Consider the following 105,049-nt stretch of genomic DNA (forward strand, 5'->3'; position numbering starts at 1 on the left):
GTCTCGTGGGCTCGGAGATGTGTATAAGAGACAGATATAAAAATAGCGCTTTCTAATGAGTTTTTACTAATAGAAATGCACCATTTATAAAAAATATTTATTTAATCTTTAGTTCCTTCAATCCTCTCCTTCGTATTAATTTCTTCTCCCCTTATTCGTTTTTCAAATGTCTTTCTCCAACTAGTAGAAAGCGCATGTACTTCTAAAATTCTTTTTAGACCTTCCATATTTTGTTTTTCTTTATGCATGATACAATTAGCAAACGCTACTGTAATACCTTTCGAATCAGACTTCAGCAATTTTAACGTATCGACTGGTGATACCCATCCTTCTTTTAATACGCGAAAATAAAACCCTGTATATCCTGTTTCTTGAAAATACAATGGTAACTTTGGAACATTGTATTTCTTAGCTAGTTTAAAACAAGGCTGTCTTGGCTGCGTCACTTGTACTATCGCTTCTCCAAGTTGAAACGTATCACCAATACAAACATCCTCTTCGCGAATACCGCTAACTGTTATATTTTCTCCGAAGGCTCCATATACAAGGTCTTGACTCAATTCTTTCTCCCAATATCCATAATGTTTTCCCGAATACACACAAACTGCTTTATCCACTCCACCATGATGAAGTAAATCCGCTTGGCCATCACCTTTAAATTTTACAAACGATAAATATATAGGCTCCTTTGTTTCAACTTTATTTATGCCTGTTTGAATTAGCTTCCCTCCATATATAACCTCTTTTGGAAATCCTATGTTTAGAGATAGTATTTCATATTCTTTATTCATCCTTATCGCTCCTCTTGCTTATTTTACATATAAAGACGTTAAATGCTATATTCCTGTCGGTAAACCGCCTCATACCTTTTTTTGAAGTACTTGTGAATAATTCCCTGTTAATACGTTCGATTTCAACAATTCTGCTTCACCTCATCTAATTTTTATAATCAATCCATTTCTGATAAAGTGATTATAAATCTCATAAAACTATTGTTCAATTCAATTATTTATATAATAATGATAGGTATATCCTATGATTAAATTTGAGGTGATTCCAATCGAATTACGACAACTAGAATATTTTTTAGCTGTTTCGAAAGAGTTACATTTTACAAAAGCGGCTGCGAAATTAAACATTTCACAACCTTCACTAAGTCAACAAATACGTGCATTAGAACATGAAGTGGGAATGCCGCTTTTTGATCGAATTGGTAAAAAAATATCTTTAACTACGGCAGGAAGAATTTTATTATCACACGGTAAAACAATTTTTCATGAAGTCGAACAAGCTCGTTCTGCCATTCAAGATTTAAATGGATTACAGCACGGCTCCTTAACGATAGGATCTTTGTTAACCGTAGTAAATTATTTACTACCACCAACTATATTAGGTTTCAATAAGCAATATCCAAATATCGAACTTTCTGTGTTGGGACTTCGTACAGGTGAGATTCGTGAAAAATTATTACAAAACGAACTAGATATTGGCATTACTTTTCTCCCGGCGCAAGATAAAGAGATTATTTCTATCCCTCTATATAAAAGTGAACTTACATTAGTCGTGCCAACCGGCCATCGATTAACTGAACGTGATCATGTATCTATTGCTGAATTACAGAACTACCCTTTAATTCTTTTACCTAAAAATTTCTTTTTAACCGAACTAATTACATCTCATTGTCAAAAATTCAACTTTACACCAAAACCAATTTTAGAAATTAGTACGATGGAATCTTTAATTCAAATGGTCTCAAAAGATATGGGAATTACAGTATTACCAAAACCTTATATTGATTTTTTGCAAAGCGAGCACATTCAATCTATTAAAATTGAAAACCCCACTCCAACAATAGATATAGGACTTATTTATAGAAAAGATAAATACATGTGTGCTGCTACCCGAGAATTTATTGAACAACTAAAGTTAACAGTACATTCTCTACAAAACATAAAAAGAGATTATCCTATGCAGCCGTTACACAACGACCTATTAGAATAATCTCTTTTTATAATGATATAAAACATTACATTTTGTGGTTTCTTTTCTAATAACCTATTATTCATTATAAGTGCTTAATTATTATCGTTTTATTAAGCTACACATCAGCGATGTTTTATGTCTATTTCGTATAGGTGTTAGCACATTTTTTAAAAATTATATAATGCTTTACAAAGTAGGAATCCGTTTCTATCAATCTTTTTTCAAAATGGATTCCTTTTTGTCTCTTATCAATATTCAAATGTTACGGTAGTACCATTAAAACCATCAAAACAATTAGAGCAATTAGAGCAACCACCACAACCAAAACAACTAAAGCAGCCGAAGCAACCAAAACAACGGAATCCACCACAACGACCACCGCCACAACCGCCACAACGACCACAACCACCACAGCGACCACAACCGCCACAGCGACGAGCATCATCTGTAATATAGTAATATGGATATTGGTTTTGCTGGTCCCAATACACAATATTTCCAGACTGATAATCATTAAGGCTTAACGCTTGCAGTTCTTGTTGAAACTTATTCATTTTCATGACCTCCGTTTATAAACTACAACCCCATCGATGCTTTCCTATATTTCTGTTCGTTAAATCTAAGTAGAAATAGCGCTATAAAGTGAAACCTTAATCAGTGGGGAGTGTTCATCCCCCACTGATTATTAGCCCGCACCAGTTGGGCGTTTACGGGCAGCAGGGCTTCCACCTAACTTCTTTGCTCCAGTCGAATTTTGAGGTGGGAGTTTTACTGCCCACAAATAGCGGGATAAACTAAGTTCAATACGTACACCAACAAAATATGACCTATCACTAGATGATGTACCTTGTTCATATGCCTATTTTTAGGTTATTTTTACTATGGGCTCATTTTTATAAAGTGAAACTTTAATCAGTGGGGGTTTTGTTCATCTCCCCCGGATTATTAGCCTTCACCAATCGGGCGTTTACGGGCAGCAGGGCTTCCACCTAACTTCTTTGCTCCAGTCGAATTTTGAGGTGGGAATTTTACTGCCCACAAATAGCCGGATAAATGGAAATTATAAAATGTGAATTTAAACAATAACATTTAGATTTATGTCATCATTTTCTAGTTCTATAGTCGTATATTCCATAATTTTGTTTGATCATCTTCGTATTTCCAATATGCACTCCCATCTTTATTTTTCTTCGCTTCAATATCTGCTGTATCAGAGCTAATTTTATAAGTATTTATAATTAGTGATTTCTGCTAAGAAAAGTCTATTTTTATGAATGGCAAATCAGTGATGTTTTTTGTCTATTCCGCATACGTGTTAGCACTTTTTTATATTTCTTCTATTGTATACACCTTCATAATTTCAATATATTTTCCCTTACCACATGGACATGGTTGCTCTCTTCTATATGATTCTTCCCAGCTCATTTAAACACACCTCTTTAACTACTTAATTTATATTATTATATAAAAAAGCCCTGCCACAAGGCAGAGCGAGTAAGATGGATTACACGTATCATATAACAATTTATATCAGTAACACAAAAGATCATAATTTCATCTTCACTAAAATAAAACCACGTTCATATAATCCCTAAAGCAGTAGCTATCAAACGGATAGCTATTTTTTTATTCTCATAAAAACTATCACGCCTCATCATCAATTCATTATAAACATAGGAATCTTTGACTTTCTCACTCCCAAAATACTTCAACTCAATTATCTGACGTTGATCATTATCAAGAGCATATTTCAATGTCCGTTCAATTTGTTTAAAACGTATCTCATGATTCTTATCGTCACCTTTCATTTTAGGAAAAAGAACGATGCTCCCGCTTGAGCCTGTTCTTCTTGATTTTTCATCCGAACGCACAATGCTTTGTAGTTTTTCAGCTCCTTCACCACAAGTCTTCGCATCTCTTTTCCATCAATGTCTTCAGAAAATGACAATCGATTCATACGATACGGTTCCCCTCCGTTCGATCTACTTACTTATAAAAGGATTATTTTATTAAGTTTTATTTCCACTAAACAATCCAGTATCTTAAATGTATTAAGATACTGGAAAAAATTCAAATCAGATGCCCGTTATATGGAATGCGAGTCATATTAATAAAATCATATGTCATAATATCTTCTATTCCTATGATTACAACATCCTATTAGTAACTAAGTATTGATTATATGTACTATAAAAATATCTTCATTTTATTTATATATATGATTACATGTAAAATAAGATCATCTTTACTTTATTGACATATACTTTGAAGGAAGAAACATTTCTGAACATTTCATATTAAACATATACCCATACATACTTTAAACTCAGTTGCTAATATAAATTATCAAGACATATCTAACATTTAAAATTTTTTAGAGGAGTTATTTATGAGACATAATAATAAGTCAAATTCACCAAATTCGTGTGATAAGTTTCAGCTCCCCTGCTTTATTTCTGTATCCCCTTGTAATCAAAGTAATTGTTGTACACCTGTTTTTTCTCAAATTCTCAACAACAAGAATTATTGCAAATAATAAACCAATTAAACCAAGCTATCCTTTCTTTCTTCAAAACACCAAATCCTACAACTAGACAAATACTCCAAACAGCATTACAGGCATTAAATGATTTATTAATAGCAGTACAACCAAATACACCAAATAGAAATTTAGTTTTACGAACTATAAACCAATTAATCAATTCCTTACCTACTGCAACTCTCACTCAAATCTCAGCATTATTCCAATTTCTATTCCAAAACTTGTCTTCGCTTATTAGTTGTTCAAATATATCGGACCCCTTGTTACAGCAGACATTTAGCTTAATTTTACAAGGAGTCTTGAATAGTTCACTATTAAACATTACTGGAACGACGGGGCCTGAAGGGCCTGAAGGACCTACTGGACCTCAAGGCGTGCAAGGCATTCAAGGCACTGAAGGGCCTGCAGGACCTACTGGACCTCAAGGCATTCAAGGCACTGAAGGGCCTGAAGGACCTACTGGACCTCAAGGTGTGCAAGGTATTCAAGGCATTCAAGGACCACCAGGACCTACTGGTTCAGGGACAGGAACAGGAGTTCCCGGGCCACCAGGACCTACTGGACCTCAAGGCGTGCAAGGCATTCAAGGGCCTGAAGGGCCTGAAGGACCTACTGAACCTCAAGGCGTGCAGGGCATTCAAGGCACTGAAGGGCCTGAAGGACCTACTGGACCTCAAGGCGTGCAAGGTATTCAAGGGCCTGAAGGACCACCGGGAGATTGTGATTGCCCACCGGGGCCGACGGGGCCGACGGGACCTGGATGTAATTTCCTTGTTTATGCTACCAACGCAGGAGCCATTGATGACCCTTCAGATGATACAGTATCTGTAATTAACACCGGAACAAATACAGTTGTCGCTACAATTACTGTAGATAATGCACCTCTTGAAGTAACAGTTTCGCCAAATGGGACTCGTGCTTATGTTACTAATATTTTCTCTAATACCGTTTCCGTTATTGATACTGCTACCAATACAGTCATCGCTACCATTCCTGTTGGAAGTAATCCAATCGGTGTAGCTGTTTCTCCAAATAACACAACTGTTTATGTTGGAAATCATGGTAATAATACTGTTTCTGTTATTAATGCTGCTACAAATACAGTTGTTGATACTATTTCTGTCGGTAACGCTCCACAAGGGATCACTGTTTCTCCGAATGGGGCCTTTGCATATGTTGCAAATGAATTAAGTAACACAATTTCTGTTATTAATACTGCTCTCAATACAGTTAGTGCTACCATTCCTGTCGGCATTCGTCCAAGGATAATCGTCTTCACACTAGACGGGACTCGTGCTTATGTCACAAATCAAAACAGCAATACTGTTTCTGTTATTAACACCGCTACCAATTCCGTTATTGATACCATTAGCGTAGGTACCGAACCTGTTGGTATAGCTATTACACCGGACGGAGCTCGTATTTACGTTGTAAATAAAGTAAGTAATAATGTATCTGTAATAAGTACGTTGACAAAAACCGTCATCGATACCATTCCGGTTGCACTATCACCAGACCAAGTGACTATCATACCAGATGGCACTCGCGCCTATGTTACAAACCAAGCTAGTAATACTGTTTCTGTCATCAATACTGCTACAAATACGGTTATTGATACGGTCCCAGTAGGTGTTGCTCCAACTGGTATAGCAACTGGATTTATTTGCGAATAATATAAAGAACAGAGAGACACTAATCATATTTCTCTGTTCTTCCATTAATTCCAATCATATCCGAGCAGTTAGCTTTTGCTAGCTGCTTTTTTTACAAATAATAATTAATTTATCCAAGAGCATTTCAAAATATTTTCGTATGATATGGTGTATTCCTTTCTTTTGAGTGAATAATCTCGTCATGAGAGCACTTTATTAAGTGCTCTTTTCGTGTTTCAAATACATAAAAAATAAAATTTTTATATTAATCTTAATTACACATTTAATTGAATATTAATTCATCAGATACGAATCATTTCTTATAAGGGCGCTCTGTACTTGCGCCCTTATATAAATACTCAAATTTATTCCCCCGCATATTTTTATAAATTGTATACAGTTCCATATGGAATTGTTGAAACAGAAATTCCGTATGGTGTAATATGATGCATTGGATAATAATACTCCATAGATGAATAGTACGGTTGTATGCCTTGCTGTATTTGTTGCATTTGCTGCTGTGCTTGTAACGCTTGTTGAACAGCTTGAATTGTACTTTGTGCTCCGCTATACGTAATACCCGCCGTACCATACGGACGCATTCTATCTCGAGTATCAAAATATGAATAAAACATTAGTATTCAACTCACTTCCATATAAGTTATTACAAAGTATATTATGAGTATTAATTTCAGTGAGTGTTAAAAACTAGTCCACTAGCTTTTATTCAAATAGCGTTTTTGTTCAACTGCCTTCTTTTAATCCCCACGCCTTATCAAAATATAATCTTATATATCTTTCAACTTATTATGATGCAAGTGTCTACACTAAATTGTTAGACAAGCATAAAATAAATTGAGTCTAATAATAAAGGAAAAATAAATATGCAAAACCGTTACATGCTTACAGTCAAACTCACCTCATTTAACGGGACAACGCTGACTGGCATTACTATAGAAGGATTCACGTTGACAGCGAACGTCACGTTAAGAACAACCTATCATCAAGCAATTCTCAATCGCTTTCCCCATCAGGACCCAGTTCGCCCCCTAGTCGTGAACTATAACGTAGCCGTCGAGTCTGGCAGAAGATCTGCTATCTTGAATGCCGTGACGCAACTCACGAATGCTGGGGTAAGCGCGCAGGTCCGTCTGGATTCCTGCAACAATACCGTGGCATCCTTCCGTCCCGTTCCCTCAATAATATAAGTCAGATACCCGTCACAATAGGATAACGACTGTGACGGGTACGAAGCTGTTCGAGTGAATAGCTTCGTACCCATCCCATTTCCCTTCACTCCTTAAATATTTTTTCAAAACCAATACATACTATTCTCAAGCCGCCGTACCCACGGCTAATACTTCTTTCTTTTTTTACAGCAGAAGCAGGTAGATACGTCACTTATCTGCTTTCTCTGTATATTTTTTAAAATATCGAAAAGACTACCTACAAGCTGTTTGAACTAGCAGCTTCACTCTTCTTGTAATGGGAAAGCAATTTATCACAATTAGCTAACTCATTCGACTCACTGGCAGACAACCAAAATTGTTGTCTGCTTTTTGTATGGAATTTTTCATTTTGCATATACTACTTTTGAGCCTGTTTACCAATGCAAACCATTTTGGTGTTTTGAATTCCGACTAAGCTTTTTTGTTGCATAGATTATTACATCTTTGACAACACTGGTTAAAAGCACGTTTTCTGGTTATTCGTAGTTCTAGTCCAGAATAATTTTTCTCCTATAAAGGACAGTAGGTACGACTGCTCGTCCTTTTTTTACTTATATCGCATACTCTCCCTTTTGACAGCTATGGACCACATTGCCCTCTTCATCGAAGTAAGCAATTTCCCAATAAGGGTGGCAGTTGTACGCTTCTATTTCCCCATCGAACAAAACGAAAAAATTAGTCTTCCATTTTCCAACAATCGTACCCCACTTGCCAGCTACATTTACTCGCATACCCATGTAAGCAAAATGTAGCTTTCGGTGGTTCTCCATTTTCTTGAAAGCTTTTTCCGCGCTGTACATCTGCTTGATGTCAAAAACACCTTCGTTCTCGCACTTTACAAACTTCATGAATTCTGTCATCGGCATTTGATATCTCTTTAACTTTAAGAGTATATCCTCATGTCTTACCCAATATGCAAGAAGATGCAGCGAAAGCATTCGCGAAGAGTATATTTTGATATGTATTTACAAAATGTTTGCAAACACATATCGAAATGCTCAAAAGTATTGATTTAAAGGCATCTATAGCTCATTGAAATAAAACATTACATATAAACTCATATAATTTTAGTGCACCTTTTTTGAGATTGGAATATATTTTGTAAAATACGCCCCCACTAGCAACAATACTATTGAGACTAGCCAAGTAAAAATACCGCCAAAATGAAGCCAATATGCAAACAAATTTAAGATTGCAATTAAAAAGCAACAAATAGAAGTTAATGAACTTTTTAATCCTTTTATCCCTGCTTTTTTTCTTTTTTGATAAGTTATATACATCGAAACGACTAAAAAAAAGATAAAAACAATTGCTAACATAACTTGTAGCAAAGTCAATCCCTCCTATCTATTTCCACCCCTTAATTTTACCATTTTATTCCTTTTTAATCTTTAGGAATCCATTCATTTTTGTCTTCTCTCCAAAAATCAGTATATTTACTATTTTTAAAGTTCACATTCACCTCAGAAAACGGAAGGCTTTCTCCAACTCTCAATGAGTACCACTCGTTCAAAAGTGGCGACCCGAAGCAAATATTCAATGTACGATCCTTTAAATCAAATAATACAGAATGCAAAGTCCCGAACCACTCTTCATAATTATGTACTGTTAGCCCTTTTGGATATTCACATTCTACCAAACTTTTTAAAGAATCTTTGCTAATTTGTTCACCTTGATTTAAATAGTCTTGTAATATTTGATATCTCTTAGTAGACTGTTCTAGCCTTCTATTATTTAACTTTTTAATGGATGAACTAACCGCATGATTCGTAGATACAATAAAAGCATGATTATTATCTTCAATTGTTGTTATGGATTTATGCCCGTCAAATATTTCAATATGTGCTGCATTTAAAGGATCAGCTACAATAATATTAATATTACTTGCAATTGGCATTTCGTCTATTAGTGACTTAGCCTCCTGTACATTTTTGCATTTCTCCAATAATACTCGAATTACCGCAAAACATTGTAAACCACTTACCATTGGCTTTCTTAAACCTTCAATATTCCCTACTGGTTGCCCACATGCTGAAAATGTAACAGATAATCCATGCTCGTTAACTCCTTCTGTTCGGCCAAAATATTGAGTAGAAAAGCCACTATGTGTATACGCACCTTCAACATGCGTCGAGCAAAAACGCATATCATCTATTTTTGGTGATAAATCATAATTTCTTAATACATACGTATGCTCTGAATCCGTCTTTTGTGGTAATACTGCACAATGACTACAACCTGCCTTTAATAGCGTTTGATAATAATACATCATATTTCTAGACGGAATTTTTAACACTTCGCAAAACCCTTCAATTTCTTCATTAATTCCTGAACAATATTGATTTAATACATTTCTAGATTCTGTCCAGTGGTTATCTGATATAAAATTTTCTTGCTGTATAAATTGTGGAATGAGATACGGATGTTTCTTTACGAATTCTCCTTGTCGCTTACCAATTTCATAATAATTTCCTTTTAGTGACGAAAAATACCCCTTTATTTGATACACCTTAAATTCCCCCTCACATTGAATATATCCATATCATACCGAAATCCTTTTGTTCATTCTTGATGTTTTCCGCTCTTTTCCACTTACATTAACAATCCTTTTTTCTTTTCAATCAGGTCAGTTAATAACTATTTGATACCTACTCAAAACATTGTAAAAATTACTATAAGAACAAACGGTCGGAAAATTATTAGGATGAGTACAGTATTTCGGAACTAGTTAAAATAATATCAAATGGAATAAACTCTACATTGAACCTGTTTATTGGCGTTCAACTGATTATGAAAATGCGAAAACTTGTATTTCAAATGGATGCAAATGGCCATATTGTTCAGTTAATGAAAGAATATTTTTTAATCATCCATTTATTATGTTAAGAGAGGAAAGTACTTATGAGTAAAAGCAAACCCGTTGACGAATTAACCATTGAAGACTTAAAACAAAACCCAATATGGGAATGGGCAATAGATGAAGAGGAATACGAAGAGTGCGATGAAACGTGGGTAAAACCAGTTGAAACTATTAATTTCACAGAAGAATTAAACGGTTCAATAGTACTGGGCGAATTAATAATACATAATGATGAGAAATTCCCTATGATGTGTAGTATTGATATTGAAAATAACGCGGTCTTAATTAGTTCCGTTGTTTTTTATAACCAAAAAGAAAATGAGTATATTGCTATAGAAGATGTAGTAAAAAAGGTTGAGATGCCAATCTCAATTAATATTTATCTCACAATTAATGGAGAGCCTAGATTTTTAAAATTCTCTGCAAATAAAATTGATATCTATAAAAACACTATAAAAACTAACTTAAATTAAATTCAAATTGAAGATAGGAGAATACTCATTAAGTAAAAAATGGGAAACCATTATAATTAACGGTTTCCCATATATTCTCCTATTTTCAATGTTTATATAAATTTATACTAAATAATCCCCTTTTCCACCAATGTCTCTGCAATTTGAACTGAGTTCCAAGCCGCACCTTTTAATAAATTATCAGAAACAATCCAAAGATGGAATCCTTTTGGCATATCCGGATCTTTGCGTATTCTACCTACAAATGTATCTCTTTTACCCTCTGCATATAGTGGCGTTGGATAAATTTGTTCACTAGGATTATCTTGTAAAATAACACCTGGTGCATTCAGTAGTACTTCTTTAATTTCTGCAACGGTAGCTTCTTTTTCAAGTTCAATATAAACCGATTCAGAATGCCCCGATACAACTGGAACTCTAACGCAAGTAGCTGCCATTTTCAGATTTGGATCTTCTAAAATTTTCTTCGTCTCTTGAATCATCTTTACTTCTTCGAATGTGAAATCGTTGTCTGTAAATATATCCACTTGCGGCAATACATTAAATGCAATTGGATAATGTTTTTTATCTTTTTTCGCTGGTAATATAGTACTCTTCACTTCTTCACCTGTAAGCATTGACTTAGCCTGTTCTTTTAATTCATGAATCGCATGAATTCCTGAACCTGATACAGCTTGATACGTTGAAACAATAATTCGTTCTAAACCAAATGATTTTCGAATTGGCTGAAGTGCTGTTACCATCTGTAGTGCTGAGCAATTCGGAACTGCAATGATCCCTTTATGTTTCCTTAAAGTATGTGCATTTACTTCTGGAACGACGAGTGGTACATCGTGTGCCATTCTGTATTCACTTGTGTTGTCAATTACGATTGCACCACTAGAAACTGCATGATTTACATATTGTCTAGAAACTTCTCCTCCAGCACTAAAAAATGCAATGTCTACACCTTCAAAACTAGTTGATTTTGCCTCTTGTATTTTAATCTCCCTTCCTTTAAATTTTACTGCCTTACCAGCAGATCGTTTTGACGAGAGTAATGTAATTTCTTCTATATTAAATTTCGTTTCTCTATCTAACAATGCAATAATTTTTTGTCCTACTGCACCTGTAGCCCCAACTACAGCTACATGGTAGCTCTTTTCACTCATTTTTTCTCCTCCAATTTCACTTGAATAAATTTCTCCACAACTTAATTTTAAAAGAAATTTAATGATTTGAAAAATTGAAATACATGATATAATCATTCACAAATCATGATAATAAAAGGGGTATCACTTATGGAAATGAGACATGTTAAAACATTTTGTGCCATTGTTAAATATGGCAACTTTTCTAAAGCTGCTCATGCATTAGGTTATGCGCAATCTACTGTGACAGCTCATATTAAATCATTAGAGAGCGATTTAAACATTCCTCTATTCGATCGATTAGGAAAAAAAATACTTCTTACAAAAGCAGGTCATCAATTTCATCCGTACGCATTAGAATTACTTACTATTTATGATAAAGCGCAAGAAATCCCTCAAAACAGTGACCATTTAGAAGGAACATTGACTATTACATCTAATGAATCATTGGCAGTGTATCGGTTACCACAATTATTACGTACTTACAAACAGGAAAATCCGAAAGTAAATATCGTACTTGAGACAAATACCAATGAGCAAGCATTGAAAAAACTACATGAAGGAGAAACCGATGTTATCTTCATAATTGGAGAAAGTATAGAGCATAATGATTTTATTACGTGTAATTTATGTAATGAAACATTTGGATGGATTTTCCCTGCTCATTTCCCTTCAAACACTGATCCACTCTTTTTATTACAAAATACTCAATTTATATTTACTGAACAAAGCTGCGGCTATAGACCAATGGTAGATCGTTTTTTACGTCAAAGTGGGAATATTCCCGCTAAAACATTCGAAACTTCCAATGTTGAAGTCATTAAACAATCTGTGATGTGTGAGTTAGGAATTTCCATTCTCCCTTACATCGTTGTACAGGAAAGTTGTCAAAAAGAGCAACTCTGTTTTCAGCCCATCGAAACTCCAACAGTCATTCAAAGCCATGTAATCTATCATAAATCTAGATGGATATCACCCGTTTTACAATCGTTTCTTACACTATTAAAAAAGACAAAAATATAATAGAGATAGTATTTAACTTATATAGTCATTTTCTTTTTATTAGACGTTTTCTTTTCTTTAACTAAAGCATATACGATTGGAAGAACTAGTAAAATAGCAATTGCACACATAATTCCTAAAGAAGAAAACGGCAATCCATTACTTACTGCAAGTGAAGCTGCTCCAGAAGCAATAGTCATCCCAATATACATGGCAGAACTATTTAATGCCATCACAGTCCCTCGCACAGCTGGTTTTAATTCTGAAATTAAAGCCGTTAATGATGCTTGGCCAAATCCAATAAATAAACTCCAAATTATATGTACAGTAATTGCAATTGCTAGATTTTCTATAGAAAGCGAGAATATCATTACACTAATTGAGGCTACAATACTGGCAATGGAAACAACATTCCTCTTTCCTACTTTATCAGCTAACTTTCCACCAAAAATATTTCCAGCCACACTACCAATTCCCGCCAGAAAGATGACAATACCTATCTCGCCAACGGAAAGTCCAAAGTTATTTCCATAATAAACACCTATGTATGAAAACATTCCGTGTAATCCAATTGTCCATAGGAACGTTGCTAATAATGCAAATAAAACTGATACATTTACTAAAACCATTTTTAACGATGCAATCAACGTCTTCGTTATAGAAGCACGCACCTCATCTCTCGGTTTTTCATTTTCTAATAGCTGATTAACTAGTAATGTAATAAATAAAGTTAATAGTCCTATACTATAAAATGTCCACTGCCAATTTCCTACTTCAGATAAAAATGCTCCTATAGGTACTCCGATGACTGTCGAACTTACCATTGCTCCCATAATCGTTCCCATTGCTTTTCCCCTTGACTCATATATAACTTTATCTCCTACTAATGCAAATATACTTGGCATGATCATTGCACCGGATAAACCTGTTAGACCACGAAATAATAAAAACATTTCAAAATCCCTAGCTATTCCGGTACAAAATGTAGAAATGGAGAAAATAACAAACCCCATTATGATCATACGTTTCCTTCCAACTCTATCAGACATTGGTCCGAATAAAGGTGCAGTTATTCCATAACAAAGTGCATAAATAGTAATTAAAAGTCCTCCACTCCCATCAGGCATACTGATTGTTTCTGTAATAGCTGGTAATAAAGGTGCCACAAGTAATGAATCTAGCCCAACAAAAAAAGCTACAATTGCCAAAATACGTATCATCGACTTTACCTCCATATAAAACTCCCCTTTTATTTCATATATGAAATAACTCTTTATAATTATCCCCCTTCTTTTTTTATTGCACTAGTTTTTACTTCATATATGAAGTATTTATATAAATAAAAATGTAACAAAGCGTTACATTTTTATTATATTTAACTCAAATGCCTCTTCCACTTTAATAATAAAGCGTCTAAATGCTCTTCTTCTTCTTTCGTAAAACAACCACAGTTCTCTTTTAAAAAATCACTATATTGCACATCTACTTGCTTTTTTGCTTCTTCACCTTTTTTAGTTAAATAAACGAGCGTTTCACGTTGGTCATTGGGGTTCTTCTCTGTCATAACGTAACCATCACGCTTCATCCGTTGAATCATTGTTGTCATATTACTTGGAACACATCCCATGTTTTCAATTAATTTTGACATGGATACTTTCCCAGATTTTGCGAGTACTTGAATTACTCCGAATTGAACATAGCTTATATCATATTGTTCAATTGCTTTATCTAAATTTCTTTGGAGTAAATGATAAACATCACGAATATTTCCGTAAAGCTCTCTGTTATTCATATGTATATTTAAGCCCCTCTAATTTATTTCATATATGAATCATATTCCCATTTATTTCTTGTGTCAATAAAAAACACCTTTGCATTTATACCAACAAAGGTGTTTCAAAATCAATATGTATATTATTTATTAGCTTGCACCTCACCTGCAATTAATTTACTACCTGAATATGTACCTTTTTGTATAAAAACTTGATTAATTAATTCTTTTTGTTCCTTTTCTGACATTACTCCTTTCCCTTCTCCTAAATTCCCACTTTGTAATTTCCAAATCTTGTTGTGGTCCACATCAACCTTTTCATATTTTCCTTGTTTCCATCGTTCTAAAATATCCACATATGTACTTTTTTGTGCAACATCATTACTATTTATAATTTCAAGTAAACTTTCAATACGTTCTTGTGTAATAAAAATATAGCCCCATTTTTGATCAGCTTTTGTTTTTTGATGTGCCATTTCATGTAATGCTGTCTGTATGTTCTCATCTGTCCACTTAAAATTTTTATTTAAACCGCTATTCGGTAATGAATGATTGCCATTTTCCAAAAGCTTTGCATCTTCAGCTTTTACATTACTATCAGCTAGCACTTCTACTGCCGGAGCGGCTGGTGATGCCTTTTTCGCAGCTGGTTTACTATTATTCAGATAATACAGCATACCATATGTTACACCTACCCCGATTACTACCATCCCCACGATAATCCCTAATACTTTAAATAGTGTTTTCATCTCGCCTATTTCCTCCCACATAGCCCTTTTCATAATTTCTATCTATCAAAAACAAATGTAGCATCTCTTTTTTCGCAGCTTGCTGCGATTCATTTTTCCATACTAATTAACATAACTATAACTATTACTTTCCAGAAATGTAGCAACTCCATCCTCATCATTACTTTTGGCAATAAATTTAGCGACAGATTTTAATTCTTCAACAGCATTGTTCATCGCTACGCCAATCCCACACTTCTCTATCATTTCCATATCATTGTAGTCATCTCCAAATGCAATTACTTCTGATACGTCTCGATTTAAGTGCTGTAGAACATGCTGAATGCTATTCCATTTTGAAACATCCGTATGCATAATTTGACACAATGTTCCGTTATCTGTAATGACTGCTTTACACTCATCAGGCAATTCCTTAGTGAACTCCTTATTTATTGAGCCATTAGTACAAACGATTAATTTAGAAGCTTTTTCAAAGTTTAACTTTCTTATATCCATGACTTCACACGGCACATCACCAAAATAATCAGTAACATCAAAATTTGAGTACAGCTTATCATTTATTTCAAGACAAATCTGATGAAGATTATACTTTTTTGCTATTTCTATGATTTCTAAAATATCATTTTTAGAAATCTTCATTTCATATAAAATATCATTACCTTTAAGAACTAAAGCTCCGTTATAACAAATGATAATCTCACTTTTTAACACGTTGGGAATATACTGTTTTATAGCCCTTGGAGGCCTTGCAGTAGCAAAAATCAATTCGTCTCCATTATTTTTACATTCCCTCAAAATATTAATAGATTTCTCTGAAATTGTTTTATCACTTCTTAATAAAGTCCCATCAAGATCTGAAATAATAATCTTTTTCATGCTTACATTTATTCTCCTTTCACAAATAATAACTCGAAACATTGATTATTTGTTGAATCGACTGAGCTTTTGCTGGTAGTTAATCTCTACCTACTTTTTGTCTCAATTCAATTTCAAGTCTCATTTTCATTTATTACATATTTTCTATTCCCTGAATCATATATGCATTTCCTTATATTGTATTTCTTTTCTTTATAAATTGAAAGATTATTCCGTTAAAAAGCACAGTCTTTTTCAAATGCTAACTCCACTCTAAGTATTTCGTTTTAAATTTATAAAAATATATGCTAGCCTAATATTTATAGTAGCTGCATAAATATGAGTTTATTGTATGATGGTTTAGCATCTTCAAACTTTGATGAAACTATCTACACCCTAAAAATGTATTCATTCTCTCACCATGAATAATTCTGTTTATAGTATCGATGTTTGTGATGAACGAACAGTTTATCCTTCTCAACTCTTTCCTCCTAAATATACAAATGCTCTTAAGAAAAATGAAACAGCAAACTTACAAATATTAAAAATAATATATAATACGAACTCACATATTCAATATGTATAAAAAACAACGAGTACCTTATAAGGTACTCGTTGTTTTTTATGCACGATTCTCTTTTAACCACTTCGTAATAGCATCTAACCTCGAAACATCAAAACGTCTCTCTTCACACACATTTAAACTGTTTAAACTTTTCACAATTTCTAATTCATTCGACTTTACACTTTTCGCTTCAATCAATTTACAGTATCCGTCCGTTATGGTATTTAAATTTTCATAATAACGCTGAAACGATTTTGATATATGTAAATGCTTTTCAAAGTTTCTTCTTCTTTTCGTCTCATCAGATTCTTTCCTTTTTCGAAGTTCTTCATCATTCGTGTACAAATAAAAATATTGATCCGGAAAACCAATTTCCATATTTATCATCTTTTCTTTATAAAAGTTTTCTATTAAAGATAATGGCTGATTAAATATATCAAAATGAAAACACCAATTATAACTAAGTGGCTGATAAATATCACCATCAAGTATTACAATTTCATATTGCTGTGATTTCTGCACTGCCATATTCCAGCGCTCCACTTGTTTTTCAAAATACCATGTTCTATGTTCATTTCTAGGTCTTTCAAATAAATCGTTAACTTCTGGAATAATAAATGCACCGTAATTTCTTTCTAATTCTCGACATGTTGTACTCTTACCAACTGCGCTCGCTCCCTCAAACGCTATAATCCCCATATTTTCTCCCTCTTTCATTAGCTAATATCTCTTTGTTTCGACTTTCGCCCCCACAACTGTTTCCATAAAACGATTGAAGCAATTGAAAGCATTATTGTTGTAATGATACTACCTTCAATACCAAATGAGCCTCCATGGAGCACTTCTGATCCATTTGTTACAGGTTTAAATAGTGGTGTTGAATATATCGTCATTCCACTAACTGCAAAACCATAGATGTTATATTGCGCCCAATTCCAAATAGAATGCCACGCGCATATCCCCCAAAGACTACTGTCTTTTAATACGTAAAAAACTGCAAATACACCAACTAATATTATATTCGATATCGAAAGAATTGTAATACCTGGATTAAGTAAATGAAGAAAACCAAATAAAAAAGAAGTCACAACAATCCCAATCCATATACGGCTTCTAACAGAGAGAACTGGGAATAACCAACCTCGTACAACAATTTCTTCAGTTGCCCCTTGTATTAAAAATGCAACTAAAGACCCTACAATACTAAATATAGCTGTCATCGTAATTTCTTGCATTTGTAGTTTTACATTTCCTGTTAATACGAGTGAAATTACTGGTATCGAAATGAAAATAAACCCTATTAATGCACCCCTCAAATACTTTCTCATCCATTCCTCTTTCCAAAAACCAATAGATGAAAATGACCTTTTCTCTACAAATTTAATCCATAAAAACACAAAAAATATAGCCCCGCCAAACGTTAATATCATCTCAATATTGCTATAAATTGCCTTCATAAAGTTTATTTCTGTTTTCGGTAAAAACAGCATAAATAACATAAATAATTCACCTAAAGTCAAGAATATAATAGCAAGTATAACAGCGAAAACAGGATGAACTTTTCTTCTCCCTTCTTTTGCTGCTTCAATTATTTTAAATTTTTTATTTAGCAATATTCTATCCTCCTTATTATTGTGATCATCTGTATTCTTAAAATATATATATCGTTTCCCTTAAACATACTTTTTAATATAAATGATTTCTGTTTGGAATAAATTCAGATTAGGAATAATATATAAATAAAAGAGATGTCTTTGTGCCTTTTACCATTATCACCCAAATAATTTACTGGCATTACCAGCACTTGCTATTTCACACCATTTGTTGTAAGATAGTAATTAAGGTCAATTTAACAATATATTTTCTTTGCATATTATCAAGTATCAATCAGGACCATTTCGTACTCCTTATGGGTTTTTGATAATATGTGAACTTTTATTTTCATTCAAATAAGGCCGATCATATTGTAATCTTTTTAAATTTTAGGAGGCATTACCATGACATTAACAGGTAAAGTAAAATGGTTTAACAGCGAAAAAGGTTTCGGTTTCATCGAAGTTGCAGACGGTAGCGACGTATTCGTTCACTTCTCAGCTATCACTGGCGACGGCTTCAAATCTCTTGACGAAGGTCAAGAAGTTAGCTTCGAAGTTGAAGACGGTAACCGTGGACCTCAAGCTAAAAACGTTGTAAAGCTATAATTCAAACAATAAAAAGGTTGTTACCAGCTCGGTTAACAACCTTTTTAATATATAACTAAAAATTTTTACATAAAAGGAGTGGTTACATGTATCGCAATCGAAAGAACGATGTAGCAGAAGTACCACCAGAACAAACACCTGTTTGGGAATGTGAATCAGAGGATTGTTTAGGATGGATGAGAAAGAACTTTTCATTTGAAGAAGAGCCTAAATGCCCTTTATGTAAAAGTAGCATGAAAAGTGGAGAACGTTTATTACCTAAGTTAGGTTAATTTTTACATGCCCCTCTTATTTTATTAAGAGGGGCTTTTTATTAATAATGATTCTCCTCTACATCTGTTCGCACAACAGAATACATTAATGCATCGTGTTGTCTATTTCCTTGATGAATGTATCCGCGTAACAGTCCTTCCTTTTGAAAACCTAATTTAGATAACATATTACACGAAGTTATATTTTCAGGATATGTAATAGCTCCAATTCTAAATAAACCTAAATCTCGAAATCCATAAGTAATAATTTCTCGAGCAGCTTCTGAAGCATAACCATTCCCCCAATAACGAGGATGTAAATCATATCCAATCTCAGATCGTTTACTCCAAAGTTGTAAATTATTTAATCCAATTGTTCCTACTAAAGTATTTGTTTCTTTTAATACAATCCCCCAACGTATCGCCTTTTTCTCAAAGTGATTTTTCGAAAAAGATTCAATCATACGTGAAGCTTGTCCAAACTCAGTAAAAGAATTCATACCGTAATAACACGTTACCTCATCTAATGAGAATATTTCATATATTTTTTGACAATAAGATTGTTCTATTTCAACTAAGCGCAAGCGTTCTGTTTCTAACATAGGAAATGCCATAGGATCACTCCTTTCTCTCTACTCATTTATTATAGCAGAAAAAGTATTTATAATTAGGAAAGTCCTCAATGTCCCACAAATCAAATATTTCTAGCGATGCTTATCCTCTTAATAATATATAACTTCGTTGTATTTATTAATTTACCCTCTAAAAACCAACCCTAATTTATACCGTCTCATGTTAAAATATAGAAAAACAGTAAATACTTCCTACGGAGGTGCTTAAACTTTATGTATATTTTCATTGGTCTATCCCTCTTGCTCATTTTACTCATTTTTTTATTCGCAAAAAAATTTACACCAAACTCATTCATGATGACTAGTTTTAAAGGAAATAGCTTTAAGACGTTTTCAGTTGGTATATTAATCGCTGCCACACTCTCTCTTTCATACGGAATTTATCACGCAGCAACATATCAACCTAGATATTTAGATATTAAATTGCAAAATCAAAATTTTACTGTTTTCGGTAATGTTGGTGAATTTAGTTATTTCTCAGAAGAATTACTAAAAAAAGATGCAGAAGTTGAACTGTATTTTGCCTCTTGGGAAACAATACAATTAAGTAATCCAGAAATAATAGTAGCCTACCCTTCAGGAAAACAGGAAACATGGAAACCTAATATAACAATAATACCTACAAATAAATTACAAGAAGAACATAATATTAAAGAACTTTATCAACTCTCACCGTACTCCTTTAAAGAATCTGGAGAAATAACATTAACTATTAAAAATAATAAAGCTAATTATAAAAAGATTTCAATTAATGTGAAGTAACTACAAATAAAATGTCCCTCCATTATGTTGGAGGGACATTTTATTTACATATGTATTCAATATTATTATTTTGATTGTTCATTCAATGTCGCAATTATTTCATTGGCAGTATTCTTTCCGTTTCCAATACAAGCACCAATTCCGACACCGTAATATGAAGCTCCAGCTAAGTATACATTTGGATAAAGAGCCGTTAATTTTTCATTTAATGATTGCACCGCTTGATTATGTTCCAAATGATATTTCGGCATTAAATCTTTCCAATTTGTAACTTCAATTACTTCTGGTTCACCTTGAATTCCAAGGCTTTTTTCAATATCATATAAAGCTACTCGTACCAATTCCTCTTCACTATAACTTTTGATCGTTTCATATACTGGATTAGTGCTCTTATAAAACATTCTTACTAATAGCTTTTGTTTACCCGATGTATGTTTCCACTTCCTGCTTGTCCATGTGCAAGCATCACAATGTAAATCACTGTTTTCCGTTACGATAAAACCTGTTCCGTCAGCCGGTAGTTGTTCATCTAGTATGTCAAAACCTAAGTAAATACTTATAAGCGATGAATTTTTAAATTTATTAAAATTCTCGTTTAACTCATTAGACTGCAATAAAGTTTGTGCGATATCATGCGGGGCCGCTAAAACGACAGAATCAGCTTGTATTGTCTCATGATTTGCAAAAGAAATCTCATATTGATCACCTTTTTTACTTACAGCAGTCGTTACAACACCTTTTTTAATGACAGTCTCAGTCAGCACTTCTTCTAAGCGATTAATAATCGTAGATAGTCCACTTTTAAATGATACAAATTTTTTATTTCCTGCTGATTGAAATTGTTTTTTATTCTCTTCAAAACCTTTAATAATACTTCCATATTTATTTTTATAATCCACTAAATACGGTAATGTAGATGCCATAGTAAGCTCATTCAATTTGCCAGAATATACACCTGAAAGTACAGGCGCAATTTGTCTTTCCACTAACTCTTTCCCTAAAAAGCTTTCTAAAAATACAGCAAGTGATGTATCCTTTGTAAACTCTTTATTTTTCGTAATAAAATCTTTTAAAGCAATGATTTTCCCTTTTTTTGAGACTAGTGTACTGCTAAATAATGATTCAACACTCATAGGAATCCCAAATATAGTGTCAGCAGGAATTGGATGTAATATGTTATCAGAGTATATGTAAGAAATACCTGTTTCGTTATACACCATTTCATTTTCTAAACTCAAATCTTTTACAAGCGGCAAAACATGTTCATTACGAGCAACGATAGAATCTGCTCCAGATTCCATAATAAAATCATTTTTTTCCACACTGTGGATTTTACCACCTAAATACTCTTCTTTCTCAATAAGGATTAAATTCAAATCTATATTATAATCCTTCGTTAATTTTTCTAAATAAAACATAGTAGAAAGTCCAGTAATACCTCCACCGATGACAACGACTGTTTTCATATTTGCTGCGCTCCTAACCGATACAATTAATAAATCCTATTTTATTATACCCAAAATCCCTCATATTCGACTAGCGGCTTGCGCATTCTGTAAGAAATTAGACAATATATATGAATATATTTTTGGTTGATCATTATGCACTAAATGATTTGCAAACGGAATAACGGCAATATGTATATTATTGTTTAATTGTTTAAAAGTTGTAGCGGCTGTAACTTCATCTTCTGAATCTCCCCCGACAATACACAGTGTAGGTATTTGAAGATTAGCTACATCACCCGTTTCATGAAATGGGTACCAATCCTTAACTTGCCACGATTCAAGCAATCCTTTCCAATCACTTTTTACATGAATTTGATTCATATAAGTTACAACTTCTTCATTTTCCATCAACTGTTGATGACACTTCGCTTCATATTCCTGAGATTCTTCCCAATTATCTCGCTCAACAGGAAAGATACCTGAAAAAGTTAATGTCCTCACTTTATCTGGATATTTTTTTGCAAATAATAAAGCGGCTAATCCCCCTAGTGAAACACCCGCTATATGACAACTATTAATTCGCAAATGTTCTAGCGTATCATTTATATCATCAGCAGAGCAAAGAAAATAATTATCTAATGTACCTCCTGATTCGCCATGTCCTCTTAAATCAGGACGAATTACTTTAAAATGCTTTTCTATAAAAAATTCTACCTGCTCTTCAAACTCTACTAAACCTGTCATTCCACCAGAATGTAAAAGCACGATTGGTTCCCCTTCGCCTGAGATGTGCGTATGTAAAATCATTTATTCCCCTCCGATTATAATGAATATTCTGTTTATTGATTGTATATCGAGTACATTTCTATTACTAAATAACAAAGAACTATAACATATTCAAACCACGTCATAGTTCTTTCTATTTTAAAAACATAAACCAGTTTATTAATTTGTCAATTTCTTGGCTGAGCTCTATTACTTTTTCATGTTGAAGTCCATAATTTGAGACTAGATTCAATAATTCTTCTTTTTTCAATTCAATTACTTTTTCTAACTTTACTAATTCCATGTCGTCTTTATTCGCTCCAATTTCAAAATATATGTATTTTAGTATAGCCTACTTACATAATAAGTAAAAGTAAAATACGCATGTAAAACCTTACAAATATAAAAATAATATACAATCAACAAAGAAATTTTAAATTTTGCCCCTTTATACAGATCATTGACTTCATTACGTATTAATAACAAATCGGAATTGTTCTAAGGTTATATCTTTATATTCCGGAGCTCTCTTTATATGATCAAAATAACTATATGAGAATTTGAAAACATGTCCAAAATCCCAATCAAATTCACTATAGTCTTTTAGCCAAAATTGATTTTCAGTTGGTAATACGTGAGCACGTTTAGATTCAATTAAAGGTAAATGATCTATAGGAGAATGTAGATTTATTTCAGTATTCAGCATAAGTTTTTTACTAGCACGCAGTACGTATACTAGTTTTAAAAGTGGACGTATTCCTCTTTGAAATATATATTTATATCCTAAATCATACATTATATTAATTGCGTGGGAAAAAGTAAGCATATGGCCAATTAAATCATGATGTGATTCTGCTCTATAAATAATCTTAAACTCCGATAGTTCATTTAAAATAAACTTAGATAATTGTTTTGGATTTCTTAATTCACTTTGTATCTCGTCATATATACTTAATTTTTTAACTTCTTTCGTCGTAAAACCAATCCACGATCTACCGGGAATTGTTTTTTGAAATGATAATATAAGGTCAGTTATCCCTTCTATTGCTTGATTATCGCCCCATTTTTGTAGCTCTTTCATAGCTAATAAACTTAATGCCGCATAAATAACGTTATGCCCCACCCAATGAAGTTCATCAATTGTATTTTCCAATGATTTTATTATCATTTTTTCGGCACTTTGAAAATCAATTTCTTCTTTACCATCGATGATTTCATCTTATTTTTGCTTGTTCAGCATCATTTTTGTATGAGAATGCATATTACGAGCTATCTCTTCTTCAATATTATTATCTTTCATGAAAAAATAACTAGCAATTGCAGCTCCCCCGTAATGTGCATGCCAAATATCATTTGTTTGTTTTTTGCATTGAGAAATAATTGAAAGGCCGCCTTTTAAAACACTTTTACCTTCCATTTTCTATCCCCCATTATAAAACTCACTTTATACTCATCCTAAAGATGGCGTTAATACAAATAAAATGTGATTCGATTCATCACTTTTATTCAAAAATCGATGCTTCACGTTTGGCGGGATACGCACAACATCACCTTCTTCTAAAAAATATTCTTTTCCTTCTAATTCCACATACACTTCCCCTTTCATGATAACCGCAATCTCTTCCTTATCTTCATGTGAGTAGTGACTTTCCGTTGTGTTTGCTTTTTTATTTAAATCCATCATCAACATTTCAATACGTGCTTTCATAAAATCAGGTGTTAATACATCATATACAATGTGATCATTATTTTCCCGATATACTTTTTTTCGATCTTTTTTCTTAGAAATGAGTGAATCTGTATCAATCTCATTAATAAAAAGTGTAAATAGCGGTACATTTAATGCTTTCGCAATTAATTCCAATACACTTAAAGAAGGGTTCGCATATCCTCGTTCAATTTGACTAATTAGTGAAGTACTAATCCCTGCATAATCAGCAAATTCACGTATTGTCATATTATTTTTCTTACGATAACTTAATACAGTTTGTCCGAGTCTATCATGTATCATAGTAAAAACTTCCTTTCGTCCATCATATTGCATGTTTCGTTGCCTTTGTGCTGACATACTAAACAAAGGCAACTAATCCTTTCCTATCGTCTCAGGGTCTTATATACTTACCTTTGTACATTATATCGTATTAAGTTTATTATAATAAACATTCTATCGGAGGGACAGACTTTGAAATCACCTATTCTTTCATATTTCATCTTATTTTTCGGTGTATTCGCCTTATCAACTTCAGCAATTTTTGTGAAATTGGCAGATGCTCCTGCGGCAATCATTGCTTTTTATCGATTATTATTTGCTACAGTAATTCTGTTACCGTTATTACTATTTAATAAAAGGAATCGAAACGAACTAAAAACATTATCGAAAAAACAATGGGGATTCGGATTTCTATCCGGGCTATTTTTAGCTGCACATTATGTACTATGGTTTGAATCCTTACAATATACTTCCGTAGCAAGTTCTACAGTTATCGTAACGTTACAACCTTTATTTTCAATGATTGGTGGTTACTTTTTATTTAAAGAGAGATTTACGAAAGGAGCGGTTATCGGTTGCCTCATTGCCATTTCAGGAAGTATCGTCATTGGTTGGCAAGATTTCCAAATTAGTGGCGACGCTTTATACGGAGATATTTTAGCATTTATGGCGGCCGGAATTATTACAGTTTACTTTTTCATTAGTCAACACATTCGTAAAGATTTATCTCTTATACCATATTCGGTAATTAGTTATGGAAGTAGTGCATGCTTTCTCGGTATATTTGCTTATATGCAGCAACAATCTTTCATCCATTACTCTACGCAAACTTGGTTGTGTTTTATTGGCTTAGCGTTTGTTGCAACGATTTTAGGGCAAACAATTTTTAATTGGTTATTAAAATGGATGAGTGCTACTGTTATCTCGATGAGTATTTTAGGAGAAACAATTGGAACTTGTATTCTAGCCTATTTTATTTTGAGTGAAAGCATTACTTTACAACAAGCACTAGGAATTTCAATTATTTTCATTGGATTAACATTATTTTTATTACAACCGAAACTACCGAATCGCAAATAACAATTAAAAAAGCATGACATTGATTTGTCATGCTTTTACATATTAATTATGTACAATTAAACCATCAGGTCTAAAACGACTCATCATAATTTCATTTATAAACTTTCCGTGAGCCTTCAAATTCCCTACCTTTACCCCTTCTACTACAAATCCGAATTTTTCATATAGATCTTTTGCTTTCGGATTCGTTTCTAAAACACCAAGTTCTACTCTCTCTAACATTAACCAATTATCAGCTAAATTAAGCATTTTTGTAAGAAGTGCTTTGCCAATACCTTTATTATGATATTCACTGTCTACCCCAATAAATAAATCGCCTGAATGAGATCTTCGTCCGGGACTTTGTGTTAAGCCAATAAAACCTACTACTTCCCCGTCATACTCTGCAACATATTCAGATTGATTTGGTGCTAAGTTTCGAATTCTATTTTCCATAGCGTCTACACGCATACTAGGTAAGAAAACCATATAAGGTAAAACCTCATCCTGTATACATATACGATGAATTGCTCTAGCATCTTGTATTTCTACTGCTCGTATATTGATTCCCATATTCGTCCCCCTCCATATAAATACCAATATATTATCTCATTCTAGAACCCTACATTAAATCCTTTCTCACCTGTATTTCTTTATGTTATTTTTACACAGCTATTTCGGTATAACACTTATTTTCCAAACATCTTATCCTAACAACCGATACGCTTTAAATTTTCACCTTATTATATAACTCAAGCAAATTTTCTATTGGGATACCATTTATTTTCATACCAGTTATATCACAATTTACTATTTCAATATTTTTCAGGTTACTATTATGTATTGTACTACCTTCCAAATCACAGTTTTCAAATGAAATAGGTTCCTTCTCATCTCCAAGACTTGTATTTTGGAATTGCACTCCACCTAATGTCACCCAATTAAATTTACTACTAGAAAGATTTAAATCTGCATATGAGGACCTTCTAAAATTTATATTTCTAAACTTTGATTGACTTACATTACAATTACTCATATTCATATGCATTATATTACTACCAACAAATGCACTATTTTTTAAATTTACTTGATAATATTCTGTATTAACCAAATTACAGTTTTCGTATTGACCATTTTTCATATCTTTATTTTTAATTAGGTTCTCTCCAACTGCATCTACATTTTTTCTTTTTACATAGCAATACTCATCTTCAGATTTAAACATTATTTCATAGCCCATTTTTTTATAAAAATGATGATTATTAATTTGTCTACTAGATGTTTCGAGATCCCAAATCCTTATGTTCGGATATTCCTCTTCTATTAATTTAATAACATATGATCCAATTCCTTTTCCTTGATAAACAGGCTCTACAAAAATACGATCAATTCGACCGTACGACTTACCAGAAATCGTAACTATAATTCCCCCAATTATTTTTTCATCCATTATCACTTTGTAAGAATCCAATTCTTCGATTGAATATTTCATCATTTCAATTGAAGAATAGCCTGGTGGTTGGATGTTATAATCAATTACATCATCTTGGCCGTATAACCATCGCTTCGCTTCTTCATCAAATGTTCTTTTCATTATTTCTGTTAACTTTTCAGCATCTAAAATTGTAGCTTTTTCTATAGAAATTATTGTCATTTTGTTTTCCCCTTCATTGTTATAATCCGATTACTTGTGTGAACGATATAGTTATTAATTTACTTTTGTCTTTAATATTTTTCCCATTATTACATATGGAACATCACTTTCACTTGGGTGAAATGGCTCTAATACATCCACCCAATCCAATCTTTTATATAAAGAACGCGCTTTTTCATTGTTTATTTGTGTTGTTAAAATACTCGTTCTATTTGAAATCCCTTCTAATAATTCATTATGTAACTTCATTCCAAGACCTTCATTTTGATATTGTGGGTGAACCGCTAACTCTACAAATTCAAAACAATCTTGCAGCCACTGATCTACTTGCTCCAGATGTAATGCTTCTCTCATTAATTGATTATAGTACTGTCCCCCCATTGAGCGATAACCATAAGTAAAACCAACTACTTCATTTTCATCATTTATTGCTACTATACCTTTAAAATCTACATATTTTATATGTCTTTTCATTCTCTCAATCATTTCAGTAAAATTTGTTTTCTCAAATGCTTTACAATACAATTTTGCCATATTATTAATTAGGTTTTCATCTTTTTCAATACGTATGAATTTCACTTTACCTTCCCCCTATTAAAACATTTGAACCCTTAAATAATTATAAAATAAAGAAAATTAAAACCAATCACTCTCTTTACTATTAAACTACAAATCAACCTATATTTTCCACCATTACCTAGTATGAATGAATAAAAAGAAGAGAACATGTAATATACGTATGTTCTCTTCTTTTTATTTTAACGCTTATTCATTTTCAATTTTATATAATTAATAATTAGATATTACTTAAGCCATTCGTTACAAGTATTAGCTAGCTCCTGTAAATCCTCTATAAATTGACTCGCATGATATCCATCACAAGCCGCATGATGTACTTGCAATGAAACAGGTAGCATAACCCTGCTTCCATCATTGAAATATTTCCCACAAGTAATAATTGGTAATAAAAAATCACCATCATTATTAATATTTAAATTAAATCCTGTAAAACTAGTCCAAGGTATACCAGAAATCGGAAAAACATTTGGCGGAATATTTTCTTTCGTGAAGAAACCATGAACATTAGCATAACATCTCATATCCTCTTCATAGTTTTTATAGAAAATGTGAAAATCGCTAGAATAATCCGTCCATATACTTGAAAAAGATTTATCATCTTTATGAAAGATTGTATAACTAGGTATCATTTCCTCCCAATACCCTAAAACTCCTTCATCATTAAAACATGTTCGAAATTCTGTATGTTTATTTATCACTTTAGAAATTACATAAATAAAAGTCGGATAAAATTTAATTTCCTTTTGATGTATTTCCTCTAGCATCATCGTAATATCAACATTCGCTGTCATACTAAACGAACACTTTAATTTTAAATAATGTTCAAAATACTGCTCTCTATTCCAATTTGCTCTGTCAATTACATGAAACTTCATTTCATTAGCCTCCTAAAATTTCATTTTTATTTTAGAAGGCTAACTTTCTTGTTTTCACCACACTTGCTCACTCCTTATAGTTTAAATTTATACTCAAGTTTTTATTTAATTATATAACATTTGCAAAAATCCATTCACATATTTCTTGAAATCCATCCACATACTATTAATAAAGTGAAACTTTAATCAGTGGAGGGGCACTTCATCCCCCACTGATTATTAGTTGAACCAATCGGGCTTTTACGGGCAGTTGATCTTCTTTGTTTTCGCCGAATTTTGAGGTGGAGGTCTTACTGCCCGTTAATGCGGGATAAATCAAATGACGTTTGGAGGATTCAAACATGAATGACAAAAGTGTAAATAAAAAAGAAAATGTTATCGAAAACACTACCTCTATCCAAAATAATAATAATACTGCAAATCTTAATATCGAAGAACAAGCAATGAACGGCTTATATGGAATGCCCGAAACAACCATTGAAGATGCTGATCACGTTGTAACTGATGATTTGACTTCAAAAAATTAATGAACTACATAGAAAAGAGCCAAGGAAAATATCCTTGGCTCTTCTCTATTATATATCCAATTTTTGTACTTCTTCTCTCTTTTTAGAAAGTTTCCCTGGCCAAAAAGCAAAGCGGCCTAAAACAACTGTGATTGCTGGTACAAGTAATGGTCTTACAATAAATGTATCTAGTAATACACCAATTGCAGTTACAATACCAAATTGGACAAGAACTTGAATTGGAAGTGTGCCTAACACTGCAAAAGTCCCTGCTAAAATTAAACCTGCTGATGTAATGACACTTCCTGTTTGCATTACGCCATTTTTTACAGCTTCTACATGACTTTGATTCTTTCTATTTTTCCATATTTCTGAAACCATAAAGATATTATAATCTTCACCTAAAGCAACTAAAAATACGAATGCGTATAACGGTATCGCACCTTGTATTGCTGGAGCTCCCATACCAAAATGAAGTAATATCCATCCTGCTCCTAATGCAGAGAAGAATGATAAAACAACTGTTGCTATTAAATAAATCATCGCTACAATTGATCGTAAGTAGCCAAGTAATAGTAAAGCTATAATACTGATCATTACTGGAATAATAACTGCTTCATCACGTTCCGTAATTTGTTTTGTGTCATATAGTGACGCTGTTTCTCCACCAATCCACAATTGATCTTCAACATTATTAATCCCCGCATCTTTTAATACTTTTTCTACACTATTTTTCAATTTAGGGATTTGATCTAGCGCTTCAATAGAGTACGGATTTTCCGCTAAAGAAACTTCATACATTTGTATTTGTTTATTGTCTTTTCCCTCTTTTGGCTCTTTCACTGTATTTACAAAAGAAAATTTCTCAATTTCTTGTTTAATAGGAAGCTCTTTTCCTTTCGTATCAACAACAATTTTTACAGGTGCTAGTTCACCAGCCGAAAAATGATCACTAATCAACGTAAACCCTTCACGTGAAGGCATATCTTTTGGAAATGATTCTAATAGGTCATAAGTGTATTGAATGCGCGGTACGAATGAAGCTAATCCACCTAATACAAATACGGTTAACATTATAATTGTCCACGGTCTTCGTACTACAATATCTCCAAGTTTTTTACTAAATAGGCCTTTTGATTTTTTGACTTTTACTACTTTCTTTTTCCTTCTTGCAAACTCTTCATTCATCAAAGTTGTTCTCGGTATAAACGGGAAGAATGCAACTCTGCCGAAAATTAATAAAAATGCCGGAAGAATTGTTAAAGCAGCAATCCCCATTATGAATACAGCAACACTAAATGGTACTGCAAATCGATGAAAGGCACCATACTGAGCAAGTAATAATGTTCCTAATCCCAGTACAACAGTTAAGGCACTCATTATAATTGCCCCGCCAGATGCTTTAATCGCAAGTTGCAGCGCTTTATATTTACTTTCTTCTTCTAACAAGTACTCTCTATATCTCGAAATTAAAAATAAACAATAGTCCGTTCCAGCACCAAACAATAATACTGTCATGATTGATATCGCCTGGGCATCTACTTTAATCCATCCGTGATCGGCTAAAAAACCAAGTGTAGGACTAATAATACCGTATGCAAATCCCACAACAAGTAAAGGTAAAATTGCTAAAATTGGTGAACGATACAATAAAATTAATAAACCTAATACGAGTAATACGGTAGCAACTAATAATTTCACATCTGCTTGACTAAATAAACTAACTGCATCTGTTTGAATACCTACAGGTCCAGATAATCGAGCATGTAAACCAGAATCACTTATCTTTTGTTTGAATGGATCTTCTTCCACTTTACTATTCACTATTTTTCGTAACTCTTCTAAATTACCTTTTAATATATCCGTTCCAGCAGATTTATTAAAGAATACCGGTGTAACAAATGATGTACCATCCTTTGATGCGCTTTTTGATAATACTTGCTCTGGAATTGTATCAAATGGTGGTAATGTTGATTGTTCTTTTAAAGGACTGGCCTTTAATTCTTTATAAACGTCTTGTATGAGTTTATAATCCTTTGACTGTAATCCACCATCTCTATGCCATACTACTAACAACGGATTTCCTGCATTATTAGGAAATTCTTTTTTCATAAGTGCTTCAGCTTGCTGTGACATAGCTGTTTCAGGTAAATTTTTCGGATTCGGCTCTTTCTTACTATTTACTTGTGGTAACGTAAATGAAAGTACTAATGTAATAAGAATCCATACCGATAATGTTATCCATTGCGTATTCTTCCCTGCTACAAGCTTTCCTAACATATGTAACGGGTGCTTTTTCATAAAAACCCACCTTCCTTTTTCCTTCCAATATTAATTATATATACTGGTCAGTTAATTAATCAAGAATGATTAAAAATTATGTTATAATTATCTCAATAATAAATGTCAGGAGCGAATGTAGTTGGAACAAAAACAACGTCCTCTCGGAAGGCCTCGTCAAAATAAAAATACAAAATCTACAAAAGAAATCATTTTAGAAGTTGCAACTAGGTTATTTCTCACTCAAAATTATCAAGTTGTTTCGATGGATGAGGTCGCGAAAGAATGTGGTGTTACAAAAGCAACCGTCTACTATTACTATTCAACAAAAGCGGATTTATTTACCGCTACTATGATTCAAATGATGGTGCGAATAAGAGAAAATATGGATCAAATCCTCTCTACAAATAAGAATTTAGAAGAAAGATTATTGGACTTTGCTACAGTATACTTACACGCAACGATGGATATTGATATGAAGAACTTTATGAAAGATGCAAAACTATCGTTATCTGCAGAGCAATTGAAACAATTAAAAAATGCTGAAGATAGCATGTATGAAGTATTAGAAAAGGCACTCGATAATGCAATGCAAATTGGAGAAATCCCGAAAGGAAACGCTAAATTTACGGCTCATGCATTCGTATCTTTATTATCAATCGGGAATTTTAAAGATGAAAATCACAATCCTATTCTTGCAAATATAGATGAATTAGCAAAAGAAATCGTTTCGTTTTATTGGAATGGGTTAAGTCATTAAAATTAAATAGATTTCCTTTAATAAAAGAGCATGTTTGAATTTTTTTCAAACATGCTCTTTTATTATTTATTTATATACTAGTATTCAGATGATACTTTAGCACTATTTAACAAAAAAAATTTATCCTCAACTTTTACAATTTTTGAAGTTGAACATTTATATTCTCCTTACTTAATCCCCCATGGTAACAAACTACAGATTCGATATCTAGATTTAAATACTTCTCTAAAGATTGTTGTGCTTCCTTTACATTTAGTGTAGTTGGGGCATGAACTCCTCCTAACTTTCCATTCAAACTATACATAGAGTCCCCAGCGACAAGAGTTTTACTTTGTTTCAAATATAAACTTATATGACCCGGTGTGTGCCCTGGAGTATGGAGGATTAGTATCCCACCGCAATATGGAAGTTCTTGCCCATCAATCACAGTAGTACTTACTTTTCCTTTTGGTGGATTCTCTACATTTCCATCTTTCAATAAAGGTAAATCCCCCTCAATATATGGCTTATCTAGCTCATGCGCATAAACTTTAATATCGCTTACACCGTTCTCCAATAATTCAGGAAGGCTACCTATATGATCTATATCCTGATGCGTCAAAATCACGACTTTTAGCTTTTCAAATGATACCCCAATCCTCTCCATCTCTACTTGTATATCTCTAAATTGTCCAGGAAAACCAGTATCTATTAAAACTGCCATTTCATCATCCCATAAAAGAATCGGGTGAATAATATACTCTTGAAACTCAAGATATAGCATTCCTACTCCTTTAGCAATCTCCATACAGTAATTCTCCTTTATAATGAAGTTTGAAAATATGTACGATTACACCGAGAATTTAAAGCCCTGCTATCTTATAATTTGTTTTGTCATCCCAATAGAGAATGCCTGAAACCCTATAGCTTCATAGTAAGATTGCAATTTATCTACACACATTAGTTGCGGAATAACCTTGTTTTGTTCACAGTGCTGGATTAATCGTTCTACTATTTCTTTTCCAATACCAATGGACTGATATTCTGGCAATACACATACACCACAAATAACACCTGTTATTACTCCATCGGATATAACACGCCCCATCCCAATTAATTGTTGCTCTTTAAAAACATAAATTGCATACCAACTTTGTTTACACATTTGTTCCAATTCGTTAACCGTTAATTTAAGAGAATTCCATCCTAAAGATTCGTATAAGACTAATAATCCATTAAAATCTGTAGGATGTTCACTTGTGTAGCGTATACTATTTTCCATGTAATACTCCCTATTCTCTGGCTTGTTTATATTTCATAAAACTACCCTTTATAAAAAAATTCTGATCGACGTGAAAATAACTAGTACAAACTTCAATAAGAAAAATAGAATTCCTTCTCAACATAAAATAAAAAGAAGTTACCTCACCAGAGTTAACTTCTTTTATATAAGACTATCATTATATTATCAACCAAAAATCATACAGCTACATACGATAAGAACAAACAAAACTAATAAACTATTTGAGAAATAACCCACAGAATATTACCCCTTTATTTAATTATGTAATAGATTTTATCATAAAATGATTTACAACATAATAACTGAAAAAGACATTGCATTCATTAGTTATATATGTTTAGTAATATTTTATTTCCGGCCATATTCTTCTTTCCTAAAACCACTTCTAATACTCCTCTACTTTAGTTCACATAACTACAAAAACAACAAAAAAAAGACCTCAATAAATTTATATTTAGGTCATAGATGTTAAATTTAATTTAATTAAATCAAAGACAGGAACATATTTGATATGTTCCTGCCTTTTTATTATGGGGGACCGATACATAGTCATCTAGCTAAAAATTTGAAGTACTTCAAATTTTTTTCGTTTTGGTGAACGATAAGTTTCTTAAAATGCTGGCGTTGGCGTATCGCCAGCATTTTTGAAGAAAAACACGCTAAGCAAAAATAAAATAAGCCATCCATTTGGACAGCTCATTTACATAATTCTCGTTCTCGGAAGTTATTTAAGTCTTTCTAGTTTTGAGATAGCTTGTTTTAATTCCTCACAAACATCTTCATTGTGTTCCTTTAGTAGTCTATTAAGTAATACAGGCAAAACTGACTTATCACCAATCTTACTTAATACGTAAGCTACATATTCTCGAATTTCATCATTTGGATCGTCAATACAAGTCAATAAAGAACTAATTAATCTTATATCCGGAAAGAATTTAGCTACTTCTGTTCCCCAGTATCTTCTACCTTCATGTTTATCTTGTATAGCTCTAATTAGGTATGGTACTACCTCATCGTTACTAAACTCACATAATACACCTGTTGCATGGTCATATACACCATAACAATCATCTAAACTAAAGGTCATCATAATAGGCTCTATGCAACTTGGATGTGGATTCTCCTCAAAATATGTAATTGCACTTGCGTATTCATCTATCATTTCTTCAGTTAAATCCTCGTCATCAGGCATAGGAGAGTATTTTTCAAGTATTTGAATGGCTTGTTCTCGATTCATAATTTTCACCTCTAATTTATTGTATACCACATTCATGCTCAATTAACATAACGCATCATTATCGGTAGCAAGGAAAAGGCAGATTCCTTGTGAAAGTGGGGATCTGCCTTTTTCTTTTTCTATGACTCTATTTATTTTTTTATACATTCCTATCCTGGTGTGGGTTTTAAGGTTTTCGTTTGTTACTAGATTAACCAAAAAACTTTATAAAATCTTGCAACATATACTAAATCACTTATCCTCTCTCTTTATCGCTCATTTATTTTAATAGCTTTCTTATTCGAAAAAAGATTTTTAAAAATTCCTACCCCTACAATTAATAGACCTATTCCAACTAATTTATTTATTTGTAATGGTACGCTCTCCATTCCAAACCATCCGAATGTATCGATACACAATGCAACGACTAATTGAGTAATAAGGCTAATTAACACCGTATACGCTGGACCTAAACTCTTTATTGCGCCCATTATACAAATAATTAGTCCAATGCCAAACAATCCACTTATATAAAATAAATAATTTGCAGTATAAAAATTAATGATAATACTTTTCTCTGTAATGATATAAAATATAACAGAACTTATGAGACCTATTCCAAGAACGCATGTAGTTGTTAACCACTGTCCTACATTTTCATTCACTTTCGTATTAAAAACAGATTGTAAGCTAATTAATATTCCAGCTAATATAGCTAAACTAAATCCAATCAAAATCTTCCTCTCCCTTTCATTACTCATATATATTATTTTTAGAAACTTCCTTCATTCTAAAAAATTCTTTAATTACAATAACTCCATTTTTCTTTTCAATTAATTTTTCTTTATAAAATTTTTGTAACACCCGAATTACGTGCCTATAACTTACTCCTATAAAATCCGCAATACTTGATACCGAAGTTGAATCCAAATCCTCTTTATACATATTCCCGTTACTATCTGTTGAAATTGAAAGTAAATAACTAGCTACACGTACTTCTACAGGATAAAGTAAATTAAGAGCTGTAAAACGGGTCGATATTTTTAACGTGTTCGCAATGTTTTCAAACAAGAAGTTCATAAATATAGGATCATGTAATAACTTGTTTCTAATAACTGTATTAGAAATGGAGATAGCTACAACATCTGAACAAGCTTCAACGACATTATGCGTCTTACTTTTTTGTATTAATTCAATATCGCCAACAACTGCCAATGGATTAATAAAACGAAGGATGAGTTTCTTTCCTTCTGGTGTAATCGTGTAAACTTTTACTTTACCTTTAACAACGAAATACAAACGATCCATTTCATCATCTATATTGCAAATAAGCTTGCCTTTTTCAAAATGATTTACTTGAAAATAATCAGTACTTATTCCTGAAAAAATTTCAAGCATATTATAAGCTTTCAAATATTGAATAATTAATTCTGATCTATTCTCCACTTTCATTTCCTCCTTTCATTTACATATTAAATACAGCAATACCTATAATCATTACTATTGTTCCCACAATGTGATATCTCTCCATTGCTATCTTTTTTATATGAAACAGTCCTTTCATTTCAATAACAGTTGCTGTTAATAATTGTGCAACCAAAAGTGTTCCAGCTGTTAATGTAACTCCCATTGAATATATCGCCATAGTTTCTGCACAAATAATCAAACCACCGAATGCACCGGCTGCTAAATATACTTTTTTCACACCCTTTAAATCCATTACTTTCTCTTTTTTCTTTACCAAAAATACAGTAGTGGCAATAAGAAACCCAATTAAATGCGTTATAATACTCGTTGACCATATGCCGATATGTGAACTAAGTTTCGCATTAAAGGTTCCTTGAAGTGTTATAAATAGACCAGCAAAAATAGCAAATACAATGCCCTTCAAAAAATCATCTCCTAATTTTCTATTTCTGACTTAATTAAAAGCTATAATCCTACAAAGGCAAAAGGACAAATGTCACATTACTATGAAAATAACTGAGAATGAATAAGAAAAAACACACCTCAAAATATTTGAGATGCGTTTTTATGATTTCATCTATATATAATGTTTTATAAATAATAACTACTCTATATTAACAGGTTTATTCTTCATAACAAACTTTGCAAATAAGAAACGTACTAACGGTCCCATAATGATTAATTGTAGTGGATACGCCATCATGAAGTTTTTAATAAAAATTGAAAAGTAAATAGAAATAAATGAGTCACCATGTAGCCCGTTATGTAAATACATCATAGCCATACCAAGAAATGACATAAAGAACACCATTCCGATTACCATTGCTGTCGCCATCGCAAGTATAATATTTATTTTCTTCGATTTATCAAATGGTAACGCGAATACAATTTTTTTCGCACAAGGTCCAACGATACATATTTCAATTAATAGTGCAATCATAAATCCAATTAGTAATTCTAATGCGATCTCCTTAATATGAATTGGCCCTCCTGCTCCATTCAATAATATATTGTAAAACGTCATAACTATAACCATCCCGAGGCACATCATCATACCAAATTGGAGGTTTTCCTTTCTTGTCGTTGGCAATTTTCATCATCCCTTCTCTTTGAGTCTTTGTCATTATATCGATATTGGAAACTTCTTCGTAAGTGAACATTTTGTGAACAAATTTAAAACGTTTTCATATTTTTTCTTTCCTCTCAACCCGAACTCTCACTTTTATTTATAAAGGTTTTATATATTTCAATGTCGAATTATTAAATTTAACATTGAAATATATAACTTCTAGGAGGAGAACCATGCATGAAACAGAATTTTACGCTTATCACATCGTTACAAGGAAAAAAATGAGTGTAGGACAAATCATTCATTTTGACAAAAATCAAACAAATACCCTATATCGCTTCTTTTTTGAAAGAGCGCAATTAAATTCTAATGGTGAAGATTCGATGCAAATTTTAAAAAATCATTATACAAATGGCGGATTATATATAAAAAATGAAAATGCGAAAGTAGTTATGAGTTATATGGATCAAACAATTAGAGCGGTCAGAGAAACGATTGTAGAAATGGTTAGGCTACAAGAATATCCTGAATACCCTTCCAGATTATCTTGCTTATATGCTGCCAAAAACTATGAAGATGCTTTGAAATGGAAAGCATTATTTGATTCCTACAATCGAGAAGTTTTGCAGATTGTTAAACTACAAGTGACTGGAAATTCTTTTGAAGGTGACGGTAATCTTTTACCGAAAGAAGATGGTATTCCATTCTCTCAAAAAATTGAACAAGCTAAAGAGTATTGGAAGGGAAACGTTGAAAATGAACTTCCTGAGCTATTGATTAATGGGAAAATTGAAGTAGTGGAAATTATTGATGACTTTTCATCACTTCAAATTTAATTTCAAAAAGAGTATTGCACTTACTCTCAATACTCTTTTTGTGTAATTTAATGCCATTTGATTAGATTTGTATTTTACAGATTGTTCATTTCATAGCCATTTACAAAAAACGTTATTGTTTCTAGTTCATCTTCATTTAATTCTCTATCTATATCTCGTTTAAAAGCTTCCTTTATCTTCTCTTCATCGCCTTTATGTATTTCCGTATAAGTTCCTACTGTTTTCAGCAAATGCATCTCTTGTAAAAACTCATCCCGATTTATAGCTGTCCCATGAGAAAGAATATATGTCTCAGCATCAAATTTCTCTAATTCATCTATTAATTTAAACGTTCGTTTCGTCGTATAATTCCACTTCGAAGAAAAAATATCAGCATATATACAGTCTCCTAAAAACAATATCTTTTCTTCTTTCATATACATAACAACAGAGTCATGTGCATGATCTCCGCCAACATGTTTTAACACGCATGTCACTTCACCAAGATCTAATTCAAGTTGATTCTGAAACGTTAAGTTCGGTGGGATAATTTTAATATTTCTTGGTTGTTCACTAAACTCTTTTTTGATACAATCCGCACAAAATTCAATTTCTGTACCTTCTTCTACTCGTGCGTTCAACGCATCATCTGTCCATTCATAAGATACTAATGTCTGCATCTCCTTTTTCGTTTCAGTATGTGCAATAGTTAATGCATTTTGTAGTATAGACAATCCAAAAATATGATCCCAGTGCCAATGCGTTAGTGCCACAAAATCAGGACTTGATACATTCTGTTCTTTTAACATTTCTAAAAATAATTGTGCATGTGCTTCTGAATTCCCTGCATCAATCATTAAAGTTTTTTCTTTTCCAACGACCATTCCTAATATAGGTCTATCCGTGTCAGAAACAGGTGTCATATACCAAAATGAATTTCCTATTTTTTTAATTTGCTGCATAATTAGTACCTCCATTTATTTATAAGTAAAACAAAAAAATTGTTTTACTCGATAGGTTATAGTTAGTAATATTAAAATCACAAAAAAGCTCTCTTTTTAATTCCATTTTTTTTCGTTTCTATATTTTTCTCTTTCTATTGACGATAAAACTTTGGCGATGTTCCTCCCCCATTATAATTATCGTATATAATTAAAAGAAAATCACTGATCTTTTTTTGATACAGAAACTCCTATAGAATACGATTAGATAAAATGAATACACGTTCCAGTTCCTATACACAACAAATACACAAAGTGGGTAGATAGGTTTTAATGGTGTTGAAACTAAATATATTAGCAATTATATGTATTCGTTCAGTAATAAAAAAAGATTTCTTATTCACTATTCGATATATAGATGAGGGATAAATATGTTATTCAAAGAATTTGATAACAAAAATATGCCAGTTATCATTCTCCTTCATGGTGGTGGACTGTCATGGTGGTCATTAAAACCACAAATTGAAGCATTGAAAAAAGAGTATTATATTGTTACGCCTATTATTGATGGACATGGCGATGATTGGAATAATACTTTTGTAAGTATAAAAAAATCGGCCGAACAGGTTATTAATTATATAAAAGAAAATTGTAATGGAAAAGTTTTTGCGATTTGTGGTCTTTCTATTGGCGCTCAAATCGTTGTTGAAATAATATCTCAAGAATTTGATATTACAGAGAATGCTGTTATCGAAAGTGCGTTGGTTTATCCTATGAAAATAGCAGTCACATTAACTGTACCAATGTATAATGTGTGCTATGGATTAATTAAAAACAGATGGTATGCAAAACTACAGGCAAAAACATTAAATGTACCAGAGGAATTATTTGGAACATATTATGAAGATAGTTCACGAATGACAAAAGAAACCCTAATTAATATTACGAAAAGCAATGGAGACTATCCAATCCCTTCAACATTATGCAAGACTAAAGCCAAAACATTAATATTAGTTGGTGAGAAAGAATTATCAATAATGAAAAAATCAGCAGCTCTACTTCACGCTACCATTAATGATAGTTTGCTAAAAGTCATAAAAAAAAATAGACATGGAGAAATTAGTTTAATTCATCCAGATAAATACCTCGATATAGTACAACATTTTTTAAAAACAATATAAAATAAGCGATTCTTTTGGAATCCCTTTAAAAATCTCATATACTCCCACATCTTCAAGTTACTTTTTACCTTATTGGGCAGTGGCAAAAACAAGTAATATACTAACATATCCTAATCATTTCACATTCAATTTCATTTACATAAACATACGTATTACAAAAATATAAAAAACTTACTATTGATGCTTTTATTTAAACTAAAAATTAAAACGGTAGTTTCGGCTACCATTTTATTCTTAATTCCACTTTTTTTCTTTTCTAAACTCTTCTCTTTCTATTGACGATAAAACTTTGGCAATGTTAGGGCGTTTAAATGGTGATAATAAAATGTTGTCAAAATAATCTTCTTCATAGAAAACGTTCCACGGAAAAAGTCCGTAATAAGCATTTGCTAACTCAAGAAGAGTGTCGTCACTATAACTCATTGAACCAGCAACATCCAATCCACGATGTTGCCTAGGAACCTTCTCCACATCAATCCTTACATCTGCATTGTCAATCACCTTCCAATCACCCTTGTCTAATGAACTAGAGAGTACTGTTAATACGGAGATAAAAGAATGATTTGAAACCTCTTCTACATTTGGAATGGTCTCTGTATTTAAATCAAATAGTCCACAAACAGGACTACCAAAAGGTTTCCATAATACCTGTCCAAACCCATATGTACCATTACTAAGATTAAGCCAAAATATGTCTCCCACTTTCCACTTTTGTTTTTTAGGGCGTTTGTGAGAAAGGAGCTTCTGTTCAGCTTCTGTCATTTCTTCTTCTGAAATCGTAACATTAATTACTCCATTAATAATTACAGCAATCTTAAGTATAGTAAGAGCATTAGTAGTACGAATTACTACCTCGTTTGAATCTTGACCAAAATCTATACGCTTGTATAAATCTTTTTCTATCTCGTTTCTAAGTATTTTTCGAAACTGTTTTAATGCATCGTAGTTTGTTTCAATTTTTAATATCTCTGCTAAGTCCTCAACAATAAAAAAGTATGAGGATGTTGCATCTGGAAGAAAAATATCTATTTTACCTAATGAAAAAATCATTTGAAATTCACCTACTTAAAAACAATATACATACTGTATTTTCTTTAGCATGTCGTATCTTTCCTTATCCATTTAAATAAGTATCCCAATCATAGTCTTCAATCTTATAAAATCTACCTCTATCATTTCTTTCATATGCACATAAAGATGGTTCCCCAATAAATTCTAAAATAGAATCATCCATATTCAATATGACTCCAATTGAAATAATTTGAAAGTTTTTAGGATTATTTACATAGTCATCACTTTCATAGCCACTTAATATTGACCAGCCAGAGTCACCTTCTTCTCTTGAATCCTCTTTAAGCATAAAGTTAAATTCTCTTTTTTCAAGTACATCATTACTAACAATTACCTTCGTATCAAAATAAAAATCCCAAGCTTTTGAAGCTGGATCGTTATATTCCGTATCACATATATTTTCAATTCCAAATGAAATTTTATCACCTATTTTTAAATCTAAGCGATATGGTTCATTGCTCAGTTCCCCTACAAACTTCTTCTCATTTCTTTCAGTGATTTCAACCCACATTCTTTCACCATTAAATCCATCTTCTTCCTCATTTTTAGATACAAAAATTAGCTTTACCAAATCTCCAACCTTTAATTTCTCCAACACTTCTGAGCTAGGAAGGTAGAATGTATACGGCGCTTCTTTATTTAATTCATAAACATTATCTAAGTACCAAGACATTTTTTCTCTCCTTAAAGGCTTTTACACTCATATTTATTAAAATAATACTATTTTTTCTTCCGGCAAACTACTACCATTGAATAACAATCCTCTCCTAACTCATTCCCTTCCCAATCATTATATATATGTAGCAACTCGAACCCGTTCAACTCTAACAACCTTTCTAATTCTTGCGGGTACGTATAACGAAGATCTATCGTTGTTTTTATTTCCTCTACTAGAGTATCACCCTCATAAAACCTTCTTGTGGTTATGTAGTGCTGTATTTGCTGAATTGAATCATATGTCATTTCAGTATATAGATCACATTTTCTTCCCTTTTCGTCAGTAACAGTAGTCCAATATTCTTCTGTAGATGGTTGTATTAATTCTTCTTTTGAAGGAAAACGTGTATCGAATATGAATATACCATTCTCAGCTAACACATGATGAATAGATGTTAATAACTGATTTTGATGAGTATTCGTAAGAAAATGCTGGAATCCGTGTCCTACCATAAATGCTAACGGAATTGTTTCATTCATTCTTAATTGTAAACAGTCTTGTTGTAACCATTTTACCTTCTTACAATCCGTAGTTTTTTTCTTTGCTTCAGCAAGCATTCCTTCATGTATATCTACACCAATCATTTGATATCCATTTTCTATAAATGGAATTGTAACCCTTCCTGTACCACAGGCAATATCTAGAATCCATTCATTTTGTATATTTAGTTTTTTTGCCCATGATAGTAAAAACGGAAAATCTGACAAACTTTTATTTTCAATATCATACCGTTTTGGATTTTCGTATTCAGATAAACTCCATTTTGTTTGCATTTGTATTCTCCATTTCATTTCAATATATAAATTATAATGAATTTACAGTTTTTTCTCTATAATTAATCATAATAATTTGGACTAATCTAACTTTCCTTCTCGTAAGCTAAAAACAAGGGTATAGAATCGGAGTGTGATACTATGGAACGATTATGGATTCCAATGATTGTTACGTTTTTTTCATTCGGTGGATTACTATTAGGCGGTGCTGTTGGAATAGCAACACGCCAGCTAATTGAAGAAAAAATGCATCGTTTATACGCATTATGTGGCGGCATTTTACTTGGGTTATTATCACTTGAAATTATTCCTGAAACATTTTCAAGCTATGAAATAATTGGGCCTATACTTGGTATAGCTATCGGTATTTTAGTTATGAGCTTATTAGATAACTATTGTCATCATCCAATGATACATAAAAAGGATCAACAAGCATGGCAAACCTTCCTTTTTCTCTCTTTCGCTATATTTATTCATAATATACCGAGTGGATTTGCGTTAGGTACAGCTTTTATAAATCATAATGACTCTGCCATTCCGTTTTTAATAGCAATTGTCGTTCACCATATTCCAGAAGGATTAGCATTAATTATTCCCTTTCTCTTTACAAAACATAAATGTATTTCCTTTTTATTAACAACTTTATTACTTTCTCTTATTCTCGGAACTGGTACAGTTTTTGGCATTTTTATGGAAGGAAAAGCTCTTCATTTACAAGGACTCATTATGGGAAGTGCTATTGGTTCACTTGGATATGTCACAATTCATGAAATGCTTTGGAAAGCAAAAAAACAGCTACCTTTCCTTCCGTTTCTATCGTGGTCTATTAGTGGATTTTTACTAATAATAGTATTTACACTATTCGCCGGTCATCATTAAAGATAAAAATTTTATCAATTGTATATTTTTCCTTTTTCTCCAAAACATAATAGTATCTACCTATTAAAAGGAGGAACAATTATGTTTGGAAAAACAGCCGGTGAAGCATTAGTTGATCTATTAATTGACTGGGGAGTAGAACATATATACGGAATGCCTGGAGATTCCATCAACTCTATTATTGAAGCTTTAAGAAAAAAACAAGATAAAATTAAATTCATTCAAGTTCGTCATGAAGAAGCTGGCGCATTAGCAGCGGCTGCCTATGCAAAATTAACAGGAAAACTAGGTGTTTGTATGGCAATCGCAGGACCTGGCGCTATTCATTTATTAAACGGTTTATATGATGCGAAACTCGATAAAGCCCCGGTATTAGCAATTTCAGGACAAGTGGAATCTGATTTACTCGGAACCGATTTTTTCCAAGAAGTAAACTTAGAAAGAATGTTTGATGATGTTGCGGTTTATAACCAACGCATTATGTCAGGAGAACAACTACCTGCTGTAGTGAATCAAGCGATTCGAATGGCATATACGAAAAAAGGTGTATCTGTTCTAACAATTCCAGATGATGTTCCGAAATTCGAAATAAAAAATGGTGCTCGTGTTACAAACACTTCTTTTACATTGCCTGAGTTATTTCCGCAAGAAAAAGATTTACATGCAGCGAAACTCGCAATAAATGAAGCGAAAAAACCTGTTATTTTAGCCGGGAAAGGAGCAAAACATGCAAGAGAGTCTTTACTTGCATTTGCAGAACACATTGGTGCTCCAATCGTACTTACGTTACCTGCTAAAGGGATTATTCCTGATGAACACCCTCTTTGCATCGGTGGGTTAGGATTAATTGGAACAAAGCCTTCTTATGAGGCAATGAAGCATGCGGATACTTTAATTATGGTTGGTACTTCTTATCCGTTTACTGGTTTCTTACCTGAGAAAGCAAAAACACTTCATATTGATACAGATCCGGCTCAAATCGGGAAACGTTATGCGACAGACATCGGCTTAGCTGGTGATGCTGATAAAACATTAAAATGGTTAATTGAAAATGTAGAAAAACTTGAAGACCATACTTTCTTAGAACACCACCAAGAAATGATGAAAAAGTGGGAAGAAAAATTACACAATCAAGAAGAAGACTCTTCCACTCCAATTAAACCACAGCGAGTTATGCACGCTCTGCAGAAAGTAGCAGAAGATGACGCAATTCTATCAGTCGATGTCGGAAATGTAACAGTATGGACAGCAAGACACTTCCGTATGACGAATCAGCAATTTATCATTTCTAGCTGGCTTGCCACGCTTGGTTGTGGTTTACCTGGTGCCCTTGCTGGAAAAATTGCTTTCCCGGATAAACAAGTATTTGCAGTTTGTGGTGACGGCGGATTCGGAATGACAATGAATGACTTCGTAACAGCTGTTAAATATAAACTACCAATCGTTGTTGTTGTATTAAACAATAATAAAATTGCTATGATTAAATTCGAACAAGAGGTTATGGGTAATATTGAATTTGGTACAGACTTAGCGAATCCTGATTTCGCAAAATACGCAGAGGCGTGCGGTGGTATTGGATACCGTGTAGAACATTTAGATGACTTACTTCCTGCCTTTGAAAATGCAGTAAAACAAAATAAACCGTGCATTATTGATGTAGTTGTAGATGTAAATGAAGCACCAATGCCAGCAAAAATCACATTTGGTCAAGCTGCTGGTTATACGAAACATATGATAAAAGAATTATTTGAAGAAGGTAAGATTGATTTACCTCCACTCTAAACGAAAAAAGATAGCTGAAAACAATTTTTCTTCAGCTATCTTTTTTTATTTTTGCACCTCTCTATGAAATGAAAAATCATTCATGGTAGGCTGTATTAGTTTCTCTACTTTCACTTCTTCCTTCTTCCGATTCGCTCTTCTAACATTTCCTAGCTTAATCGCATCTTGCATACTATTACTAATAAGATTTCCTGACAAAATTGTCATACTATAGAAAGCGATTGGTATAAGTACAATCCATGTATGTGTAGTTAAGTGACGGAAGTTTTGTCCGATTAAACCTGTCCACTCTTTTGTTACACTATCTGCTTCTGTACCAAAAATTATTGTTCCGCCAAAAAATAATTCTAACAAACCAAGATGCAAGAGGAGTAATAAAGTACTTACAAATTGCTGGGCTACTAATAAAAGAAATGATGGTAGCATATGCGGCCATACATGACGTTTCAACCTCTGCCACTTACTCCCGCCGAGCACAGTGGCCGCCAACATAAATTCTTCATTCTTAATACGTTTTACTTCTTGCGCTACATACAACATAACAGTTGGTACAGCAAGACACGCAAGAACCACTACTTGAAACGTAACTCGCAAATGAAACGGAGCAGCCTCCTCTCCACTTTCAAACATTAAAACTTCATGTAACATAAAATAGGAAATCATAATCATCGGTACAATGCTAAACGGATCAAAAAAAGATGAGATAACTGAAAATGAGCGTTTACTGTACATACCAAGCAATAAACCAATAGTTCCGCCAATTACTACACGTAAAATTGCGATAACGATACTAGCACCAACTGTCCATTTCGCTCCTTCTATTATTAACTGAAAAAGGTCGCGTCCTTTTTCATCGCTTCCGAACCAAAATTTACTCGATGGTGAAAACGGAGCAGCCTCTAATTCTCCTTTTTCGTTATACATCATCGTTAATTCGCGAATATTCCCGTCAAAAAACACCGTATTTCCAATACTAACAAGCATTAGTACACTCAAAAAAGTAACACCTAGCCAAAATCTCACATCTCTTTTTACAACTTGCCACATGTTACACACGCTCCTTTATAACATTTTTTAAAAGCGTATGTAATATACGAAATAGTATAAAAAGCGGTACGTATAATATAACTAAACTCACTGTAAATATTTCTAATTTGGAATTTTCTTTTACAAAAACAAACATGCCGTACGTATTAAATAGCCATTCAATAATATATAAATTTGATAACATAAATAAAATATTTGTTTTTGCATAATAGACTGTTGTTAACAAAACGTTTCTTGAAATATGGTGTGTCAAAATATGTCTTAAACTCAGTCCTTTGCTCTTTGCAAATATGCTATAATCTTTCTCTAATTCTTCTCTAAAACGTAATAATAGTAGCTTCATAAATAATAACGTTGTAGGTATAGCAAGGCATATTATTGGTAACATGCGAGCTCTATCCTCACCAAATCCCGCATGTTTCACTGGCATAAATCCTGTTTTTTGAAAGATAATTACTACTAGAAGTTGAGATAGTAAAATTAATAAAATGTCCGGGATACTTTCAAGTGCGACGAAAACTCCATTCCATATACGTTGCTTTGATTGAGAGCGCTGCAATACCCACACAACGATAACATACGCAATGAGTAAAGAAAGGATAAATGCCGAAATAAATACAAACATTGTCTCTACATAATGAATCCATATTTGCGGAAATAACTTTCTTGAGTTCCGAAATCCATAAGTAATTTCACCTGGTTGAAGTAACTTCTCTCCAAGAAACAGAACTGTGTTCCAAAAACCGATCAAATCAATTTGCAATCCCTTAAATAAACGCGGTAACGCACCTAGGCAGATTATACATAAGATTGCAGCTACTAGTTGTAAACAAGTAATCCCACACCATTTAGCAACTCGCATCACCATCACTCTATCCCCTTTACAATTCGGTAGAATATTCAGAAATAAAAAACTACATATGTTACATCTCTTCAGCTATACCCTGCACTTGCTTCTTCCCACTAGGTAAAATAACTTGATATAAACACGTAACCAAAAATAATAAACCAAATAAAATAATAAACAATGTATCTGCACTAATCCATTTCGGGAACAACATTGCTATCGCACCGAGAGATAAAAGCTGGAATCCTGTCGTTAATGGACTAAGTAAACTTTGTACACGTCCCATGAATGACTCTTCTACAATTTCATACATCCAGCCCATTATTGCAACATTAATAAATGGTAAAAAGAAAGTCGCAAAAGCGATACATACATAAAAAGACCATACGTGATTTACAAAGTAACACATACCGAAGAAGACTCCTGAGCCTGCCATACCAAAAACAATAATAGATTTTGGTGCATATTTCTTACCTATACTTGTTGCTACTATACTTCCAATTAGTAATGAAATCCCTCCAACTACACCGCCCACCATTGCTAAACTTTCATACGTTGCTGGTGCTAATTTGTATTTTAATATGTAAGTAGTGGATACGCTTAAAATACCGTTTAATAGTCCAAATACGATAAATCCTAAAAGTAATTTTTTTAAAGTTTCATTTTGATATATATACTTGATCCCTTCTTGAAACTCTGTTATTAACATCTTCAAATTAACTTCTTTCCATTTTGTTCTACCATTTGGTAAACGAACTTTTTCTGGAATGGAGATCGTTTGAATCAAAATACCACTCATAATAAAGGTGAGCGTATTTACTAAAATGCTTCCGTAAATTCCAAAAGTCCAATACACCATCGTTGCAATTCCTACACCAAACAAAGCATACAAACTATTTACCATTTGATTCATACCCGCCGCTACACCATATTGGTCTGATTCAACTACCCCCTGTATCATCGACTGTTCTGATGGAGAGAAAAATTGTATACATGCATTTTCCAAAAATAAAAATATGAAGACGAGTATAATCATCCCGTAATAAAGCGAAATTAGAATTCCAATATTACAAAGCGAACAACATATATTACTTACCGTACAAATACGCTGTCTATCAAAACGATCCACTACTGTCCCTACTAATAGAAAAAAGATTAATGCAGGTAATGCAATCATAATTTGCGTCATCGTTGCGTAAACTGGTTGTTTTCCGTATTGATTTAACAAATAAAACATTAAAGAAATTCCAGCAATCATAGAACCAAGTCGCTCTAAAATATTTGCTAGAAAAAAACGTGCGTACACTTTGTTGCGAAATAACTGTAGCATTTCTTTCATACGTAATATCCTTTCTCTCGACAAAATAGTATTATTTCAGTCATTTCTCGGAAGTCTTGTTATATTTTTCGACTATTATCCAATCTTTTCCTTCTTTATAAAGAACATCCTATTAAAAAAGCCCTTGTTTTCATACAAGGACTTTTCCATTAAACTATTTTATTTCGCTACTTCTTCTTTCGGCATTACCATACCTTTATAAAGTTGGACGGTAATCCAGTAATAGATGAAATAAATGACTAAGAAAATCCCTATTGGCACCCACACCTTTACAAACGGGTCAACTAATATAAAGCTAAATAAGTTAAGCCCTACTAACACGTGGGAAATTCCAATAATCGCTGGGAAGATAAATAAATATGAAATTTCTTTATATATACTTTTTGTTAACATACTACGTCTCACACCGATTTTTCTTAACATTTCATAACGGCGTACGTCACGAGAAGCACCCGTTAATATTTTAAACATAAGAGAACTTGCCATCATTGCTAAAAAGGCAATTCCGAGGAAAAATCCCATAAACATTGTCCCACTCATGAAACTGTTCATAAATTGATAAATTGTCATTTTCGTAAATAAGTCTACTTTTGTACCTGTTGTTTTTTCAATTTGTTCTTTTTGTCTCTTATCTATTTCGATTAACAACGGTTTATATTTTTTCATATCATCTACTTTTGCTAATGTTACAGTGTGTTCTGTTCCTTGAATTCCTTTATAGTGTTCTTCATCTGCAATCCTTACAGGTTTTCCATTAAATTGATTATGTGTAATTTGTATTTCTCTTACAACTGCATCTTCCCAATCTTTTGGCATACGAGGAAGCTTATTCGCTGCTTCAGGAGCTTCTAAAGCAGAATAGACAGGTTCAGTTAAAGGTTCAGCCACACGTTTACGAGCAGGCTCTTTTAAAGTTTTTGTATCAAAGTGATCTGAAACAAGTGGTGGTTTAGCAGTTAAGTCGTTACGTAAATAATAAACCGCTTCTCCATCTACTTTATACTTGTACTTGCTTTCTTCAACGATTTCCATTTCTTTTAATGAAGCTTTATCTTGTTCATTTGGATCATGAATTACAACATCATATACACGAGAAAAGTCTGTCATAATACCTACATTTTTTTGGAACGCCATACCTGCCGTCATCGCACCTGCGCCTAATGCAATTAACATCGCTACAGTGCCTAATACTCTCGATAAACTAGTTACTCGAAAACGTAACTGTGCATAAGTAAAACTATTTAATCCCGTTTCATTTCGTTTTTTATTCCCCTTAACTTTCATTACAAAAAGTGGGAGTAACGAACTAAAAATGAAATACGTTCCTAATGTCGTAACAATTGTCGCTATTATAAAGCCTAGTTCGGCAAACATTTTTATATTTACCATAAAATAGTAACCTGTACTTACCAGCAATACACCTAGTACTGTCATAATAACTGTGCGAGTTTTACTTTTTTTCACTTCATCTTGTGTTTCATCTTCACGTATTAACTCTAATTCTGTTTTACGTAATAATCGGATACTATTCATTAGACCAGTAATGAAAAATAATATTAAGAAGAAAATAGATGTAACTAATATAGCTGGTGTGTACACAGATGCGTAATTACCTTTTGCTGAAATTTCCATTCCATTCATTAAAAAATTCCCTGCTACACTAGCAAGTAACATCCCTACTAAAATCCCAATAATAATACTGACAATACCCATACCAAAAGTCTCAATAAATAATAAATGTGCTACTTTTTTCTTTTTCGCGCCAAGCATCATGTACATACCAAGTTCTTTTCTTCTTAATGTGAGTAAGAAAGAATTGGCATATATGATGTAAAAAACTGTAATGAAAGCAAGCAATATTGCACCAACCCAGAAGACGAGTCTAATACTACTAATGAGACTATTATCTTTTGTAAATTCACTATTCATCGCCATCGTTTGGAACATGTAGAAGATACTAATACTAATAACGAGACCAATAAGTAAAACCATATAATCTTTTAACATCTTTTTCATACTATGACGTGATAATTTGAATAACATATAGTCCCGCCCCCTTACTTAGACTCAGTTGCTGAGCCCATATGAGCAAGCACACCTAAAATGTCCTGATAGAAACTTTCTCGTGTTCCTTGACGCTTTAATTCTTTATAAAGAAGACCATCTTGAATGAATAAAATACGTTCACAATAACTTGCACTAAATGCATCATGTGTAACCATCAAAATACTTACATTGTGATTTTCATGTAAATCTTGCATCGCTTCTAATAAGCTTTTTGCGTTTTTACTATCAAGTGCCCCAGTCGGTTCATCTGCTAATACGATTGCTGGATTATGTACTAAAGCTCGTGCTGCCGCTGTTCTTTGCTTTTGTCCTCCAGAAACAGCAGTCGGATATTTTGTTAAAATTTCAGTAATCCCTAATTTCTTTGCTACTCCATTTACCTTCCCAGTAATTTCACTTGACGGTACACCTTGCAGAGAAAGTGGTAAAGCGATATTTTCATAAATTGATAAATTCTCTAGTAAGTTAAAATCTTGAAAAATAAATCCTAATTTTTGAGAACGAAAATCTGATAATGCATTACCCTTCATAGAAGTAATATTTGTGCCAGCTATTGTTACACTTCCACCTGTCGCTTGATCAAGTGTACTAATTACATTTAGTAATGTCGTTTTTCCAGATCCAGAAGGACCCATAATCCCTACAAACTCCCCTTCTTTAATACTTAATGAAACACCCCTTAATGCTTTTGACTGATTCTCATTTCTTTTCCCATACGTTTTTTCTACACTTTCTACAGTAACTACATTTGTTGACATCTCTTTCACTCCATCCCTTTTGTATAGAATAAATTTCTCACATATTTCTTATCTTTTTGTCATATAAACCCTTAAATTTTTTAACTTTTCGAACTAAAAAGAAATATGAATTATATCACCCCTTAATATTCTCATCTTTCTATAACCTGTTCATTCGATTTCTCTTACATTTACCTTACAATTTTGTAAGGTAAAAAAGAAAACACACCATTTTGAAGTTGAAGTGAACCAGAAAACGGGACACATATCAAAACACCTAAACCATCTGCCCAATTCGCTTAGCTCTTTCGGCCCATTTCCAAAAGGATATTGTTTTCCTACAGGTTGTTGAAAATAATAAGTTGGATCTGTACGATACCATTTCATCCATGTCTTAATTGGGGAAACATTTTTAATTTCGAGTATTTCCATAATGGTACGATTTGAATAGCCATCCTTTTTCAACTCAATCACTTTCCACTTTACTTCTTCTGGGCAATGTACCCTTCCCTTCAAATAAAAAACACCTCCGTTGAATTTGCATACTTAGTATGCGAATTCAGAAGATGTTTTTTCATGTACCACTATTTGGGTTCACTTCATATATGGGTATCTTTCCTTTATGGAAATTTCTTGAATTACTTATATAAAAGCTAATGGACGAGTATTAATATTTATGAAGTAACTTTTATCTGCTAAGAAAGGAGCATCAGATTTATGAACAACCTTAATTTCCTTTGTGAGCAATTTGCTAAAATTTTTAATGGAAAGAGCAACATAAATCAGGGTGTTTGTTCCGTCTCCTTGCGTCGTAATATTAAAGTGTTTGTTCAAGGACGACCAAGCACCTCTGTGATACCGGTTGGGATATCTTTTGAATCGTTAGATCAAAATGGCAATGCGTTGAACTTAGGGGAAATCGCTATTTTACAAGAAGAAATTCCTTTATTTATACAATCAATTGTTCAACAAGGGATTATTGTTAGCGCCTTACATAATCATTGGTTATATATGAAACCATTGATTATGTATATTCATATCCAATCTGTTGAACCACCATTAAGTTTTGCAAAAAAACTGGCAAATTCCTTTTCTGTTTTAAGTAGTTATCCAATTACTGATAACGGAGGCTAATGTTAAGTAGATCATATTTATTCATTTCTAGATACATTGAATTCCGATAATGAGAATTATGTAAATGAGCTGTCCATATGGGTGGCTTATTATATTTTTTGCTTAGCTTGTTTTTTTCAAAAATGCTGGCGGTACCCCTTCAATAAAGGCTCAGACACAAAAATAGGCCGTGGAGAAGACTTTCTCCACGGTCTGAGAAAAGACTTCTCTTAAGATAGAGAAGTCTTTTTCCTTCATTATTGATTAGAACTAGAAGATTGGGATTTTTTTGCCTCAGCTTGTGCATTCGCTTGTTTCACTGCATGCACATCCGTTTCAGTTGCAAATTCTGTACCATAACTAGCATTCGCACTTTGTGCACCTGAAGCTTGTGCTTTCTTTGCCTCAGCCTGTGCATTCGCTTGTTTTACCGCTTGTACATTTGTTTCAGTTGCGAATTCTGTACCATAGCTAGCATTTGTACTTTGGATGCTAGCACCAGAAGTTGCCTTATTGTAACCTTGTTGTTTTTTGTTCACCTTTCTCACCTCCACAATCAATATTGTAGCCAATCCATTTAAAAGCTATCCTTAATTTTATTTTTAAACTTCCGTATATACGTCACTTTCAATAAGGCCTTCTGGACCTTTAGGCGTATATTTAAATGTTTTGCCTACGCGGTTTAAATATTCAATACTTCGACAAATTTTTCATCGACTTACTAAAATAGTAGTCTATTTACACGTCTATCAAATAAAAAAGTTGGCAATTACTAAAGCAAAAAAAGCTCTTTCTTTTTGCTCATTCATTTTCAGGTTCAGTTCATTATATTTTCTACTTTGTCTTTATATACAACATATTCTTTTCCATCCACTACTGCTACCACCGCAAATTCATCTTTTAGATTAAATGAAAGCCAGTCAGCCCACATGCTTGTATTTGGTCCTCCACCCCACATATTATGAACCGTGTTTTTAGTTAAATTCATAACTTTATAAGACGCATTTGGTGCATTTGATCCGGTCTTTATTTCAAATGTATATGCGTTATGAATTTTTTTATAAAAGTAGGAAACGCTTGATGGACGAAGCTGATTCATAAAATCTTGTTCTTTTTTCTCTGCAATTTTTATCCCTTCTTGTAATGTGACAACATCTGTTCTTATTGTTTTCCAACTATCTTTTGCTGCATTCAAGTTAGGTACTAAGAATTTATATCTATTTTGATCAGCTTTTTGATTAGCTGTATCAATATGTCCCAGTACGCCCGAATATTGAGAGTCTAAATCATCCCATTGCGTGGACATAAAAGTAAGAGCAGTAATAGCACTATCAATCGCACTATGCATATCACTAATATTATGAAACGCAACTCCTACTACACGATTTAATGTTATCTTATAATCTACATTCTGACGTAATTTTGCTAATTCCGGCTCTAGCCAGCCTAACTTACCTCTTGCATCACCTATCATTATCCCACCAGCAATCAATGTTGGGAGAAAGGGGATCTTTACCATGTCTAAGCCCTTAGATTCTATGTCTTTCTGATAGTTTATTTGCCCTAAAAGGTCCTCTAAATGCTTTTGATCATCCTCAACCGCAGCTCCTTGGTTTTTTAAAATAGACTGCAAGGTCTCTTTATGGCTTCCAAATACTCTAACATCTTCTCCAATAGCATTTTTAAATTTAGTTAATTCTTCTATTAATACTTTTGCAGACTTTTGATTTTGTTGAATTCCCCCCCGTAAATCTGTAATCCCTTTTTTTAAAGTATCTCCATTCCCAGTATTGATCGCCTCTACTAATGTTTCATAATGATTTTCAAATTTTGTATCGTATTCAATAATACCTGTCAATGTATCTAAAAGCTGTTTTTTTACTTTCGTATTCCATGAAACTGCATGTGCTCTTGCATTGTTTTGATCTTGTACAATTTTACTAGGTAAATCTGCATACCCATTAATAGTAATTCCTTCAAAACTCACATCCGGATTATTCATTAACAAATAAGAATATTCATTCATAGATTTTACAAATAACCCAGCATCTTGCACAGTTTTTATCATCTGTTCTTCATTTGCTGAAAGAGACATATTTCCATTGTTAGTTTGTTCAATTTCACTTGCAAAAGCTGCTACCGGTGTAACTGCATAAGTTGTTGTCATAGTTAAAAGTGTCGATACAGCGAGTATTTTATAAGGGATTTTTTTCATCATTTTATACTTCTCCTATATAGGTTTTGTTTTTTAATTCTATTCTTCTTTAAAAGCGACATCTTTCAAATTTTTTAAAAATCTGCAATACAGCACGGTTATCTTGGTATCTGGGTACAAATTTTATAAAGACGAAAGGCGAAGTCATTAATGAGACTCCGCCTTTCTGGTGTATAAGGATTTATTAATTGTCGCATTACTATTTAACAACGTAATCATAGATTCTCTATGTTTTAGGTGACTTTGCAACAGAATTAATGTTTCCTTATTTTTGCGGAGTAACAGGCTCCACTTTTAATTCTTTGATTCCTTCTTTTAAAGTGACCGCATCTGTGTGTAATGTTTTCCAACTGTCTTTCGCTGCATTCAAGTTAGGTTTTAAGAATTTAAATTTATTTTGATCCACTTTTTGAGATGCAGTTTCAATATGTCCAAGTACTCCCGAATATTGAGAATCCAAATCATGCCACTGCGTGGACATATAAGTAAGAGAATTAATAGCATCATCAAGCGCCTTATGCATTTCACTAATATTATTGTAAGCAACTCCAACTACACGATTTAATGTTACTTTATAATCTACAGTCTGACGTAATTGTGCTAATAAAGGCTCTAATTTGCCTAAATTATCTCTTGCTACACCCACTATAATACCGCCAATTAACGGTAGGCCCAAAATGGCACCCTTCATTACATCAAACCCATCAGATTCTAATTGTTTATAATAGTTTACTGATTCTAAAACTTCATCTAGACGCTTTTGATCAGCCTCAACATCTACACCTTGGTTTTTTAAAATCGACTGTAAGAGATCTTTATTGCTTCCAAATGCTCTAACATCTTGTCCAATAGAGTCTCTTAATTTAGTTAATTCTTCTATTAATTGTTGTGCATACTTTTGATTTTGTTGAATTTCACCTCGTAAATCTGTAATCCCTTCTTTTAAAGTATCTCCATCTCCTGTATTAATCGCATCTACCATTGTGTCATAATAATTGTCAAATGTTGTATCGTATTCAATAATACCCGTCAATGTATCTAAAAGCTGTTTTTTCACCTTCGTATCCCATGTAACAGCATGTGCCCTTGCATTCTTTTGATCTTGTACAATTCTACCAGGTAAATCTACATATCCATTAATAGTAATCCCTTCAAAGTTCACATCTGGATTTTTAATTAACATATAAGAATAAGCATTCATAGATTTTGCAAATAACCCAGCCTTTTGCAAAGTTTCTTTCATCTTCGCTTCATTTGCTGAAAGAGCCGTATCTCCATTGTTAGTTTGTTCAATTTCACTTGCAAAAGCTGCTACTGGTGAGACTATAGAAGTTGTTGTCATAGTTAAAAGAGCTGATGCAACGATTAGTTTGTACGGGATTTTTTTAATCATTTTATATTCCTCCAATATAGGTTATGATTTTTAAATTCTATTCTTGTTTAAAAGCAATATCTTTCGAAATGAATTCTGCATCTTTATGAATATCATTCCAACTTTGTTTAGCAGCCTTTAAATCATCAGGTATCAACGAGAGTTTATGCTCTTGCATTTGGTCGATATTATCATACAAATCTGTATAATTAGCCCCCATTTTATTCCATTGTTGTTGAATATTCGTTAGAGACAGTATCGCTTGATCCACTGTCTGATACAGATATGCCAAAGTGTCTTTCGCGTTAGTAAGCGAAATAACAGCTTGGCTAGCGAGATCAGCTTTTGTACTTAATTGTCCGATTTTGTTAGAAATTTCGTTATAGGAGTCCATATGCTTAGATGCCGTGACACCAGCTGCTGTTCCTAAACCAATTCCAGCTGCACCAAGAGCTGTAAGGCCACCAACAACAGCCGGTGTTGCTGTACCGCCAGTCACAACAATCACTACCGCTCCTGCAATAGCGCCAATAACTAAAATAACTGCTCCTAATCCACCGCCAATTGACCATGCTAATACATTGTCAAAATGTTCTTTCTGAGTAGAATGTAGCTTCTCAATTTCAGCTTGAAGTTGTGGAATTAGCGCTTGTTGACCCGCTAATAGTGCCGTTAATCCACCTTTTCCATCTGGGCCGCCTACATTATTTTTAAAATCTGTAGAATTTGTATATAGTTTTGCTTTGAAGTCCTGTAACATCTTAATTACTTCTGTAACCTCTTTTGAATTTGTATTAATTGTAGTTATTAAATCATTTATACCCTCTTTTAAGCCTGCCTTATCTTTCTTTTGTACAGTATCTACTAATGTGTCGTAATAATTTTGAAATTGTTCATCGTAATTTACAATATTACGTGCTGTTTTTTGAATCTTTGGTTTCGCTGTATCTAGCCAATAATTAGCATTGATTCGTGACAGTTCCTGATTAAGGTGAATGTTTTTGATTAATTCTCCTCCTTGTGAACCTAAATCAATATTGGATAGATTTACATTCGGTTGTTTAATCATTGTTTTTGCGTATAAATCCATTACAAGAATATGAGATCCTGTTTCAGCCAATGCTTTCTTCAGTCCCTCAGGCCCTAATGTATAATTCTCTACTTTTTGTTCTTGAGCGGTCTTTTCTTGTGCAAATGCATGAATAGTGTTACCGGTAGTAGCAGTTATAACCGTTGCCAGAGTAGCTAAAGTTAACACTTTAAATGGAAATTTTTTCATAACTATTCTCCTTCTCATTCTTTCGCTAGATTCTTATAATCTTTTTAGATTTCCAAAAACATAATATTAAAATTTATAGACCTGTTCTTCAAGGTAACTTATTACATTTTTTAATTGTCTTAATGTATCTTTTTGAGACTGCTGGCTAGTTGTATCAACATTAGTAGATAATTTTGTAATGCTATTTTTTATTAGACCCAAATCTTCCTTATAACGTTTTAGTAGGTCAAGTTCTACATCTACTTGATATGCAAAGGTATGTAAATCATTTTGCATAATAAGAAGCATTGATTTTTGTAAATCTGCTATTTTTAGGTTCTTAGTTAAATCATAAAATTTTTGGTTTTGTGCCTCTAAATCTGCTAAATGTGTTCGCTGTTCTGCTGTTAATTTATTTACTTCAGCGAAAGCACTATATGTTTTCTTAATTTTTTCAGGGTCAATAGCTTTCGTAAGGTCATACTCTTTTGTTTTTGCAACTGCAGCTGCAGCTATTTCAGCTTGTTTGCTTTTCTCAATTGCTTCACGGGCTTCTTTTTTGGCAGCTTCAATCTCTAGAGCAGATTTACCCTTTTCTTTCGCTTCTTGCTCTGCTTTTTTCTCTGCTTCTATAATAGAGTTGTTAATTTCTTTACCTTTGTTATACGCTGCTACTGCAGTTTGAGCAGCAGGTTCAATGATATCTTTTGAAAGGCTATAGACTTCTTTGAATATAACAAACCCTTGTTCATTTAAAGCTCCTGGTAATAATGCTATTTGTTGTAAATCATTTTGAATTGATTTTTGGGTATTTTGTAATTCATTTTTTAGCTGATCTATTTTCCCTGTTCCGTCTGAACTTAGTACACCCTGTGCTTTTGCTACATCCATATCGAGATCTTGAAGTTTTTTATCCAGCTGTAATTTAAGATCTGTTAATTCATTAATCTGTCTTTGTACGTTTTCTTGATTCGTCATAGTCATATCTTGAAGAACCTCAAGTCTATCCAAAAACCCTTCTTTATCTTCTTTATTGTCTACAAACTCTTTTAATGCTGGGTAATAGTTATTAAATTTAGTTACAAACCCTTTACTTTTTGAATTTACTAGAATTAAATGTGGATAAAGTTCTGATGACCATTCCTTCATATCTTGCTTGATTAGGGATTGATTTGTATTTAAAGCTGGGACTTCTGCTAGCTGTACATTAGGGCTCATTAAACCTTGATCAATATATGTTTGGATTAATTTAGATTGTGCACCTAATTTTCGTAATGATGAGGAAATATCCATGCTTTCCTGTTGAGTTTCTGCATGAACGATTGGTGTTGCGAGAGTATTGATAGGAATAGTCGCCCCAGTTACAATTGATGTTATAAAAAATCCTGAAATTATTTTATTTTTCATTCCGTACGCCCCTTTACTATTGTCTATTTACAATCTTACACATACATCTTGAACGACCTAGCGCTAGGCTCTTTTTGTCACATGCTCTAGGAAGGAGAAATCTTTCGGATAGAGTGTTAAACCTCGTTATTATTTACTTCTCATAGAAAGTAAGGATATTCTTTTCTTTTAATTCGAATATTAAATTTTTTGGAAGTAAATAATAAAATTTCATCACCTATATTTGAATTAACTGCCCAATGATAAGTATAATATTTATTTTTCTCTTGAGTTGCTGCTACTGCTAACCCTGCCATGACCTTTTTGATAATAATTTCATAATATCTCTCCTAGTTTTGTCAACAGGGCCCTACAAGATTACAAAAGATGAATTTATACTGTACATTGCTTATACTTTTATTACGGAATAAAATCATTTTTGCTATGTAGAAACTTAAAACACTTTTTTCAAATGCTATACTTTCGAGATTTTAGCCCCTTTTAAAATTAACATAATATTAAGATAATTGATTTCAACATAATGTTACTTGCAACTTTACTGCACATTTATTAGTGCAATCTTCTCCCCCCTTGAGTGGTCATACCATTTACACCTTTATTAAAACATTAAATTTTTAATACGTAAATAGTAGAATTTTGTCGATTACATTCAATAATTTAACTATTAAGTATTAATACGAATGAAAATGTTATACTTATAAAATGATTTTTTAATTTTTTTAAGTAATTATAGCAGTTACAACTTGATATACTTAGTTAAATGGCGTCATTTTTAATATATATAAAATAATTAATATAATTTAATCACACTCTGCATATCGATCCCCTTTATTTAGATATGCATCATTACATATTTCTCCATAGATAAAAACAACAAATAAACAATAAATACAAGACGGATAAATAACAAATAACAACAAATAGAAGACAAATAAGCAACAAATAACAACATTTCTAAAAAACGTGTCGTTATTTGTTATTTTCCGTTATAAGAGATATAACGTAATATTAATATTTAATAAATAATCGATTTGTTATTTAAGTCCCTACATTACAGTACATGTAAATCGATTTGGAAAGTAGCATATTGATTCAAATCGAAAACCACCCGAACTAGCATTGGATCTTTCATTCTCTTCAAAAAAAGTAGCTTTCACTTAAATAATGCATAATAAAAGCCGTAGGAGTATAACCTACGACTTTGTAAAGGAATCTCGATTTACTATAAAATATCCTCTAAAGGTTTATTCTTATGATTTAAACCTCCTGTAAAGCTTTCTGTTCACTTTGTAAGAATGAATCTAGTTTATCTATCAGTCGTCTAATATTTTCATTTTTGGTATACTTACTTGAATCATAGCCTTCATCCGGTTCTAAATAATAAATAAACCCTTTCATATCCTCTGGATAATTAAAATCACTATACAGGTTAGCTACATTCTCTAATAAAGTATCATAATCATTATTTTTTTCTCTCATAGACATTAAAATAGAGTACTTCCATTTTCGTTGCTCAATTTCACTATTCCAATGTATTGCTAAATCCATGACTATGGTTACTATTAATTCAATAGCTTTTTCTTTATCATATTTTCCCCATGTAAGTAAAATGTCCCTCGATTAATATTGGCCCTAGCTGTAATATCCTTAACCGTAATGGAATCAAACCCTTTTTCATTTATTAATTATCACGTATCGCTTCTTTAGTACGAGCTACGCGTAAATCAGCATATACACATTCCACTTTTTACCTCTTTAATTTTTTTAGACATATTTTTATATAATGTTCAGAATACAACAGATCAGCTATTTCTGTTTATTGAACACATAAGATACCCATACTATAATACTTAATACAAATAACCAACACCATGTTGGTTTTTAAAAAACAGGAGGTATAGAAATGAAAAACCAAGTATCACTAGTAGTTGAACATAAATTGAATGACGTAACACCAGAAATGATTGACTGGTGGTGGGATAATATTGATAACCCTGAACGATATAAACTATGGCACCCAGAAGAACATGTTGATTTTAAGTGGTTAATTGACCCTAAAGTACATGGACACGTAGGAGCCATATCAGCTTCAATCGAATCTGCGGGGGATGGACTGGAATTCCCGCTAAGAATTAGATGGGAAGATCCTAAAGATTGCCCTATCAATATCCATTACAGCCATGTTTTAATAGGTTCATGTTTAGATGATGATGACGATGTCATTTCACAAGTAATACATCAATACGAACAATCTGATAACGGTACAGTAATGACCTCTACATTCATTTTCCCAAAAGGATTACCACCATTTATTAATCTAAGTGGTTTATATAAACACAATGTAGAAGAAATGAGTGAGTTCAGCAAATTTTTACCGAAACTTTTTGAAGAAAATTTGTAAGGCAAGTTAACAGCTTTACTTTTAATAAGTGAATAACTAGAAAACAAATCGGCCCCCAACATTTTAGATATGTCTACAATGTTGGGGCCTTTCAATATCAAATCAATCACTTTCCACTTTACTTCATTCGGGTAATGTACTCTTCCCTTCAAATGAAAAACACCTCCGTTGAATTGACATACTTAGTATGCGAATTCAGGAGGTGTTTTTTTCATGTGCCATTATTCGAGTTCACTTCATTATAATGGCGTATTTTCTAATCAATTATTATTTTCTATTCTTTATTTCCTCTTCAATACTTGCCGCAAATACATCTAGCGAAACAACATCCGACTTCTCTTCCCCATATTTTCGTACATTTACAGCTTCGCTTTCCATTTCCTTATCCCCAATAACAAGAACATACGGAACTTTTTGCATTTGTGCTTCTCTAATTTTATACCCCAATTTTTCATCACGTATATCTTGTTCAACACGAATTCCGGCTTGTGCTAATTTATCTGCAATCCTATTTGCATATTGTTCGTGCACTGCATTCGAAACTGGAATTACTTTCACTTGAACTGGTGCCACCCACACTGGGAACGCGCCTCCAAAGTGCTCAATTAATATTGCTAAAAAGCGGTCTAAAGATCCTAAAACTGCTCGGTGAATGACAACTGGTCTTCTCTTTTCATTCTTCTCATCTATATAATTTAAATCGAATTTCTCTGGCATTTGGAAATCAAGCTGAATTGTACCGCACTGGTGACTTCTATTTAAAGCATCTTTAATATGGAAATCAATCTTCGGTCCATAAAATGCGCCGTCACCTTCATTTAGTCGATATTTATAATTCAATGAATGTAATACATTTTCTAATGCGGCTTCTGCTTGCTCCCATAACTTATCATCACCCATTGAATCTTCTGGACGAGTAGACAGCTCTACTTCATACTCAAATCCAAAAGTTTTATATACGTAATCAATTTGCGCCATTACGGATTTAATTTCATCTTCAATTTGTTCTGGTGTTACAAATAAATGAGCATCATCTTGGCAGAAAGTACGAACTCTTAATAATCCGTTTAATGCCCCGCTAAATTCATGTCGATGCACTTGACCGAACTCACACATGCGAATTGGTAATTCACGATAAGAATGCAATTTATTTTTAAACATAAGCATATGTCCTGGGCAGTTCATCGGTTTTAATGCAAAACTTTTATTGTCTACTTCTGAGAAATACATGTTGTCCTTGTAATGCCCCCAGTGTCCTGATTTCTCCCATAATTCTTGGTTCATCATAAACGGAGTGCGTACTTCTTGATAATTGTACTCTTTTTGAATTTCTCTTAAAAATGCTTCTAATTCATTGCGAATAATCTGTCCTTTCGGCAAGTAAAACGGCATTCCTGGAGCCTCTTCTGAAAACATAAATAACTCTAATTCACTACCTAACTTACGATGATTTCTCTTTGCTGCTTCCTCAACAAAATGTAAATATTCTTCTAATTCTTTTTGAGAAGAGAATGCAACACCATAAATACGCTGAAGCACTTGATTGTTACTATCGCCTCGCCAATATGCACCAGAAACATGAGTTAATTGGAAGGCTTTCAAATAGCCTGTTGACGGTAAATGTGGTCCTCTACATAAATCTACAAATTCACCTTGTTTATATAGTGTTACACTTTCCCCATTAGGAATTGCTTCTAAAAGTTCTAATTTCAGGTGATCGTTCATTTCTTTAAACAGTTTTTTTGCCTCTTCTCGCGAGACCTCAACTCTTTCTATTTTTACATTTTCATTTATAATCTTTTTCATTTCTTTTTCGATTTTCGGTAAATCTTCTACGTTTACACTACTCGGAAGATCCATATCATAATAAAATCCATTTTCAATGATTGGTCCTACTCCAAGCTTCACATTACCATAAATTCTTTTCACAGCTTGTGCTAATATATGTGCAGCAGAATGTCTTGCAATTTTTACCCCTTCATCTGAATCCATAGTAATGATTTCTACTTCCGCATTTTCTTCAATATTTCGGCGTAAATCAAAAGACTGATCATTAACTTTTCCTGCAACTGCTTTCTTTTTTAAACTACTGCTAATCGAACTAGCAACTCCTTCTAAAGTAATGCCTTTCACAAATTCTTTAACGCTACCATCTGGAAATTTAATTTCAATCATCTGTTCTTTCATTTTTCATCTCTCCATTTCATAATAAAAAGCACACTCATCCCTAAAATAGGGACGAGCGTGCTTATACCCGTGGTTCCACCCAGATTCCCATCACAATATGCAATGGCTTCTTTTACGGTAACGTCGTTTACACGGCACTAGATACTTAATTTCCCCAGTGCAGCTCTAAGGTGGTAAGTTATTTTTCTACGTTAGGAAGTTCTCAGCTTTCCTTCCTTCTCTGTATAACCGGGTAAAATAACTCGTGTCCTTTTCTTCGCTTATTATGAAATTGAATGCAAAAAAGCATATTCATCCCTAAAATAGGGACGAATATGCTTATATCCGTGGTTCCACCCAGATTCCCATCACAAAATGCAATGGCTTCCTTTGCGATAACGTCGCATACACGGCACTAGATACTTAGTTTCCCTAGTGCAGCTCTAAGGTGGTAAGTTATTTTTCTGCGTTAGGAAGTTCTCAGCTTTCCTTCCCTCTCTGTATAACCGGGTAAAATAACTCGTGTCCTTTTCTTTGCTTTTAAAAGTACATCCATTAATTGTTATTTACTATATCTTATTCATTTTATTTTTGCAAGTGTTTAAAAAAGATATTTTATTTAATAAAAAAAGAAACCAAAAATAAATTTTTGATTTCCCCTTCTCAATTTTACCAATCTTGTGGTTCGTAATTTAAGTCTGAAAATAGACGTCTTTTCTCTTTCTTCGATAAATCTCTCCACTGCCCAACTGGTAAATTATTCAATTCTATATTCATAATTCTCGTACGTTTTAACGTGTAAACTTGATAACCTAAAGCTTCACACATACGGCGAATTTGACGATTCAACCCTTGTGTTAAAATAATTTGGAACTCATATTTTGATAACTGTGTTACTTCACAAGGAAGTGTTTTTGTTCCTAAAATTTTAACACCCGCTGCCATTTTCTCTAAGAAATCAGGTGTAATCGGCTTATCTACTGAAACGATATATTCTTTCTCATGCTTGTTTTCAGCACGTAAAATCTCATTAACTATATCGCCATCATTCGTTAATAAAATTAAACCATCTGAGTCTTTATCGAGACGTCCAATATGACTAATTCGTAAAGGATGATTCACTAAATCGATAATATTACCTTTTACTGCTTTTTCACTTGTACATGTAATACCTACTGGTTTATTTAAAGCGATATACACATGGTCTCGAGCAATACGAAGTTGCTCTCCATTTACTCGTACGTCATCACCTGGATTTACTTGGTCACCAATTTTTGCAACCTTACCATTAATAATTACTTTTCTTTCGTTAATTAACTTATCTGCTCCACGTCGAGACGCTTTTCCAGCTTCACTAATAAATTTATTGATACGCAAGTTAGGCACATCCTTTTCATAAAAAATTTCAAGCTCACACTGCTTCTACCGTACAATACAAAAGGGTAAGCCTCCTATTATAACTTAAATATATTAACATGAAAGGGTATATGACGTCTTCACTTAATTACATGTTTACACGAAAATAATTGGTCTTCTTTTCCTTTTCACCTCAAACTGTTTAGCAGTCCATAGATTAACCCTTGAATATATCATCATTTATTTACTTTTTTCATAGATAATATACCGATATAAGTTTGATTAATGATGCCTAAATAACTCACAATATGTGAAAAACAAAAAAGAATCCTTTTGAAAATAATCAAAATGGATCCTTCTTCAGCTAAAATTGTGCTAGCTTTTATACAAAAGGGTTTTTAATAATTATAACCTTTAATTGAAAACATCATTCAATATCGTTCAACAAACAAGATAATTTCGAAATCCCCTAATTTTTTACGCTTCAATATTTTCTTCACATACTCCAAAAAGAAGCCCTTGATTATCTATACAATAAGCAAAGTAACCCATATTAGGAATAGCGGTTTTAGGTACAACTACTTGTCCACCATTTTCAATGACTTTATTTATGTACTCATCAACTGAAGGTACTTCAATCGAATTAGTCGTTCTAGTAGCACCATCAGGTGATTTCATTAATCCACCATCGATACCAGGTCGATTGCTTTCACCCGTTATAATGAACCAATAGTCATGTGGCCCAGGCATTTTTTCAAACTTCCATCCAAAACTATTTGTATAAAATTGAATAGCTTCTTCAGGGTTTGGGACTTGCAATTCAAATCTTAAAACTTTACTCATTTAAATACCCCCTCTTATTCTTGTACAAAGCAATTATACAAGAACAAACGTTCTTAATCAATTTTTTCGAAACTAGCTACTCTAATAAATTCTAACTTTATTTAGAAGTGGCAACAGACCATTCTTCCTTCCGAATAACTCTCTTCCCATTTATATTTTCAACATAATCATTTACATTTGCTAACTGATATAACGCAGGAAAAATTTCTTTCATATAACGTTCATGTGCTATTTCATCTTGCCAATACGTTAATACTATGTAACGATTTTCAGTCTTTAAAGACTTCCCTACAACTCCACCTAATATCCCTTTTGCATTTTCCATTCCTTTATTCCAAATTGTTTCTTGCGCATGTAAAAAGTATTTTTCTTTCCCTTCCCCCACATCGCAAATTGCAACTCTTACAAATGAACCTTGTGCAATTACGTCTTTCAAAGAAATTTCTGTTATATCATAAAACGTTTGAAACATTTCAATATTGCAGGAAGTATATGTGCCTTCTTGATTACTATTAAAAAAAATTGTATCATGGGCGTCATTCATGAATGATTGATATGCATTTCTATCTTTCCATAAAGTATACACACATGCTTCATCTTCATTCCACCCACCAAATTGTCCATAGAATCCGTCTAAATACTGTAAATCACGCCATTTTTCTTGCGCATCAGAAAACAATTCCCTTTTCTCTTCTTCCACCTTGCAAAATATTGTTTTTAATAGCATTTCTATTCCCCCTTATGATATGATACGATCCATTTCCCACTTGCAATACTTTCTACTTTTCCGCCTACACTAACATTAATTTTACTCGCTACTTTTTCAGCTTGTATATGTATTAAAGAAGGCCTGTTTATTTCATATCCTTGTTCAACACGCATATCTACCTTTTCTGTTCCAAAATAACGATATTTTAGAAGATACGCTGCTAAACATTCGTTTGAGCTTCCTGTTGCCGTATCCTCTGGGATTCCATAGTAATCTGCAAAATTCATTTCTTTTGCTACTGTCTGCATTTCCTCACTGGAAACTTCCTGATTTTCCATAAACACTGCAAGTTGATTCCCTGTATACTTACCTCGTGAGAAGACATCTACAATATAAAAATCCAAATCCCTCACTCATCTACTTTACTTCAATACCTTTTGTTTACATAATAAAATTATGATGAATTAAAAACGGATATTCTTCAAATAATCCACCGCTCTTTCTATCAACCAATTACCAAAGGTATCTAAAAACGATAAAATTTCTTCTATATCTTTTATAGGCTCAATTACATATTGTAATGCCTTCCTCATATTCTTTTTTTGCTCGGAAAAATGCTTACTAAATAGTGCATACGCTGGGTATAAGTCCCTGGAATAAAGCCCTTCTCTATCAATTGTTAATGCTAGACCGGCTCTGATTATTATTTTCATAATCCACCGACAGCAATCCTCTATATCATCCTCGTCTTGATTATGAATTAACTCTTTGTGTGCTTGTTCAATTTGTTTCCGCAAATGAATGAGATGTTCATACGCTATCTCCTGACTTACTTTATATTTAGGTAAAAATAATTTTACGTCTTCACCCAATATACACACACTATGTGTTTGAATCATAAATCCTATAAAAGAAAAATCCTCTGAGTTTATTACTTCTTTTTCACTATAAAAACTTAACTCCACTCCTGATATACAAGTAAACTGCTGTGTAATTTGGACTTCTAGCTTCTTTCTCCAGCTTAAGTTTATTGCCTTAGGGTCCTTTTGAACTAAAATAATCATATCTACGTCTGCAATACCTTCTATTCCAATCCCTCTTGGAATAGAACCTCTTATATAAACACTATGCAAATCATCCCGTAACAATTGACAACAAGTATCCTTTATTTCTTGTATTACCTCCCAAAACACAGGCTGAATTTTATTCAAATGTGCATCGTTTATAATAAATCCTTGATCATCCACAGGACAAAAACGCCCTATTTTTTTTATTCTTGGCAATTTATCAACTCATTCCCCTTCAAAATATTGTTTTACTCCCCATATTACATATATTATAATTCGAATAATTCAGAATTAAAAACAAAAAAATAGGACGTAAACACTCCTATAGGGTCGTTTACGTTCTATCTCTTTTATCATCATTCATTTTTCAAATACATAATAACTATTCTGTTCGGAATCATGTGATACAGTTATAACTTCATTATCCTGGTAAATATGTATTTCTGACATTGATATCAGAAATCCTTAAGCTACAGTAACTACAATAAAACTTACTAAAATAACTAATAGATATGTTAGTATTCGTAGGAGTGCACCACTTCAAGTTTAGATAAGTAACAGATAGTTCAAGATACTACGTTTAAATTGATAATCTACATAAAATCAGCATCCTTCAAATTATTCCGCATATCTTTCCATATGCTGTCTATATAACTTCCACCCATCCATTTCTTTCTTAAAAACTTCCATCGCTAAAACAGATGCTATTTTTTTATCCTGCAAATAAAACTCTACAATAGCAGATAATATCAGTTCGTTCTCCATTCTTAAACTATGTGTTAAGTCTTTATATTTCCAATAAGGATTTTGTCCTTCATAACTTTTTAATGTTTCAATATTATCTTCTTTATATGTATCGCCTCGGTATACCTCATAGTCTCTATCACTGTAATACCCAAAGTAACCTATAAAATCATTTGATACCCAACTATTTATTTTTTCAATATTACCAGCATTTAAATCTTTACGATATTCCTCTACCGCATGTAAAGCTTCGTTCCTCATAGAATATATCTCCTTATATTTTCTTATATCATTTTTATATTCTCTTCTATATAAAATTCCCCTTCATAATATCGTTCAAACTTCAATTTTTAATATATAAAAAGCCATAAACAAATTAGGAAAGCCTCATTGTTTATGGCTCATTCTATTTACTTTTCAAATAAATAATAAGTAATCTCTCCCGGATAATGTAATACAATTACTTTCCGACCCCCTTTTTTAAAACTAACAGTATGTCCGTTTTCCCCTAAGTTCTCCCATCCGGTTGCCTCCGTAATAGGCATAACACTTATATATTGATAATTCCCTTCATTATCATCATTAACATGTATTGCTGACATTGGTATTGGAAAATCTTCAATTTTGGATTCTTTGTTCATATATATGAGTGCAAGTAAACCAACTAATAACATAGCTGTTGAAATATTTGAAACTAGTTTTTTTCTGTTCATTTCCACTAAAAATCCCCTTTTCTCACATATTACTTTCAACATTTTACCTATTTTAATTATTTACGTATATAAAAATTGTAATTCAAACCACTACTGCTTATATTCTCTACCTTCAATAACATTATTGTTGCATATTGTAATTATAAGTTTCTTATTTTTGGAGGCGTTGCACATTGAAGAAATTGTTTTTTAATAAATGGATGGTTGTAATTTCTATTTTTATCATTTCCATTACCATTTTCTACACAATTAAAGATAAAAATAATAACAAAAAAGTAACCATAGAAACAGTTGATACAAAAGCATTCAAAACTAAATTACAACCTAAAATTAAGGAATTGACTACTAATTATAATGACATTATCGAAAAAGATTGTTTGCCTGCCTGGGAAGAGATTAACACGAACGGAGATTCAGTGGATAGCAATAAACTATTAATTACAATGAGTGCAGTTTCCAAACAATATGAAACAATTATGAACGAAATAGACACGATAAAAATCGAAGAAAACATAACGGATATACATATACAAAAACAACTAATCCAATTCAGAACTCAGTTTAAATCCGCATCAAATTACATGAAAAATGCAGCAGATTTAATTATTGATAAATACAATAATTCTACTCCAACCAATGAAATAATTGAAAATACAAAACAGGCTTTAGGGCTTGCCGATCAACATATTGTCATTGCTTTATCTACTTTAAATGAAGTTAAGGATAAATTAGGAATTTCTAAAAAATAAAACTGTTTACTATTTCAAAATAAAAAATGATTGCATTTCACTAATTGTATATCTATAATGTTTTTATTGATTCTATACACAATCAATGCGTTTAAGTTTTGAATTTTATAATTCGGATGAACCATTCAGGAGAAGGTCTATTGATCTACCGACGGGGCAAAAAGTTGTAATACCAACTTTGAAACTCTCAGGTCTTGGTTACAAGTAGAACTGCATGGGGACGAATCTCTGGAGAGACTCCCTCTCGCTTTTAATAGCGCGGAGGAAAAAGAGCGCCGAAGGAGCAAATCCGCTAATCTAGCGGATAATCTCTCAGGTAAAAAGGACAGAGACAAGCGAAAGAAAATGCCGATTTGTATCGGTTTATTTTTCTATTCCTTGTTTCTCCAGAGACCATTTCATTTCCTTGAAGTGGTTTTTATTTTTTCTAAAAAAGGAGAATACAGATGGAGACAGTAAGTAAAGTATTAGAACAAATTAATCAGTATGTGTGGGGGTTACCAACTTTGTTGCTACTCGTTGGAACTGGTATCATTCTCACAGTGCGCTTAAAAGGTTTACAGTTTAGTAAACTAATATACGCTCACAAACTAGCTTTTAAAAAATCAGAGGATACATCATCTTCTGGAGATATTAGTCACTTTCAAGCACTGATGACAGCTATGGCTGCAACGATTGGTATGGGAAATATAGCGGGTGTCGCAACTGCTGTAACAATTGGTGGACCCGGCGCAATCTTTTGGATGTGGATTACTGCTTTATTCGGAATGGCAACAAAGTATGCCGAAGCAATCCTTGCGGTGAAATACCGTGTTAGTAATGAAAATGGTGAATACTCCGGTGGACCAATGTATTATTTAGAACGTGGTTTAGGGAAAAAGTGGCTGGCTGTTTTATTCGCTATATTCGGCACAGCTGCATCTTTCGGTATCGGTAATATGGTGCAATCTAATTCAGTTGCAGAGGCAATGCGAATCAACTTCTCTTTCCCCCCTGCTTTAACTGGTATATTCATGTCATTTTTAATCGCTATTGTTATTTTAGGCGGTGTAAAAAAAATCGGGAAAGTGACGGGATTTATCGTTCCTATTAAAGCTTTCTTTTATATAATTGCTGGTCTTATTATTATTTTCTATCACTTTGATCAAATTCCAGAAGCATTTTCACTTATTTTTTCTGGTGCATTTCAAGGTACAGCAGCCGCTGGTGGTTTTATTGGAGCGACAGTTGCATCAGCTATTCAAATAGGAATGGCGCGTGGTGTATTTGCGAACGAAGCTGGTTTAGGTAGTGCTCCTATTGCAGCGGCTGCAGCAAAAACAGATTCACCTGCAAAACAAGCTTTAGTTTCTATGACTGGTACTTTTCTTGATACATTTATCGTCTGTACAATTACAGGACTTGTATTAATTACAACAGGTGCATGGAAATCTGGTAAAACCGGAGTTGAAGCTACAACATTAGCATTCCAATCCGTATTCGGTACTGCTGGTAGTATGATTCTCGGTATCGCCATTATATTATTCGCCTACTCTACTATTTTAGGATGGTCGTATTACGGTGAGAAGTGTGTAGCTTATTTATTTGGACAAGGTGCTGTACGATATTATAAAGCAATCTTTATCGTTATGATTGCTATTGGAGCTAATTTAAAGTTAGGTGTTGTATGGACATTTGCCGATATCGCGAATGGGCTTATGGCGATTCCAAACTTAATTGGTCTAATTGGATTAAGTGGTGTAGTTGTCGCTGAAACAAATCGGTTTTTACAAGCAGAGAAATTAAAAAAACACAATAAAAAACAGGCAAGTTAATGTTTGCTTGAAATAAAATCAGTTCAAATTTCATTACAAATATCGATTGTATATAGAATAAACCCACACATTTTGAAAAATGATTGTTCAAAATATGTGGGTTTTAATTATTGTCCACTTAAACAAACACAACTGTTAGTTTAAGAATATCCCTTCATGATTAACATAAATAACACTTTCTTTAAACAGTATAACTTTATTTTAAAGTCACAGTTAATCTATCAAAAAAGGAATGACTCATATATAATGAGCATTTTTTTTTCAAACTATATTACTCCCCATCCTTCTGAACCATATGTAAATAAAGTACAAAATCCATCATAGTTGACGAAGCATCGCTGTTATATTCCCTCTATGATATGTACAATGATTTACGACGTGTGGTACTAGCTCTAAAATTGAAGTTTCTAATTTCCCTACATAAGGGTTCTCAATAGCAAATACAGCATTTACTTCTTTTAGTGTATTTAGAAATTCTTTATACTGATTTGCCATATTTATAAACATTTTTTCTAATTCATGTAACGACTTGTTTTTGTAGTTTTTCACGATTTTGTATTGCCTCAATCATACTTTTACCATGTAATATGTGTAAACATACGTGATCGGTAATATAAATATGTAAAAAAGTATCCTTAATTGAGGGGAATACACTCTGTATCTGTTCATTAAAAATTGTCTCATAGTTTGGTAACTCTTTTAGTCGGTTGAATAATCGTGTATTAGCTCAAGCATGGTAATTAAACTGTTTTAACATGTAATCTTTCAATCTAAATCGTCTCCTTATTGTATGAAACGAATGTTTTGCTTCTTCATTTCCGATTCTCTATCAGCTTTTACAATCCCTTTTTCATTCATTTCATGTTTATTTATAGTTTTATATTTTACATACGTATAAAATTCCGCTTTAAATGGAAACGGTGTAATTTGAATTGTTTCTTCATCCACCCATTCAGCTTGAATAGGCTTCTCCCCCTTACTATTAAACATTTCTGTTCCTTCAAAACCATCTTTAAATAAATCAATTTCATCTTTCTTTTTTACACCAGGTTTATTCATACATACATATAAAGAAAGTTCATCACACAACTTTAATAATCTATAATGTTTATCGAACATCGCATATCGTTCATTTGTTAGCGTTTTCAAAATTCTTTTTTGTCGTTCTAATTCATGTTTATAAAAAGACATCATCTCTTCATCTTCCTCATTTAATGGAAATGATAAAAAGTGCTTACTACAAAGTAGCGCCCCGTATGGATTAGAATCTTCAATTTCATTCAAACCAATCGTATAAAAAACAAAGCGTAATGAACTTGGACAATCCATAAATGTATATGGAATATTTTTAGCATCATTCAAAATTGGTACTTTATCAAGCTCTATCCATCCTCTGTCATGCTCATATATTGCATCAACTGTTTCTTTTAAATATGTTTTACCTTCAAAAAATTCTTCTTTTATATGCTTTGCAATCTCTCCAGCTAAAAAACCATGATCATGTTGACGAATTAATATACTTTGTTTCTCATTCTTTTCACGAAAAATCATCTGTATACTCCCCCTCATCTTCATATTATAGCTTGTCGTATGCATCAATTCTTAATAAATCCCTTTTAATTTGCAGGGATTCAGTTTCTTTCAACGAAATTAACATTAATATACAGCATTCTTTCTAATCACAAAGTTAGCCTTATCTTTACTATCCATTATACTAAAACATTCTTTCTAAAAAATTTTTATGAGGTGAAAACATGAATAAAACAGAATTAATTAAAAATGTGGCACAATCAGCTGATATATCTCAAAAGGACGCTTCTGCAGCTGTACAATCTGTATTTGACTCAATTGCCACTGCATTACAATCTGGCGATAAAGTTCAACTGATTGGCTTTGGAACTTTTGAAGTGCGTGAAAGATCTGCTCGCACAGGTCGTAACCCGCAAACTGGAGAAGAAATTCAGATTGCAGCTGGTAAAGTTCCAGCATTTAAAGCAGGTAAAGAATTAAAAGAAGCTGTTAAATAAACAAGAAACCAGCCTATAAAATGGCTGGTTTTTTTGTTTATTTCTTATTTAAGTACTTCCTTTATATTCTCTGCATGATAAACTTCACAAATATAAAATATACATTTGCAATTACTTACAATTTGATATTTTCTAGTTGGATACACATTTGCCGCTACCGAGCATCCATCAAACAACTCGATAATATTTCCAGAAGGCTGATACCCTTCGTATAATACGTTTCTTCTTACTTCCATCTTTTCTATAAGCTTTTCAACTGGAATATTTTCACTCTCTAATTCACTCTTTATCGTGTCCGGTAAAAACGAAGTGTCCGCAAAAATTAGATTTTCAGATAACACCTTGCCTTTATAACTAACATTAGATACACGATAAAGAAATGTTCCGTTTTTATCAAAGAAATTCTTTGCTTCTTTCGGAATGTACTGCCTATCCATTACTTCTTGTTCTAGAACATCAAATTGAACTGTATCATTCAAAAGCTTTTCTAAAGCAAGAATAGATGATGTATCTCTAGAAAATAAAATATTTTTAATTGCTTGTACATTATAAGTTAATTCACTTTTTCTATTTTCCGCCACTAACATGAGGAACACCTCTTCTATAAAATATTTTATTAAATTGATTTATAATTTAATAGCGATACCGCGTCTAACTGCTTAATTTCAGCTACTTCTTTACTAAATATTGCAATGGAAGCCATATAATCTAAACTAGGTCTTACATCTTTCATCCTTGTATTTTCTGCTAACTCTTGTCTATCCTTAAAAACCAACAATTTAGGAGGATCATTTGGAGCTGATACAGTAATTTCTACTGGTGGAATCAATAGCCCTTCACCTGTCGCTTTCAGCACTGCCTCTTTTCGAGTCCAATATGTTAAAAATCCTTCTAGTCGCTGCTCATTAGGTAATTTCATAACTTGTGCTATTTCAATGTCTGTTAATACGCCCTCTGCCATTTTCATCACGTCTACATTTGGATTCATTTGTTCAATATCAACGCCGACAGATGCAGATTTTGTAAATGCAACGACAACCCACTCACCCGAATGTGAAACTGATAATTGTGGCATACCTTCTGGTAATTGCGGCCTACCATGTTGTAACTTACATACTGGGCACATTCGATCAATCGGCACTTGAACTGGTGACATGGAAAGTATCTTTCCAAGGACTATTCTACTAATTACGCAACCTATTATAAAACGTGCACGATCTGCCGAATGATGATATGAATTTGCTTTCTCTCTCTCTACATCATTTAGTAAATTGTAATGCCATGATTGTAAATCTGAAATTCTCGCCCACCATATTTGACAATCATTCTCATTCAAAGTTGGTATAGAATCTACAACTTTACTTTCTATCATGTAAACTCTCTCCTTTTAAATGCCAATATCACTTTATTTCAAAAGAGTATTAACATGCTACAACTTATTCATTTACAACTTCTTTCTCTTTTTGTAATACAGATAACGGCTTTTTATTCTTCTTTGACATTACTTCTTTATCAGAAATACGTAAAGAAAATAGTAATGCTAGAAGTAAAAATATTGCCGATCCAATTAATGCTGCTTGATATGGCAAGAAATCGGCTGGAGCATCATTTTGTACACTATTACTTCCAAATCCAGATAGTATACTAGCTAAAACAGCAACTCCTATTGCAGATCCTAATCGATTTTGCACATTGAATATAGTAGTTGCTCTCCCCATAGAAGGTGGTGTGATATTGTTAAATGCAGAAAATTGAACTGCACCGACAGATTGACCTAAGAAAATACCTATGCCAAACAATAGTGCCCGTATTTGCCATGGATTCGTATCGTGATTTACAAAACTTAATAAAACAAATATAACCGCTGTACTTATTAATCCAATTGAGATTACCTTTCGGGCTCCTAATTTCTTATATGACCATGGCGTAATCTGTGAAGAAATCATTAATCCAATCGCCTCTGGGAATGTCGTAAGACCTGATTCCAGCGCGGAAACTCCGATTACATTTTGATACATAAGCGGAAAAACAAATAACATTCCTAGTAAACCAGCAGATGAAAACAAGGATATGAGACTCATTTTTCTAAAAACTGGTTCTTTTAATAAGCGTAAATCTAACATCGGTTGCTTTACTTTCAGTTCTACGATTATAAACAATGTAATGAATACACCCCCAGCTACCCCAGTACTCATAATTTCTGGAGAAATCCACCCTTTTGATGGTCCTTGGCTGAGTGCATATATGAGCATCGCAAATCCTGGTGCTGATAAAATAAAGCCGAGCGAATCAAAGCAACCAGCTGATTTTTCAACATGCTCTGCTAAAAATAGAAGTCCAAAGAGCAATGCAACGATTCCAAACGGTAGATTAATATAAAATGCCCAACGCCAAGACATTTGATCTACAAAGAAACCACCGATGATAGGACCAATTGCTGGTGCTACAGCAATTGGAAGTACAATGAACCGGGAAATCTTCGGTCTTTCCTCTGGTGAAAATGTTCGGAATAACATCGCCATTCCGACCGGTGTTAAAAGCCCTCCACCAGCACCTTGAATGATACGGAAAATATTTAATGAAGTAATATCGTTAGCCATTCCGCATAAAGCAGAGGCAATTGTAAATACGAAAAGAGCAATTAAAAATACTCTTTTCGTACCAAAGCGATCTCCTAACCAACCAGAAATCGGAAGGAAAACAGCTAAACTAACTAAATACCCAACATTTACTGTTCCCATTGCAGATGCGGGCACTTGCAGTTCTTTGCTTATCGTTTGCAGTGCTACATTCACAATCGTTGCATCCATCGCAGCCATAAACATCGCTGTTATATAAACGATGCTTACAACTACTTTTGGATTTATTTTTGCTTTCATTATCGTTTTCCTACTAATGTTTTTTCGCTAACTTGATTACTTTTTGGATTCAAATCTTTCCAGTTACATTCAACATATTCTAAGCAAACTTGTCTGCTAGCTTCTTCATGTACGACATTCCATCCAATAGGTACATCGAGAAAGGCTGGCCAGAGAGAATACTGGCCCTCCTCATTCATTAATACTTTATATGTGTAATTATCATTTTCAAATGGATTCGTCATACTCTACTTACCCCTTTCTTATTCTGCAAATATTTCGCTAGCACTTGTCCAATTTCTGTAAGCGGCCCTGGCTGACATAAATCCTTATGTCTACAATTAATATCATATTGCACGATATCTCCATCTAAATAATTTAGCCATGTATTTGGAGAAATAGGATCAAACCAGTCTGGTATAACAGTAGATCTAAAGAATAAAATATCCCCGTTATAAACTTTCGGTACGTATTTTCCTAACAACCCTACCGAATTTACATATGTTTCTTTCAAGTTCAAAATAGTCTCTTCTTCAAGACTTGCTAATGCACTTCCATCTTTACGAAGTATTGCAACCGCACTTTCCAGAGTAAGTGGTTTACCCTCCATGTTATCTGGATCATATCCACCTAAAGCAAGTAATGCGATTAACGCTTCTTCTTCAGTAGGCGCTTCCGTATTCGGTAAGAAGTGACCAGGATAAGAATCGAGCATAACGAGTAATTCTACTTCTTCTCCTTCATTTTGTAGTTGCGCCGCCATTGCATGAACAACATTTCCTCCAAGCGACCAACCAAGCAAACGATATGGTCCGTGAGGCTGTACTTCACGAACATGTTTTAAATAATCCGCCGCCATTTCCTCTAAGCTTTTTGGAAGTTCTTCATTTTTAGCGATACCACGCGCTTGTACACCATAGATTGGATAATTTGTTCCTAAAGATTTCATAAGTCCTGCATAGCACCAACTTAATCCACCTGCTGGGTGTACACAAAATAGTGGTAATTGGTCTCCGCTTGCTCGTAATGGAAGTAACACATCAAGTGCACTTTGCCCATTTCCCATTTCAAGTCTTTCAGCAAGACCTGCAACAGTAGGTGCTGCAAATAAAGTTCCGATATTCAGTTCAGCTCCAAGTGCCTCTTTAATACGACTCATAAGCTGCACTGCAAGAAGTGAATGACCACCAAGATCAAAGAATCCGTCGTCAATTCCAATTTGAGACACACTTAAAACTTCTGTAAACAAGTCACATAACATTTCTTCTTGCGGTGTTCTCGGTCCGCGGCTAGAAGATGATGCAATAAATTCTGGAGCTGGCAATGCCTTTCTATCTAATTTACCGTTTGGAGTTAAAGGTAACTCATTTACTACTACAAAAGCGTATGGAACCATATAATCTGGCAAACTACCTCCAGCATGCTGACGCATTTCATTCGTATCAATCGTTTCATTATTTGATGCGACGATATAAGCAACTAATCGTTTATCCCCTGGTTGATCTTCTCGGACAATAACGGCTACTTGTTCAACTTTATCGTGTTTCATTATGACCGCTTCTATTTCCCCTAATTCAATTCGGAATCCACGAATTTTAATTTGATGATCTGCACGTCCTATATAATCTAACGTCCCGTCTTGACGCCAGCGAGCTAAGTCTCCTGTACGATACATTCTTGTACCAGGTTTACCAAATGGATCTGCGATAAATCGTTCAGCAGTTAATCCAGCTCTTCCTAAATATCCACGAGCTAGTCCAGCACCTGCAACATACATTTCTCCAACTACTCCTGGTGGCACTGGTTGTAAATAGTTATCTAATACGTATACTTTAAGATCTGGTATACTGCACCCGATTAAACTATTTGCTCGTAAAGAAACGATACTCTCATCTAACTCAATATAACTAACATGTACCGTCGTCTCCGTTATACCGTACATATTAATAAGTTTCGGTGCGTTATGAGGATGGCGACTATACCAATCCTCTAATCGACTTAGTTCAAGTGCTTCTCCGCCAAAAACAACATATCGTAAAGATAATTTTTGACCAATCTTTTCATTTTCACGATCTGCTTGCATCAATTGATAGAACGCTGATGGAGTTTGGTTTAAAACTGTAACCTTTTCCTTAACAAGAAGCTGTAAAAATTCTTTCGGCGAGCGACTTACAGTATGTGGTACTACAACTAAACGCCCTCCATATAATAAAGGTCCCCAAATTTCCCAAACCGAGAAATCAAAAGCGTATGAATGGAACATCGTCCACACATCGTCTGCGTCAAATTGGAACCAATGATCAGTTGCTCCTAAAAGTCTTACTACATTTTGATGAGGTATCATAACCCCTTTCGGTCTACCTGTTGAGCCTGACGTATAAATAACGTAAGCAATATGTGAAGGAGATAACGGCTTCATACGCTCCATTTCATCAATATTGTCTTCACTATATTTCTCAATTTCTTCTATTACGTTCACATCATCAACTAAAATCTTTAGTGCCTCATCACATTCAATTTCCACATCTAAATTTGTTAAAACACATGATGGTTTCGCATCGTGAAGCATAAATGAAATACGATCTGACGGGTACTCTGGATCTAATGGAAGATAACCTGCTCCTGCTTTAAGAACCGCAAGTAAACTCACAACCATATTTAAAGATCTCGGCATCGCTAAAGCAACGAGTTGATCAGGACCGATTCCTTTTGCTATTAACGAACGAGCTATTTTATTCGCTTTTCTATTTAACTCTTCATAAGTTAGCTTTTCACCTTCAAAGACGACAGCAATAGAATTTGGATTTACATGAGCCTGCTTTTCAAATAATTGTGGCAATGTCATTTCAGGCACAATTTGAAAACCACCATTCCACTTTTCTAAAACTGTATTTCGCTCTGCTAAAGTTAATATTTCTAATCTACCAATTGATTGATCCGGATGTTTCGCTGCATCATCTAATAATAGAATGAATCGTTCTATTATTTTTTGAACCGTTTCACGTTTATATAAATCGGTACTAAACTCTAACAATCCGTGTAAGCCGTTTGGAGTAGCATCAACTCCATTACTCTCGCTAATTTCAAATGTTAAATCAAATTTTGCAGAACCAACACTTTGAATTTCAAGGCTCGCTTCTAAATCCGGGACATCAAACGTCGCTTCAGGCGTATTTTGGAAAGCTAACATAACTTGAAACAGCGGATGACTATTTCGGGTACGTACTGGGTTTAACACTTCAACGAGTCGTTCAAATGGAACATCTTGATTTTCATAAGCTGCAAGATTTACCTGCTTTACTCTATTTAATAATTCTTTAAAACTTGGATCTCCTGATGTATTTGTACGTAACACTAATGTATTTACAAATAAACCTACTATATTTGATAGCGCATCGTCATTTCTTCCGGCAATCGGACTTCCAATTGGTATATCGGTTCCAGCACCTAATCTTGTAAATAGTGCACTAAGTCCCGCTTGCAGCACCATAAACAAACTAACTCCATTTTTACGACCAAGCTCTACTAACCTACTATGCATACCTTCATCTATATAAAAATGAATTGTTTCCCCGCGATAACTCGTTTCCACTGGACGCTGATAATCTGTAGGCAACTCCATTTGATCTGGTAAACCTTGTAGTGCCTCTTTCCAAAAGTCTAATTGTGTTGAAATAAGACTTTCTGGTGTCGTTTCGTCACCTAGTAATTGCTGTTGCCAAAGTGAATAATCTGCGTATTGTACTGGAAGTGCCTCCAGCTGAACTTTGTCACCTTTACATCGTGCTTTATAAGCCGCTGTAAAGTCTCTCGTTAACGGTTGTAATGACCATCCATCTCCTACAATATGATGTAAAAGAATTAGTAAAACATGTTCGTTGTCACTCACTTTAAAAAGTTGTAAACGAACTGCTGGCTCAACATCAAGATTAAAGCTATGTCTTACCGCCTCTGAAAGCATACTTTCTAATTCATCTTTACATGTTTTTGTTATAATCATTTCTAGATTTAAGTTTTTCATATCTAAAATTTTCTGATAGGAACTACCTAATACGTTAGGGAAAATTGTTCTTAGTGTTTCATGTTTCTTCACTACATCATAAAAGGCACCTTGCAGTGCTTCCTCGTTCAATTTTCCAAACATACGAATGACTAACGGAATATTATAAGTAGGACTTGGACCTTCTAAACAATTTAAGAACCATAACCTACGCTGTGCAAATGAAAGTGGAACTTCATTTGGTCTACTTACTTTCTTAATAGCTGGCCTTGCGCTTCTTGCACGATCCAATTGTTTCGCTAATTCAGCAACTGTTGGCGATTCAAATAGTTTTCCAATTCCTAATTCCACACTTAACGTTTCACGAATTCTTACCATTAGACGAGATGCAAGAAGCGAATGGCCACCCATTTCAAAGAAATTATCATCAATGCTAATTCGCGAAACACCAAGTACTTCTGCAAATAAATCACATAGTATTTCTTCTTTCGGATTTCTAGCAACTCTCTCATTGTTCATTCCATTAAAATCAGGAGCAGGTAATTTCTTTCTATCAACCTTACCATTTGGTGTTAACGGTAATTCTTCTAGCACAATAAATGCTGATGGTACCATATAATTCGCTAAACTTTCTGAAACATAAGAGCGAATTTCTGCAAGATGAATCGTTTCCTTCTCTTCAGCAACGATATACGCAATAATCCGTTTATCATTTGGATGATCTTCTCGTACCATTACTACCGCTTGTTGAACATTTTCATGTCGTTGTAATACCATTTCTATTTCAGCTAATTCAATTCGGAAACCACGAATTTTAATTTGATGATCTGCTCGGCTCACGTACTCTAGCACACCATCGTTACGCCATTTCACAAGATCACCTGTGCGGTACATACGCTTCCCTGGTTTTCCATAAGGATTTGCAACAAACCGTTCAGCTGTTAACTCAGGTTTTCCTAAATATCCGCTCGCTAGCCCTTCCCCTGCAATATATAATTCACCGATAACTTCAGGTGGAACAGGTTGTAACCCTGCATCCAAAACGTACACTTCTGTATTCCAAATTGGTCTTCCAATAGGAGGTATACCATTTTCACTGTCATCAATGTTCATGAAAGTAGACCAAATAGTCGTTTCAGTTGGTCCATATAAGTTAGTTATAGAGCAACCTAATTCTTTTAATGTATTTGCTAAATGTGCCGGAAGAGCTTCACCGCCAACGAGTACGTTTAGCCCTTGTATCCTCTCTGGATATTCATTTACTAACGCCTGCCACAACGTCGGTGTAGCTTGCATAATTGTCGCTCTTTCTTCTTGTAACAATGTGGTTAACGCAGAAGGCTCTTGGATTACCTCTTTTTGTGCAATTGTTAAACTTGCACCACTAATAAGAGGTAAATAAATTTCTAGAGCAGAAATATCAAACGCAAACGTTGTAACTGCTAATAAATGATCGTTTTCATTTAATGAAAACATATCTTTCATAGCTAATAAGAAGTTACTTAAACCTTTCATAGTAACAATTACACCTTTTGGATTTCCGGTTGATCCTGAAGTGTAAATTGTATACGCTGGGTTTAAAAGTGATTCATCATTTTTAAATGGTATATTCATATGAGAATATGTTTTTAACGCTATTTTCGTTTCTTCGCTATCTAATATGATTTTTTTAATATCATTTTCTATAACTAAAGTAGATGAAACAGATGAATGTGTTATGATACAAACTGGATTTGCATCATTTACTATATAATGAATTCGCTCGGCTGGATATTCTGGATCTATCGGTAAATACGCTGCACCAGCCTTTAGAACTGCTAGCATACTAACTACCATTTCTATTGATCTTGGAAATACTAAGGCTACAAACTGATTTGCTTGTATTCCTTCTTCTACTAAATAGGTTGCTAATTCATTCGCTCGTTCATTTAGCTCTTTATACGTAAGTTTTTTCCCGTTACAAGTAACTGCTATTTTATTTGGATTTTTTTGTACTTGTTTTTCAAATAATATAGGTAGATTAATTAGCTCTTCAGCTTTCTTCGTTTCATTCCATTCCATTAAAATTTTATGATTTTCTTCAGGAAGAGTAATGTTTATTTTTCCAATTGGCTCGTCTTTATGATAATTATTTATCACTAATTCTAATAGATTCATAAATCTTTCTTTATGCAATGCTAGTTCCGTATCGCTATAAACTTCCGGATTCGCATCAAAATGAATCATTAACTCATTTTCATCGAAGCGCTTATATACATTTATCGATAAATCATCGACAGGTCCTGCTGATAAATTATGTGTAATACCACGATTTCCAGCAAAGTTAAACCCATAATCAAAAGGCATAACATTCACTAACGGTCCAAATAACCTTTGATTTTCACCTAGTAACTTTAAGTCTCTTCTTAATTCCTCATGACGGTATTTATGATGACGACGTACATCTCGAATTTCTTTAGAAACTTGCTGTATGAATTCCGCAAGAGTTATATTTGGAGTTACAGTGAGACGAAGTGGTACTAAATTCATTACCATGCTCGGTGTATGAATAGATACAGAACCAAGACGCCCCATCATCGGTAAACCTAAAACAATATCATTTGCACCTGTTAATTTATGCATATAAATACTTGTTACGGCTACAATAAATTCGGGCCAACTCGTTAACGGAATATTAATATCTTCTAGTAAAGTTTTCGTATTAGCATTTGATAAATAAGCGGTTTCTCGTAAAAATCCATTTGATGTTCTCGGCGCTCGTTCTGCCAAACTTACAACTTCCGGTTCATCTGCAAACTTCTCTAACCAAAAAGTACGATCTTCCTGAAATTGTTTAGATCCACGATACTCATTATCTTCTTGTACAATTTTTGCAAGAGAGCCAAATTGCTTTTCATTCTTATTTGTTTCTTCTATAAGTGATGTATACTCATTGGCTACCTTTTGGCTAAGAAGTGAAAACCCATAGCCATCCATCACAATGTGATGGATGCGCTGATACCAAAAGAAACGATTATTTTCAACTTGAATAAGTGCTTCAGTAAATAATTTATCTTCTTTTAAATTTACCGGTATGGATAAATCATTTTTCATCCATACCTTGGCAGCTTCTTCAGGATTTTCTTCTTTACGGACGTCAATAAAATGCATATAAAACTTTGACGATCCCTCAATAACTTGCCATGGGCCAATTTCATCCTCTTCGAAACGAACATGAAGTGCCTCTGCTTCCGTTATAACTTTACGTACAGCTAACTCGAAAATTTCTTGATTAATCGTTCCGTTTATTTCTACATATTCCCCAGTATTATAAATCGGATTAAGCGGATCTAATTGCTGCGCAAACCACATACCAGATTGTGCAGACGATAACGAATGACGAGTCTTTTGACAATTAGACATTCTTTACTACCCCTTTATTATGTAGTCTATTTGTTACAACACCTGTGCTGCTTGTGAAGATAGTAAACTGTACCAATCGGCAACAGTTGGACGTTCTGCTAAATCTGCAAAAGTGATTTCTTTCCCTTCGCGACGCCACTTCTCTACTAAACTCATAATTCTGACCGAATCAAGTCCTCTATTTAATAAATCTTCATCAACTTTAATACTCTCTACTGGCTCACGAAGTAGTTGTGCAACTAGTTCGTGCACTTCCTGTAAAGTGATCCCTTTACTCTCATCACCTTTTACACTTTGTAAATCTTTTAATATTAAGTTTGTTGATGTCGTTACTGCACATCTATTAGATGCATACTGCAATGCTTGTTTATGATGCTCTAGTGAAAAATCAGCTACTCCATCTGCTACAAAAAATGGCTCTATACCATCCATAAATGCTTCACAAGCTGTTAAAAGGCAGCCAATATGCGCATAAATACCGCAAATAATAAGTTGATCTCGTCCTTGTTCATTTAAAATTTCTAATAGATTCGTCTTTTTAAATGCACTATATCTCCATTTTGTTAGGAATATATCATCCTCATCAGGAGTAAGTTCATCGACAATTTTCTTTTTATCCGGTCCAGCGGGAATACCATCACCCCAAAAGTCTTGTAATAACCCTCGTTGTTCTAACGTTTGTCCACCAGGCTGTGCTGTATAAACAACTGGTATGCCAAGTTCCTTACATCTTTCTCTTATCACCTTAATATTTGAAATTAGTTCTACTTTTGGCGATTCTTTATCGCTATATGCATCAAGAAAATATTCTTGCATGTCATGGATTAGAAGAACCGCACGTTTCGGATCTGGCGTCCAATTCACTTTATTTTTTGGTAGTTCTGATTCAATTGGCATTTTATATACTGAAATAGATGGGATAGCCATCTAATCACTTCCTTCCGATTTTAATAGTTTTTTATCGTTTTACTGTAATAAGTTTTTCAGTAATTACTTTACGTAATTCTTTTTTGCTTACTTTTCCAACACCTGTTTGCGGGAATGATTCAATAAATTCAATTCGATCTGGAATCTTATAAGCCGCTATACCGCGTTCTCTTAAAAACGTTTTTAATTCACTTACAGTTGGAGCTTGTCCACGAGCTATAACAAAAGCGCAAGTACGTTCTCCTAAATAATCGTCAGGCATAGATACAATTGCTACATCATGTACTGCATCATGTGCTAATAGATGATTTTCAACCTCTTCCGCAGCAACCTTCTCACCACCACGATTAATTTGATCTTTGTCTCTTCCTTCTACAATGATGTAACCTTGTCCATTTACTTTTACAAGATCACCTGTGCGATAAAATCCATCCTTTGTAAATGATCGTGCATTATGCTCTTCTGCTTTATAATAACCACGAATTGTATATGGACCTCGTGTTAATAAACTTCCTACTTCACCAGGTTTTACATCGTTATCATTTTCATCAACAACCCTTACTTCATCGAATGTAGACATCGGTCTACCTTGTGTATGAATAATGATTTCTTCAGGGTCATTTAGTCTTGTGTAATTTACTAACCCTTCTGCCATACCAAACACTTGCTGTAACGTACATCCAAATGTAGGGCGAATGCGCTTTGCAACTTCGGCACTAAATTTCGCACCGCCTACTTGAATAACCTCTAGGCTTGATAAATCGTCATTACGAGAAGATGCAGCATCAAGCCATATCATTGCTAATGGTGGAACGAGAGCGGTAATCGTAACTTTTTCTTTTTCTATAAGTGCAAATGCCTCATCTGGACTCCCTCCAGTTGCCAGCACTACTTTTCCACCCGCATAGAAAGTTCCAAATGTCCCTGGGGAACTCATCGGGTAATTGTGTGCTACTGGAAGAACTGCCATATAGACACTTTCTGCATTCAAATTACAAATTTCAACGCTAACACGTAAACTATAAATATAGTCATCATGTGTTCTAGGAATTAATTTAGAAAGTCCTGTTGTTCCTCCTGATAATTGGAGAAATGCAACATCACTTGGCTGAACGTCTGGTAATAGAACTGGATCCATATAAAGTTCATTTATGTTCACAAATTCTTCTTCTTCTCCCACTACAATTACATGTTGTAAAGTAGGCACTTTTTCTTTTACTTCTCTTGCTAGTTTTCTGTAATCAAAGCCAAGAGCCTTATCTGAAATAACGTAAGCACTCGCCTCACCAAACTCGCAAAAATAACTAATTTCACTGCTTCGATGTGAAGGTAGTGCAAAAACAGGAAGCGCTCCAATTCGAAATAGCGCAAAACATATTTCGAAAAACTCTATAATATTAGGTAACTGGATTACAACACGGTCTTCTTTCTTTATTCCTAAATTCAGTAAACCTGAAGCTAAGCGATCTACCTTTTTATCAAATTCACTATACGTTATATGCGTATTACCGCTTACAACTGCAATCTGATCTCCATATTTTTCAGCACGTTCTCTTAACACTCCGCCAAATGTTTCACCAAGCCAACACCCTTCTCCTCGGTAACGATCGGTAAATTCTTTTGGCCATTCCGTATAACCTGTTAACATTCTTTCTTCCCCCTATTTTTCATTCAATGAATTATCTCTTAATCCTAAAGCCTTCAGCATCGTTTGGAATTTAGCTGACGTTTCTGCTAGCTCATCTTCTGGTTTTGACTCAGCAACAACTCCAGCTCCTGCATATAAACGAAGTGTATTCTCTTGCACTTCAGCACAACGAATTGTAACAATCCATTCGCCATCTCCATTTAGATCGCTCCACCCTAACATTCCTGTAAAGAATTCACGGTCAAATGGCTCAATTTTTTGAATAGCCTCTCTTGCTTCTTCCATTGGAGTTCCGCAAACTGCTGGCGTAGGATGAAGAGCAATTGCTAATTGTAAAGAAGTAGTATTCGGATCCTTAAGTTCACCTTTCACTTCTGTAGACAAATGCCACATTGCTTCACTATGAATAACTGATGGTTTTTCTGGCACATGCAATGTATGACAGTACGGACGAAGTGCAGCAGCAACCGCTTCAACTACTACCGCATGTTCATGTAAATCTTTTGGTGAAGAGAGTAATTCCTCTGCTCTTCTTTTATCTTCAGCTGGATCGTCACTTCTTGGTCTTGAACCAGCTAATGGATTAGAAACGACTTGCATACCACTACGTGAAACAAGCAATTCAGGGCTTGCTCCAATTAATGTCTTACTTTTCTCGTTTTCATCTTTCGGTAAATTCACAGCAAATGTATAACCGTGCTTATTATGTTCTGCTAATTCGCGAAGTAGTTTTTGTTTATCAATCTTCTCTGAAGATTTAACATCCAACGATCTAGATAGAACGATTTTATTTAAATCTCCGTCCTGAATTTTTTCAATCCCTTGCTTCACACCATTCATATAAACTTCAGGAGCTGGAACCGGTGTCATTTCAAATGTCAGTTTCTCATTTCGTTTTATCTCATTTGTTGTCTCCAACTGTAAACGCTCAGTAATTCTCCAATATTCCGGTACAATAAGTTGAACTTCTTTTCTACGATCAAAAGGCAAAGCACCAACAACGATAGGATTCGGATTTCCGGCTTGTTTTGCATTACTTAATACCGCTTGTACAAGTTCTGGAAAACTTTCAATTTCATGATGTTTTACTGTAGTAAACTCTCCTTCTGTCAATATCGTTCGAGTTGGTGAAGCGAAAAAGAACGAAGATTCAGTTTTATAATCTTCTAATAATTTTTCTGACAGTTCCTTTACGGCTGTAAGTTCATTCATAGTATGAAAACCTCCTGAATTTTTTATCCCGCATTAACGGGCAGTAAGATCCGCACCTCAAAATTCAGCGGAAGCAAAGAAGTTAGGTGGGGATCAACTGCCCGTAAAAGCCCGATTGGTTCAACTAATAATCAGTGGGGGATGAACAAAACCCCCACTAATTAAAGTTTCACTTTATTAAACTCCTAATGTAGCTCCGCCATCGACACATAAATTGTGCATTGTAATATGACTCGCTTTATCAGAAGCTAAAAACAATACTGCTTCAGCAATTTCTGAAGGTTGTGCAATTTTTTGTAACGGTATACCGAGTCTATATGTATTTTGAGAACCAGCAATTATATTTTTAGCTCCATTCTCATCAGCCCATAATAATCTTTGCATTTCAGTTTCAGTAGAACCTGGAGAAACTAAGTTGCAGCGAATATTGTATGCTGCAAGCTCTAATCCTAAACATTTCATGAACATGGTCGTTGCAGCTTTTGATGCAGCATACGCAGCCATTTCCATTCTCGGAGTATTCGCCGCATTTGAGCCAACTGTAACAATTGCCCCTGATTTTCTTACCATCATGCGTTTACTTACCGCTCGGGACATATAGAAAACTCCTGTAGTATTTACAGAGAATGTTTTATTCCAATCTTCATCACTTAAAGAGTGAATCGCTCCCATACGTAAAACCCCTGCAACATTTACTAATATATCTATCGGTGCTATGTCATTTTCAATTCGGTTTACTACCTCTTCAACAGCAGTGCTATCACTCACATCTAAATGAAATGTCTTCATATGTGTTTCATATGATGCACAATGATTTAATAACATATTTAGCACTTCTTCATTTTGATCAACTGCAATAACTGTAGCTCCTCTTTCTAAAAACATTTTTGCTACAACACTACCTATACCTTGGGCTGCACCTGTTACTATAACGGTCTTCCCATCAAATTCCCCTAAATTCATTTCCTCTATCCTTTCATTTGAAAATTAATTTAATTAAACAATTAATGATAATGATTATCATTATTGATGTAAAAAATAATACACTTACTAAACTAATTGGTCAAGTGTACTTTTCATCAAAATAATATTTACTGATAATGTTTTTCATTTAATATTCTTACAACGAAATGATAATGTTTCTCAATAAACTTGTCAATCTTTTTTTATTTTTCAGATAAAACATTTTAATGCCTCTTAATAAAATCATATCTAAAAGCATTAAAAGTACTTACATTATAAATTAAATTCAAACTCCTCTTTTTAAAATTGAAGAAAATAAACTGTATATACCTTCTTTTAAAATGCTTTATGAAAAACTCAAGTATATATTTTCTCAATATTTTTCTGAAAATATATATTGCAAATACCAATGAATGTCTTCTTTATTATTTAAGATTTATTACATATTTCGAATACGATATATCGATTTATTATATTCCAATATAATCCAAATGGATATTTCACTCACTTTTACACCTAAAAAAATTCCAAAAGTAATTTAACCTTGTTAAAATAACTCATAAAAAAGCACCCTATTTAATAGGATGCTTTTTCGTGATCATAGTGCTATAGAAGATTTATACACTTATGCTACGCTGCGATACTCTTCTTCTTGTTCTTTTTTCTGTTTAGGTGCTTGAATTAAAATTGCGATAATAAATGACACGACACATAATACGCCGATAACCATGAAAGTTGGTTTAAATCCACCTAGAATTGCACCGATAAAGGAACCAGCAAGCGCTCCAAATCCAAATCCTTGATACACGATTCCGTAATTTTTACTATGATTTTTCATACCGAAGAAATCACCAACAATAGCCGGGAAAATAGTGATATTTCCACCAAAGCAAAACGCTACACTTGCTACACATACGAAGTAGATACCATAATTTAAATCTACGAAACTTAGAACTAAAACTGAAGCCGCCATAACAACAAAAGTACCAGTAACGATTTTTAAACGGCCGATTTTATCTGATAACGGTCCTAGAATAATACGACCTAATGTATTGAAGATTGCAACCATAGCCACCGCATTAGCTGCTGTCGCTGCGCTAAGCCCTACAAGTTGAACACCAATGTCTTTTACCATACCAATTAAGTATAAGCCACTCATACATGATGTAAATAACATAATAAATAATAAGTATACTTGTTTTGTGCCTAACATTTCTTTCGTTGTATATTCCTGAGTTTTTGTTTCATGAACTGCTCCTTGATCTGCAGCTTGATGGATTAAACAAGCGCCAATTACAATCATAGCTGTAACAATTAAACCCCAGTATATAAACGCTTGTGATACACCAACTGATTCAATCAACTGTGCGTTAATGTATTTAAAGATTAAGCTACCCGAACCATATGCAGAGACAGAAATACCAGCAATTAAACCTTTACGCTCTGGAAACCACTTTATTAAATTGGATAGTGAAGTAATATATGCTGTACCATCCGCGTAACCTACAACAACTCCTGCTAGTACATAAAGCAATATTAATGAAGAAGCTTGTGAACTAAGTATTAATCCTAGTCCTAACGCTAGTCCAGCTATCATAATAAGTTTACGAAGTCCCCATTTTTCTTGCAATTTACTCGCAAATAAAGTTGAAAATGCTAAGGAAAGACTAGTAATTGAGAAAGTTATTGCAACAGCGTTTAGACTCCAACCGTATTTACTAACTAAAGGCTGATTGAATAAACTCCATGTATATATCGTTCCAAGCCCCATTTGTACTATGACCGTGCCAAGGACAACAAGCCATGGATTAACAGTTGATTTTTTCATATCATTCCGCCTCCTCTTTCTATTTCAATGCTATTCTCTAAATATGCTTTTTTTATTTTCATTTTCGCCACCTCATTCGATTTAACAACTTCATTGTATAGGATGTTTCCGCTTATGTAAGCACTTACAAGATAGAGCGTCAAAAATATGGAATCAGTTACAGAAAACGACGGATGAAATACAAAAAACTACATGTTAAATACGTAGCAGCTTTTATAATGTTTTACATCAATACGACTTATGTGTGTTTTCATATCCTCTTTTATAAAAAGTTATGTGCCCAGTTACACCATGGCTGGACTTCAAAATTTTGATTATCCTATACAAACAAAAAAACACCATATTCTTTTTAACTCTCCAGCTTTGTAACATGTTACGCCCGCACTCCTTGATACAAGTCATTTAATTGCCTTATAAACTTTCTTTTCGTTACAAGGCTTGTGCTCAAAAATCCCACTCTTTTTGTATTTCCAATTTCGTACATAAAAATAGAAAATATATAATCTATTTACATAATGTTGCACTTTCAGTTTATTAAACAAAAAAATATTTTATTGATAAATAAAACTAAACATTCACTAATATATCTATACGTGGTTTAATATATATAATAAACAAACATTTCTGTCTTTTATAAGGAGGTACTATGAAAGCAAACGTAGGGGATACTATACTATTTCAACGAAGTAACTTAAAGATTACAGGATCTGTACTAAAACTATACACTGAATCGGTCTTAGTTGAAGTTACAGATGTGAGCGGTGGTACTTTTGAATTTGACCGAACAATTGTAAATCATAAAAACTATAAAATTTTAAATGCAAATAAATAAAACAATACAAAATGGCCCCTGCTTAACAGCAGAGGCTATTTTGTATAACAACACTTCATTAATTTATGTATCCTAAAACACTAACAATCTTGCTTGCTTTTAAATTATTAATGTAATAATAAATTTCTAACCCTCTTCTCTCAGCTCTTAACACTTTACCTTTCATTTTTGATAAATGCTGCGAAACAGTCGATTGAGGAATATTTAATATTTCTGTTAATTGTGTTACATTACAAGTTTTGCGTGCACTTAATTCATTTACGATTTGCAATCGTATTGGATGCGCCATTATTTTTAAAATATCCACATCTTCTTCAGTTACTAAACTTTTTTTTATCTCGCTCGTATGTGTTGTCATAAGACATTCCCCTTTTATTTAAATTCCTTTTTATTTATAACTGCTTCTACATAAAATGATATCTCTAACATACAATTAAGACCCTTATATAGGAATAATTGGATTTTCATTATTTAAAAACAGCAATGTTATAAAATTTTATTTATTTAGTACATATACATAATATAATTTCAATTTGTGCTGTATGTGAAGTTCGCATAAATTTAGGGTGAAGATTTTTCAAATAATTAAAACGTTTTTTGATACTATATGATTCATATAACTTTCTATATTTTTTATAGAACTAATAATTCTACCTATAATTAACTATCTAGCGTTTTTAACACATGTTAGGCGTTTGTATATACTATTACAAAACACATTTTTATTAGGAGGAAATTTATATGCCTACACCGTTACAAGAACAAGTTGAAGAAGCTCGTGAGACGTATGTGGGGTACAGCCGAGATACGTGTAAAAATAGGTCATAGCGATACATTTTTTTCCAGACGTTATTTTTCGGAGACATTTGTAACATAAACGCGTTCGTTTTTGTTACGTTTTGTGTTTGAAAATATGAAATATCCTAATTGTTGAACTAGCTGTAACAAAATACTGTATCAAAAATAATTCGTAACATTATTAGTAAAACAGCTTTTTGTTACACCGAAATCTGATAATGGAAATAAAATATAGCCCATAACCTTAAATTACACGCATCTCGACTGAACCCTTTTTTATTTGAATTTAACATAATATTACGATGTAAAATTTTCTTATTTGCTGTAATATTAGGAAGGGATTACTTAAAGGAGTAGACAGATGAAAAGATTAAACAATACAACTTTTGGGGTTGCCGTAGGAGCAAATTTCATATTTTGTATAGCTTTGTATATTTATTTTACTTATCATTATGAACTTATTTATATTCACCCTGGTGAACCATATTTAGATACTGGACGTGATCTTACATATATAATTTATGCCTTAATGCTCCCATTAGTTATCGCCATTATTTCTTCAACTATGGCATTGAAAAAAAATAAAGATCACGCAAAATTGTTGGTTCCTAATATACACTTTTCCGTAATGTTTTTGATATTCACTACCGCCTGGTTTCTTTTTATGTGTATTTATGGTTAAGCGCTACAAGTCTTAACATTAAATGATATGGTGCCCCCTTATAGGTAGTTACTTTGAGAAGTCAGCTAATTTTTTTCGTTTTGGCGTTTATTTTTCATAAGTTGATGGGCATGTGGGCGGTACCCTTTATTGTAAAAAGACAACAAAGCTATTAAATTTTTAAACCTAAAACAAGCATAACCCCGTTCTAAATTTAGGACGGGGTTAAAATATAGTTTTTTAATTTTCGATATAAGATACTTAACTGTACTCAAAAATATAACAATAAAGTCGTTTGAAAATCTAAGGTTTATTCAAAAATAGCGTCCAATTGTTGAAGAAGATTCATTCTATCCCCTTAAGTCCCCAATATTTTTTAGGGAAAATAATTATTTCGTCTACACAATTAAATAAGCGATTGGACTTTGGGATAATTCAACCTAAAATTCTATTCTATATTTTTTTTAGCTGCGTAATCACCATAAAAATAAGTGTCACGTATATCATCATAATTAGGAGTAGCAATTACGGTATATTTACCATTTTCATCGACTTCAAACAAAGCCACGTTATTATATTCCCATCCAACAAAATGATCTGGATTTGAATCATCTACAAACATATCTATGTTGTATATCCCCTTTGTTAATACCCCACTTTTTTGGAAGTCCTCAATTAGATCTTTGGCCTTTGGAATAGGATGTTTATTTTTATTCATATCGAATCTAAATAGAAAATTCACCACACCTTCATGCCTACTATTATATTTCTCACTTTTGGGATCACTTGGTATTAATGTAGGTAATAGTCCAGTAGTATCAATTTTTTGAGTCTTTTTAAAATCATCAAGTAGCTCTTGAGAATTATTTATATTAAACTCAATGTTGTCATAAGGAAATATACGAATAGGACCATTTTCTTCTGGGTCTGCTTTATCAGGATATTTTATTATCCCATATTTTTTTATGACTTGTTTCATCACTTGAACTACTTCTGGATGTTGCTCAATATATGCGCCCTTGAATTGTTCGAGATAGATATCATCACTATGATCTTCTAAAATTTTCAAAGTATCTCTTTCAATCGTTAGGTACGGATAAGTACGATATGGCTTTTTCATTTCTACATAAGTATGATGGTCAATCCCATTAAACCAATTATTATCTGTCCGAATAACAGAAAACTCATCTTGTATTCCATAGTTTGTTTTTAAATATTCTTGTATTGGTTGATTCAGATCATCTTTAGAGAAACTAGAGAAACATCCACTAAGAATTAGGATTGGTGTACTTACTAAGATAACTTGAATCAATCTTTTAATACTCTTCATTTTTTTACCCTACATTTCTAAAATTTTAATAATATTATAACATTCCCATTCAACTAAACTGCCACGTTGGCTAAAGTCCACTTCTTTACATTCTTAACGAAACAATTAATAAAATCACTCCATAATCTGGCCCAATTACTGAATAAAATGACCGGTATTTTTAAAACAACTTTATTATCTCTGTACATTTATAGTACTTCTATTTCTTCATGTCGGTAAGGTAATTCAAGCTCAAGTAAGATTATTACTTAAATAACATTTGTAAATGGACAGGCTCAGTAACCAGTATGTAAATTGTTAAAATATCACTCATACCTGTTAAAACAAACAAAGCGAGGGATATTATAATATTAATCCCTGAGTAGCCTCCTTCGTCTTGTAAAGCATATGCTATCAAGCCGAAGACCAAAGACATAAAAAGGAGAGTCATCTGTAAAATATCCAGTCCAACGGTTAATTTCACATCAGCTGGGGTGAAATCACCAACAGTATAATTGTATTTACCATATGTAGATAGCAGGATCCAACAAACAAGAAACAAAATTAGACAGCTTGATGCTATGGTGTTGTACTTCTTAGAACGCATATATCTTCCCTCTTATCCTTATAAAATAAATCAAAAAACAAAAAGCACTATTATGAAAGGAATGTTATCCTTCACAAGCACTTCTTGTTTAATGTTAACAAATATTAACAATCATTACGAATGTTTTTTAGCAGGCGGAAGTAAAATCGCATTGCCATCAAACTAAGATTTTGAAGTACCCCCTAAATGAAAATTTTCTTTCTCTATAGTTAGTTATTTTGAGAAGTCAGCTCATTTTTTCGTTTTGCTTTCCCCGTAGTATCATGTTATCCTTTAATGAGGGAATAAATGGAATTTTCACTTAAACATGTAAGGTTGGTTTTAGATGATAAAGAAATTTACTAGAGTAGTATTAATTACAGTTATGCCAATTGGTCTTATTACCGGTTGTGGCACTACTGAAAAAGCTGAGGCACAAGAGCCGAAAGCAGACTATTGGGATTACTCATATGGTCGTGCGGGTATTTTAGTAAGCGGCAAAGCGAAAGAGCGTCAACAATACGAGATTGGGTATATTGACGATAATATGTTAATTGGAATCAATGAAAACATTGAGGACTGTATTACTTTAGACAATAAAGATGAAGCTGGTTACATTTGGAAACAAATAGAGCGCGGATCTATTATTGAAGTGCAATACGGTAAAGACCGCAACGACATCGTAGGCGTACAATTAGTAGGAGATCGTGAGCTATTCGAAATTAGTGACAAGCTAGATCGAAATACGATAAACGAGATCGTTGGAAAAGTTAAAGGTAATTTGTAATAAATACATATCGACACCAGAACGAGTATATGATTTATTTGAAAGTCGATTCCTTATTTGAGATAAGGAATCGACTTTTTATAATTATCTTTTTTGTAAGTTGTTTTTCCAAAAATAATAGCTATTATCAATGGCTTTTTTTTAAGAAAGCTTTGCAATCTTTTCATGTTCCAAAACCCAGTGTGATTACAGTAGACAAAAATCCGGTCTATCCTATAGCGATTGAGAGTCGTAAAAGGGAGATTTCACATTGAGTTCTCCCTTTTACAATTTACTTGAAAAATAATTTTCCCTTATAAGTCTCTATATAGATGCGCCCGTCTTTTTCTTCTTTTATTTTGCTATCAAAATGTTTTATCCAATCAACAATGCCTCGATCACTTTCTGTGACATTTTCTTTTACATATAGATATGAATTAATTGATTTATAAAATGTATAGTCAGTTAAAAGCCTTTGGCCAAGAGAAATAGGAATATCTGAATTTGGAGTCTCCTGAATTATATATGGAGATGGGAGAATGTTATTACTGTTAACATATACATAATATTTGGACTGATTAATAGCCCATTTTAGCCATATTATTTGAACTATTATGATAATTATGGTTACCGTTTTTTGTGTTTTTTTAAAATTTTGTCCTGGAAAAGAGTAGTAGATGAAAATCGGAATAGCAAATAAACCAACCCAAGCTACCCATTTGTCTATTGGTGCACCATTTATCCAGAAGATAAATCCTAATGCTTTTATAAATAAAAATAAAAAAACAAGACTTGTGAAAATTATTGATAAATAGTATATTTTCTTTTTCATTGTTTTCTCCCCTAAATATATTTTTACAAAACGAATATAAAAAGAGTATTTTAAAAAGTGTATAGCATATAGATGTAAAGCCCAAAATAGTAACCTAAATTAAATATTGCAAGCATAACGCGTTGGTAAGTCTTACTGGCTCCAGCTGAAAATAAAACGCCTATAAGTGGTGCAAATAAACCAATTTTCCAAAAGATATTTGCTGATCCACCTATCTCTAATGTATCCTCATTTATTATAGTTAAAAGAGCGTAGGGTACACACAATAAAGATAATATAGCCCATTTGTTCAAAGTGCCACCTCTTTTCAATTTTTTAATATGAATAGTATATTAATTATATATATTAAAGTTTCGTTTGAGAAACTTCCACTTTAATAGGGGTACGGCACATGCCCATCAACTTAAAATTTTGAAATACCCCAAAACGAAAATTTTGTGTATTATGCTCGTTTTTATTGTTTTGAGGTAACCCGTCCTTTTTAGCTTGATAGCGATGGGGTGCTACCCCATATAAAAATATAGTTATAGAAAAAGAGAGATTGGATTCCTTTTGAGAGTACGGATCCGCTTTTTTCTTTCTACTGATAATGAGACACTATATGGGTGTTTTTGCCCATCCCCCGAAAAGGTGGAGTAAGACAGAATATACCAATTATTCATTAGGAAAAATAATACTTGAATGGGAGTTCAATATAAATTATTTAAATTAAAGTGGTGGTTCTGGTGCAAAAACTCCAAAATCCTTGCAAGTAATCTCCTAATCTTGGACATACTGATAGTATAACTCTAAAAAAGGTGCGTGATCAGTATGGAAAAGGAAAATCCGTTTAAATGGAAGCACTATCAGACTGATATTATCTTATTAACGGTAAGATGATACCTACGGTACAACCTAAGCTTTCGTGATTTGGTGGAAATGATGGAGGAACGGGGCTTATCTATTTCTCATACCACGATTATGCGTTGGGTTCATCAGTATGGTCCTGAATTGGACAAACGAATTCGTCGTCACCTCAAGCAAACCAATGACTCTTGGAGAGTCGATGAAACATATATCAAAGTTAAAGGGCAATGGATGTACCTGTACCGTGCTGTTGATTCGAAAGGAAACACAATCGATTTTTATCTAAGCAAAACAAGAGACCAAAAGGCTGCAAAGCGATTCTTCAAGAAAGCTTTGCGGTCTTTCCATGCCTCTAAACTTCGTGTGATTACAGTTGATAAAAATCCAGCTTATCCAATAGCCATAGAAAAATTGAAGGAAGAAAAAAAGATGCCACTAGGCATCCAAATCAGGCAGATAAAATATCTGAATAACATTGTGGAACAAGATCATCGTTTTATTAAGAAACGAGTACGCTCTATGCTAGGATTCAAATGTTTTGACACAGCTACATCCATTCTTTCTGGAGTAGAAGCCATGCATATGATTAAAAAAGAACAGGTTGATTTACAGGATCAGTCTGTCCAAAATCAGAAAGAATTCATCCATCAATTGTTTGGACTTGCAACATAAGATATGATTCCGTTAGGAATCTATGCGCTTTATTATCTTTTATTCTATTTTTGCACCAGAACCTTGCATAATATAGCTGGTTTTTTTATTTCTTTAAAGATGAATAGGCGATTTTTTTTGTATACTCAAAAAGGAAAGGGCTGCTCATAAGTCGGTTTCACTTTTTAAACTATGAGGACTTTTTCAGTGCCCCCTCTTCCTAGTGGGAAGTCACGCCTTTTTTAAAACACAACAATTGACGTATTTTATCAAGAATCTACAGTTGTTTTTAATATTTCGAATTTCCCTTGTTTATCCACGGTAAACATAACATTATTATTACGACTATCCGTTCCTCCTATGGTTGTTTCATTAGGGCTAGAATACATGGTCACAACAGCTATCTTATAAATGCCCTCTGTTAGCACGTGGCTCTTTTCGAAATCATCCATAATACTTTGAGCATTGGGAACAGTTTCACTATTTTTGTAAGTATTGTAATAGTAATTAAAATTGATAACTCCTGTATAATTAGCATGATCTATAGGTTTACTATCTTTTAACATTTTCATTATGTTGTCAGTGTTTATTTTTTGATTGCGTTTGAAATTTTCAATTAATTCCTTTTCTTGTTGTTTATCTATATGTATATCTAAATAGTAATAGAAATTTGGTTTCTTTTTATTATAGGAGAATTCACTTAATAAGTTATACTTTTTTATCATCTTATCGGATTGTTTCAAAACATCACGATGTTGTTCAACATAAGCGCCTTTGAATATTTCTAGAAAAACATCATCGCTTCCATTTTTAACTATTTCATGTGACTCTTTGTCTACAAGTAAATAAGCAAGAGTGCGGTATGGTTTTTTTATTTCCACGTAAGTCTGTTGATTAGAAGCTCCAAACCCACTATCAGCAGAAAGAATTTTAAAATCCCCATTCTTTATCCCGTAGTTTTCGGACAAATAATCTCCTATTGGTTTTTCTAATAGTTTTGTGTCTGTAGAGCAACCACTTAATAGGAATAGTGATATGCTCAGTAAAAAGATAAAAACAGTTACTTTTGGTTTCCTCATTCAAGTTCTCCCTTTTCTATTATATACTTCATACAATCATAGTTGGGGTTTTTGCCCATCCCTTATTTAAATCCCCCTATGTTCATTTTTCATTCTTACCCTTCCTTAAACTACATTTTACCATTTTTAAAGATGAAAAAGGGACTCTCTTGTGAGAAGTCGTTCCTTATTTAAAATACAATAATCGTTGTATTAGGGGTCACCATACATCGCCATCAACTTAAGAATTTTCACTACCCCTAAGTACAAAAAAAACGTTATTTTTTCTTATTCCCTCTTTTCGGGAGATGGACATGTATGGTGAGGCCTCTTATGTTTTTTGTTTAGTGAACAGATAAGCCATTCTAAAATTACTGTATGCAGACGTAAATACAGCCATTTGTAAAAAAGTCATGGAGGGATATTATGTTAAATTTTTATGTAACACTGTTTCTTATATTCGGCACTGCAATATTCTTATTTTTTAAGTCTGGTTCACCAAAAATTAAGGCTAAAAACCTATCGTTGATAATGGTCAGTTTAGGGGTAAATCTATGCACAATTCCAGTGGGTTTATTTATAGGTGTGATGGCAACAGACTCTCCATATAGTACTGAACTTGATTTTTGGGGAGGATTTCTCTTTATTCAGGGAATACCGCTCCTCCTACTACTTGTAGCTTTGATATGGTGGTTTATCCGCAAGGGCGAAGAAAAAATCGACACATAGAATTTTAAAATGACTTCCGCTAACGATAAGTATGTAAATGAGCTGCCGATATGGACAGCTCATTGTATTTTGCTTAACATGTTTTTTCAAAAATGATATCAGTTAAAAGAACAAAAAACTAAGACCGCAACTAAGAATCTTATCTCTTTCTATTCATTCTTCAATTACCATCCACCTTTAGGTACAATCGTAAAGTCAATGTTGTTTACTGGGTCTTGACCTACCTTTAGTTGGTAGTAGAAACCCCTCCCATCTTTTACCTCGTTTAAGTCTACTCCACTATCTATTAGCTTATTTACTTCTTCAATAGTGAGTTTTGGATCTGCAATACGAATGATGATTTCCATTAGTTTTCGATACTGCTCATTAGCTGTCTTATCCTCAAATACCAGTTTTTCAGTTGTAATCGTATAGGAGTTTGACAGCCAATCACTTTTACCCATTTTGGAATAAATTTCAAATCCCTTCCAGTCTGCTTTATAGATACGATCGTTTTCTTTATCACGATACTCTATATTTGAATCTTCGATCTCAATCATGCCATTTGAGTATTCTTTTAACTTATTTTCAAAGTCTACTCGATGTGTGAACCCGTCTTCAATAGTATCCTTAGTTAAAATATCTCGTCCGCAACTAGAGAGAATAAGTAGTAAAAAGATAGAGAATAAAATAGTGCAAAGCTTTTTCATAGAATTTACCTCATTTGGTGTATTTTTAATATTTATATTTAAACATAACTTAATTTTAAGATAAAGGGTTTATACAACTTTGTTTCAAATTCACAATAAAGATACAAAATAAAAAGTACCTCTAATGTAGTGGTACTTTTGTTGTTTTATAATTCCGTCAGCAATTCGAATTTTCTTTTTTGATCCGAAGATAGTTCATTTTCTACATACCTTTTTATAAGTAGATCAATTATTTCATGAATATATTTGGTATTTTGGGTACCGCCACATGCCCATCAAGCTAACATTTTAAAGTGCCCCCAAAACGAAAATTTCATCTTTTCATAGGTGTCCATGAGAATTTAGTTCATTTTTTTCGTTTTGGGGAACATTTAATTTCTTAAGTTGATGGCAATGTGGCAGTACCCCTTATATAGAAACTTCCCATAACAGGTGTTAATAAAGCGAGCATACCAATAATTGTAGGCATAGGTTTCCAATCTGAAAGTCTACCAGCTTCTGTATTACCTATTGTTAATCCTAATCCATACAATAGGGGTCACCATACATGCCCCTCATTCGTTTAAGCTTCCATTTTCACTTGTAACGTAAACAAACGGTTACGTTACAAGTGAAAACCAGGATAAAATAATCATATAACTGTCTTAACTAGATATGGCATGTTTTATTCTGTAAACGGTTTGCCGAGTTATACCGTTTTCTTTTGCAATATGAGAAATGGCTTCGCCATCATTTAACATTTCAACCACTCGATTGTACACTAGCCTTTTTTGAGGGTCTTTTGCTGTTGGAGAATAGATGGTTGGTCTTCCTTTATAGACACCATTCTGTTTGGCTATCGAAATTCCTTGTGCTTGTCTCCTTTTCGTTTCTGTTCGTTCCTGTTCCGCAATCATAGCCAAAATTTGAATGATTAAATCTTTGATGAATTTATCCAATAAAGAATTTCCAATTGCTTCTGCCATAATAGGTAGGCTAGTAATAATTAACTTTACTTCCTTTCTCTTTAGATAATTAACAGTCTCAATAATTTCATCATAATTACGCCCAAGTCTGTCGATAGCTTCTACCATAAATGTATCTCCAATTCGAACAAATTGTAACGCCTCCTGAAATGCTTCTCTATTATGAACAGATGCACCAGATTTTTGTTCAGTAAATATTTTTTCTGCTCCAAATTCTTTTAATTTTTGTATCTGTCTATTTAAATTTTGATCTAAAGTTGAAACTCTAGCATAAGCAATTTTCATTTTTCAAAATCCACCTCATTTTTCAATCTATTATCATACACCCTAATCATACAATTGAAACCGAGCATTTTCAATAACTGACCAATGGATGATTAGGGTCTACCCATAATAGACAAATTTAAATGTTTTATCGTAAGATGAAAGAATCGACGATTCCATTGTTATAATTTTAATCAGGAGGAATACCAGTGACTTCAATTGAGCGTACCGCATATCCCAGGTTCAAACAAAATATATCTAAGAAAGAACTTGCAACAATTTATACGGTTACACATGAAGAAAATATATTTGCACATCGTATAGCCCGTGGAGAAAGTTCCGTTTTTATTTGTTTAGTTATGTTGAAATCTTTTCAGCGGTTAGGATATTTTCCACGACCTAAGGAGATCCCGCTGATTGTGTTGCAACATATTCAATCCGGTCTCCATATCCCTGATGAAGTAGCGATTAAATTCAATTCAAAAGTGATGTATCGACATCAAAAAGAAATCCGTCAGTATTTACAAGTCTCTACATTTGGCAAAGATGCTTTGCACGTAGCAACAAAAGCTATTTATAAAGCTGCCCATGTCATGGATCATCCACCAGATTTAATTAATGTTGCCATTGAAGAATTAATTAAAGGACATTATGAGTTACCAGCATTCAGCACTTTGGATAGACTTGTTCGTCGTGTCCGCACGTTAGTTAACAATCAGTTGTGCCATACTGTTATGAATCGATTATCAAACCAAGAAAAACATAAACTGGATGAGCTACTACGCACTTCACAAGAAACCAAGCATTCCAGTTTTAATTATTTTAAAGAACTACCTAAAAGCCCCTCAATCTCTCACATGAAAGAGCTACAAAACAAATTAGATTTTATTACATCGTTTATGTCAAACATCGAGGAATTGTTAAAAGAAGTTCCAAATTCTAAAATCAAAAATTTCGCATTAGAAGCATTATCTTTAGATGCATCGGAAATGAAAGATTTTACTATGGCCAAAAGATATACACTCCTATTATCAGTTATTTATCGTTCACAAATTATAACAAGAGATCATTTAATAGATATGTTTTTAAAAAGGATTGCTAGGATACATAAAAAGGGAAAAGAAGAATTAGCTCTTTTGCGAGAAAAACAGCGCTCGATAAGTGAAAATCTTATTTCTATATTGAGTGAAGTTTTACATACGACTCATATGCATGATGATACGAATATAATAGGAAGTGAAATAACAGAATTATTCGAAAGAAGTGGTGGTATAGATTCTTTACAACAAGATTGTTTAGCCCTTTCTTCGTATAACGGGAATAACTATCTTCCTCTACTAGAAAAGTTTTATAACAGTCATAGAAAGACCTTATTTCGATTGATTTCATTATTAAAATTAGATTCAACAACTCAGGATGATTCTCTCATAAAAGCGTTACAATTTTTATTGTTAAATGAAAATCGAAGGGTAGAACACCTTCCTACTAGTATTGATTTATCATTTGCTAACGAGCAATGGAAACAAACTCTTCGAGTTGGAAAAGGTTCTAATTTATTGTATCGTAAACGGCTTGAAATCTGTATATTTTCCTATTTAGCTTCAGAATTAAAGACAGGTGATGTGAGTGTACAAGGTTCTGAAAAATACGCTGATTATAGGAAACAGCTATTATCTTGGGAAGAATGTGAACCGTTAGTTAAAGAATATTGTAAAGAACTTAACTTCCCTTCCTCTCCTACTCAATTTGTTAAACAACTGAAACAGAACTTAACTTCTGTTGCGAATACGGTAGATTTAAATTATCCGAATAATGGCCAGGTTATGATAACAGAAGATGGGGAACCCATTTTAAAACGCTTTGTACGAAAAACTGTGTCTATAAGTAGCAAATTGTTGGAAAAAGAAATTATACAACGCTTACCTGAAAGAACGGTATTAGATATCCTTTGTAATGTAGAACATTGGACTCATTGGACAAAACATTTTGGTCCTTTATCTGGTTCAGATTCTAAACTAGAAGATCCAACGGAGCGTTACATTGTGACTACCTTTGGATATGGATGTAATTTAGGTCCTACACAAACAGCTAAACATATGCGTAATACGATTACACCTCATATGCTTTCTTTTGTGAATCGCAGACATATTCATATTCCAAGATTAAATGCAGCACTTCAGGACGTTTTAAATCAATATCATACATTTAGTTTACCAAAACTATGGGGAACGGGGAAAATAGCTGCAGCTGATGGAACAAAACATGATATGTACACAGAAAATTTAATATCAGAATATCATATTCGTTATGGTGGGTATGGAGCTTTGGCCTATCATCATGTTGCGGATAATTATATTGCTCTTTTTAGTCATTTTATTCCTTGCGGTGTTTGGGAAGCAATCTATATTATTGATGGATTATTAAAAAATAAATCTGATATTCAACCAAATACCCTTCATGCGGATACACAAGGACAGTCCACCCCTGTATTTGCCTTATCTTATCTATTAGGAATTCAACTGATGCCTAGAATTCGTAATTGGAAAGATTTAAAATTTTTCCGTCCAGATAAACATACGCAGTATAAACATATAGACCCCTTATTTAAAGATGTAATTGATTGGAGGCTGATTGAAACCCACTGGAAAGACCTGTTTCAAGTAGTTGTTTCTATTAAAATGGGGAAAATACTACCTTCGACACTTCTTAGAAAATTAAGCAGTAATAGCAAGAAAAATCGATTATATCAAGCATTTCAAGAGCTTGGAAGGGTAATTCGGACAATATTCCTTCTTCAATATATTTCGGATATGAAACTACGTGAACAAATTACAGCTAGTACAAATAAAGTCGAAGCCTATAATGGATTTTCGAAATGGCTGTTCTTTGGTGGCGATGGTATTATTACGGAAAATGATCCAATCGAACAAGAAAAACGTATAAAATACAATGAGTTAATCACCAATTCTGTAATTTTTCAAAATGTAGTAGATATCACAACAATTTTATGGCAACTAAAAAATGAAGATTATCGCTTTTCACGTCAAGATTTAGAAAGGCTAAGTCCCTATATAACTAGACATATAAAACGATTTGGTGATTATGTAATTGACTTACAAAAGATCCCTCATCCAATAGAAGAAGAAATACCTCTATAAAAGAAGTAGGTCATAGTTGGAAATAAAAGTAAGGCTATGACCTATTTTTACACGTATCTCGGCTGTACCCCTATGTCAGTCGTATTATTTTAGTCGGTGGATCAGCCTTATTTTTAACAGGTGGTGTAATATCAGCAATTTCTGCTTTTAAAAGTTTTAATCGTTTGGCTAATACACCACCTTCTTCAGATAACTCATAGTTGCTTACTTCATACAAACGCCGCCTCCAATATGATGTGCACCCCAATTGTTAGACACAATTAACAATTGGAGGTGCATTTTTTATGGGAAAGTTTTCTCCTAAAGAAA

98 protein-coding genes, 7 pseudogenes, 1 riboswitch and 2 other annotated features are annotated in these 105,049 nt (G+C 33.3%); of the genes and pseudogenes, 26 read left to right on the forward strand and 79 right to left on the reverse strand.

Annotation, left to right across the window (positions count from 1 at the left end):
- Positions 1-101: 101 nt before the first annotated feature.
- On the reverse strand, positions 102-791 hold the full coding sequence (locus JDS80_RS20005; protein WP_199639839.1) for an MOSC domain-containing protein: 690 nt from the start codon (positions 789-791) through the stop codon (positions 102-104).
- 259 nt (positions 792-1,050) lie between these two features.
- Here JDS80_RS20005 and JDS80_RS20010 point away from each other — a divergent pair, with 259 nt between their 5' ends.
- On the forward strand, positions 1,051-2,001 hold the full coding sequence (locus tag JDS80_RS20010) for a LysR family transcriptional regulator (protein WP_083596167.1): 951 nt from the start codon (positions 1,051-1,053) through the stop codon (positions 1,999-2,001).
- A 230-nt stretch (positions 2,002-2,231) separates the two neighbouring features.
- Here the strand turns inward: JDS80_RS20010 and JDS80_RS20015 are convergent, their stop codons facing one another.
- On the reverse strand, positions 2,232-2,537 hold the full coding sequence (locus JDS80_RS20015; protein WP_199639841.1) for a heterocycloanthracin/sonorensin family bacteriocin: 306 nt from the start codon (positions 2,535-2,537) through the stop codon (positions 2,232-2,234).
- A 1,250-nt stretch (positions 2,538-3,787) separates the two neighbouring features.
- Positions 3,788-3,940 carry a hypothetical protein gene (locus JDS80_RS20020; RefSeq protein ID WP_199639843.1) on the reverse strand — a complete coding sequence of 51 codons (153 nt, stop codon included), beginning with the start codon at positions 3,938-3,940 and terminating at the stop codon, positions 3,788-3,790.
- 432 nt (positions 3,941-4,372) lie between these two features.
- Between JDS80_RS20020 and JDS80_RS20025 the strand changes: the two are divergent.
- A pseudogene (locus JDS80_RS20025) lies at positions 4,373-6,198 on the forward strand (collagen-like repeat preface domain-containing protein).
- 362 nt (positions 6,199-6,560) lie between these two features.
- On the opposite strand, the gene JDS80_RS20030 reads toward JDS80_RS20025, so the two are convergent.
- From JDS80_RS20030 to JDS80_RS20045, 4 genes are all read right to left on the reverse strand, one after another.
- On the reverse strand, positions 6,561-6,812 hold the full coding sequence (locus JDS80_RS20030; RefSeq protein ID WP_002136277.1) for a DUF3947 family protein: 252 nt from the start codon (positions 6,810-6,812) through the stop codon (positions 6,561-6,563).
- Between the two features lie 1,145 nt (positions 6,813-7,957).
- The gene (locus JDS80_RS20035) at positions 7,958-8,272 is read right to left on the reverse strand and encodes a hypothetical protein (protein WP_199639844.1); all 315 of its coding nucleotides are present in this window, start codon (positions 8,270-8,272) and stop codon (positions 7,958-7,960) included.
- 201 nt (positions 8,273-8,473) lie between these two features.
- A complete protein-coding gene (locus tag JDS80_RS20040; RefSeq protein WP_071745604.1) occupies positions 8,474-8,737 on the reverse strand; it encodes a hypothetical protein in 264 nt (87 codons plus the stop codon).
- 53 nt (positions 8,738-8,790) lie between these two features.
- Positions 8,791-9,915, reverse strand: a complete 1,125-nt coding sequence (locus JDS80_RS20045; RefSeq protein WP_071745603.1) for a C45 family autoproteolytic acyltransferase/hydrolase — start codon at positions 9,913-9,915, stop codon at positions 8,791-8,793.
- 392 nt (positions 9,916-10,307) lie between these two features.
- Here JDS80_RS20045 and JDS80_RS20050 point away from each other — a divergent pair, with 392 nt between their 5' ends.
- Positions 10,308-10,739 (forward strand): hypothetical protein, encoded by a 432-nt coding sequence (locus tag JDS80_RS20050; RefSeq protein ID WP_071745602.1) that lies wholly within the window; start codon positions 10,308-10,310, stop codon positions 10,737-10,739.
- Positions 10,740-10,846: 107 nt separating this feature from the next.
- Here the strand turns inward: JDS80_RS20050 and JDS80_RS20055 are convergent, their stop codons facing one another.
- Entirely contained in the window at positions 10,847-11,890 is a 1,044-nt protein-coding gene (locus JDS80_RS20055; RefSeq protein WP_071745601.1) for an aspartate-semialdehyde dehydrogenase, read from the reverse strand.
- A 129-nt stretch (positions 11,891-12,019) separates the two neighbouring features.
- On the opposite strand from JDS80_RS20055, the gene JDS80_RS20060 reads away from it, so the two are divergent.
- Positions 12,020-12,892 (forward strand): LysR family transcriptional regulator, encoded by an 873-nt coding sequence (locus tag JDS80_RS20060; RefSeq protein WP_071745600.1) that lies wholly within the window; start codon positions 12,020-12,022, stop codon positions 12,890-12,892.
- Between the two features lie 17 nt (positions 12,893-12,909).
- Here JDS80_RS20060 and JDS80_RS20065 read toward each other — a convergent pair whose 3' ends face one another.
- From JDS80_RS20065 to JDS80_RS20090, 6 genes are all read right to left on the reverse strand, one after another.
- A complete protein-coding gene (locus tag JDS80_RS20065) occupies positions 12,910-14,106 on the reverse strand; it encodes an MFS transporter (RefSeq protein ID WP_199639845.1) in 1,197 nt (398 codons plus the stop codon).
- Between the two features lie 140 nt (positions 14,107-14,246).
- Entirely contained in the window at positions 14,247-14,663 is a 417-nt protein-coding gene (locus tag JDS80_RS20070) for a MarR family winged helix-turn-helix transcriptional regulator (protein ID WP_071745598.1), read from the reverse strand.
- A 122-nt stretch (positions 14,664-14,785) separates the two neighbouring features.
- Entirely contained in the window at positions 14,786-15,391 is a 606-nt protein-coding gene (locus JDS80_RS20075) for a PRK06770 family protein (RefSeq protein WP_199639846.1), read from the reverse strand.
- Positions 15,392-15,493: 102 nt separating this feature from the next.
- Positions 15,494-16,267 (reverse strand): Cof-type HAD-IIB family hydrolase, encoded by a 774-nt coding sequence (locus JDS80_RS20080; RefSeq protein WP_071745596.1) that lies wholly within the window; start codon positions 16,265-16,267, stop codon positions 15,494-15,496.
- 601 nt (positions 16,268-16,868) lie between these two features.
- Positions 16,869-17,528: a DEAD/DEAH box helicase family protein gene (locus tag JDS80_RS20085; RefSeq protein ID WP_139254659.1), complete on the reverse strand. Its 660-nt coding sequence runs from the start codon at positions 17,526-17,528 to the stop codon at positions 16,869-16,871.
- The gene (locus tag JDS80_RS20090) at positions 17,528-18,424 is read right to left on the reverse strand and encodes a CPBP family intramembrane glutamic endopeptidase (protein ID WP_071745595.1); all 897 of its coding nucleotides are present in this window, start codon (positions 18,422-18,424) and stop codon (positions 17,528-17,530) included. The genes JDS80_RS20085 and JDS80_RS20090 overlap by 1 nt, the downstream gene beginning before the upstream one ends.
- A 384-nt stretch (positions 18,425-18,808) precedes the next feature.
- Between JDS80_RS20090 and cspD the strand changes: the two genes are divergently transcribed.
- Entirely contained in the window at positions 18,809-19,012 is a 204-nt protein-coding gene (gene cspD, locus JDS80_RS20095; protein WP_002012849.1) for a cold-shock protein CspD, read from the forward strand.
- Between the two features lie 86 nt (positions 19,013-19,098).
- Positions 19,099-19,284 carry a cold-shock protein gene (locus JDS80_RS20100; RefSeq protein ID WP_000286203.1) on the forward strand — a complete coding sequence of 62 codons (186 nt, stop codon included), beginning with the start codon at positions 19,099-19,101 and terminating at the stop codon, positions 19,282-19,284.
- A gap of 41 nt (positions 19,285-19,325) precedes the next feature.
- On the opposite strand, the gene JDS80_RS20105 is transcribed toward JDS80_RS20100, so the two are convergent.
- Positions 19,326-19,877, reverse strand: a complete 552-nt coding sequence (locus JDS80_RS20105) for a GNAT family N-acetyltransferase (RefSeq protein ID WP_199639847.1) — start codon at positions 19,875-19,877, stop codon at positions 19,326-19,328.
- Positions 19,878-20,108: 231 nt separating this feature from the next.
- On the opposite strand from JDS80_RS20105, the gene JDS80_RS20110 reads away from it, so the two are divergent.
- The gene (locus JDS80_RS20110) at positions 20,109-20,657 is read left to right on the forward strand and encodes a hypothetical protein (protein WP_071745593.1); all 549 of its coding nucleotides are present in this window, start codon (positions 20,109-20,111) and stop codon (positions 20,655-20,657) included.
- Positions 20,658-20,722: 65 nt separating this feature from the next.
- Here the strand turns inward: JDS80_RS20110 and JDS80_RS20115 are convergent, their stop codons facing one another.
- The 5 genes and pseudogenes from JDS80_RS20115 to JDS80_RS20135 all read right to left on the reverse strand — a co-directional run bounded on the left by JDS80_RS20115 (position 20,723) and on the right by JDS80_RS20135 (position 24,881).
- Positions 20,723-22,123 (reverse strand): protoporphyrinogen oxidase, encoded by a 1,401-nt coding sequence (locus tag JDS80_RS20115; protein ID WP_071745592.1) that lies wholly within the window; start codon positions 22,121-22,123, stop codon positions 20,723-20,725.
- A gap of 60 nt (positions 22,124-22,183) precedes the next feature.
- A complete protein-coding gene (locus JDS80_RS20120) occupies positions 22,184-22,912 on the reverse strand; it encodes an alpha/beta fold hydrolase (RefSeq protein ID WP_071745591.1) in 729 nt (242 codons plus the stop codon).
- Between the two features lie 112 nt (positions 22,913-23,024).
- Positions 23,025-23,174: an aspartyl-phosphate phosphatase Spo0E family protein gene (locus tag JDS80_RS20125; RefSeq protein WP_000424364.1), complete on the reverse strand. Its 150-nt coding sequence runs from the start codon at positions 23,172-23,174 to the stop codon at positions 23,025-23,027.
- A 165-nt stretch (positions 23,175-23,339) separates the two neighbouring features.
- Positions 23,340-24,287 (reverse strand): annotated as a pseudogene (locus tag JDS80_RS20130) (hypothetical protein).
- Between the two features lie 33 nt (positions 24,288-24,320).
- Entirely contained in the window at positions 24,321-24,881 is a 561-nt protein-coding gene (locus JDS80_RS20135) for a helix-turn-helix domain-containing protein (protein WP_071745590.1), read from the reverse strand.
- Between the two features lie 171 nt (positions 24,882-25,052).
- On the opposite strand from JDS80_RS20135, the gene JDS80_RS20140 reads away from it, so the two are divergent.
- Positions 25,053-25,940 (forward strand): DMT family transporter, encoded by an 888-nt coding sequence (locus JDS80_RS20140; protein ID WP_199639848.1) that lies wholly within the window; start codon positions 25,053-25,055, stop codon positions 25,938-25,940.
- A gap of 42 nt (positions 25,941-25,982) precedes the next feature.
- Here JDS80_RS20140 and JDS80_RS20145 read toward each other — a convergent pair whose 3' ends face one another.
- The 4 genes from JDS80_RS20145 to catA form a co-directional block, all read right to left on the reverse strand.
- A complete protein-coding gene (locus tag JDS80_RS20145) occupies positions 25,983-26,492 on the reverse strand; it encodes a GNAT family N-acetyltransferase (RefSeq protein WP_199639849.1) in 510 nt (169 codons plus the stop codon).
- 154 nt (positions 26,493-26,646) lie between these two features.
- Positions 26,647-27,573, reverse strand: a complete 927-nt coding sequence (locus JDS80_RS20150) for a GNAT family N-acetyltransferase (protein WP_071771451.1) — start codon at positions 27,571-27,573, stop codon at positions 26,647-26,649.
- Positions 27,574-27,627: 54 nt separating this feature from the next.
- The gene (locus JDS80_RS20155) at positions 27,628-28,152 is read right to left on the reverse strand and encodes a GNAT family N-acetyltransferase (RefSeq protein WP_071745586.1); all 525 of its coding nucleotides are present in this window, start codon (positions 28,150-28,152) and stop codon (positions 27,628-27,630) included.
- Between the two features lie 224 nt (positions 28,153-28,376).
- The gene (gene catA, locus JDS80_RS20160; RefSeq protein ID WP_071745585.1) at positions 28,377-29,027 is read right to left on the reverse strand and encodes a type A chloramphenicol O-acetyltransferase; all 651 of its coding nucleotides are present in this window, start codon (positions 29,025-29,027) and stop codon (positions 28,377-28,379) included.
- A 341-nt stretch (positions 29,028-29,368) separates the two neighbouring features.
- On the opposite strand from catA, the gene JDS80_RS20165 reads away from it, so the two are divergent.
- Positions 29,369-29,554 carry a DUF4021 domain-containing protein gene (locus JDS80_RS20165; RefSeq protein WP_071745584.1) on the forward strand — a complete coding sequence of 62 codons (186 nt, stop codon included), beginning with the start codon at positions 29,369-29,371 and terminating at the stop codon, positions 29,552-29,554.
- A gap of 48 nt (positions 29,555-29,602) precedes the next feature.
- Here the strand turns inward: JDS80_RS20165 and JDS80_RS20170 are convergent, their stop codons facing one another.
- On the reverse strand, positions 29,603-31,834 hold the full coding sequence (locus JDS80_RS20170) for an MMPL family transporter (RefSeq protein WP_199639850.1): 2,232 nt from the start codon (positions 31,832-31,834) through the stop codon (positions 29,603-29,605).
- A gap of 121 nt (positions 31,835-31,955) precedes the next feature.
- Here JDS80_RS20170 and JDS80_RS20175 point away from each other — a divergent pair, with 121 nt between their 5' ends.
- On the forward strand, positions 31,956-32,573 hold the full coding sequence (locus JDS80_RS20175; RefSeq protein ID WP_071745582.1) for a TetR/AcrR family transcriptional regulator: 618 nt from the start codon (positions 31,956-31,958) through the stop codon (positions 32,571-32,573).
- A 133-nt stretch (positions 32,574-32,706) separates the two neighbouring features.
- On the opposite strand, the gene JDS80_RS20180 is transcribed toward JDS80_RS20175, so the two are convergent.
- The 7 genes from JDS80_RS20180 to JDS80_RS20210 form a co-directional block, all read right to left on the reverse strand.
- The gene (locus JDS80_RS20180; RefSeq protein ID WP_071745581.1) at positions 32,707-33,360 is read right to left on the reverse strand and encodes an MBL fold metallo-hydrolase; all 654 of its coding nucleotides are present in this window, start codon (positions 33,358-33,360) and stop codon (positions 32,707-32,709) included.
- A gap of 66 nt (positions 33,361-33,426) precedes the next feature.
- The gene (locus JDS80_RS20185; protein ID WP_071745580.1) at positions 33,427-33,834 is read right to left on the reverse strand and encodes a GNAT family N-acetyltransferase; all 408 of its coding nucleotides are present in this window, start codon (positions 33,832-33,834) and stop codon (positions 33,427-33,429) included.
- 745 nt (positions 33,835-34,579) lie between these two features.
- A complete protein-coding gene (locus JDS80_RS20190; protein ID WP_071745579.1) occupies positions 34,580-35,128 on the reverse strand; it encodes a HEAT repeat domain-containing protein in 549 nt (182 codons plus the stop codon).
- Between the two features lie 212 nt (positions 35,129-35,340).
- Entirely contained in the window at positions 35,341-35,805 is a 465-nt protein-coding gene (locus JDS80_RS20195; RefSeq protein WP_071745578.1) for a DMT family transporter, read from the reverse strand.
- A gap of 19 nt (positions 35,806-35,824) precedes the next feature.
- Positions 35,825-36,517 (reverse strand): Crp/Fnr family transcriptional regulator, encoded by a 693-nt coding sequence (locus JDS80_RS20200; RefSeq protein WP_414645845.1) that lies wholly within the window; start codon positions 36,515-36,517, stop codon positions 35,825-35,827.
- Positions 36,518-36,536: 19 nt separating this feature from the next.
- On the reverse strand, positions 36,537-36,962 hold the full coding sequence (locus tag JDS80_RS20205; RefSeq protein WP_199639854.1) for a DMT family transporter: 426 nt from the start codon (positions 36,960-36,962) through the stop codon (positions 36,537-36,539).
- A gap of 180 nt (positions 36,963-37,142) precedes the next feature.
- Positions 37,143-37,628 (reverse strand): DUF2798 domain-containing protein, encoded by a 486-nt coding sequence (locus JDS80_RS20210; RefSeq protein ID WP_098889936.1) that lies wholly within the window; start codon positions 37,626-37,628, stop codon positions 37,143-37,145.
- A gap of 212 nt (positions 37,629-37,840) precedes the next feature.
- Here JDS80_RS20210 and JDS80_RS20215 point away from each other — a divergent pair, with 212 nt between their 5' ends.
- Positions 37,841-38,443 carry a DUF2441 domain-containing protein gene (locus tag JDS80_RS20215; RefSeq protein WP_071745574.1) on the forward strand — a complete coding sequence of 201 codons (603 nt, stop codon included), beginning with the start codon at positions 37,841-37,843 and terminating at the stop codon, positions 38,441-38,443.
- A 74-nt stretch (positions 38,444-38,517) separates the two neighbouring features.
- Here JDS80_RS20215 and JDS80_RS20220 read toward each other — a convergent pair whose 3' ends face one another.
- On the reverse strand, positions 38,518-39,384 hold the full coding sequence (locus JDS80_RS20220; protein WP_071745573.1) for an MBL fold metallo-hydrolase: 867 nt from the start codon (positions 39,382-39,384) through the stop codon (positions 38,518-38,520).
- A 410-nt stretch (positions 39,385-39,794) separates the two neighbouring features.
- On the opposite strand from JDS80_RS20220, the gene JDS80_RS20225 reads away from it, so the two are divergent.
- Positions 39,795-40,544 (forward strand): alpha/beta fold hydrolase, encoded by a 750-nt coding sequence (locus tag JDS80_RS20225; protein WP_199639855.1) that lies wholly within the window; start codon positions 39,795-39,797, stop codon positions 40,542-40,544.
- 234 nt (positions 40,545-40,778) lie between these two features.
- On the opposite strand, the gene JDS80_RS20230 is transcribed toward JDS80_RS20225, so the two are convergent.
- The 3 genes from JDS80_RS20230 to JDS80_RS20240 form a co-directional block, all read right to left on the reverse strand.
- The gene (locus JDS80_RS20230) at positions 40,779-41,594 is read right to left on the reverse strand and encodes an Imm26 family immunity protein (RefSeq protein ID WP_199639856.1); all 816 of its coding nucleotides are present in this window, start codon (positions 41,592-41,594) and stop codon (positions 40,779-40,781) included.
- 64 nt (positions 41,595-41,658) lie between these two features.
- A complete protein-coding gene (locus JDS80_RS20235; protein ID WP_071745571.1) occupies positions 41,659-42,288 on the reverse strand; it encodes an immunity protein Imm33 domain-containing protein in 630 nt (209 codons plus the stop codon).
- Between the two features lie 47 nt (positions 42,289-42,335).
- On the reverse strand, positions 42,336-43,124 hold the full coding sequence (locus JDS80_RS20240) for a class I SAM-dependent methyltransferase (RefSeq protein WP_071771440.1): 789 nt from the start codon (positions 43,122-43,124) through the stop codon (positions 42,336-42,338).
- A 123-nt stretch (positions 43,125-43,247) separates the two neighbouring features.
- Here JDS80_RS20240 and JDS80_RS20245 point away from each other — a divergent pair, with 123 nt between their 5' ends.
- Complete coding sequence (locus tag JDS80_RS20245) at positions 43,248-43,985, forward strand: ZIP family metal transporter (RefSeq protein ID WP_199639857.1); 738 nt, start codon at positions 43,248-43,250, stop codon at positions 43,983-43,985.
- Between the two features lie 81 nt (positions 43,986-44,066).
- Positions 44,067-45,767 carry a pyruvate oxidase gene (locus JDS80_RS20250; RefSeq protein ID WP_199639858.1) on the forward strand — a complete coding sequence of 567 codons (1,701 nt, stop codon included), beginning with the start codon at positions 44,067-44,069 and terminating at the stop codon, positions 45,765-45,767.
- 45 nt (positions 45,768-45,812) lie between these two features.
- Here JDS80_RS20250 and JDS80_RS20255 read toward each other — a convergent pair whose 3' ends face one another.
- From JDS80_RS20255 to JDS80_RS20280, 6 genes and pseudogenes are all read right to left on the reverse strand, one after another.
- Positions 45,813-46,814, reverse strand: a complete 1,002-nt coding sequence (locus tag JDS80_RS20255) for an ABC transporter permease (protein ID WP_098889931.1) — start codon at positions 46,812-46,814, stop codon at positions 45,813-45,815.
- A gap of 1 nt (position 46,815) precedes the next feature.
- A complete protein-coding gene (locus JDS80_RS20260) occupies positions 46,816-47,682 on the reverse strand; it encodes an ABC transporter permease subunit (protein ID WP_142347553.1) in 867 nt (288 codons plus the stop codon).
- A 55-nt stretch (positions 47,683-47,737) separates the two neighbouring features.
- Positions 47,738-49,000: an MFS transporter gene (locus JDS80_RS20265; RefSeq protein ID WP_199639859.1), complete on the reverse strand. Its 1,263-nt coding sequence runs from the start codon at positions 48,998-49,000 to the stop codon at positions 47,738-47,740.
- Between the two features lie 159 nt (positions 49,001-49,159).
- Entirely contained in the window at positions 49,160-51,043 is a 1,884-nt protein-coding gene (locus JDS80_RS20270) for an FtsX-like permease family protein (protein WP_199639860.1), read from the reverse strand.
- Positions 51,044-51,057: 14 nt separating this feature from the next.
- Complete coding sequence (locus JDS80_RS20275; RefSeq protein WP_071745564.1) at positions 51,058-51,825, reverse strand: ABC transporter ATP-binding protein; 768 nt, start codon at positions 51,823-51,825, stop codon at positions 51,058-51,060.
- 270 nt (positions 51,826-52,095) lie between these two features.
- Positions 52,096-52,320 (reverse strand): annotated as a pseudogene (locus tag JDS80_RS20280) (IS3-like element ISBt2 family transposase); the annotation flags it as partial.
- A 201-nt stretch (positions 52,321-52,521) separates the two neighbouring features.
- Between JDS80_RS20280 and JDS80_RS20285 the strand changes: the two are divergent.
- Positions 52,522-52,938, forward strand: coding sequence for a DUF1259 domain-containing protein (locus tag JDS80_RS20285; RefSeq protein WP_071745563.1), 417 nt, complete (start codon positions 52,522-52,524; stop codon positions 52,936-52,938).
- Between the two features lie 236 nt (positions 52,939-53,174).
- Here the strand turns inward: JDS80_RS20285 and JDS80_RS20290 are convergent, their stop codons facing one another.
- The 7 genes and pseudogenes from JDS80_RS20290 to JDS80_RS20320 all read right to left on the reverse strand — a co-directional run.
- On the reverse strand, positions 53,175-53,456 hold the full coding sequence (locus JDS80_RS20290; RefSeq protein ID WP_071745562.1) for a gamma-type small acid-soluble spore protein: 282 nt from the start codon (positions 53,454-53,456) through the stop codon (positions 53,175-53,177).
- A 278-nt stretch (positions 53,457-53,734) separates the two neighbouring features.
- Positions 53,735-55,135: a hemolysin BL regulatory component HblB gene (gene hblB, locus JDS80_RS20295; RefSeq protein WP_098889928.1), complete on the reverse strand. Its 1,401-nt coding sequence runs from the start codon at positions 55,133-55,135 to the stop codon at positions 53,735-53,737.
- A gap of 262 nt (positions 55,136-55,397) precedes the next feature.
- The gene (gene hblA / locus JDS80_RS20300; protein WP_199639861.1) at positions 55,398-56,525 is read right to left on the reverse strand and encodes a hemolysin BL binding component B; all 1,128 of its coding nucleotides are present in this window, start codon (positions 56,523-56,525) and stop codon (positions 55,398-55,400) included.
- 37 nt (positions 56,526-56,562) lie between these two features.
- Positions 56,563-57,783, reverse strand: a complete 1,221-nt coding sequence (gene hblD / locus JDS80_RS20305) for a hemolysin BL lytic component L1 (protein WP_199639862.1) — start codon at positions 57,781-57,783, stop codon at positions 56,563-56,565.
- 66 nt (positions 57,784-57,849) lie between these two features.
- Positions 57,850-59,169, reverse strand: coding sequence for a hemolysin BL lytic component L2 (gene hblC / locus JDS80_RS20310; RefSeq protein WP_098889927.1), 1,320 nt, complete (start codon positions 59,167-59,169; stop codon positions 57,850-57,852).
- A 1,257-nt stretch (positions 59,170-60,426) separates the two neighbouring features.
- Positions 60,427-60,780, reverse strand: coding sequence for a DUF2247 family protein (locus JDS80_RS20315; RefSeq protein ID WP_414645847.1), 354 nt, complete (start codon positions 60,778-60,780; stop codon positions 60,427-60,429).
- Positions 60,768-60,913: pseudogene (locus JDS80_RS20320) on the reverse strand (TetR/AcrR family transcriptional regulator); the annotation flags it as partial. The gene JDS80_RS20315 and the pseudogene JDS80_RS20320, both read right to left, overlap by 13 nt.
- 159 nt (positions 60,914-61,072) lie before the next feature.
- Between JDS80_RS20320 and JDS80_RS20325 the strand changes: the two are divergent.
- Positions 61,073-61,570 carry a DAPG hydrolase family protein gene (locus JDS80_RS20325; RefSeq protein ID WP_071771427.1) on the forward strand — a complete coding sequence of 166 codons (498 nt, stop codon included), beginning with the start codon at positions 61,073-61,075 and terminating at the stop codon, positions 61,568-61,570.
- A 267-nt stretch (positions 61,571-61,837) separates the two neighbouring features.
- On the opposite strand, the gene thrS is transcribed toward JDS80_RS20325, so the two are convergent.
- The 8 genes from thrS to JDS80_RS20365 all read right to left on the reverse strand — a co-directional run bounded on the left by thrS (position 61,838) and on the right by JDS80_RS20365 (position 69,210).
- Positions 61,838-63,757: a threonine--tRNA ligase gene (gene thrS / locus JDS80_RS20330; RefSeq protein WP_199639863.1), complete on the reverse strand. Its 1,920-nt coding sequence runs from the start codon at positions 63,755-63,757 to the stop codon at positions 61,838-61,840.
- A gap of 44 nt (positions 63,758-63,801) precedes the next feature.
- Positions 63,802-64,023 (reverse strand) — a binding site (T-box leader).
- A 35-nt stretch (positions 64,024-64,058) separates the two neighbouring features.
- Positions 64,059-64,280 (reverse strand) — a binding site (T-box leader).
- Between the two features lie 125 nt (positions 64,281-64,405).
- Positions 64,406-65,113 carry a 23S rRNA pseudouridine(2604) synthase RluF gene (rluF, locus tag JDS80_RS20335; protein WP_071745554.1) on the reverse strand — a complete coding sequence of 236 codons (708 nt, stop codon included), beginning with the start codon at positions 65,111-65,113 and terminating at the stop codon, positions 64,406-64,408.
- 456 nt (positions 65,114-65,569) lie between these two features.
- Positions 65,570-65,935, reverse strand: a complete 366-nt coding sequence (locus JDS80_RS20340) for a VOC family protein (protein ID WP_071771425.1) — start codon at positions 65,933-65,935, stop codon at positions 65,570-65,572.
- A 97-nt stretch (positions 65,936-66,032) separates the two neighbouring features.
- Positions 66,033-66,662 carry a YdbC family protein gene (locus JDS80_RS20345; protein WP_098889923.1) on the reverse strand — a complete coding sequence of 210 codons (630 nt, stop codon included), beginning with the start codon at positions 66,660-66,662 and terminating at the stop codon, positions 66,033-66,035.
- 2 nt (positions 66,663-66,664) lie between these two features.
- Positions 66,665-67,048: a PhzF family phenazine biosynthesis protein gene (locus tag JDS80_RS20350; RefSeq protein ID WP_098889922.1), complete on the reverse strand. Its 384-nt coding sequence runs from the start codon at positions 67,046-67,048 to the stop codon at positions 66,665-66,667.
- Positions 67,049-67,108: 60 nt separating this feature from the next.
- Entirely contained in the window at positions 67,109-67,927 is an 819-nt protein-coding gene (locus JDS80_RS20355) for a nucleotidyltransferase (protein ID WP_071771423.1), read from the reverse strand.
- 402 nt (positions 67,928-68,329) lie between these two features.
- Positions 68,330-68,716, reverse strand: coding sequence for a DUF4440 domain-containing protein (locus JDS80_RS20360; protein WP_071771422.1), 387 nt, complete (start codon positions 68,714-68,716; stop codon positions 68,330-68,332).
- A 149-nt stretch (positions 68,717-68,865) separates the two neighbouring features.
- On the reverse strand, positions 68,866-69,210 hold the full coding sequence (locus JDS80_RS20365; protein ID WP_199639864.1) for a hypothetical protein: 345 nt from the start codon (positions 69,208-69,210) through the stop codon (positions 68,866-68,868).
- A gap of 131 nt (positions 69,211-69,341) precedes the next feature.
- Here JDS80_RS20365 and JDS80_RS20370 point away from each other — a divergent pair, with 131 nt between their 5' ends.
- Positions 69,342-69,917, forward strand: a complete 576-nt coding sequence (locus JDS80_RS20370; protein WP_098889920.1) for a hypothetical protein — start codon at positions 69,342-69,344, stop codon at positions 69,915-69,917.
- Positions 69,918-70,135: 218 nt separating this feature from the next.
- A riboswitch (glycine riboswitch) is annotated at positions 70,136-70,256 on the forward strand.
- 107 nt (positions 70,257-70,363) lie between these two features.
- A complete protein-coding gene (locus JDS80_RS20375) occupies positions 70,364-71,731 on the forward strand; it encodes an alanine/glycine:cation symporter family protein (RefSeq protein WP_071745547.1) in 1,368 nt (455 codons plus the stop codon).
- Positions 71,732-72,002: 271 nt separating this feature from the next.
- On the opposite strand, the pseudogene JDS80_RS20380 reads toward JDS80_RS20375, so the two are convergent.
- Positions 72,003-72,500 (reverse strand): annotated as a pseudogene (locus tag JDS80_RS20380) (DinB family protein).
- Between the two features lie 14 nt (positions 72,501-72,514).
- Positions 72,515-73,282: a DUF3891 family protein gene (locus JDS80_RS20385; RefSeq protein ID WP_071771421.1), complete on the reverse strand. Its 768-nt coding sequence runs from the start codon at positions 73,280-73,282 to the stop codon at positions 72,515-72,517.
- A 203-nt stretch (positions 73,283-73,485) separates the two neighbouring features.
- On the opposite strand from JDS80_RS20385, the gene JDS80_RS20390 reads away from it, so the two are divergent.
- Positions 73,486-73,758, forward strand: coding sequence for an HU family DNA-binding protein (locus JDS80_RS20390; RefSeq protein ID WP_071745545.1), 273 nt, complete (start codon positions 73,486-73,488; stop codon positions 73,756-73,758).
- A 44-nt stretch (positions 73,759-73,802) separates the two neighbouring features.
- On the opposite strand, the gene JDS80_RS20395 is transcribed toward JDS80_RS20390, so the two are convergent.
- From JDS80_RS20395 to JDS80_RS20440, 10 genes are all read right to left on the reverse strand, one after another.
- Positions 73,803-74,345: a cold-shock protein gene (locus JDS80_RS20395; protein WP_071745544.1), complete on the reverse strand. Its 543-nt coding sequence runs from the start codon at positions 74,343-74,345 to the stop codon at positions 73,803-73,805.
- A gap of 29 nt (positions 74,346-74,374) precedes the next feature.
- A complete protein-coding gene (gene sfp / locus JDS80_RS20400) occupies positions 74,375-75,130 on the reverse strand; it encodes a 4'-phosphopantetheinyl transferase Sfp (protein ID WP_098889918.1) in 756 nt (251 codons plus the stop codon).
- A 64-nt stretch (positions 75,131-75,194) separates the two neighbouring features.
- Positions 75,195-76,637 carry an MDR family MFS transporter gene (locus tag JDS80_RS20405; RefSeq protein ID WP_199639865.1) on the reverse strand — a complete coding sequence of 481 codons (1,443 nt, stop codon included), beginning with the start codon at positions 76,635-76,637 and terminating at the stop codon, positions 75,195-75,197.
- Complete coding sequence (locus JDS80_RS20410; RefSeq protein ID WP_071745541.1) at positions 76,637-76,861, reverse strand: MbtH family protein; 225 nt, start codon at positions 76,859-76,861, stop codon at positions 76,637-76,639. Before JDS80_RS20410 ends, JDS80_RS20405 begins: the two co-directional genes overlap by 1 nt.
- Positions 76,858-84,018 (reverse strand): amino acid adenylation domain-containing protein, encoded by a 7,161-nt coding sequence (locus tag JDS80_RS20415; protein ID WP_199639866.1) that lies wholly within the window; start codon positions 84,016-84,018, stop codon positions 76,858-76,860. The genes JDS80_RS20410 and JDS80_RS20415 overlap by 4 nt, the downstream gene beginning before the upstream one ends.
- A gap of 33 nt (positions 84,019-84,051) precedes the next feature.
- Positions 84,052-84,945, reverse strand: coding sequence for an isochorismatase family protein (locus JDS80_RS20420; protein ID WP_098889915.1), 894 nt, complete (start codon positions 84,943-84,945; stop codon positions 84,052-84,054).
- Positions 84,946-84,976: 31 nt separating this feature from the next.
- Positions 84,977-86,593, reverse strand: a complete 1,617-nt coding sequence (locus JDS80_RS20425) for a (2,3-dihydroxybenzoyl)adenylate synthase (RefSeq protein WP_199639867.1) — start codon at positions 86,591-86,593, stop codon at positions 84,977-84,979.
- Positions 86,594-86,605: 12 nt separating this feature from the next.
- Entirely contained in the window at positions 86,606-87,805 is a 1,200-nt protein-coding gene (dhbC, locus tag JDS80_RS20430; RefSeq protein ID WP_098889913.1) for an isochorismate synthase DhbC, read from the reverse strand.
- Positions 87,806-87,982: 177 nt separating this feature from the next.
- Entirely contained in the window at positions 87,983-88,768 is a 786-nt protein-coding gene (gene dhbA, locus JDS80_RS20435; RefSeq protein ID WP_071771414.1) for a 2,3-dihydro-2,3-dihydroxybenzoate dehydrogenase, read from the reverse strand.
- Positions 88,769-89,393: 625 nt separating this feature from the next.
- On the reverse strand, positions 89,394-90,596 hold the full coding sequence (locus JDS80_RS20440) for an L-lactate MFS transporter (protein ID WP_071745535.1): 1,203 nt from the start codon (positions 90,594-90,596) through the stop codon (positions 89,394-89,396).
- Positions 90,597-91,242: 646 nt separating this feature from the next.
- Here JDS80_RS20440 and JDS80_RS20445 point away from each other — a divergent pair.
- A complete protein-coding gene (locus JDS80_RS20445; protein WP_000646796.1) occupies positions 91,243-91,428 on the forward strand; it encodes a YkvS family protein in 186 nt (61 codons plus the stop codon).
- A gap of 58 nt (positions 91,429-91,486) precedes the next feature.
- Here the strand turns inward: JDS80_RS20445 and JDS80_RS20450 are convergent, their stop codons facing one another.
- The gene (locus JDS80_RS20450) at positions 91,487-91,786 is read right to left on the reverse strand and encodes an ArsR/SmtB family transcription factor (RefSeq protein WP_071745534.1); all 300 of its coding nucleotides are present in this window, start codon (positions 91,784-91,786) and stop codon (positions 91,487-91,489) included.
- An 801-nt stretch (positions 91,787-92,587) separates the two neighbouring features.
- On the opposite strand from JDS80_RS20450, the gene JDS80_RS20455 reads away from it, so the two are divergent.
- Positions 92,588-92,908 carry a hypothetical protein gene (locus JDS80_RS20455; RefSeq protein ID WP_098009483.1) on the forward strand — a complete coding sequence of 107 codons (321 nt, stop codon included), beginning with the start codon at positions 92,588-92,590 and terminating at the stop codon, positions 92,906-92,908.
- Positions 92,909-93,335: 427 nt separating this feature from the next.
- On the opposite strand, the gene JDS80_RS20460 is transcribed toward JDS80_RS20455, so the two are convergent.
- Together JDS80_RS20460 and JDS80_RS20465 are read right to left on the reverse strand one after the other, a co-directional pair.
- Positions 93,336-94,217, reverse strand: a complete 882-nt coding sequence (locus JDS80_RS20460; RefSeq protein WP_000835999.1) for a hypothetical protein — start codon at positions 94,215-94,217, stop codon at positions 93,336-93,338.
- 244 nt (positions 94,218-94,461) lie between these two features.
- The gene (locus tag JDS80_RS20465) at positions 94,462-94,803 is read right to left on the reverse strand and encodes a hypothetical protein (RefSeq protein WP_001256767.1); all 342 of its coding nucleotides are present in this window, start codon (positions 94,801-94,803) and stop codon (positions 94,462-94,464) included.
- 325 nt (positions 94,804-95,128) lie between these two features.
- Here JDS80_RS20465 and JDS80_RS20470 point away from each other — a divergent pair, with 325 nt between their 5' ends.
- On the forward strand, positions 95,129-95,569 hold the full coding sequence (locus tag JDS80_RS20470) for a hypothetical protein (RefSeq protein WP_000591648.1): 441 nt from the start codon (positions 95,129-95,131) through the stop codon (positions 95,567-95,569).
- Between the two features lie 137 nt (positions 95,570-95,706).
- A pseudogene (locus JDS80_RS20475) lies at positions 95,707-95,811 on the forward strand (IS6 family transposase); the annotation flags it as partial.
- Between the two features lie 29 nt (positions 95,812-95,840).
- Here the strand turns inward: JDS80_RS20475 and JDS80_RS20480 are convergent.
- Complete coding sequence (locus tag JDS80_RS20480; RefSeq protein ID WP_098009481.1) at positions 95,841-96,380, reverse strand: hypothetical protein; 540 nt, start codon at positions 96,378-96,380, stop codon at positions 95,841-95,843.
- 50 nt (positions 96,381-96,430) lie between these two features.
- Positions 96,431-96,673 (reverse strand): hypothetical protein, encoded by a 243-nt coding sequence (locus JDS80_RS20485; protein ID WP_001045664.1) that lies wholly within the window; start codon positions 96,671-96,673, stop codon positions 96,431-96,433.
- A 517-nt stretch (positions 96,674-97,190) separates the two neighbouring features.
- On the opposite strand from JDS80_RS20485, the pseudogene JDS80_RS20490 reads away from it, so the two are divergent.
- Positions 97,191-97,898: pseudogene (locus tag JDS80_RS20490) on the forward strand (IS6 family transposase).
- A 248-nt stretch (positions 97,899-98,146) separates the two neighbouring features.
- On the opposite strand, the gene JDS80_RS20495 reads toward JDS80_RS20490, so the two are convergent.
- Positions 98,147-98,956, reverse strand: coding sequence for a hypothetical protein (locus JDS80_RS20495; protein ID WP_098009479.1), 810 nt, complete (start codon positions 98,954-98,956; stop codon positions 98,147-98,149).
- Positions 98,957-99,361: 405 nt separating this feature from the next.
- On the opposite strand from JDS80_RS20495, the gene JDS80_RS20500 reads away from it, so the two are divergent.
- Positions 99,362-99,664 carry a hypothetical protein gene (locus tag JDS80_RS20500; RefSeq protein WP_199639868.1) on the forward strand — a complete coding sequence of 101 codons (303 nt, stop codon included), beginning with the start codon at positions 99,362-99,364 and terminating at the stop codon, positions 99,662-99,664.
- Between the two features lie 164 nt (positions 99,665-99,828).
- Here the strand turns inward: JDS80_RS20500 and JDS80_RS20505 are convergent, their stop codons facing one another.
- The 3 genes from JDS80_RS20505 to JDS80_RS20515 all read right to left on the reverse strand — a co-directional run bounded on the left by JDS80_RS20505 (position 99,829) and on the right by JDS80_RS20515 (position 101,603).
- A complete protein-coding gene (locus tag JDS80_RS20505) occupies positions 99,829-100,353 on the reverse strand; it encodes a hypothetical protein (protein WP_000732100.1) in 525 nt (174 codons plus the stop codon).
- A 379-nt stretch (positions 100,354-100,732) separates the two neighbouring features.
- The gene (locus JDS80_RS20510) at positions 100,733-100,885 is read right to left on the reverse strand and encodes a hypothetical protein (RefSeq protein ID WP_164077176.1); all 153 of its coding nucleotides are present in this window, start codon (positions 100,883-100,885) and stop codon (positions 100,733-100,735) included.
- 112 nt (positions 100,886-100,997) lie between these two features.
- Complete coding sequence (locus JDS80_RS20515; RefSeq protein WP_000686375.1) at positions 100,998-101,603, reverse strand: recombinase family protein; 606 nt, start codon at positions 101,601-101,603, stop codon at positions 100,998-101,000.
- Between the two features lie 188 nt (positions 101,604-101,791).
- On the opposite strand from JDS80_RS20515, the gene JDS80_RS20520 reads away from it, so the two are divergent.
- Entirely contained in the window at positions 101,792-104,740 is a 2,949-nt protein-coding gene (locus JDS80_RS20520) for a Tn3 family transposase (protein WP_000200615.1), read from the forward strand.
- Positions 104,741-104,810: 70 nt separating this feature from the next.
- On the opposite strand, the gene JDS80_RS20525 is transcribed toward JDS80_RS20520, so the two are convergent.
- Complete coding sequence (locus JDS80_RS20525; protein WP_199639869.1) at positions 104,811-104,957, reverse strand: hypothetical protein; 147 nt, start codon at positions 104,955-104,957, stop codon at positions 104,811-104,813.
- Positions 104,958-105,049 lie beyond the last annotated feature (92 nt).

Origin of the sequence: Bacillus cereus group sp. N8, assembly GCF_016483685.1 — a bacterium.
GTDB lineage: Bacteria > Bacillota > Bacilli > Bacillales > Bacillaceae_G > Bacillus_A > Bacillus_A proteolyticus.

Coding starts and splice junctions, on each gene's coding strand:
- JDS80_RS20455 (WP_098009483.1), top strand. CDS start 92,588: ATGAAAAGATTAAACAATACAACTTTTGGGGTTGCCGTAGGAGCAAAT.
- JDS80_RS20110 (WP_071745593.1), top strand. CDS start 20,109: ATGTATATTTTCATTGGTCTATCCCTCTTGCTCATTTTACTCATTTTT.
- JDS80_RS20405 (WP_199639865.1), bottom strand. CDS start 76,637: ATGAAAGCAAAAATAAATCCAAAAGTAGTTGTAAGCATCGTTTATATA.
- JDS80_RS20375 (WP_071745547.1), top strand. CDS start 70,364: ATGGAGACAGTAAGTAAAGTATTAGAACAAATTAATCAGTATGTGTGG.
- JDS80_RS20495 (WP_098009479.1), bottom strand. CDS start 98,956: ATGAGGAAACCAAAAGTAACTGTTTTTATCTTTTTACTGAGCATATCA.
- JDS80_RS20365 (WP_199639864.1), bottom strand. CDS start 69,210: ATGTTGAAAGTAATATGTGAGAAAAGGGGATTTTTAGTGGAAATGAAC.
- JDS80_RS20260 (WP_142347553.1), bottom strand. CDS start 47,682: ATGGTGATGCGAGTTGCTAAATGGTGTGGGATTACTTGTTTACAACTA.
- JDS80_RS20390 (WP_071745545.1), top strand. CDS start 73,486: ATGAATAAAACAGAATTAATTAAAAATGTGGCACAATCAGCTGATATA.
- JDS80_RS20065 (WP_199639845.1), bottom strand. CDS start 14,106: ATGGAGGTAAAGTCGATGATACGTATTTTGGCAATTGTAGCTTTTTTT.
- JDS80_RS20420 (WP_098889915.1), bottom strand. CDS start 84,945: ATGGCTATCCCATCTATTTCAGTATATAAAATGCCAATTGAATCAGAA.
- JDS80_RS20385 (WP_071771421.1), bottom strand. CDS start 73,282: ATGATTTTTCGTGAAAAGAATGAGAAACAAAGTATATTAATTCGTCAA.
- JDS80_RS20440 (WP_071745535.1), bottom strand. CDS start 90,596: ATGAAAAAATCAACTGTTAATCCATGGCTTGTTGTCCTTGGCACGGTC.
- JDS80_RS20470 (WP_000591648.1), top strand. CDS start 95,129: ATGATAAAGAAATTTACTAGAGTAGTATTAATTACAGTTATGCCAATT.
- JDS80_RS20410 (WP_071745541.1), bottom strand. CDS start 76,861: ATGACGAATCCATTTGAAAATGATAATTACACATATAAAGTATTAATG.
- JDS80_RS20360 (WP_071771422.1), bottom strand. CDS start 68,716: ATGAGGAACGAAGCTTTACATGCGGTAGAGGAATATCGTAAAGATTTA.
- JDS80_RS20340 (WP_071771425.1), bottom strand. CDS start 65,935: ATGAGTAAAGTTTTAAGATTTGAATTGCAAGTCCCAAACCCTGAAGAA.
- JDS80_RS20325 (WP_071771427.1), top strand. CDS start 61,073: ATGAAAAACCAAGTATCACTAGTAGTTGAACATAAATTGAATGACGTA.
- JDS80_RS20020 (WP_199639843.1), bottom strand. CDS start 3,940: ATGAATCGATTGTCATTTTCTGAAGACATTGATGGAAAAGAGATGCGA.
- JDS80_RS20270 (WP_199639860.1), bottom strand. CDS start 51,043: ATGTTATTCAAATTATCACGTCATAGTATGAAAAAGATGTTAAAAGAT.
- hblC (WP_098889927.1), bottom strand. CDS start 59,169: ATGAAAAATAAAATAATTTCAGGATTTTTTATAACATCAATTGTAACT.
- JDS80_RS20500 (WP_199639868.1), top strand. CDS start 99,362: ATGTTAAATTTTTATGTAACACTGTTTCTTATATTCGGCACTGCAATA.
- thrS (WP_199639863.1), bottom strand. CDS start 63,757: ATGAAAGAACAGATGATTGAAATTAAATTTCCAGATGGTAGCGTTAAA.
- JDS80_RS20170 (WP_199639850.1), bottom strand. CDS start 31,834: ATGAAAAAGCACCCGTTACATATGTTAGGAAAGCTTGTAGCAGGGAAG.
- JDS80_RS20250 (WP_199639858.1), top strand. CDS start 44,067: ATGTTTGGAAAAACAGCCGGTGAAGCATTAGTTGATCTATTAATTGAC.
- hblD (WP_199639862.1), bottom strand. CDS start 57,783: ATGAAAAAATTTCCATTTAAAGTGTTAACTTTAGCTACTCTGGCAACG.
- JDS80_RS20275 (WP_071745564.1), bottom strand. CDS start 51,825: ATGTCAACAAATGTAGTTACTGTAGAAAGTGTAGAAAAAACGTATGGG.
- JDS80_RS20265 (WP_199639859.1), bottom strand. CDS start 49,000: ATGAAAGAAATGCTACAGTTATTTCGCAACAAAGTGTACGCACGTTTT.
- JDS80_RS20255 (WP_098889931.1), bottom strand. CDS start 46,814: ATGTGGCAAGTTGTAAAAAGAGATGTGAGATTTTGGCTAGGTGTTACT.
- sfp (WP_098889918.1), bottom strand. CDS start 75,130: ATGATAGAAAGTAAAGTTGTAGATTCTATACCAACTTTGAATGAGAAT.
- JDS80_RS20145 (WP_199639849.1), bottom strand. CDS start 26,492: ATGGGAATCAATATACGAGCAGTAGAAATACAAGATGCTAGAGCAATT.
- JDS80_RS20080 (WP_071745596.1), bottom strand. CDS start 16,267: ATGAAAAAGATTATTATTTCAGATCTTGATGGGACTTTATTAAGAAGT.
- JDS80_RS20050 (WP_071745602.1), top strand. CDS start 10,308: ATGAGTAAAAGCAAACCCGTTGACGAATTAACCATTGAAGACTTAAAA.
- JDS80_RS20030 (WP_002136277.1), bottom strand. CDS start 6,812: ATGTTTTATTCATATTTTGATACTCGAGATAGAATGCGTCCGTATGGT.
- JDS80_RS20125 (WP_000424364.1), bottom strand. CDS start 23,174: ATGGAATTAGTAAAGTTAGAAAAAGTAATTGAATTGAAAAAAGAAGAA.
- JDS80_RS20245 (WP_199639857.1), top strand. CDS start 43,248: ATGGAACGATTATGGATTCCAATGATTGTTACGTTTTTTTCATTCGGT.
- JDS80_RS20055 (WP_071745601.1), bottom strand. CDS start 11,890: ATGAGTGAAAAGAGCTACCATGTAGCTGTAGTTGGGGCTACAGGTGCA.
- JDS80_RS20035 (WP_199639844.1), bottom strand. CDS start 8,272: ATGCCGATGACAGAATTCATGAAGTTTGTAAAGTGCGAGAACGAAGGT.
- dhbC (WP_098889913.1), bottom strand. CDS start 87,805: ATGAATGAACTTACAGCCGTAAAGGAACTGTCAGAAAAATTATTAGAA.
- JDS80_RS20070 (WP_071745598.1), bottom strand. CDS start 14,663: ATGAATAACAGAGAGCTTTACGGAAATATTCGTGATGTTTATCATTTA.
- JDS80_RS20230 (WP_199639856.1), bottom strand. CDS start 41,594: ATGATTTTTTCATTAGGTAAAATAGATATTTTTCTTCCAGATGCAACA.
- JDS80_RS20395 (WP_071745544.1), bottom strand. CDS start 74,345: ATGTTAGTGGCGGAAAATAGAAAAAGTGAATTAACTTATAATGTACAA.
- JDS80_RS20345 (WP_098889923.1), bottom strand. CDS start 66,662: ATGCTATTAAAAACAATATTTTGCAAGGTGGAAGAAGAGAAAAGGGAA.
- catA (WP_071745585.1), bottom strand. CDS start 29,027: ATGAAGTTTCATGTAATTGACAGAGCAAATTGGAATAGAGAGCAGTAT.
- hblB (WP_098889928.1), bottom strand. CDS start 55,135: ATGATGAAAAAAATCCCTTATAAAATACTCGCTGTATCGACACTTTTA.
- JDS80_RS20005 (WP_199639839.1), bottom strand. CDS start 791: ATGAATAAAGAATATGAAATACTATCTCTAAACATAGGATTTCCAAAA.
- JDS80_RS20120 (WP_071745591.1), bottom strand. CDS start 22,912: ATGATTTTACATACGCACATCTCAGGCGAAGGGGAACCAATCGTGCTT.
- cspD (WP_002012849.1), top strand. CDS start 18,809: ATGACATTAACAGGTAAAGTAAAATGGTTTAACAGCGAAAAAGGTTTC.
- JDS80_RS20445 (WP_000646796.1), top strand. CDS start 91,243: ATGAAAGCAAACGTAGGGGATACTATACTATTTCAACGAAGTAACTTA.
- JDS80_RS20240 (WP_071771440.1), bottom strand. CDS start 43,124: ATGAAATGGAGAATACAAATGCAAACAAAATGGAGTTTATCTGAATAC.
- JDS80_RS20465 (WP_001256767.1), bottom strand. CDS start 94,803: ATGCGTTCTAAGAAGTACAACACCATAGCATCAAGCTGTCTAATTTTG.
- JDS80_RS20185 (WP_071745580.1), bottom strand. CDS start 33,834: ATGGAAAATAGTATACGCTACACAAGTGAACATCCTACAGATTTTAAT.
- JDS80_RS20220 (WP_071745573.1), bottom strand. CDS start 39,384: ATGCAGCAAATTAAAAAAATAGGAAATTCATTTTGGTATATGACACCT.
- JDS80_RS20180 (WP_071745581.1), bottom strand. CDS start 33,360: ATGGAGATTGCTAAAGGAGTAGGAATGCTATATCTTGAGTTTCAAGAG.
- JDS80_RS20415 (WP_199639866.1), bottom strand. CDS start 84,018: ATGTCTAATTGTCAAAAGACTCGTCATTCGTTATCGTCTGCACAATCT.
- JDS80_RS20165 (WP_071745584.1), top strand. CDS start 29,369: ATGAATGACAAAAGTGTAAATAAAAAAGAAAATGTTATCGAAAACACT.
- JDS80_RS20225 (WP_199639855.1), top strand. CDS start 39,795: ATGTTATTCAAAGAATTTGATAACAAAAATATGCCAGTTATCATTCTC.
- hblA (WP_199639861.1), bottom strand. CDS start 56,525: ATGATTAAAAAAATCCCGTACAAACTAATCGTTGCATCAGCTCTTTTA.
- JDS80_RS20060 (WP_071745600.1), top strand. CDS start 12,020: ATGGAAATGAGACATGTTAAAACATTTTGTGCCATTGTTAAATATGGC.
- JDS80_RS20100 (WP_000286203.1), top strand. CDS start 19,099: ATGTATCGCAATCGAAAGAACGATGTAGCAGAAGTACCACCAGAACAA.
- JDS80_RS20150 (WP_071771451.1), bottom strand. CDS start 27,573: ATGACAATAATTTCTATAGAAAAAGCTACAATTTTAGATGCTGAAAAG.
- JDS80_RS20135 (WP_071745590.1), bottom strand. CDS start 24,881: ATGATACATGATAGACTCGGACAAACTGTATTAAGTTATCGTAAGAAA.
- JDS80_RS20105 (WP_199639847.1), bottom strand. CDS start 19,877: ATGGCATTTCCTATGTTAGAAACAGAACGCTTGCGCTTAGTTGAAATA.
- JDS80_RS20235 (WP_071745571.1), bottom strand. CDS start 42,288: ATGTCTTGGTACTTAGATAATGTTTATGAATTAAATAAAGAAGCGCCG.
- JDS80_RS20515 (WP_000686375.1), bottom strand. CDS start 101,603: ATGAAAATTGCTTATGCTAGAGTTTCAACTTTAGATCAAAATTTAAAT.
- JDS80_RS20190 (WP_071745579.1), bottom strand. CDS start 35,128: ATGAATGTGGTATACAATAAATTAGAGGTGAAAATTATGAATCGAGAA.
- JDS80_RS20115 (WP_071745592.1), bottom strand. CDS start 22,123: ATGAAAACAGTCGTTGTCATCGGTGGAGGTATTACTGGACTTTCTACT.
- JDS80_RS20215 (WP_071745574.1), top strand. CDS start 37,841: ATGCATGAAACAGAATTTTACGCTTATCACATCGTTACAAGGAAAAAA.
- JDS80_RS20015 (WP_199639841.1), bottom strand. CDS start 2,537: ATGAATAAGTTTCAACAAGAACTGCAAGCGTTAAGCCTTAATGATTAT.
- JDS80_RS20425 (WP_199639867.1), bottom strand. CDS start 86,593: ATGTTAACAGGTTATACGGAATGGCCAAAAGAATTTACCGATCGTTAC.
- JDS80_RS20085 (WP_139254659.1), bottom strand. CDS start 17,528: ATGAAAGAGGGAGAAAATATGGGGATTATAGCGTTTGAGGGAGCGAGC.
- JDS80_RS20480 (WP_098009481.1), bottom strand. CDS start 96,380: ATGAAAAAGAAAATATACTATTTATCAATAATTTTCACAAGTCTTGTT.
- JDS80_RS20450 (WP_071745534.1), bottom strand. CDS start 91,786: ATGACAACACATACGAGCGAGATAAAAAAAAGTTTAGTAACTGAAGAA.
- JDS80_RS20460 (WP_000835999.1), bottom strand. CDS start 94,217: ATGAAGAGTATTAAAAGATTGATTCAAGTTATCTTAGTAAGTACACCA.
- JDS80_RS20075 (WP_199639846.1), bottom strand. CDS start 15,391: ATGAAAACACTATTTAAAGTATTAGGGATTATCGTGGGGATGGTAGTA.
- JDS80_RS20505 (WP_000732100.1), bottom strand. CDS start 100,353: ATGAAAAAGCTTTGCACTATTTTATTCTCTATCTTTTTACTACTTATT.
- JDS80_RS20285 (WP_071745563.1), top strand. CDS start 52,522: ATGAACAACCTTAATTTCCTTTGTGAGCAATTTGCTAAAATTTTTAAT.
- dhbA (WP_071771414.1), bottom strand. CDS start 88,768: ATGAATTTAGGGGAATTTGATGGGAAGACCGTTATAGTAACAGGTGCA.